At 55.1% G+C, this 114,113-nt stretch carries 107 protein-coding genes, 5 pseudogenes and 1 riboswitch (2 of these 113 running past the window's edge); of the genes and pseudogenes, 49 read left to right on the forward strand and 63 right to left on the reverse strand.

The window, feature by feature from the left end:
- Positions 1-984, reverse strand: the 5' portion of a protein-coding gene (gene trpB / locus ELY38_RS00650; RefSeq protein WP_127059597.1) for a tryptophan synthase subunit beta. The gene continues 222 nt to the left of window position 1, outside the view; only the first 984 of its 1,206 coding nucleotides appear in the window; the start codon lies at positions 982-984; its stop codon lies beyond the left edge, outside the window.
- A 105-nt stretch (positions 985-1,089) separates the two neighbouring features.
- On the opposite strand from trpB, the gene ELY38_RS00655 reads away from it, so the two are divergent.
- Positions 1,090-1,992, forward strand: a complete 903-nt coding sequence (locus ELY38_RS00655; RefSeq protein WP_127059598.1) for a LysR family transcriptional regulator — start codon at positions 1,090-1,092, stop codon at positions 1,990-1,992.
- Positions 1,993-1,998: 6 nt separating this feature from the next.
- On the opposite strand, the gene mmuM is transcribed toward ELY38_RS00655, so the two are convergent.
- From mmuM to ELY38_RS00680, 5 genes are all read right to left on the reverse strand, one after another.
- Positions 1,999-2,958, reverse strand: coding sequence for a homocysteine S-methyltransferase (gene mmuM, locus ELY38_RS00660; protein ID WP_127059599.1), 960 nt, complete (start codon positions 2,956-2,958; stop codon positions 1,999-2,001).
- Positions 2,955-4,385, reverse strand: coding sequence for an amino acid permease (locus tag ELY38_RS00665; RefSeq protein WP_127059600.1), 1,431 nt, complete (start codon positions 4,383-4,385; stop codon positions 2,955-2,957). The genes mmuM and ELY38_RS00665 overlap by 4 nt, the downstream gene beginning before the upstream one ends.
- A gap of 313 nt (positions 4,386-4,698) precedes the next feature.
- Entirely contained in the window at positions 4,699-5,109 is a 411-nt protein-coding gene (locus ELY38_RS19260; protein ID WP_340148029.1) for a LysE family transporter, read from the reverse strand.
- 12 nt (positions 5,110-5,121) lie between these two features.
- Positions 5,122-5,328 carry a LysE family transporter gene (locus ELY38_RS19265; RefSeq protein ID WP_246009035.1) on the reverse strand — a complete coding sequence of 69 codons (207 nt, stop codon included), beginning with the start codon at positions 5,326-5,328 and terminating at the stop codon, positions 5,122-5,124.
- A 118-nt stretch (positions 5,329-5,446) separates the two neighbouring features.
- On the reverse strand, positions 5,447-7,039 hold the full coding sequence (locus tag ELY38_RS00680) for a PQQ-dependent sugar dehydrogenase (protein ID WP_127059601.1): 1,593 nt from the start codon (positions 7,037-7,039) through the stop codon (positions 5,447-5,449).
- Positions 7,040-7,134: 95 nt separating this feature from the next.
- Here ELY38_RS00680 and ELY38_RS00685 point away from each other — a divergent pair, with 95 nt between their 5' ends.
- Positions 7,135-8,070: a glycerophosphodiester phosphodiesterase gene (locus ELY38_RS00685; RefSeq protein WP_127059602.1), complete on the forward strand. Its 936-nt coding sequence runs from the start codon at positions 7,135-7,137 to the stop codon at positions 8,068-8,070.
- Positions 8,071-8,088: 18 nt separating this feature from the next.
- Here the strand turns inward: ELY38_RS00685 and ELY38_RS00690 are convergent, their stop codons facing one another.
- Complete coding sequence (locus tag ELY38_RS00690) at positions 8,089-8,982, reverse strand: dihydrodipicolinate synthase family protein (RefSeq protein ID WP_127059603.1); 894 nt, start codon at positions 8,980-8,982, stop codon at positions 8,089-8,091.
- Between the two features lie 198 nt (positions 8,983-9,180).
- Positions 9,181-10,227, reverse strand: coding sequence for an SDR family oxidoreductase (locus ELY38_RS00695; protein ID WP_127059604.1), 1,047 nt, complete (start codon positions 10,225-10,227; stop codon positions 9,181-9,183).
- 227 nt (positions 10,228-10,454) lie between these two features.
- Between ELY38_RS00695 and ELY38_RS00700 the strand changes: the two genes are divergently transcribed.
- From ELY38_RS00700 to dusA, 4 genes are all read left to right on the forward strand, one after another.
- Positions 10,455-11,288, forward strand: a complete 834-nt coding sequence (locus tag ELY38_RS00700) for an AraC family transcriptional regulator (protein WP_127059605.1) — start codon at positions 10,455-10,457, stop codon at positions 11,286-11,288.
- A 14-nt stretch (positions 11,289-11,302) separates the two neighbouring features.
- Positions 11,303-11,908, forward strand: a complete 606-nt coding sequence (locus ELY38_RS00705) for a LysE family translocator (protein WP_127059606.1) — start codon at positions 11,303-11,305, stop codon at positions 11,906-11,908.
- A 182-nt stretch (positions 11,909-12,090) separates the two neighbouring features.
- A complete protein-coding gene (locus ELY38_RS00710) occupies positions 12,091-12,405 on the forward strand; it encodes a hypothetical protein (protein WP_127059607.1) in 315 nt (104 codons plus the stop codon).
- 411 nt (positions 12,406-12,816) lie between these two features.
- Positions 12,817-13,851 (forward strand): tRNA dihydrouridine(20/20a) synthase DusA, encoded by a 1,035-nt coding sequence (dusA, locus tag ELY38_RS00715; protein ID WP_127059608.1) that lies wholly within the window; start codon positions 12,817-12,819, stop codon positions 13,849-13,851.
- Positions 13,852-13,895: 44 nt separating this feature from the next.
- Here dusA and ELY38_RS00720 read toward each other — a convergent pair whose 3' ends face one another.
- Together ELY38_RS00720 and ELY38_RS00725 are read right to left on the reverse strand one after the other, a co-directional pair.
- Positions 13,896-15,350, reverse strand: coding sequence for a catalase (locus tag ELY38_RS00720; RefSeq protein WP_127059609.1), 1,455 nt, complete (start codon positions 15,348-15,350; stop codon positions 13,896-13,898).
- 195 nt (positions 15,351-15,545) lie between these two features.
- A complete protein-coding gene (locus ELY38_RS00725; protein WP_127059610.1) occupies positions 15,546-16,577 on the reverse strand; it encodes a succinylglutamate desuccinylase/aspartoacylase family protein in 1,032 nt (343 codons plus the stop codon).
- 221 nt (positions 16,578-16,798) lie between these two features.
- Here ELY38_RS00725 and ELY38_RS00730 point away from each other — a divergent pair, with 221 nt between their 5' ends.
- Positions 16,799-17,410 carry a TetR family transcriptional regulator gene (locus tag ELY38_RS00730; RefSeq protein ID WP_127059611.1) on the forward strand — a complete coding sequence of 204 codons (612 nt, stop codon included), beginning with the start codon at positions 16,799-16,801 and terminating at the stop codon, positions 17,408-17,410.
- 158 nt (positions 17,411-17,568) lie between these two features.
- On the opposite strand, the gene ELY38_RS00735 is transcribed toward ELY38_RS00730, so the two are convergent.
- From ELY38_RS00735 to ELY38_RS00750, 4 genes are all read right to left on the reverse strand, one after another.
- Positions 17,569-18,243, reverse strand: a complete 675-nt coding sequence (locus ELY38_RS00735; RefSeq protein WP_127059612.1) for a hypothetical protein — start codon at positions 18,241-18,243, stop codon at positions 17,569-17,571.
- Between the two features lie 214 nt (positions 18,244-18,457).
- Positions 18,458-21,643 carry an efflux RND transporter permease subunit gene (locus ELY38_RS00740; RefSeq protein ID WP_127059613.1) on the reverse strand — a complete coding sequence of 1,062 codons (3,186 nt, stop codon included), beginning with the start codon at positions 21,641-21,643 and terminating at the stop codon, positions 18,458-18,460.
- Positions 21,643-22,920, reverse strand: a complete 1,278-nt coding sequence (locus tag ELY38_RS00745; RefSeq protein WP_127059614.1) for an efflux RND transporter periplasmic adaptor subunit — start codon at positions 22,918-22,920, stop codon at positions 21,643-21,645. Before ELY38_RS00745 ends, ELY38_RS00740 begins: the two co-directional genes overlap by 1 nt.
- Before the next feature lie 69 nt (positions 22,921-22,989).
- Positions 22,990-24,447, reverse strand: coding sequence for a TolC family outer membrane protein (locus ELY38_RS00750; RefSeq protein ID WP_127059615.1), 1,458 nt, complete (start codon positions 24,445-24,447; stop codon positions 22,990-22,992).
- A 644-nt stretch (positions 24,448-25,091) separates the two neighbouring features.
- Between ELY38_RS00750 and ELY38_RS00755 the strand changes: the two genes are divergently transcribed.
- Complete coding sequence (locus ELY38_RS00755) at positions 25,092-25,403, forward strand: YqfO family protein (protein WP_127059616.1); 312 nt, start codon at positions 25,092-25,094, stop codon at positions 25,401-25,403.
- Positions 25,404-25,408: 5 nt separating this feature from the next.
- On the opposite strand, the gene ELY38_RS00760 is transcribed toward ELY38_RS00755, so the two are convergent.
- Complete coding sequence (locus tag ELY38_RS00760; RefSeq protein ID WP_127059617.1) at positions 25,409-25,966, reverse strand: NUDIX hydrolase; 558 nt, start codon at positions 25,964-25,966, stop codon at positions 25,409-25,411.
- Between the two features lie 92 nt (positions 25,967-26,058).
- Between ELY38_RS00760 and ELY38_RS00765 the strand changes: the two genes are divergently transcribed.
- The 3 genes from ELY38_RS00765 to ELY38_RS00775 all read left to right on the forward strand — a co-directional run bounded on the left by ELY38_RS00765 (position 26,059) and on the right by ELY38_RS00775 (position 28,303).
- Positions 26,059-26,727, forward strand: a complete 669-nt coding sequence (locus ELY38_RS00765) for a CoA pyrophosphatase (RefSeq protein ID WP_185858897.1) — start codon at positions 26,059-26,061, stop codon at positions 26,725-26,727.
- Complete coding sequence (locus ELY38_RS00770; RefSeq protein ID WP_127059619.1) at positions 26,724-27,392, forward strand: 2OG-Fe(II) oxygenase; 669 nt, start codon at positions 26,724-26,726, stop codon at positions 27,390-27,392. Before ELY38_RS00765 ends, ELY38_RS00770 begins: the two co-directional genes overlap by 4 nt.
- A 425-nt stretch (positions 27,393-27,817) precedes the next feature.
- Complete coding sequence (locus ELY38_RS00775) at positions 27,818-28,303, forward strand: PRC-barrel domain-containing protein (protein WP_127059620.1); 486 nt, start codon at positions 27,818-27,820, stop codon at positions 28,301-28,303.
- 175 nt (positions 28,304-28,478) lie between these two features.
- On the opposite strand, the gene ELY38_RS00780 is transcribed toward ELY38_RS00775, so the two are convergent.
- Positions 28,479-28,901, reverse strand: a complete 423-nt coding sequence (locus tag ELY38_RS00780) for an OsmC family protein (protein WP_127059621.1) — start codon at positions 28,899-28,901, stop codon at positions 28,479-28,481.
- 265 nt (positions 28,902-29,166) lie between these two features.
- Between ELY38_RS00780 and ELY38_RS00785 the strand changes: the two genes are divergently transcribed.
- The gene (locus ELY38_RS00785; RefSeq protein ID WP_127059622.1) at positions 29,167-30,072 is read left to right on the forward strand and encodes a DMT family transporter; all 906 of its coding nucleotides are present in this window, start codon (positions 29,167-29,169) and stop codon (positions 30,070-30,072) included.
- Here ELY38_RS00785 and ELY38_RS00790 read toward each other — a convergent pair.
- From ELY38_RS00790 to ELY38_RS00800, 3 genes are all read right to left on the reverse strand, one after another.
- Positions 30,026-30,874: an MOSC domain-containing protein gene (locus ELY38_RS00790; protein WP_127059623.1), complete on the reverse strand. Its 849-nt coding sequence runs from the start codon at positions 30,872-30,874 to the stop codon at positions 30,026-30,028. The genes ELY38_RS00785 and ELY38_RS00790 overlap by 47 nt on opposite strands.
- A gap of 72 nt (positions 30,875-30,946) precedes the next feature.
- Complete coding sequence (gene gntR, locus ELY38_RS00795; RefSeq protein ID WP_127059624.1) at positions 30,947-31,942, reverse strand: gluconate operon transcriptional repressor GntR; 996 nt, start codon at positions 31,940-31,942, stop codon at positions 30,947-30,949.
- A 13-nt stretch (positions 31,943-31,955) separates the two neighbouring features.
- Positions 31,956-32,498: a gluconokinase gene (locus tag ELY38_RS00800; RefSeq protein WP_127059625.1), complete on the reverse strand. Its 543-nt coding sequence runs from the start codon at positions 32,496-32,498 to the stop codon at positions 31,956-31,958.
- A 261-nt stretch (positions 32,499-32,759) separates the two neighbouring features.
- Between ELY38_RS00800 and ELY38_RS00805 the strand changes: the two genes are divergently transcribed.
- A complete protein-coding gene (locus ELY38_RS00805; protein WP_127059626.1) occupies positions 32,760-33,209 on the forward strand; it encodes a MarR family winged helix-turn-helix transcriptional regulator in 450 nt (149 codons plus the stop codon).
- Between the two features lie 115 nt (positions 33,210-33,324).
- Positions 33,325-33,750, forward strand: coding sequence for an organic hydroperoxide resistance protein (locus tag ELY38_RS00810; RefSeq protein ID WP_127059627.1), 426 nt, complete (start codon positions 33,325-33,327; stop codon positions 33,748-33,750).
- 7 nt (positions 33,751-33,757) lie between these two features.
- On the opposite strand, the gene ELY38_RS00815 is transcribed toward ELY38_RS00810, so the two are convergent.
- Entirely contained in the window at positions 33,758-34,453 is a 696-nt protein-coding gene (locus ELY38_RS00815; RefSeq protein WP_127059628.1) for an aspartate/glutamate racemase family protein, read from the reverse strand.
- A gap of 174 nt (positions 34,454-34,627) precedes the next feature.
- On the opposite strand from ELY38_RS00815, the gene yghU reads away from it, so the two are divergent.
- Positions 34,628-35,488: a glutathione-dependent disulfide-bond oxidoreductase gene (yghU, locus tag ELY38_RS00820; protein ID WP_127059629.1), complete on the forward strand. Its 861-nt coding sequence runs from the start codon at positions 34,628-34,630 to the stop codon at positions 35,486-35,488.
- 101 nt (positions 35,489-35,589) lie between these two features.
- Here yghU and ELY38_RS00825 read toward each other — a convergent pair whose 3' ends face one another.
- From ELY38_RS00825 to ELY38_RS00845, 5 genes are all read right to left on the reverse strand, one after another.
- Positions 35,590-36,114 (reverse strand): DUF421 domain-containing protein, encoded by a 525-nt coding sequence (locus ELY38_RS00825; RefSeq protein WP_127059630.1) that lies wholly within the window; start codon positions 36,112-36,114, stop codon positions 35,590-35,592.
- Positions 36,115-36,213: 99 nt separating this feature from the next.
- Positions 36,214-36,537 (reverse strand): hypothetical protein, encoded by a 324-nt coding sequence (locus ELY38_RS00830; RefSeq protein WP_127059631.1) that lies wholly within the window; start codon positions 36,535-36,537, stop codon positions 36,214-36,216.
- 52 nt (positions 36,538-36,589) lie between these two features.
- Positions 36,590-37,582, reverse strand: a complete 993-nt coding sequence (locus ELY38_RS00835) for a lipid A deacylase LpxR family protein (protein WP_127059632.1) — start codon at positions 37,580-37,582, stop codon at positions 36,590-36,592.
- Between the two features lie 266 nt (positions 37,583-37,848).
- Positions 37,849-38,388: a YaeQ family protein gene (locus ELY38_RS00840; protein WP_127059633.1), complete on the reverse strand. Its 540-nt coding sequence runs from the start codon at positions 38,386-38,388 to the stop codon at positions 37,849-37,851.
- A gap of 72 nt (positions 38,389-38,460) precedes the next feature.
- Positions 38,461-38,712, reverse strand: a complete 252-nt coding sequence (locus ELY38_RS00845) for a glutathione S-transferase N-terminal domain-containing protein (protein WP_127059634.1) — start codon at positions 38,710-38,712, stop codon at positions 38,461-38,463.
- Positions 38,713-38,930: 218 nt separating this feature from the next.
- On the opposite strand from ELY38_RS00845, the gene ELY38_RS00850 reads away from it, so the two are divergent.
- Genes ELY38_RS00850 through ELY38_RS00860 form a run of 3 tightly spaced genes read left to right on the forward strand, consistent with a single transcriptional unit; the run spans position 38,931 to position 42,127 of the window.
- Positions 38,931-40,310: a GntP family permease gene (locus ELY38_RS00850; RefSeq protein WP_127059635.1), complete on the forward strand. Its 1,380-nt coding sequence runs from the start codon at positions 38,931-38,933 to the stop codon at positions 40,308-40,310.
- 9 nt (positions 40,311-40,319) lie between these two features.
- Complete coding sequence (locus ELY38_RS00855) at positions 40,320-41,090, forward strand: SDR family oxidoreductase (RefSeq protein WP_127059636.1); 771 nt, start codon at positions 40,320-40,322, stop codon at positions 41,088-41,090.
- Positions 41,091-41,116: 26 nt separating this feature from the next.
- Positions 41,117-42,127: an L-idonate 5-dehydrogenase gene (locus tag ELY38_RS00860; RefSeq protein WP_127059637.1), complete on the forward strand. Its 1,011-nt coding sequence runs from the start codon at positions 41,117-41,119 to the stop codon at positions 42,125-42,127.
- A gap of 67 nt (positions 42,128-42,194) precedes the next feature.
- On the opposite strand, the gene ELY38_RS00865 is transcribed toward ELY38_RS00860, so the two are convergent.
- The 6 genes from ELY38_RS00865 to ELY38_RS00890 form a co-directional block, all read right to left on the reverse strand.
- Positions 42,195-42,968, reverse strand: coding sequence for an enoyl-CoA hydratase-related protein (locus ELY38_RS00865; RefSeq protein WP_127059638.1), 774 nt, complete (start codon positions 42,966-42,968; stop codon positions 42,195-42,197).
- A 103-nt stretch (positions 42,969-43,071) separates the two neighbouring features.
- Complete coding sequence (locus ELY38_RS00870; RefSeq protein ID WP_127059639.1) at positions 43,072-43,917, reverse strand: 3-hydroxyacyl-CoA dehydrogenase family protein; 846 nt, start codon at positions 43,915-43,917, stop codon at positions 43,072-43,074.
- A 23-nt stretch (positions 43,918-43,940) separates the two neighbouring features.
- Positions 43,941-45,569 (reverse strand): acyl-CoA synthetase, encoded by a 1,629-nt coding sequence (locus ELY38_RS00875; RefSeq protein WP_127059640.1) that lies wholly within the window; start codon positions 45,567-45,569, stop codon positions 43,941-43,943.
- Positions 45,570-45,741: 172 nt separating this feature from the next.
- Positions 45,742-47,529 carry an acyl-CoA dehydrogenase gene (locus ELY38_RS00880; protein WP_127059641.1) on the reverse strand — a complete coding sequence of 596 codons (1,788 nt, stop codon included), beginning with the start codon at positions 47,527-47,529 and terminating at the stop codon, positions 45,742-45,744.
- A 127-nt stretch (positions 47,530-47,656) separates the two neighbouring features.
- A complete protein-coding gene (locus ELY38_RS00885) occupies positions 47,657-49,030 on the reverse strand; it encodes an MFS transporter (RefSeq protein ID WP_127059642.1) in 1,374 nt (457 codons plus the stop codon).
- A 151-nt stretch (positions 49,031-49,181) separates the two neighbouring features.
- Positions 49,182-49,817: a class I SAM-dependent methyltransferase gene (locus tag ELY38_RS00890; protein ID WP_246009036.1), complete on the reverse strand. Its 636-nt coding sequence runs from the start codon at positions 49,815-49,817 to the stop codon at positions 49,182-49,184.
- A gap of 40 nt (positions 49,818-49,857) precedes the next feature.
- Between ELY38_RS00890 and ELY38_RS00895 the strand changes: the two genes are divergently transcribed.
- From ELY38_RS00895 to ELY38_RS00905, 3 genes are all read left to right on the forward strand, one after another.
- Complete coding sequence (locus ELY38_RS00895) at positions 49,858-50,238, forward strand: VOC family protein (RefSeq protein ID WP_127059644.1); 381 nt, start codon at positions 49,858-49,860, stop codon at positions 50,236-50,238.
- A 118-nt stretch (positions 50,239-50,356) separates the two neighbouring features.
- A complete protein-coding gene (locus ELY38_RS00900; protein WP_127059645.1) occupies positions 50,357-50,758 on the forward strand; it encodes a DUF4870 family protein in 402 nt (133 codons plus the stop codon).
- Positions 50,759-50,761: 3 nt separating this feature from the next.
- Entirely contained in the window at positions 50,762-51,697 is a 936-nt protein-coding gene (locus ELY38_RS00905; protein ID WP_127059646.1) for a lysophospholipid acyltransferase family protein, read from the forward strand.
- A 1-nt stretch (position 51,698) separates the two neighbouring features.
- On the opposite strand, the gene ELY38_RS00910 is transcribed toward ELY38_RS00905, so the two are convergent.
- Complete coding sequence (locus ELY38_RS00910) at positions 51,699-53,108, reverse strand: mannose-1-phosphate guanylyltransferase/mannose-6-phosphate isomerase (protein WP_127059647.1); 1,410 nt, start codon at positions 53,106-53,108, stop codon at positions 51,699-51,701.
- The gene (locus ELY38_RS00915; protein ID WP_127059648.1) at positions 53,105-54,724 is read right to left on the reverse strand and encodes an alkaline phosphatase family protein; all 1,620 of its coding nucleotides are present in this window, start codon (positions 54,722-54,724) and stop codon (positions 53,105-53,107) included. Before ELY38_RS00915 ends, ELY38_RS00910 begins: the two co-directional genes overlap by 4 nt.
- 232 nt (positions 54,725-54,956) lie before the next feature.
- On the opposite strand from ELY38_RS00915, the gene ELY38_RS00920 reads away from it, so the two are divergent.
- The 4 genes from ELY38_RS00920 to ELY38_RS00935 are packed head-to-tail and all read left to right on the forward strand — an operon-like array spanning position 54,957 to position 60,018.
- Positions 54,957-56,456, forward strand: a complete 1,500-nt coding sequence (locus ELY38_RS00920; protein ID WP_127059649.1) for an OpgD/OpgG family glucan biosynthesis protein — start codon at positions 54,957-54,959, stop codon at positions 56,454-56,456.
- A complete protein-coding gene (gene mdoH, locus ELY38_RS00925; RefSeq protein ID WP_127059650.1) occupies positions 56,449-58,428 on the forward strand; it encodes a glucans biosynthesis glucosyltransferase MdoH in 1,980 nt (659 codons plus the stop codon). The genes ELY38_RS00920 and mdoH overlap by 8 nt, the downstream gene beginning before the upstream one ends.
- A complete protein-coding gene (locus tag ELY38_RS00930) occupies positions 58,425-59,210 on the forward strand; it encodes an FkbM family methyltransferase (RefSeq protein ID WP_340148025.1) in 786 nt (261 codons plus the stop codon). The genes mdoH and ELY38_RS00930 overlap by 4 nt, the downstream gene beginning before the upstream one ends.
- A 37-nt stretch (positions 59,211-59,247) precedes the next feature.
- A complete protein-coding gene (locus ELY38_RS00935; RefSeq protein ID WP_127059651.1) occupies positions 59,248-60,018 on the forward strand; it encodes a creatininase family protein in 771 nt (256 codons plus the stop codon).
- Positions 60,019-60,060: 42 nt separating this feature from the next.
- Here ELY38_RS00935 and ribA read toward each other — a convergent pair whose 3' ends face one another.
- On the reverse strand, positions 60,061-61,167 hold the full coding sequence (gene ribA, locus ELY38_RS00940; protein WP_127059652.1) for a GTP cyclohydrolase II RibA: 1,107 nt from the start codon (positions 61,165-61,167) through the stop codon (positions 60,061-60,063).
- A gap of 226 nt (positions 61,168-61,393) precedes the next feature.
- Here ribA and ELY38_RS18990 point away from each other — a divergent pair, with 226 nt between their 5' ends.
- Complete coding sequence (locus tag ELY38_RS18990) at positions 61,394-62,092, forward strand: RibD family protein (protein ID WP_246009057.1); 699 nt, start codon at positions 61,394-61,396, stop codon at positions 62,090-62,092.
- Positions 62,093-62,158: 66 nt separating this feature from the next.
- Here ELY38_RS18990 and ELY38_RS19270 read toward each other — a convergent pair.
- From ELY38_RS19270 to ELY38_RS00960, 4 genes and pseudogenes are all read right to left on the reverse strand, one after another.
- Positions 62,159-63,019 (reverse strand): annotated as a pseudogene (locus ELY38_RS19270) (lysylphosphatidylglycerol synthase transmembrane domain-containing protein); the annotation flags it as partial.
- A gap of 4 nt (positions 63,020-63,023) precedes the next feature.
- A complete protein-coding gene (locus ELY38_RS00950; RefSeq protein WP_127059654.1) occupies positions 63,024-64,988 on the reverse strand; it encodes a glycosyltransferase family 4 protein in 1,965 nt (654 codons plus the stop codon).
- Positions 64,985-65,383: a 6-pyruvoyl trahydropterin synthase family protein gene (locus tag ELY38_RS00955; protein WP_127059655.1), complete on the reverse strand. Its 399-nt coding sequence runs from the start codon at positions 65,381-65,383 to the stop codon at positions 64,985-64,987. Before ELY38_RS00955 ends, ELY38_RS00950 begins: the two co-directional genes overlap by 4 nt.
- A gap of 18 nt (positions 65,384-65,401) precedes the next feature.
- A complete protein-coding gene (locus ELY38_RS00960; protein WP_127059656.1) occupies positions 65,402-66,391 on the reverse strand; it encodes a zinc-dependent alcohol dehydrogenase in 990 nt (329 codons plus the stop codon).
- A 307-nt stretch (positions 66,392-66,698) separates the two neighbouring features.
- On the opposite strand from ELY38_RS00960, the gene ELY38_RS00965 reads away from it, so the two are divergent.
- On the forward strand, positions 66,699-67,427 hold the full coding sequence (locus tag ELY38_RS00965) for a CDP-alcohol phosphatidyltransferase family protein (protein WP_127059657.1): 729 nt from the start codon (positions 66,699-66,701) through the stop codon (positions 67,425-67,427).
- A 60-nt stretch (positions 67,428-67,487) separates the two neighbouring features.
- Here the strand turns inward: ELY38_RS00965 and ELY38_RS00970 are convergent, their stop codons facing one another.
- A complete protein-coding gene (locus ELY38_RS00970) occupies positions 67,488-67,898 on the reverse strand; it encodes a DUF1090 domain-containing protein (RefSeq protein WP_127059658.1) in 411 nt (136 codons plus the stop codon).
- Positions 67,899-68,120: 222 nt separating this feature from the next.
- Here ELY38_RS00970 and modA point away from each other — a divergent pair, with 222 nt between their 5' ends.
- From modA to ELY38_RS00990, 4 genes are all read left to right on the forward strand, one after another.
- Positions 68,121-68,936: a molybdate ABC transporter substrate-binding protein gene (modA, locus tag ELY38_RS00975; RefSeq protein ID WP_127059659.1), complete on the forward strand. Its 816-nt coding sequence runs from the start codon at positions 68,121-68,123 to the stop codon at positions 68,934-68,936.
- On the forward strand, positions 68,933-69,631 hold the full coding sequence (gene modB / locus ELY38_RS00980) for a molybdate ABC transporter permease subunit (RefSeq protein ID WP_127059660.1): 699 nt from the start codon (positions 68,933-68,935) through the stop codon (positions 69,629-69,631). Before modA ends, modB begins: the two co-directional genes overlap by 4 nt.
- Positions 69,624-70,736 carry a molybdenum ABC transporter ATP-binding protein gene (modC, locus tag ELY38_RS00985; RefSeq protein WP_127059661.1) on the forward strand — a complete coding sequence of 371 codons (1,113 nt, stop codon included), beginning with the start codon at positions 69,624-69,626 and terminating at the stop codon, positions 70,734-70,736. The genes modB and modC overlap by 8 nt, the downstream gene beginning before the upstream one ends.
- A gap of 234 nt (positions 70,737-70,970) precedes the next feature.
- Positions 70,971-71,531, forward strand: a complete 561-nt coding sequence (locus ELY38_RS00990) for a manganese efflux pump MntP (protein ID WP_127059662.1) — start codon at positions 70,971-70,973, stop codon at positions 71,529-71,531.
- A 37-nt stretch (positions 71,532-71,568) separates the two neighbouring features.
- On the opposite strand, the gene ELY38_RS00995 is transcribed toward ELY38_RS00990, so the two are convergent.
- The 7 genes and pseudogenes from ELY38_RS00995 to ELY38_RS01025 form a co-directional block, all read right to left on the reverse strand.
- A complete protein-coding gene (locus ELY38_RS00995; protein WP_127059663.1) occupies positions 71,569-72,039 on the reverse strand; it encodes a GFA family protein in 471 nt (156 codons plus the stop codon).
- Between the two features lie 303 nt (positions 72,040-72,342).
- Complete coding sequence (locus ELY38_RS01000) at positions 72,343-72,792, reverse strand: acetyltransferase (RefSeq protein WP_222845097.1); 450 nt, start codon at positions 72,790-72,792, stop codon at positions 72,343-72,345.
- Complete coding sequence (locus ELY38_RS01005; protein ID WP_127059664.1) at positions 72,789-73,205, reverse strand: YbhB/YbcL family Raf kinase inhibitor-like protein; 417 nt, start codon at positions 73,203-73,205, stop codon at positions 72,789-72,791. The genes ELY38_RS01000 and ELY38_RS01005 overlap by 4 nt, the downstream gene beginning before the upstream one ends.
- Before the next feature lie 119 nt (positions 73,206-73,324).
- Positions 73,325-73,984, reverse strand: coding sequence for a DUF2268 domain-containing putative Zn-dependent protease (locus ELY38_RS01010; RefSeq protein WP_127059665.1), 660 nt, complete (start codon positions 73,982-73,984; stop codon positions 73,325-73,327).
- A 180-nt stretch (positions 73,985-74,164) separates the two neighbouring features.
- On the reverse strand, positions 74,165-74,383 hold the full coding sequence (locus ELY38_RS01015) for a VF530 family protein (RefSeq protein ID WP_127059666.1): 219 nt from the start codon (positions 74,381-74,383) through the stop codon (positions 74,165-74,167).
- A 164-nt stretch (positions 74,384-74,547) separates the two neighbouring features.
- A pseudogene (locus ELY38_RS19600) lies at positions 74,548-75,542 on the reverse strand (peroxidase family protein).
- 93 nt (positions 75,543-75,635) lie between these two features.
- A pseudogene (locus ELY38_RS01025) lies at positions 75,636-75,986 on the reverse strand (helix-turn-helix domain-containing protein); the annotation flags it as partial.
- Between the two features lie 215 nt (positions 75,987-76,201).
- On the opposite strand from ELY38_RS01025, the gene ELY38_RS01030 reads away from it, so the two are divergent.
- Together ELY38_RS01030 and ELY38_RS01035 are read left to right on the forward strand one after the other, a co-directional pair.
- Positions 76,202-76,726 (forward strand): ankyrin repeat domain-containing protein, encoded by a 525-nt coding sequence (locus tag ELY38_RS01030; RefSeq protein ID WP_127059667.1) that lies wholly within the window; start codon positions 76,202-76,204, stop codon positions 76,724-76,726.
- Positions 76,727-76,780: 54 nt separating this feature from the next.
- Positions 76,781-78,448, forward strand: coding sequence for a catalase (locus ELY38_RS01035; RefSeq protein WP_127059668.1), 1,668 nt, complete (start codon positions 76,781-76,783; stop codon positions 78,446-78,448).
- A 573-nt stretch (positions 78,449-79,021) separates the two neighbouring features.
- Here the strand turns inward: ELY38_RS01035 and ELY38_RS19490 are convergent.
- From ELY38_RS19490 to ELY38_RS01055, 4 genes and pseudogenes are all read right to left on the reverse strand, one after another.
- A pseudogene (locus ELY38_RS19490) lies at positions 79,022-79,342 on the reverse strand (catalase/peroxidase HPI); the annotation flags it as partial.
- Positions 79,343-79,603: 261 nt separating this feature from the next.
- Positions 79,604-80,236, reverse strand: coding sequence for a hypothetical protein (locus ELY38_RS01045; protein WP_127059669.1), 633 nt, complete (start codon positions 80,234-80,236; stop codon positions 79,604-79,606).
- A 239-nt stretch (positions 80,237-80,475) separates the two neighbouring features.
- Positions 80,476-81,525: an alpha/beta fold hydrolase gene (locus ELY38_RS01050; protein WP_127059670.1), complete on the reverse strand. Its 1,050-nt coding sequence runs from the start codon at positions 81,523-81,525 to the stop codon at positions 80,476-80,478.
- 85 nt (positions 81,526-81,610) lie between these two features.
- Positions 81,611-81,787, reverse strand: a pseudogene (locus ELY38_RS01055) (type II toxin-antitoxin system YoeB family toxin); the annotation flags it as partial.
- Positions 81,787-81,946, forward strand: a riboswitch (TPP riboswitch). Its footprint overlaps the pseudogene before it by 1 nt.
- Before the next feature lie 78 nt (positions 81,947-82,024).
- Here ELY38_RS01055 and tenA point away from each other — a divergent pair.
- Together tenA and thiC are read left to right on the forward strand one after the other, a co-directional pair.
- Positions 82,025-82,708 (forward strand): thiaminase II, encoded by a 684-nt coding sequence (gene tenA, locus ELY38_RS01060; RefSeq protein WP_127059671.1) that lies wholly within the window; start codon positions 82,025-82,027, stop codon positions 82,706-82,708.
- Positions 82,709-82,739: 31 nt separating this feature from the next.
- Complete coding sequence (thiC, locus tag ELY38_RS01065) at positions 82,740-84,635, forward strand: phosphomethylpyrimidine synthase ThiC (RefSeq protein ID WP_127059672.1); 1,896 nt, start codon at positions 82,740-82,742, stop codon at positions 84,633-84,635.
- Between the two features lie 73 nt (positions 84,636-84,708).
- Here thiC and ELY38_RS01070 read toward each other — a convergent pair whose 3' ends face one another.
- The 5 genes from ELY38_RS01070 to ELY38_RS01090 all read right to left on the reverse strand — a co-directional run bounded on the left by ELY38_RS01070 (position 84,709) and on the right by ELY38_RS01090 (position 88,948).
- A complete protein-coding gene (locus ELY38_RS01070) occupies positions 84,709-84,888 on the reverse strand; it encodes a CsbD family protein (RefSeq protein WP_127059673.1) in 180 nt (59 codons plus the stop codon).
- A 111-nt stretch (positions 84,889-84,999) separates the two neighbouring features.
- Positions 85,000-86,181 carry a DUF2955 domain-containing protein gene (locus tag ELY38_RS01075; RefSeq protein ID WP_127059674.1) on the reverse strand — a complete coding sequence of 394 codons (1,182 nt, stop codon included), beginning with the start codon at positions 86,179-86,181 and terminating at the stop codon, positions 85,000-85,002.
- Positions 86,171-87,232 (reverse strand): HlyD family secretion protein, encoded by a 1,062-nt coding sequence (locus ELY38_RS01080; protein ID WP_127059675.1) that lies wholly within the window; start codon positions 87,230-87,232, stop codon positions 86,171-86,173. The genes ELY38_RS01075 and ELY38_RS01080 overlap by 11 nt, the downstream gene beginning before the upstream one ends.
- A gap of 221 nt (positions 87,233-87,453) precedes the next feature.
- Complete coding sequence (locus ELY38_RS01085; RefSeq protein ID WP_127059676.1) at positions 87,454-87,960, reverse strand: outer membrane beta-barrel protein; 507 nt, start codon at positions 87,958-87,960, stop codon at positions 87,454-87,456.
- 76 nt (positions 87,961-88,036) lie between these two features.
- Entirely contained in the window at positions 88,037-88,948 is a 912-nt protein-coding gene (locus ELY38_RS01090; RefSeq protein WP_246009039.1) for an EamA family transporter, read from the reverse strand.
- 173 nt (positions 88,949-89,121) lie between these two features.
- Between ELY38_RS01090 and ELY38_RS01095 the strand changes: the two genes are divergently transcribed.
- A complete protein-coding gene (locus ELY38_RS01095; RefSeq protein ID WP_127059678.1) occupies positions 89,122-90,306 on the forward strand; it encodes an acetate/propionate family kinase in 1,185 nt (394 codons plus the stop codon).
- Positions 90,303-92,495: a phosphate acetyltransferase gene (gene pta / locus ELY38_RS01100; RefSeq protein WP_127059679.1), complete on the forward strand. Its 2,193-nt coding sequence runs from the start codon at positions 90,303-90,305 to the stop codon at positions 92,493-92,495. Before ELY38_RS01095 ends, pta begins: the two co-directional genes overlap by 4 nt.
- A 79-nt stretch (positions 92,496-92,574) precedes the next feature.
- On the opposite strand, the gene cyoE is transcribed toward pta, so the two are convergent.
- From cyoE to ELY38_RS01130, 6 genes are all read right to left on the reverse strand, one after another.
- Positions 92,575-93,498 carry a heme o synthase gene (cyoE, locus tag ELY38_RS01105; RefSeq protein WP_126950390.1) on the reverse strand — a complete coding sequence of 308 codons (924 nt, stop codon included), beginning with the start codon at positions 93,496-93,498 and terminating at the stop codon, positions 92,575-92,577.
- Positions 93,456-93,779: a cytochrome o ubiquinol oxidase subunit IV gene (cyoD, locus tag ELY38_RS01110; RefSeq protein WP_127059680.1), complete on the reverse strand. Its 324-nt coding sequence runs from the start codon at positions 93,777-93,779 to the stop codon at positions 93,456-93,458. The genes cyoE and cyoD overlap by 43 nt, the downstream gene beginning before the upstream one ends.
- 1 nt (position 93,780) lies before the next feature.
- A complete protein-coding gene (gene cyoC / locus ELY38_RS01115) occupies positions 93,781-94,392 on the reverse strand; it encodes a cytochrome o ubiquinol oxidase subunit III (RefSeq protein WP_127059681.1) in 612 nt (203 codons plus the stop codon).
- Positions 94,392-96,368: a cytochrome o ubiquinol oxidase subunit I gene (gene cyoB, locus ELY38_RS01120; RefSeq protein ID WP_127059682.1), complete on the reverse strand. Its 1,977-nt coding sequence runs from the start codon at positions 96,366-96,368 to the stop codon at positions 94,392-94,394. The genes cyoC and cyoB overlap by 1 nt, the downstream gene beginning before the upstream one ends.
- 2 nt (positions 96,369-96,370) lie before the next feature.
- Positions 96,371-97,357 (reverse strand): ubiquinol oxidase subunit II, encoded by a 987-nt coding sequence (gene cyoA, locus ELY38_RS01125; protein ID WP_127059683.1) that lies wholly within the window; start codon positions 97,355-97,357, stop codon positions 96,371-96,373.
- A 276-nt stretch (positions 97,358-97,633) separates the two neighbouring features.
- Positions 97,634-98,431 (reverse strand): DeoR family transcriptional regulator, encoded by a 798-nt coding sequence (locus tag ELY38_RS01130; protein WP_127059684.1) that lies wholly within the window; start codon positions 98,429-98,431, stop codon positions 97,634-97,636.
- Positions 98,432-98,831: 400 nt separating this feature from the next.
- Here ELY38_RS01130 and ELY38_RS01135 point away from each other — a divergent pair, with 400 nt between their 5' ends.
- The 8 genes from ELY38_RS01135 to ELY38_RS01170 all read left to right on the forward strand — a co-directional run bounded on the left by ELY38_RS01135 (position 98,832) and on the right by ELY38_RS01170 (position 106,895).
- Positions 98,832-99,602, forward strand: coding sequence for an outer membrane protein OmpK (locus ELY38_RS01135; RefSeq protein WP_127060130.1), 771 nt, complete (start codon positions 98,832-98,834; stop codon positions 99,600-99,602).
- A gap of 36 nt (positions 99,603-99,638) precedes the next feature.
- Complete coding sequence (locus ELY38_RS01140; RefSeq protein WP_127059685.1) at positions 99,639-100,922, forward strand: NupC/NupG family nucleoside CNT transporter; 1,284 nt, start codon at positions 99,639-99,641, stop codon at positions 100,920-100,922.
- Positions 100,923-100,995: 73 nt separating this feature from the next.
- On the forward strand, positions 100,996-101,787 hold the full coding sequence (gene deoC, locus ELY38_RS01145) for a deoxyribose-phosphate aldolase (protein ID WP_127059686.1): 792 nt from the start codon (positions 100,996-100,998) through the stop codon (positions 101,785-101,787).
- 4 nt (positions 101,788-101,791) lie between these two features.
- Complete coding sequence (gene deoA / locus ELY38_RS01150; protein ID WP_222845104.1) at positions 101,792-103,120, forward strand: thymidine phosphorylase; 1,329 nt, start codon at positions 101,792-101,794, stop codon at positions 103,118-103,120.
- A gap of 28 nt (positions 103,121-103,148) precedes the next feature.
- Positions 103,149-104,393: a phosphopentomutase gene (locus ELY38_RS01155; protein ID WP_127059688.1), complete on the forward strand. Its 1,245-nt coding sequence runs from the start codon at positions 103,149-103,151 to the stop codon at positions 104,391-104,393.
- Between the two features lie 32 nt (positions 104,394-104,425).
- A complete protein-coding gene (deoD, locus tag ELY38_RS01160) occupies positions 104,426-105,151 on the forward strand; it encodes a purine-nucleoside phosphorylase (protein ID WP_127059689.1) in 726 nt (241 codons plus the stop codon).
- 24 nt (positions 105,152-105,175) lie between these two features.
- A complete protein-coding gene (gene cdd, locus ELY38_RS01165; RefSeq protein ID WP_127059690.1) occupies positions 105,176-105,583 on the forward strand; it encodes a cytidine deaminase in 408 nt (135 codons plus the stop codon).
- Between the two features lie 187 nt (positions 105,584-105,770).
- Complete coding sequence (locus tag ELY38_RS01170; protein WP_127059691.1) at positions 105,771-106,895, forward strand: aminotransferase class V-fold PLP-dependent enzyme; 1,125 nt, start codon at positions 105,771-105,773, stop codon at positions 106,893-106,895.
- A 93-nt stretch (positions 106,896-106,988) separates the two neighbouring features.
- On the opposite strand, the gene ELY38_RS01175 is transcribed toward ELY38_RS01170, so the two are convergent.
- Positions 106,989-108,425, reverse strand: coding sequence for a hypothetical protein (locus ELY38_RS01175; RefSeq protein WP_127059692.1), 1,437 nt, complete (start codon positions 108,423-108,425; stop codon positions 106,989-106,991).
- 136 nt (positions 108,426-108,561) lie between these two features.
- On the opposite strand from ELY38_RS01175, the gene ELY38_RS01180 reads away from it, so the two are divergent.
- Both ELY38_RS01180 and ELY38_RS01185 read left to right on the forward strand, forming a co-directional pair.
- Entirely contained in the window at positions 108,562-109,524 is a 963-nt protein-coding gene (locus tag ELY38_RS01180) for a J domain-containing protein (protein WP_127059693.1), read from the forward strand.
- 19 nt (positions 109,525-109,543) lie between these two features.
- A complete protein-coding gene (locus ELY38_RS01185; protein ID WP_127059694.1) occupies positions 109,544-109,972 on the forward strand; it encodes a hypothetical protein in 429 nt (142 codons plus the stop codon).
- Here ELY38_RS01185 and ELY38_RS01190 read toward each other — a convergent pair.
- Positions 109,892-112,318, reverse strand: coding sequence for a mechanosensitive ion channel family protein (locus ELY38_RS01190; RefSeq protein ID WP_127059695.1), 2,427 nt, complete (start codon positions 112,316-112,318; stop codon positions 109,892-109,894). The two genes, ELY38_RS01185 and ELY38_RS01190, sit on opposite strands and share 81 nt — an antisense overlap.
- Before the next feature lie 191 nt (positions 112,319-112,509).
- Between ELY38_RS01190 and ELY38_RS01195 the strand changes: the two genes are divergently transcribed.
- Both ELY38_RS01195 and ELY38_RS01200 read left to right on the forward strand, forming a co-directional pair.
- Positions 112,510-113,517: an amidoligase family protein gene (locus tag ELY38_RS01195; RefSeq protein ID WP_127059696.1), complete on the forward strand. Its 1,008-nt coding sequence runs from the start codon at positions 112,510-112,512 to the stop codon at positions 113,515-113,517.
- Between the two features lie 47 nt (positions 113,518-113,564).
- Positions 113,565-114,113, forward strand: partial view of a gamma-glutamyl-gamma-aminobutyrate hydrolase family protein gene (locus ELY38_RS01200; protein WP_127059697.1) — the 5' portion only. Its footprint extends 132 nt past the window's final position; the window shows 549 of its 681 coding nt (coding positions 1-549); it begins with the start codon at positions 113,565-113,567; its stop codon lies off the right edge, out of view.

Consider the following 114,113-nt stretch of genomic DNA (forward strand, 5'->3'; position numbering starts at 1 on the left):
AACGCGCCCCTGCTCGTGCAACCACGCGTGCTCAGGGCCGATGCCGGGGTAGTCCAGGCCTGCCGAAATCGAATGGGCATCGATAATCTGGCCGTCCTCGTCCTGCAGCAGATAGGTGCGGTTACCGTGAAGCACGCCCGGCGCGCCGCCGTTTAGGCTTGCCGCATGCTGGCCACTTTCAACGCCCTTACCGCCCGCTTCAACGCCAATCATCTCGACCGAGGCATCGTTCAGGAACGGGTGGAATAGCCCCATGGCGTTGGAGCCGCCGCCAATACAGGCCACCAAAGAATCGGGCAGACGGCCCTCTTTCTCCTGCATTTGCGCGCGGGTCTCGTGGCCAATTACCGCCTGGAAGTCGCGCACCATGGCAGGATACGGATGTGGCCCGGCCACGGTACCGATAATGTAGAAAGTGTCATCCACGTTGGTCACCCAGTCGCGCAACGCTTCGTTCATGGCATCTTTCAGCGTGCCGGTGCCTGAGGTAACCGGGATCACTTCAGCACCCAGCAACTTCATACGAAATACGTTGGGCTGCTGGCGTTCGATATCCGTAGAGCCCATGTAGATCACGCAGGGCAAGCCAAACCGCGCCGCCACGGTGGCGGTGGCCACCCCGTGCATACCGGCGCCAGTTTCGGCGATGATGCGTTTTTTGCCCATGCGCTTGGCCAGCAGCACTTGGCCGATGCAGTTATTAATCTTATGCGCGCCGGTATGGTTCAGCTCTTCACGCTTGAGATAGATCTTCGCGCCGCCAAAGTGTTCGGTCAGCCGCTCGGCAAAATAGAGTGGATTGGGGCGGCCGACGTAGTCGCTCTGAAAGTAGGCGAGCTGACGCTGGAATTCTGGGTCATCTTTGGCGGTGTCGTATTCGGCTTGCAGCTCAAGAATCAGCGGCATCAGCGTTTCGGCAACGAAGCGGCCGCCGAATTGACCAAACAGGCCGTTGATATCGGGCTGGATCGCAGGTTGGTTCATGATGACCTCTCAAAGCGGAGTAACTGTTGCAATGAAAGTAGCGCAAGCAAGCCGGGATAAAAATCGATAAGATGTCATCAATATGTGAGCTGGAGTCAACAGTTGATGCAACAGAGCATGCCACCGTTAAGCGCCCTACGCGCTTTTGAAGCCACCGCCCGGCTAGGCAGCGTGACTGCTGCGTCGGATGAGCTAAGCGTGACCCACGGCGCGGTTAGCCGCCAGCTTCGTAGCCTGGATGAACATTTTGGTGTGGCGCTGTTTGCTAAAGCGGGCCGGGGCATTGAGCTGACTCACCACGGCGAACGGCTTTATCACGGCATTGGCGAGGCATTTACTCGCCTACGTGATAGTTGCGCGGATCTCAAGCGTGACGTGGAGGAAGCACCGTTCACGCTCGCCTGCCCCGGTAGCCTGCTGGCGCGCTGGTTGATTCCGCGGTTGGATCGCCTTCAGCGCGACCTGCCCCAGCTCAAACTGCAGGTCGTGGTCAGTGAAAATGAACTACCTGACAAGCAGGAAAACATCAGCGCTACCCTGGCCTTTTCCGAGCCGCCCTGGCCTGCTGAGGTAGAGGTCGTAGAACTCATGACCGAGCAGATTTGTGCGGTGGTAAGCCCTCGCCTTGCAGCAACGCTCGACCCAGCGCAGCCTGATACGCTCTTTTCCAGCAAGCTGTTATATACCGCCTCGCGCCCCCAGGCCTGGCCACAGTGGGCTAGCGCCCAGGGGCTTGAGCTTGAGCACCTTGAAGAGGCCTTACGCCACGGCCAGGGGTTTGATCATCTCTATTATTTAATGGAAGCCGCTGTGGCGGGCCTGGGCGTGGCGATTGCGCCAAAACTGCTGGTGGAAGATGACCTGAAAAGCGGACGACTCACCGCGCCCTGGGGATTTATCGAAACCTCTGCCAAGCTTTGTCTATGGCTACCCCGCCACCACAACAGCCAGCGAAGTGAGCAGCTGGCTACATGGCTTGAGCGGGAGTTGGACGTTTCTAGCCGATAAAGCGAGTTAGCGTGACTGCCGCCACAGGGCCAGCGCCTGAATATCCGCAGGCGTTGTACGACAGCAGCCGCCAATGCCTGAGGCGCCGGCAGCCAGCCACTGTTCAGCGCCCTGAACCAGGCCCGAAGGGTCGGCACTTGTGTGGTCGCACGCTGCCGGGTGCCAGGTCTTGGTGACCGGGTCATATTGCTCTCCGGAATTGGGGTAGACCAGAACCGGCAGGTCGCACTGCCGTTTGATCGCGCGAATCAGCGATTCGATATGGGCCAGCGCCGTGCAATTGATGCCGATGGCCGCCACGCCTGGGCAATGGGCAAGCGCAGCGGCACACGCTTCAATCGGCGTTCCATCACTGATATGTTCGCCATCCTTTGCCGAAAAGGTGATCCAGGCCTGGGCGCCGGGGTGCTCGGCCAGCAGATCGGCGATCGCCAGCGCCTCTTCGAGCGAGGGCAAGGTTTCTACCGCCAGGATATCGGCGCCTGCGGCCAGCAGGAGTTCGAAACGCTCGCGGTGAAATGTTACCAGTCCGGCACGATCCAGGTCATAGCCGCCCCGGTACTCGCTGCCATCGGCCAGATAAGCCCCGTAAGGGCCGACAGACGCCGCGACCAACGGCTTGGGCCGGTCGGTTTGGCCAGGCTGCCAGACGGCATCGCGGGCCTGCTGGGCCAGCGTGACCGAGAGCTGGATCAACGCTTTTGCTTCCTGGGCCGAAAGCCCCGCCTGCATGAAGCCAGGTACTGTGGCCTGGTAGCTTGCGGTAATCGCACAGTCGGCCCCGGCTTCGAAATACGCCTGATGAACCTGACGAATTTTTTCCGGTGCCTGGGCCAGCAGGCGCGCCGACCACAGGGCATCGTTGAGATCACAGCCGAGGGTTTCCAGTTCGGTTGCAAGCGCCCCGTCGATCACCATGAAAGGAACATCGGCCAGCAGGGTCTTGATCAGATTCGATTCACTCATACAAGCTTCTCCTCAGCAACGCTGTCCGAAGGTGTGGAAGGGTGAGTGGCCGCGCGGTGGCGCACGAAATACACTAGATAGCACAGGCCAATGAAGGGCACGCCGAAGTAGAGCGCCACGCGCTGCTGCGGGTCGAACGCAATACCGATACACGCCGCCAGGCACGCGCCAAAGGCAATCAAGGGCACCCAAGGGTAGAAAGGCGTGCGATAGACCAGGTCTTCCAGACGCCCGCCTTCGCGCAGGTAGTGGCGACGGAAATTGAGCTGGCTGAGCGCAATCGCCATCCACACCACCACTACGGCCAGGCCAGAAATTGACACCAGCACCAGATAGACGCTTTCCGGCGCATACACGCTGGAAAACAGCGCACCAAAACCACCGATCATGCTGAGCAGCAGCGCATTCATCGGAATGCCGCGCTTGTTAAGGCGACCCAGCGATTTGGGCAAGGTGCCCTGGTCAGAAAGCGTCCAGAGCATGCGCGCCGAGGCATAAAGCCCAGAGTTGGCCGCCGACAGCAGAGCGGTAATGATCACGAAGTTCATGATATCGGCAGCACCCGGCACGCCAAGGCGCTGGAAAACCGCCACAAAGGGGCTTTGGCTGAGTCCGGCTTGGTCTTGGGGCAGCAGCGCGGCAATCACCACCATGGTGCCCACGAAGAACAGAATCAGCCGCCACAGAGTGGCGCGAATAGCTTTGGGCACGTTACGGGCCGGGTCGACAGTTTCCCCGGCGGCAATGCCGATCAGCTCGGTGCCGGAGAACGCAAACATCACCGCCAGCAGAGTCGTGCCGATGGCTAGCAAGCTAGGCGGCATTGCGCCCTCCCCCCAAAGCGCCGAGAGCCCAGGTGAAGCCACCGTGTTACCTGCATCATCATGCAGCGGCACCCAGCCGATAATCGCCGCTGCGCCCACGATGACGAACACCACTACAGCCAGCACCTTGATCAGCGAAAGCCAGAACTCCGACTCGGCAAAGAAGCGCGAGGTGAATGCATTCACCCCAAACACGATGGCCGCAAACAGACCGCTCCAGTACCAGCCGGGTATGTCGGGAAACCAGCGCCCCATGAACACTGCAGCGGCGGTAAATTCCGAACCAAGCGCCACCGTCCAGGTGAGCCAGTACATCCAGGCCACCATATACCCCGTGCCCGGGCCGATATAGCGGCTGGCATGGGCACTGAACGCGCCTGAATCCGGCATATGTACCGCAAGCTCCCCTAGGCACATCATCACAAGCCAGGCAACGATACCGCCGACTAGATAGGCCAGCACCGCGCCAATCGGCCCGGCCTGTTGCACGGTATAACCGGAGCTTAGAAACAGCCCCGTTCCAATGACGCCCCCCAAGGAGAGCATAACCAAATGGCGCGTCTGCATACTGCGCTTGAAGTGCGCGCTGTCTTGCTCACTCATGGTGACTTTCTTCCTGTCTTTAACCTAACGGGCCAGCCCAGGCCCCAAGAGCGCGCTATTTTAGTGCAACAAGGTTTTTCAAAAAAGAATAAAAAAACGTTTTTATATTCTAATTTTAAATAACCGGATTGTGAGTATGTAATACGGCTCTTAACAAACAGTCGAAGCCAGCGCCCTGTCTCGATTCTTCACGAACGTCAGCGCCTTTTTATATGCCGCCATACCGTTTTCGAGATTGAATTTCTCGCTTTGCCAGAGATGGATGATCTGGCTGTAGCATTGCCGATATCAGTTGGGTTCATGAATACCCTACCTAATGGTTAGACGCCATCAAGGTTCCCCCGGCGGCGATAAACAGGCCGCCGGTGGCACGATTGAAGCGCTTATAGCGGCGTGGGCTTTGAAACCAGCGGCTGATGCTGGAGCCAAGGCCTGCGTAGGTCGACATTAGGGTGAAATCGATCACCACCCAGGTCACGGCTAGAATCACGAACTGAATCAGCTGCGGCTGGCTGACATCGATAAAGTTGGGGAAAAGCGCGGCGAAGAACAGCAAATCCTTGGGGTTGCTGATGCCCACTATAAAGCCACGCCGGAAGAGGGTTTTCATTGGCACACGCTTATTGCCAATAGCTGAAGGGCTCTGAATATCGATCCCCGAGGAATCCCGCCAGGCCGCGATACCCAAGTAGATCAGATAAGCCCCACCGACCAGTTTCAGGATATAAAAGGCACTTTACGAAGCGGCCAGAATGGCGCCCAACCCCAGTGAAGAAACCATCATCAGGACCAATGAAGACAAGGCGCCGCCCAACACGGTGGCAGTCGTGTGCTTTCGCCCAAATTTAAGCCCATGGCTTGTACAAAGCAGTGCCACCGGCCCTGGAAAAATGATCAAGGCAAAGATAACGCCCACGTAAGTCAGCCAAGTCAACGTATCCACACAAAGCTCCTTGCAGTTTTATTGTCACGTCATTAAGTAGGCTTTAAAGCAGTGGCCACTAAAATAGTAGCGCTCAGTAGGCCCGCTTAACCGAGCCTACTAGGCATTCAACTGCGTCTTATTTCGCTGGCGTAATACGCAGTACGCGGCCGTTAGGGTTATCCGTAAGTAGGTAAATAGCGCCTTCGGGACCAGTGCGTACATCGCGGATACGCTCATCTGGCCCGCCGAACAGGCCTTCTACATCGTCGGCTTGGGTTCCATCTTCGGAAAGTCTTACCCGGCGGACTTCTTTATTCACCAGCGCGCCCACCAGCAAGTCGCCTCGCCATTGCGGAAACAGCTCACCGGTATAAAGCGTCATCCCCGAAGGCGCAATCGAGGGTGTCCATTCCAGAAGCGGTGGCTCGGTACCAGGATATTCCTCAAAAGGCGTTACGCGGGCGCCGGTATAATCCAGCCCAGTAGTAGCGATCGGCCAGCCGTAATTAGCGCCTGCTTCGATAATGTTGATTTCATCACCGCCGCGTGGGCCATGCTCGTGAATGATCACGCGCTGATTCTCGGCATCCACTACCAGCCCTTGCACGTTGCGGTGGCCATAGCTGTAAATTTCCGGGCGAGACTCGTCCTTGCCCACGAACGGATTATCGTATGGCACGCTACCATCGCGGTTAAGGCGCACCAGCGTGCCTATATGGCTACCTAGATTTTGTGCTTCTTCGCGGTAGTCAAAGCCGTCGCCCAGGGTGAGTATCAAGGTGTCATCCGCCAGCCAAGCCAAGCGCCCGCCATAGTGGGCATCGCCCCGTTTAGCGGGCTGTACACGAAATATTTCCGTGACCTTTTCCAGGCTATTTTCCGTTAATACTGCACGGGCCAGGCACGTATGGTTAGCCTCCCAGTTACCGCAGGCGTAGCTTAAAAACAGCTGCTGGTCGTTTTCAAACTGCGGGGAGAGCAGCACGTCAAATAGCCCCGACTGGCCCGATGCGTAAACCTCGGGTACGCCACTGATGGATTCAATAAGCGTTTCGCCCTCGGGGCTTAATAAGCGCAGGCGCCCTGGGCGCTCGGTAACCAGCATGCGTCCATCTGGTAGAAAGGCGAGCGACCAAGGGTGCTCCAACCCTTCGGCTATAGTGGTGAGCTGATACACCGGAAGTTCTTGGGCCTGTACCGGCGGCACATCCCAGGCCAAGCTGCTAAGCCCGAACATCAATGCCAGGCCTGCCACACTAGAGTGGCGTACATGTCTTATTGAGCGGACTCTTAACCAGGCGAATAGCCCACCGGCCAGCACCGCGCTTATCAGCATTAAGCCCCAGCCCAGGGTTTCACGGGTAGCGGCAATCAGCGTCGGCATGGGGGCGAAGGCATCGACCATTTTGAAGGTAACCGTCAGCGCCAATACCGCCCCCACAATACTCAGTAGCGCCTGAAAGCGATCGCCAAGACGACGAGCAATAAACACCGCAAGCAATTGCGAGAGCAAAAAGCCTACCGAGAACAACACGCCATAAATAGGCGCGAACGTGAGCAGGTCTTGCAGTGTTGTTGTCAGCCAAAGGCTTAGAGGTATTTCCACCCCCATATCCTTTAACGCGACTAAGTTAATCTGCGTTTGGATAACGCTTCCTGACACGATACCAACGAGTAATGCGATGAGGAAACTGATTATTGTCGATATCCATCCAGGTTTATCGGTCATCGTCGCGTCTCATTTTAAAGGGTTAATAGACCTAAGCTTGGATTCGTGAAAAAACCCAGTAGGTCATTGATCGCACACTCAATAAAGGAACTCTCATGCAACGATATCCATTGTTTGTCGCTGTGTCGCTAGGTCTTTTCGCTGGCGTTACCGTATCTACTACGTCAGCAGAAACATCACCGCTGGAGCAACAGCTAAAGGATCTAGAGTCGTTTCAAGTGATTGCGCACCGCGGCGCGAGCGGCCATGCCCCGGAAAGCAGCATGGCGGCGCTGGAGTTAGCTTATGAATGGGAAGCGGACTATCTGGAGCTGGATATCCAACTGACCTCCGACGGCGAGCTGGTGGCCTTTCACGACGATACCCTTGAGCGCACCAGCAACGGCGAAGGCCGCATTAACGACTATACGCTTGCCGAGCTAAAAGACCTGGATACGGGGTCGTGGTTTAACGACGCCTACCCTGACTTGGCGGATGACGCTTTCATCGGCACCGAGATACTAACGCTTGAAGAGGTCTTCAACCGCTTCGGTCAGGATGCCCGCTACTACCTGGAAACCAAGTCACCCCAGTTGAATCCAGGCGTTGAAGCGGCGCTTGTTAAACTCCTGGAAGCCTACGACATGATTAATACCGGGCGCGTGCTGATCCAGTCTTTCGATCAGCAGAGCCTTTTGAAGATTCACGCGCTGAATGCGGATATTCCGCTGATTCAGCTGGTGTGGTACTCGCCAGACGAAAAGAACGAGGCGCGCCTGACCGAGTGGACCGGCGTAACGCCGGGGCCTGAGGAGATCACCAATGAGGATTTCCTGGCGGTGGCCGAGTATGCGGTTGGCCTGGGCACCAACTATCTCTATGACGGCGAAGAAGTTATCAATGAAAGCTTCGTTCGTCAGGCCCAGGAAAACGGCCTAGCGGTGCACATCTACACGGTGAACGGTACTGATGAGATGCAGCAGCTAATCGATTGGGGCGTGAATGGCTTGTTTACTGACTACCCGGACCGCCTGAGCGAGCTTGTTGAATAACGCGCTTAATAGAAGCCTCTAAACCAGCTTAAGCTGCTCGATTACCTGCTCTACCCTTTTGCGCACGTCGCCCTGCAGGGTTTTCAGTGGTAGCAGCAAGTTGGGGCTACTTACGTTACCCAGTATTTCAGCCATAGTCGCGATGACGCGCAGGCTCCCGCCGTATTCGCGGTAAAGCACCCATAGCGGCTCCAGTTCGCTCGACAGCCGCTGAGCCGTTTGGTTATCGCCCGCCTGGGCGGCACGCGTAATCGCCAGCGCCTTTTCCGGAAATAGCCCGCCCAGCACGGAATACCAGCTATCGCACCCCGCGATCAGACCGGTGGCAGCGACGACATCGCCGCTAATACCTAAAGTGACATCCTCTGGAACCAAGGCACGCAACCGCTTAACCCTTTCGCGGGCGGCGTTGAGATCCGTGCTGACCGGTGGAATCTTGATCGACCGCACCTGAGGTAACTGAGCAATGCGGCCATGCAGCTCGTCGCTGAATTCAAAGTGAGTCGTACCCGGATTATCGTAAACACACAGCGGCACACTTAACGAACAGCAAACCGCTTCATAGTGGCTAAACACTTCATCATCGGTCAGCTTCTGATAGGAAACCGGCGCTAGCAACACGCCGCTGGCGCCTGCTTTCTGGGCGTCTTCTGCCAGCGCCAGCACATCCCGCGTGCGTAATGCGCCAATCCCGATAATCACCGGTACATCGCCTGCGCTGTCTACCGCCAGTTGGGTAACGCGGGCCCGCTCCTCTCGGCTGAGATAAGCATAGCTACCAGTTGAGCCCAGCACGCCGATAGAGTCCACCTGCGCCTTGGCCAAGCGCTCCACTAAGCCGGAAAACTCGCCCTCACGAATCCCCTGCTCGTTCATGGGCGTTAATGGAAATGCACTTAGGCCGGTAAACATGGGCAGCGATCCTTATAACGAAGGCTCAGTAGATAACCGTCATGATAAACATGTAGGCAATCTACAGACGAAATAAGTCTGAAATTAACAGACAACATGGCACGGGAATAGCTGGACGAGAATCGTCAGTCGGGAGGATTGAAAAAAGACCGGCCCAGCGTTATGCGTGCCCGCTGGGCCGGAAGTATTTATATGAGTTTAAGGATGACCACTGCCACCGGCCGCGCCATACACATTGCCCGTGGTAAAGCTGGACTCCTGCGAAGCGAGCAATACATACACACCCGAAAGCTCTACTGGCTGACCGGGACGGCCAAGGGGCGTACTTTCACCGAAGCTCTGTACAGTCTCTTGTGGTTGGCCGCCGCTGGGTTGAAGCGGTGTCCAGAACGGACCCGGGGCTACGGCATTGACCCGAATCCCCTGCTCACCCAACTGCTTGGCAAGCGCTTTGGTAAACGCGATGATCGCCGCCTTGGTCATGGAGTAGTCGAGCAGGATCTTAGGCGGATCGTAGGCCACAACCGACGATGTATTGATAATCGATGCACCCGCCTCCAGATGCGGCATGGCCGCCTGAGTAATCCAGTACATGGCGTACAGGTTGGTTTTCATGGTGGCGTCAAAATCGTCGTGGCTCAGGTCGGTAATCGACGGTTTCCACTGCTGGCGTGCAGCGTTGTTGACCAAGATATCCAGCCCGCCTAGCTGCTGTACTGCTGTTTCGACCAGTTCACTGCAGAAGGCCTCGTCACGGATATCACCAGGAATCGCCACGGCGGTACGCCCTTCAGCTTCGATCAGCTCGATTACTTCCCGTGCATCGGACTCCTCTTCCGGCAAGTAGTTAATCGCGACATCAGCACCTTCGCGGGCATAAGCGATGGCGGCTGCCCGGCCAATGCCTGAATCACCGCCAGTAATCAGGGCTTTACGACCTTCCAAACGGCCGCTACCACGATAGCTCTCTTCACCGTGGTCAGGCCGTGGGTCCATTTCACTGGCAAGCCCAGGCCACTCCTGAGGCTGTTCAGGAAAGGGTGGTACGGGGTATTGGCTAGTCGGATCCTGTTTTTGCAGCATGGAACCTCCTGCAGAGCTTGCGCCAGCCGAGCCAGTACTGGCGGCAGGCTTGGAAGTGGATGATTGAGCGAATGCGGGTGCGGCAATAGCCGCGGCCATACCAGTTGCTAACCCACCGACTACTTGGCGGCGTGAAGGGTCGAACGAGTTAATCGGTTTCACTATAACCTCCCTGTCTTTAGCCATACTGGGATTCAATGTTTACCGACCTAGCGTAGCAGCCACCGCTCAGGGCGGCGCAAAGGCTTTATTGACTTTAGTATTGGTTAAGAAGATTACAAACCTTTCAAAATGGGTAGCAGATGCTTATAAAGCGCAATTTTGTACAAGCTGCGGCAAGGCACGGGCGTTAAACTAGCGTTATGAAATTTCGATAAGGGGGCTTCGCAATGGGACAATCGGCAAGCCACTTTCAGTTCACTAAAAGCAAGTACATACCCACACTGAAAGTGTTACAGGCAGCGATGTTCGATTTTCGCTATGACCCTCACGCGCACGAAGAGTACGCCTTTGGGGTGACGCTTTCGGGCCGCCAGGACTTTTTCAGCGGTGGGCAATATCACCGCAGCCCGCCGGGTAATGTGATTATCTTCAACCCGGATGATGTTCATGACGGCCAGCCAGGTGGCGACCATACGCTCGACTACGTCATGCTGTATATTCATCCCGACCAAGTGAAGCCCTTATTTGACAGCGCCTTGGGCCAGGAAAAAACCGTTTCTTTTCGATACGACAGTACGCTGGTGCAAGACATGGCGCTCCGCGAGCGGATAACGAACGTTGCCCGGCTTATTACCACATCAACCGGTAGCCAGATTGATCAGGAAAATGCGCTCTATCAAGTCATTGAGCGGATCACCCAGCTAGGAGGCACCTACCAGCCGGGGTATATCTCTACCCGGCCCGACGCACTACTCGGCTTGGCCAAGGAGTATATTCACGCACATCTGGATACCGATCTATCGCTTGAAGGGATTAGCCAGGCGGCGCATCTTTCGAAGTTTCATTTCCTGCGGCTGTTTCGTCAGCAGTTAGGGATTACGCCTTACCAATACGTGATCAATTGCCGGGTTAATGCGGCATGCAGCGCGCTTGAGCAAGGCGCCTCGCTTAGCGAGGTGACGTTTCGCTACGGCTTTACCGACCTTAGCCATTTTAACCGACGCTTCAAGCGCATATACGGCGTAACGCCCTACCAATATCAGCGCCATCTTATCTGCTGAACAGAGAGACCTTTATGCTAGCCATTATTGCTTACGCCTTGGGCGTAATGTATTCGCCTGGGCCAGTGAATTTTCTAGGCTTGAATGCCGGTATGAACGGGCAGACGAGGACATCACTGGGATACTGCCTGGGAGTGGGCACGGCGATGCTGCTGCTATTTTTACTCTTCGGCTGGGCCGGTGCTACCTGGGTTAACGGCCATCTATTGATAGCGGTGAGCGTTGCAGGCTGTACCTATATTATTTATCTGGCAGTACACATCGCTAAAGCACGCGTGGATCTCGAATCAATTGCCCAGCCGCCGCTGACGCTACGCTATCGTGATGGATTAGTTCTACAGCTTCTGAACCCTAAAGGCATCGTGGCGACCCTACCCATTGCCACCCTGCAGTTTCCCGCCGCCGGCATTCAAGGGGCTAGCTTAGTGGTTTGGTCGCTGGGATTAGCCCTTCTGGCCGCAGGCGCCCCGGGTAGCTACATCTGGGCTGGCAGTTTAGTTGGCAGTCGGATTAGGAACCCTGCCTTTTTCAAACGCTTTAATCAGCTGATGGCTTTGCTGCTGGTGGGCGTTGCTTTCTCTATTGGTTATGAGCATGTATGGGTGCCTTTAACGGCTTAATACATGAGTTCCCAGCGACAGAGCTGGGACACTCCCTCAACAATGGCGGCAGTTACCATGTAAGCCGCTTAAAGAGTGCTTTTTTGTACCTGCAGTTTTCAAAGGGCTGTTCTACCCTATAAATAGAAAGAGCCAATTTGGCTTTTTCAAAGCAAATACTAGGCAAGTATAGGAGCAAAGCTATGAACCATGGATCGGATGAACAACGCAACAAGGGTGAGGAAGCTCAAAAAGCCAAGCAGGTGGTTGATAAAGACACCCCTCATGATGGCGGTCATGCCGCACAAGAAGCGTCACACAATGAAAAGCCGCGCCCTTATCGCCCAGACGCAAACGTTGATAATCAGAAAAGCGAAGAATCCCGTTCAGAGCCTGGCCACAATACCTCTGGCAAGACCGCGCCATTTTCAGGCGCTCAAGTGGTCAAGGAAAAGCGTGCTCATAAAGACAATATTGATAAGAAATCTGATGAAGCCGACCCTCAAGGGAGCGAGTAACTTACACCCGCCAACCCTTACGCTTTTCCATACCTAGCATGGACTCAATTAAAGGCCGCCTTTACAGGCGGCCTTTAATTTTCTAACGCCATGATTTTAAACATCTTGAGATGGTGCCGACATCAGGAGCTGAACCTGGGAGCACCCATGCCTGTGCCCGTGCCCGTGCCCGTGCCCGTGCCTAGGTAGTGGACGCCTTGCTTTGTACTGAATACCCTTTCTTGCGTACAATTGCCCGCCAACGAATTCCCCGCTTTTGATATGTCGCCATGGTGTACCACCCTCTTTTAGATAATCGCCTGATTCTGTTCTCAAGGTGCGAATCTGATACATCGAGCATGGTGATAGACAGTATCAAAGGGTATTGAATATGCGTATTTATACCGCATCAAAAAGATGCAAGTGACTGATATGAAAAAGTTAAGCCCGGCAGATGTAGCCCGCCGTTTTTCTGTGGCCCCCATGATGGATTGGACGACCCGGGATTACCGGGCATTTGCGCGTACATTAACCAAGCACGCGCTGCTGTATACCGAGATGGTGACTACCGGGGCCATTTTGCATGGCTCGCCGCGGGAGCGGTTTTTGGGTTACAGCGACGTAGAGCATCCGATTGCCCTGCAGCTTGGCGGTAGCGATGCAGGGGAGCTTGCCGAGTGCGCGGCGATTGCCGAGGCGTGGGGTTATGACGAGGTCAATCTGAACGTGGGCTGCCCAAGCGACCGGGTGCAGAACAACATGATTGGCGCCTGCCTAATGGGCTACCCGGGAAAAGTCGCCGAAGCCGTGCGTGCCATGCAGGCCGCGGTATCGATCCCGGTTACGGTGAAGTGCCGTATCGGGATTGATGACCAGGATGAAGACGCCGACTTGGCGCGCTTTATCGATATAGTCGCGGACGCCGGGTGTGAGACTTTTACCGTGCATGCGCGCAAGGCGTGGCTCAAAGGCCTATCGCCCAAAGAGAACCGCGACGTGCCGCCGCTTAACTACCCGCGCGTGCATCGCTTAAAGCAGGACCGCCCTGAGCTGCATATTGGCATCAACGGCGGGATTAAAACGCTTGAAGAGTGCCAGACGCAGCTTGACCATGTGGATAGCGTGATGATTGGCCGTGAAGCGTACCAAAACCCCTGGCTACTGGCTGAGGTCGATGCGCTGCTTTATGGCGTGCCTGGCCCGGCCGCTAGCCGGGTTGAGGCAGCCCAGGCGTTTCGCCCGTACATTCAGCAGCGGTTGGATGAAGGCGCGAAGCTTAACCATATTACCCGCCATCTGTTGGGGCTTTTTCAGGGATGCCCAGGTGGCCGACGTTTTCGTCGTCTTCTGTCAGAACACGCCCATAAAGAAGGCGCTGGGTTACGCTTGTTTGATGATGCTATCGGGTTGGTTAGTGAGCCGTCACAAGAACAGGCGCAAGAACGAGAACAGCCCGCCACGTCTTAACGTAACGGGCTGCGGTGTGCGGCGATTAATCCACGTTCGTGGGCTTAATTGCCGCGCACGCCTTTCTCAATACGCTCGCCTACTTCCTGATCAATATTGCGCCAGTACTCAAAGGCGCGCTCCAGCACGGGTTCCGTCACGCCATTCGACAGGTGGCCAACCACGTTGGATACCAAACGATCGCGCGCGGCGTCATCCATTACCTCGCGCACCAACGTATGGGGCTGACTCCAGTCGTCATCGTCTTTACGCAAGGTATAAGCGGTACGCACAAACTCACCGCTGGTCGCCCATACGGCATCTTCCGGGAAACGCTCTCCATCGGCTTTGGGGCCGCCTTTGCTATTCGGCGCATACACAGGATCCGTTGCATGATGAATCCGCATCGCACCGCCCTGGGTATAGCTATTTACCGGGCATTTGGGCGTATTGACCGGAATATGCTTGTAATTCACGCCCAGGCGAGCCCGATGGGCATCGGCATAGGAGATCGAGCGCGCCAGCAGCATCTTGTCAGGTGAAAGCCCCGTGCCAGGTACCATGTTGTTAGGCTCGAAGGCGGCCTGATTAATTTGGCTATGGAAGTCTGTAGGGTTTTGATTAAGGGTTAGCTTACCCACTTCCATCAGCGGGTAATCATCGTGGGGCCATACCTTGGTGAGGTCAAAAGGATTATAGCGGTACGTCTTGGCGTCTTCGAAAGGCATGATCTGCATATGCAGGGTCCAGGAGGGATATTCACCGCGTTTGATGGCTTCAAACAGGTCACGGCGGTGATAATCCGCGTCGGTGCCGGCCATCTGATCGGCCTGCTCCTGAGTCATGCACTTGATACCCTGGTCGGTTTTGAAGTGATACTTCACCCAGAACCGTTCACCCTCATCATTCACCCACATATAGGTATGGCTGGAGTAACCGTTCATATGCCGCCACGTAGCGGGCACGCCGCGGTCGCCCATCAGCCAAGCCACTTGGTGAGCGGACTCAGGCACCAGCGTCCAGAAATCCCACTGCATATCGTGATCACGCAGGCCATTATCCGCACGGCGCTTTTGCGAGTGGATAAAGTGTTGGAACTTCATGGGGTCACGAACAAAGAACACGGGAGTGTTATTCCCCACCAGGTCGAAGTTGCCCTCTTCGGTATAAAACTTCACCGCAAAACCACGTGGGTCTCGCCAGGTATCAGGGCTGCCGCTTTCACCCGCCACGGTTGAAAAGCGGATCAGCACATCGGTTTTAGTGCCCTTTTTTAAAAACTTGGCTTTAGTGTACTGGCTGACATCATGAGTAACTTCAAAGTAGCCGAAGGCGCCGCTACCCTTGGCATGAGGCTGACGGTCGGGGATCATCTCTCTATTAAAGGCCGCCATCTGCTCCATCAGGAAATGATCATGTAGAACGATGGGGCCATCAGGTCCTACCGAAAGCGAATGCTCATCGCTTGAAACCGGAATACCCGCACCTGTGGTCGTATGTTTTGGATTACCGCTCGCCATTACCTTTCCTCCATGTCACGGCTGTCACGGCGCCTGAACGCCGTTTTATAAAAATCTCAGTACTGAGCAGTCATTATTATTTTTAATTTAAGCTAATAAGACACCACCACAGGTATAGCCAAGGGCTGTTCGTTACGCCACTTATCTAACTGAATTTCTTATTTATTGGGTCGATAGGCTTTATACATAACGTGATTAATACAGCGCGTCGGGGGGTGGTGTCAGGCTTGAATGAAAACTTTCGATGGCGGTTTCTGCCTCTTCAATCTCATCAAAACGGGCAACGTGATAAAGCGCCTCGCCTTCGTTGGCAAGCGGTAGTCGGCTCATGCCAATCACGATACCATCGGCCATGGAGATGACTTCTTCCTCCTGATTGCCAAATGGGTCGGCCACGATGCCCAGCACTTCCCCTTTGGCTACGCGCGCACCCAACCTGATCTGGGGCCTTAAAATACCGTCGATGGGGGCTCGCGCCCAGCTAGAACCGTTGGCAAGCTCAGCGGGAACCAGGGCCCTGCGGCGCTGCTCGCCGGTAAGCATATTCAAGCGGCGCATTACGCGTAATACCCCGCGCACGCCAGGCGCAATGGCCCACTCATCAAATCGCAGCGCCTCACCTGCTTCATAAGTCAGAACAGGAATGCCGCGGCTCTGCGCGTAGTGGCGCAAGCTCCCCTCGCGCAGCTCGGCATTGAGAATCACCGGCGCGCCGAAGGCGTCGGCCATTCGTTCGGTTTCACTGCCTGGACTCAGCTGCGCGCGAATCTGGGGAAGGTTAGTGCGGTGAATTGCGCCGGTGTGAAGGTCAATAATATGCGTGGCCTGATCGACAATCTGCTCACGAAATAACGCCGCGATTCGTCCACCCAAGGAGCCGTTTTCATTGCCGGGAAAACAGCGGTTAAGATCACGTCGGTCTGGCAGGTAGCGCGTCTGCTGTAAAAAGCCGAAGACATTGACGACGGGAACAGCGATTAACGTACCTCGCAGGCTCTTGATGGCCTTTGAGCGCAACAGGCGCCGAACAATCTCGACGCTATTGATTTCATCCCCATGAATTCCACCACATACCAGTATGACGGGCCCCTCTTTACGCCCGTGTACCACTTCAACCGTAATGTGCAACGGCGTATGGGTATAAAGACGCGCCACTGGCACATCAATTTGAGAACGCTGCCCAGGCTCGATGGAGTGCCCAGCAAGTTGAAAAGGTGCTCGCGCCATCTTGAGTATCCTTCTTTCCGTGATTAACCATCATACGCATGGCTTTGATTAGGTCATGGCTATCAGCCTATCGCACGTATTGACCCGATGCGCTTGAGGCATGAAGATTTGATAACACAAGCTATGGGTTTAATCATCTATCCATACAGTTTTGAATGTAAAAACCATGCAGTTTCAGATAAAATATGTACATTCCATGTTCTTACTGAGGTTGCGTTTCCATGGCAAGAAAGACCAAAGCGGAAGCGGCTGCTACTCGTGAAGCGCTGTTAGATGCTGCCGAGGAGGTATTTTTTGCTCAGGGTGTCGCACGTACCTCCCTTGAGCAGATCGCTCGCCATGCGGGACTGACTCGTGGCGCGGTCTACTGGCATTTTAAAAACAAGGGCGACCTGTTTATGGCGCTGGTGGAACGCGTACGCATGCCGTTTCAGTCGCTCATGGAAGAAGTCAGTAAGGCAGATGAAGATATTTCTCCCATGGAAGCCATTCGGCTTGCCTGCCATGCGGGTCTGGTACGCCTTGAGCAGCCTTCTCATCAGAGGATCCTGTCGATTCTGCTTCATCGCTGTGAGTTCTTTAGCGATATTAACCCGTTAGCAATGCAAGATGAGATTGGCGAAGAATGTTTCGACGAAATGCTTTCGGTATTTAAAGAGGCTGAAAAACGCCAGCTGCTACGTGAAGATTTAACCCCTGAAATTGCTACCCGCATGATGCAGTCAGTGCTTGGTGGTCTTTTTCACGATTGGCTGCGCACACCTGACGCATTCTCCATTCGCCAGCGCGGCGGCGAGCTGATTGATACGCTGATACGCATTATGCACCGCTAATTGTTAGCATTCACGGCAATCAGCATAAGTACACGCTCTAGATATTTATGAGCACTTTGCTTTGATACGCGTGCGCAAACTGGCAGCCACTACCAATCCCAGTTTCAGCGCACGCGATCAAATGGCATAGATTCAAGCGCTCAGCAGTTACTCATGGTTCAGGCCGAATAGCCTGCATGGTGGTGTTTATGACGAAGGCGCAACCGATTGATACGCACACGCGTATCTAGGTACTTCTGTTCACTGACGCTGCGATAAGTGCCTTCTTGAGCCAAGTATTTAACCAATACCCGACGCTCCCCCTCCTTTGGGCAATCACCCTTCTTGCAGTGCAGCCTTACATGGCTATTGGGCTCCTTATCAATGACCGCCATGGCAAACTCTTCACCCTCACGGCTCGATACAATGACGGTGGCGCCTAGCAAGCAACGCCGTGTAAACGGCTGATAGCGGTGCAAACTGCGATGCAGGCTATGGCATATCAACGCCGCAATGGGTGAGGCAATCGCGAACGACAACCAGACGACCAGGACGCCCACCGGGACACGCAGCATCCCCAGCGATATCCAGCGTAGCGCCAAAAGCTCCGTGGCAAGCGAAAGGCTCCCTGCAATCAGCACTAGAAAGGTCAAGGCAAGCGTTGCGGGCACACCCGCAAACCCCAGCGATACCAGCGTGCTGGCCATATGGTCATCACGTAGACTGTCACGCTCAAATAACTCAAGCGGCGCTATACGAAGCAGCACCAATAGCCAATAGAGCGTTAGCAGAGCGATTAGAAAAGTAAATACTATAGTTGGAAACTGCAGTGCAGCAGAAACAATAGGTTGCATGGCGTGTCCTCCTCCAGGCATATCACCCGGTGCTGTTTTCGCTTGCGATGATTTTATTAGTTCAAGCTGAAAACGATTAATCTCTTTTAGCGTAGTCCAAACTATTCTTTTCTGCCTTTGAGTGACCTGACTCGCCTGATCCCAACATAAAAAAACGGGTGCTGCCTAAAGGCAACACCCGCTCGTTTACCACTTACCATTTTTTAATCAATCATCACTGCTGGTCGTGCTCCAGTGCTGGCTTTTGGCTATCACGATTAGGATGCCGTTTTCGGTACAGCCAATCGGAGACAGTGGCAATCATGGCGTAGAAACTGGGAATAAACAGACTACCCAGAATCGCAACCGACGCCATACCTACGGCAACCGTGGTACCAATATGGTGGCTGCTGACGTCACTGGCGCCCGTCGCCAATGCCAGCGGCAAGGTGCCAAAGATGAACGCAAGCGATGTCATGACAATAGGCCTAAAGCGCAGTTCCGCCGCGGTAATGGCTGCCTCGCGGATCGACTTGCCCTGCTCCTTACGCTGGAGTTCGGCAAATTCCACGATCAGAATCGCGTTCTTCGCCGCCAGGCCCACGACCACCAGCATTCCGATTTGCACGTACACACTGGTATCCAGCCCGCGCAGAGCAATACCCCCGACACCACCCAGGAAGGCAAAGGGCGTGGCGGTCAGTACCGCAAGCGGCAGTGACCAGCTTTCGTACTGGGCAGCCAGAATAAGGAAGACCATCATGATACCGAACACGATAGCCAGCATGGCCGTATTACCCAGGTTGGCTTCCTGGTAAGCCGTACCGGTCCACCCCATTCCCCAGTTGGGGCCTAGCGTGTCCATCACGACCTGGTCCATGGCTTCAATGGCCTGTGCCGAACTGTAGCCAGGCGCCGCGCCACCCTGGAATTGCGCACCGGTATATACTCCAAACCGCGATACTACCGAGGGGCCGACCTGGCGCTCCAACGTGACGAATTCAGATAACGGTATACGCTCGCCGTTTCTACCGCGCACGTAGACGCTACTTACATCATCCGGCGTTTTACGGAATTCATCTTCGTTTTGCAGGTATACCTGGAAGTTACGGTTCTGATAGCTGAAGAAGTTAACAAATCCGTTTCCAAAGGTATTGGAGAGCGCCGAGTTGATATTTTCCAGCGCCACACCATAACTCAAGGCTTTCTGCTGGTCGATTTCTGCTCTAAATGACGGCACATTAACGTTGAAGGTAGTAAATACTTGGCTTAATGCCGGATGCTGGTTAGCAGCGCCCATGATTTGCAGTGAGGCTTCATAAAGCTCACGGGGCGAAGCGCCGTCAAACGACTGCAGATAGCCAGTAAAACCACCGGTAGTGGAAAGTCCCATGATGGGCGGGACGTTAAACGCCATAGCCGAACCGCCATCGATACTCGCGCCCAGCTGCATGATCTGTCCCACCAGCCCATCGGCTGTCAGGTCACGATCCCCCCAAGGCACCATGTTGACGAAGATAATGCCGCGCGCCGTATTCACAGCACTTGCCAGAATATCGTAGCCCGCTATCGCTGAGGAGTATTGTACTCCAGGGATATCCTGAATCGCAGAGCTGAGCTTTGCCATGTAGTTCTGGGTACGATCAAGCGAGGCAGCATCGGGCAGCGATACGCTGACCAGCACGATCCCCTGATCGGTTTCCGGCACCAACGTTGAAGGCGTATTGGCATACAGCCAATAAGAACCTGCCCCGACAGCTATCGTGAGTGCTAGCGCCAGCACCCAAAAGCGCACCAGCTTGACGACAAACCACATATAGACCGCAGTAATACCTGCAAATAGACGGTCAAACAGACGCAGCGGGGTAGTAATCGCACGCTTAAATGCCGACTGACGCGAATGATGTAGATTGTGCTTGATGAAGATGGCCGAAAGCGCAGGAGTAAACGTCAATGCCATTAAAGCTGACAGGGCCACCGAAATCGCTACGGTTATCGCAAACTGTTGATAAATCTGCCCGGTAAAACCACCCAGGAAGGCCACCGGCACGAAGACCGCGGCCATAATCAAAGAGGTAGCAATAACCGGCCCGCCCACTTCTTTCATGGCGCGGATCGTTGCGTCGTGAACAGAAATATCGTCTTCTTCGCTGAGTACACGCTCAACGTTTTCTACCACCAGTATCGCGTCATCCACCACGATCCCTATCGAAAGCACCAATGCAAATAGCGTGAGCAGATTGATAGAGAAATCAAACAGGTAGAACCCGGCAAAGGTACCGATGACCGAGACTGGGACTACGGACATGGCAATAACGGTAAAACGCCAGTTCTGCAGGAAGATAAACAGGATCACGATAACGATCAGGAAAGCTTCGATAAAGGTATGAAATACCGTCTCTACCGATGCATCGATGAACTGGGTGGTATCGTAAGGCGTTACATACTCAAGTCCCGGCGGGAAACGGCTGGCAAGGTCTGCCATGGTCTCGCGCACTGCATCCGCTGTCGCCAGGGCGTTGGCGCCCGGCTGCTGATTGATGATGATAGGCGTCATGGTGGCGCCATTCAGACGTGCATCAATACCGTAGAATGAGGCACCCAACTCGATACGCGCTACGTCTTCAAGGCGCAACGATGACCCGTCCGGGTTGGTGCGCAGATAGATATTACGGAAATCGTTGGTATCCGACAGTCGGCCACCGGCGGTGATTGTATACGTATAGGCGCGCGGCTCTCCCTGGGGCGTTGCTGCCAGGTTACCTGCAGGGATTTCCGTGTTCTGCGCGCGAATGGCGCTGGCCACTTCGCTGGGCGTCAAGTCATACTGCGCCAGCTTGTCCGGGTCCATCCAGATACGCATGGCGAACTCGCCCCCGCCTAACACTTCGGCGTTACCCACGCCCGGCACCTGGCGCAGTTCGTCGAGAATGTTAAGGGTGGCATAGTTCTGCATGTAAACGTTGTTGTAGTCGCCGTTGGGAGACGTCAGGGCAATCAGCATCAGGATGGAGTCAGAGCGCAACTCAACCGTTACGCCCTGGGACTGCACCTGCTCAGGCAACTGGGAAAGGGCCCCCTGCACACGGTTATTGACGTTGATGGTGTTGATATCACCGTCGGTGCCAATGTTGAACGCCACGCTCAGACTCATGAGGCCGTTATCCGCGCTGTTGGAGGTCATGTACAGCATGTCCTCAACACCGTTGATGGCCTCGGCAAGCGGCGCCGCGACGGTTTGCGCAACAGTTTCCGCATCGGCACCCGGGAACTGAGCCTGTACGGAAACAGTGGGTGGCACAACGCTTGGATACTGCTCAATAGGCAGTATCCGCATGGCCATGGCACCTACCAGCGTCAGGATAATCGCCAGTACCGTGGCAAAAATCGGACGACTGATAAAGAAGTTAGAGACATTCATTATTGCGCACCCTCTTCCCCTTCACCTGGGGGCGTCTGGCCAGCGCCTTCGGTCATTTCTGACGCGGCTTCAGCCTGCTCCTGCTGCTCTTGTGCCTCCGCCTCTTCGACGCGCTCCACTACTTCACCAGCATTGCCGTTAAAGGGTTGAGGGTCTATCGCCATACCTGGCTCCAGGCCTGCGGGGTCACCTACAATAACGCGATCACCTGCTTCAAGGCCGTCAGCAATAATCTGCCAGGGGCCAGCCACATCGCCCAGCTGCACGGTGCGCTCACGCGCCTGGTTGTTTTCATCCAGCACAAATACACGCGGGCCCATCAAGCCCTGAGTCACCGCGATTTCCGGCACTGCAAATACGTTGAAACGCCTTAATCCGTCAAGGCTCACCCGGACAAACTGACCGGGCAGCACGGCACCGTCAGGATTATCAAAGGTGGCGGAGGCCTGCACGGTGCTGGTGCCGCTATCCACCCGAGAGCCCAGAAAATCCAGGCGACCTTCAAGCTCGGCACTACTACCGCCGCCCTGACCTGGCACGCTCAACCGTGCGGTAATCTCAGACGCGTCACCTGCCTCGTTTAGCTGGCGGCGCAGCTCAAAGGCGTCGCGCTGAGGCAACTGAAAACGTACTTCCAGCGGATCCAGCGGCGTAATAGTGGCAAGCTCTGTTCCCGAGTTGACGAAATTGCCGACGTTGATCTGGCTCAAGCTGATCATGCCGGATACCGGCGCCGTCATGTTGGCGTAACCAAGATCCAGATTGGCGCTGGTCAGCGCGGCTTCAGCCTGAGCAACGTTAGCTTGCGCTACACGCTGCTCTGCCTGCGCCTGGTCATACTGCTGGCGGCTGACCGAGTTCTGGTTGAGCAGCTGCTCAAAACGCTGGGCATCACGCTGAGCACGGGACAATTCAGCACGCGCACTCTGTAAATCGGCTTCACGCTGATTAACCGTTGCCTGATAGAGATCAGGCTCGATGGTGTAAAGCGCATCGCCTTCTTCAACCATCTGACCGGGTTCGAAGTGGCGCTCTTCCAGGTAGCCGCTAACCCGCGCCACCAGCGTCACTTCGCTATCGCTACGCAGTAACGAAGGATAGGATTTATTTAACGGAATATCCTGACGAGCGACTTCCGCTACTTCCACCTTATGAGGCGGCGCTTCTTGCTGCCCGCCCTGTTGCTCTTGAGGCTGTTCCTGGCCACAGGCGGTTAACGCTAGCGCGGCAATCAGCGTGACTAGACTCGCTCGGCGTGAGTGAATCACCTTTCTCATACGTTGGGTTCCCTTGATATTCTCGAAACGTCGACTAACGACGCTGCAATACTTCTATTTTCACGGCGGTTACATGCCAGGCGTGGGCGGCGCCCCAATATCCATGGCACGCTGATAACTGTTTTCACCGCCGTCGGGCAGGGTAAAACTGACCTGCTCGCCGGTTAGCCAAGCGTTGACTTCTTCAATGGCCGGCACGTCGAGCAGGCCGGACTGCTGGCGCAGCGAGAGAAGGTTCACCACATAGTCATAACGGGCTTCTGCATAGTTGGCGATAGCGTTGTAGTAGTTCTGCTCGGCATTCAATACATCAACAATGTTACGAGTACCAACTTCATAGCCCGCCCGAGTGGCTTCAAGTGCACTCTGGGTGGATACGATGGCCTGCTGACGCGCTTCAACCGTTTCGACGTTGTTGCTTACCTGGGTATATAGCGAACGTACCTGCTGAATGGTGGTACGCCGCTGTGATTCAAACTCGTACTGGGTACTTTCCAGCTGATAGGTGCCCTGACGAATGCTGGCACTGGTACTGCCGCCGGTATAGATAGGCAGATTGGCAGATATACCCACCTGGCTTGAGGCGTCATACCCGCTAACGGCATCGATATCGTTATCGGCATGCTGGTAGTTGGCGAAAGCCTGGAAGGTGGGCAGGCGTCCAGCGCGGGCAATATCAACACCTACACGGGAAATCTCGATACCTGCCTGCTGGGCAAGTACCTGCGGGTTACGCTCGATGGCCTGCTCAACCCAGTAGTCACGGTCAGTCGGCGAGGGTAAGGCAACGGGCATATCGCCCAGGGAGTCGATATCGGCATACCGCTGGCCGGTCAACTGCTCAAGCACTTCAAAGGCAACCTGAAGGTTGCTCTCTGCCGCGATGCGATCCGCTCGCGACTGGTCAAAGCTTGCCCGCGCCTCCTCCACTTCAGTGATCGCAATCAAGCCCACTTCAAACTGTTCGCTGGCCTGCTCTAACTGACGCCCAATGGCACGCTCTTGAGCCTGCCTGGCTTCCAGCACCTCGTTGGCCCGCAAAATATCGAAATAAGCGCTCGCCACATCAATTAGTAATTGCTGCTCTGTCGCCGCCAGCAAATACACCTGCTGGTCAATCTGGCGCTCGGTTTGGGTTACTTGCTGGCGCGTTACTTCGTTAAAAAGTATCTGAGTGGCTTCCAAGGTAAGCGACAGGCTGTTGTAGCGATCCTCACCACCGGCCCCCACGCCTGCACCGCTCCTCGTACCGGCTCCGGCTGACGACTGGCTTTCAAACTGCTCATGATGTACCACGTTGCCTGACGCATTTACCTGCGGCAACAGCTCGCCGCGTGCCACATCCCTGGCAGCTTCCACGCTGGAATACTGGGCACGTGCAGAATTCAATGAGGCATTGTTATTCAATGCATCGCGGGTAATGGTAACAAGGTCAGCCGCCTGGGCAGGCAGCACAACAGACGCGGTTAAAACTGCCAATAGCAAGGGTCGTAAAGGGGCATTGACTGCCCAGTGTGCCAGTCGCATGGAAGTGCCTCTAGGTGTCAACGAAGGGTGGTACTGCAAGTAAGCCATTTATAAAGAATGGCATTATAGTTACATTCATGTATGTATGCTAGACTTGAAGTCTGCCTAATTGTATGTACACATCCTTGTCAAGTTATGCCCCCTTAACTTAGACCAAAGCATGGTATTAGGCCGCTTTTTTGGTTCAAAATTATGTTATTTCATGCAATTTCATAAGCCATGCGTGGTTAACAACACGATAACCTCGTGTGAGTACCTTTTTAGCATGACGTCTAACGCTACCATGATAAGTCGCGTTGAAAAGCAATGAACGCTTGAGTAACCGATAGAACTTCGGCTGGCCGAGTTATCCCGAACAACGCTACCGACCAGCGATAGGGTTAACGGCTCACTGCGCTCAATCAGCCTGTAGATACACTCCGCCTTGGCGATTCACAGATAGTAAGTCCATTGTCTGCGCCTGCGTATCGGCAGACCCACACTACAAACCATTCTCCCAAAGCGGTCTTTTAGCGTGCAGCCAAGCGTCATGCAGGCTGAAATGGAGTGATCAATATGCACTCTAGTCAGCTCTTCCTGATGCACCAGCGCTAATAGGCACTATCCACTATTATGTCAGTGTGCCTTTTTCAGAGGAGAGAGCCATGTATAAGCTAACGTTTTTTGTCCCTGTCGATGCTGCCGAAAGCGTTAAGGAAGCAGTGTTTGCAACCGGTGCTGGCCGCATGGGCAATTATGAGGCCTGCTGCTTTCAAACCCGTGGCACCGGTCAGTTCCGCCCGCTTGAGGGGGCCGACCCGCATATCGGCAAGGTAGGCACTCTTGAGCATGTGGAAGAAATCAAGGTGGAGCTTGTATGTGATGATGACCACATTCATACCGCCATTGCGGCGCTAAAGCTTGCCCACCCCTATGAAGAAGTAGCTTACGATGCTTGGCAGCTAGCCGACCTTTAATGTCTCTAAGCGCTTCCAAAATAGCGTTCACGGTCTTCCGGAGTGATGGTACTTGTGCGAAGCGGGAAGTGACCTTGTGGCCGGTCGTTATAGAAGTGGCGCAGCGTGCACTCGATAGTGGGAAAGGCCAGCGCATCCCAGGGAATTTCATGTTCGTCAAACAGGGCCACTTCCAGGCTTTCGACCCCGGCGCTAAAGCCGCCCGTAAGCTCTGCACGAAAAATCATGTACACCTGGTTGATATGCGGCAGGTCAATCAGGGTATAAAGGTCACCTAGCGTTACCTCGGCGTGGGCTTCTTCGCGGGTTTCCCGAATGGCGGCCTGCTGAGTGGTTTCAGCATTTTCCATATACCCGGCGGGCAGTGTCCAGTAGCCTTTGCGCGGGGAAATGGCACGCTTGCAAAGCAGTACTTTTGTGCCACTCACTGGCAGGGTACCGGCAACAATGCGCGGGTTTTGATAATGAATGGTGCTGCAGGCATCGCATAGATAACGTGGCCGGTCGTCGCCTTCAGGAATCGCAAAACGTACTTTTTCACCACATTGGCTGCAAAAATTCATGGCGTGTTCCTAGGGCTTAAGGCCAAGATGACCGCGTGCTTGACGCGCGTTACCACGGCTGGGTAAAAAGAGACAAAGTGATTGGATACCCCATGTTAGAGAATCTGCGTCAAAAGCTGCAACTGCTCTCCCCGAAACGGCTGGATCAGTTCAAGATGTCAGAAGCCGCCGTGCTGATCCCGGTGGTTGACCGCGTCTCGCCCACGCTCTTGTTTACGCGCCGGGCGAGCCACCTGAGCACCCATAGCGGGCAGGTGGCCTTTCCTGGCGGAAAGCGTGAGCCGGAAGATAAAGATCTTTACGCCACGGCCCTACGTGAGGCCCAGGAAGAAATCGGACTGGAACCTGCACTGGTTGAGCCGTTGGGCAGGTTATCGGATGTGATTTCACTGCATGGTCTGCGGGTGACGCCCTGGGTGGGCATCATTCCGCCCGACCTGCCGCTGGTTGCCGACCCCGGCGAACTGGACGCCATTTTTGAAGTGCCGCTTAGCCACTTTCTGGAAGACCGGCGTACGCATACCGATGTCATTACCGTTGACGGCGTTGCCCATTACGTGCCCAGCTACCATGTGGATGGTCATGTCATCTGGGGCCTTTCAGCGATGATGCTCGTCGAGTTACTGGCTGAAGGGTTTGGCATGTCTATCGACCTTTTCCAGCAACCTCCCGGGGCGTTGCAGCACTATCCGGAGCGTAAAAGTCGGCTTCCTCAACAGCCTGATACGACTCAGGCAATACCTAAGAGCATACGTAAATGATGGCTTTTAACGCCTCTTCTTCACCGGTATTTACCCCAACCGCTCAAGTGGCCATTGTGGATGCCCTGGTTGAGCAAGGCTGGTATGTAGGCCAGAACGTTATCGATCATGAACTTTGCAAGGCTCTGCACCATGAACTCCTGCATATGGCAGAGCACGACGCGCTTGAAGAGGCGGGCATCGGACGTGGCCACCAACATCATCTGCGCAAGGACATCCGCGGTGATGCCATTCACTGGCTGGATCGTGAAAGCGAAGCCCAGCGCCACTACCTGAACGCCATGAGCGAGCTCCAGCAGTCACTTAACCAGGCACTTTTTCTGGGCTTATTCGAGTACGAAGCGCATTTTGCCCACTATCCTGCAGGAGCCTTTTATCAGCGCCATCTGGACAGCTTTCGCGGCCGTGCTAACAGGGTCGTCTCTACCGTGTGTTACTTGAACCCTGACTGGCCTGCCGATGGCGGTGGTGAAATGGTGATCTATCATCCCGACGCCCCCCATCATGAGATCGATCGGGTGATTCCCGAAGCAGGTACTTTCGCCTGCTTTCTTTCGGAAACGATTCCCCATGAAGTGCTGCCAACCCATCGTTCAAGAGCCAGCATTGCCGGCTGGTTCAGGCGCAATGCCTCGCTAGGCGGCGTGCTGGACCCTGCGAGATAACAGCGGCTGGGCAAGGCCGATTTAAACAATACTTAGCATTTATTTATATCTATCTGCTTGTATAGAAAAAGGATTAATAATTTTTCAGCAAAAACATTGAAAACCTGATCACAGCAACTACAGTAATAAGTGTCTCAGCGCAGAACAGCGCTTGACCGCGAAACTATCCCCGTAGTTATTCGCACAAAGTTAGAAAGTGGTAACACATTTAGGAGTAATAGTCAGTTGAAAGCACGACAGGATGTTGTGTAAGGGTTGAAGCTTCAGGGAGTGATATTAATCACGAAGAAGCGTTACTAAATTTTAAACCGGCATGTAAGCCCATGTTTAAAGGTTAAGTAACAATCATATTTCATCTGCTATTAATTGAATTAGGTATCGACGTAAAACGTTACACCTACATACAAGTGCAAGGAGCATAAGTTATGAAAATGATCAAATCCGCTGTTATGGGTACTCTGATGGTTCCGGCTTTCGTACTGGCAGCAGGTACAGCATCAGCCGAGGAAAACACAGCTACAGCGACCACTACCGCTGAAGCGACCTACTTGACCACCGCTCCGGAAGGTACTTTTTACGCTGGCTCACTGACGGGCAACGATGTTCAAAGCTCCGTTGAAGATGATGACAACATCGGCACCATTAATGATTTGATTATTAATGAAGATGGCCAGATTCAAGCTGTTGTCATCGGCGTTGGCGGCTTCTTGGGTATGGGTGAGAAAGATGTGGCCATTGAATGGGATTCACTCGAACTGACTCACAACCAGGACAACAACGACTACGAAATTCGCGTTAACGCTTCTAGAGATGCACTTGAGGAGGCTGACGAGTTTGATCGTGACGAAAATAATGATATGAATACCACTAATGACACGAACACCACTAATAACACGAATACCAATAACTAATCAGTTATTGTTAATCTCAAAAGGCCTTGGCTTTTGCCAAGGCTTTTTTATGCCTCCTTAATATAGGTATCAACATACAATATTAGCAATCAAGTTAATAGTCAGATAAGCCAATTAAACCAGCCAAAATAAAGCGCCACGCAATATTACGTGGCGCTATTGAGTTGCTAAACCATTATCCTTTTAGTTTAGCGGTCATGCTGATATCGGCATTTAACACTTTTGAAACCGGGCAGTTGGCTTTGGCAGCTTCAGCGGCTTCTTGGAAGCTGGACTCATCAGCGCCATCGATTTCAGCGACTACATCCAGATGAATTTTGGAAATACTGAACCCTTGAGAATCCTGTTTCAGGGTAACGCTTGCGCTAGTTTCAATGGAATTTGCAGTATAACCCTTGTCACCCAGAATCATTGACAGTGCCATTGAAAAGCAACTGGCATGTGCAGCACCTATGAGCTCTTCCGGGTTGGTGCCTTTTTCATCTTCAAAACGCTTTTTGAACGAGTAATGGGCATCCAGAACGCCACTCTCGGTTTTAACGGTACCTTGACCGTCTTTAAGTCCACCTTCCCAACGTGCGCTAGCTTTACGATCCATGAGAACTCCTTGTGTACAGATAGCTACCAGCCAGCTTGATCAATGTGGTTCCTACCTGATCAACTGGGTTAAAGAGCCGCTTGTTGTTGAACAAGCCGACTGCCTTATTCAGCGTAGCTGATTTTAAGCTGACTGCCGAACCCACCTCACCGGCTTTACCTCAACAAGCTGGGATATTATCTGAAAATGGCGGCTGGCTTTCCTCGTTGCGCGATCCCCCTTATGCTGGCTGAAAGGGTAAAAGATAAATTGCCAAGGACATCCAATGTCAGCAGCCGATGCGCTACGCCTGATACTGCTCTCTACACTGTGGGGGCTATCGTTTATTTTTATGCGCGTCGCAGCGCCCGAGTTTGGCGCTGTTCCTCTGGTGCTTATTCGTATGGGGGTCGGTGCGCTATTGCTGGTCCCGCTACTGCTAAGCCTTCACTATCTGCGCCTTATTTGGCAGCACAAAGGGCCATTGCTGTTTCTGGGGCTGGTCAATCACGTTCTTCCCTTTTCCCTGCTAGCACTCGCGACTACACGCTTGGAGGCGGGTTTTACATCGTTAATCAATGCGACAACGCCTATCTTCACAGCGTTACTGGGTGCCTTGTTTTTTGCAACGCCAGTTCAGCGTCAACAATATATTGGATTGGCGCTTGCCTTGCTGGGCGTCTATGTTCTATCGGCCAATCGGCTGGACTTTGCCTTGGGAGGTGATGGCTGGTTTATTCTTGCCGTATTAGCGGCAACGTTTTGCTACGGCATTGCAGGCAATTACTCAAAAACACGCCTGAGCCATCTCCCAGTTCGGGTACTGGCGGCGGGCAGCAGTGCAATGTCAGCCCTTATGCTTCTGATTCCCGGCGTGTGGCTATGGCCCAGCGAGCCGATTAGCTCGCTTGCCTGGAGCAACGCATTGGCACTTGCAACACTCAGTACTACGCTTGCTTTCCTGCTCTACTTTGGCCTTTTAGCCAGCGCTGGCGCCACAGCCGCATCGACCGTTACCTTTCTGGTACCTGTGAGCGCACTCTTGTGGGGCTATCTGCTGCTTGGGGAAACCCTGAGCCTTCAGGTAATTGCTGGCATGATTATCACACTGCTGGGCACCGCTATTGCCATCCAGCTACTGCGACTCAGGACTCGCGGCTCACCGCTACCAACGCGTCCCCCACACGAATAGTGCTCCCCTCCCCTATGTGAAGGGTCGCGTTTTGACCGAAATAGCCGCCTTTTAATGCGGGTTGGGTCTTTAGGTTAATCAAGGTTTTAAGCGGTTCTGCGGGCTCGCGCACTTCGGCGGTTTGTTGATCTACCGTGGTAATCTTGCAGCGCTTGCAGGGCTTACGCAGGGTGAATGTGAAGCCACCTGTTTTTGCCTGAAGCGTTTTCCAGTGATCTTCAGCCCAGGCGTCATTCGTCTCAACCACAATACTGGGCCGAAAACGGTCCATCGGCACTGGCTGGCTTCCACTCTTTTTTAAAGCGTCATTAAGCGCTTGCAAGGAGCCGGTTGAAGTAATCAGGAAAGGATACCCATCGGAGAAATGCGTATGGGCTTCTTCACCTTCAAGAAACGCATCTTCTACCGAACGTTTAAACTGGGTAGCAAAACGAACCAGGGTCAGCCCCTTCGCCTGCTCGCCGAGCGCGTCTTCAAGCCAGCGGGAAACCGCTTCGCTTTCAGGCCAGGCCTTACAGTGATCCTCCCAGACCTGAACGATACGCAGGTTGCCCTCAGGCTCTTTAAGCGGTATGGAAATAGGCGCAACGTGGGGATGCGAGAGCACTAGCGCATCGGCGGTTAACGCCACCTCTACCGTTGCCAGGGCGGGTAACTGGCGCTGCGTTACAAAGCGCTGCCGGGTATCAACCAACATCCACCGGCGGTCCCAGGCAAGCCCGGTCGATAGTAACTCGCCTTGCTGAAGGCTGATGCCTTTTAAAGATTTAACCGGGTAAATATTGAGCTGAACAACCTTCACGATAGCCTCGGCACAAACGAAATAGACCACTTTAGCCAGTTAGCGCGCTTATCGCTAGCCTCGTTTGGGAAGCTAAAGCGTACCGCCACTTTCAATACGATACCCAAGATCAATAACGTTGCCAGCAGGTACTTCTCCCTGAATGCTGGCCAGCAAGGCTTTGGCTGCCGCCTCGCCAATCGCCTGGCGCGGTGTAATCACGCTGGCCAGACGTGGTGTCATCGCCTGCCCGACATCATGGCCATGGAAACCGGCGATAGCCATTTGCCCAGGCACATCGATTCCCTGGCGCTGACATTCAAAGTACGCCCCTACGGCCACGTCATCGTTCGTGCAAAAGATACCGTCTGCTTCAGGGTGATCGCTTAAAATCTGTTTTAAAAGCGCCGACCCAACGCTATAAGAGGAGCGCTGGCTGCTATGGAGCGCGACCGGCGTCAAGGCGTGCGCTTCCATGGCTTGATAATAACCCTGCTCACGCTGCCGGGTTCGTTCATCCAACCGCACCCCCAGATAAATTACCCGACGCCGACCGTGGCGAATCATTTCACTGACCATATCAAAGGCGGCGTTAACATTATCGTAGCCCACCGCCTGCTGTAGCGCAGGGCGGTGGGTGTCCATGATTTCCACAACAGGAATGCCGGCTGTTTCCAGCATACGTAGGCTGCGCTGGGTGTGATTACGATCCGAAAGAATGATCCCATCCACATTATAGGAAAGCAGCGAGGCCAGGCTACGCTCTTCAAGTTCCGGGCTATAGCCGTAGTGAGAAAGCATTAAATGGTAGCCAGCGGGCTCGGCATATGCCTCAATCCCGACGATGACATCGGCAAATACCTGGTTGGTCAACGAGGGCACCAGTACGCCAATGGAATGACTGGTCGCCCTGGAAAGCAAGTCAGGGGCCCGGTTGGGGATATAGCCTACCTTTTCTGCCGCACTGAAAATTCGCTCACGCAACCCTTCAGAAACGGTTTCCGGTGCTCTTAGACAGCGGCTGACCGTCATTTTGGTGGCTCCCACCTGGTCAGCAATATCTTGTAGCGTGGGTCTTTTTTTCTTCAAACGGCTACGGCCTCTATAGCAATGGAGTGCCTGGCGCGCGATTTGAAAAGCTGCCAAGCGTGTCGGTAAATCGGCTCACAATCTCCTCGGGAGAAAGTTCAATGGAGACGGTAAAGGCTTCATCGTCTCCCGGCGACTCCAGATCGGCTAACTGGCTGGCCAGCATATTCTCGCCTTTAAAAAAGTGTCCTTCCCGCGTTTCCAGACGTTCGCGTAGCAGGTCGCGGCTGCCTTCCAGAAACAGAATTTTAAGCGCGGGGTCGCCTTTGCGCAGGCAGTCACGGTATCGCCATTTTAATCCTGAACAGGCAATGATCACGGTTTTATCCTGCTGGCGATATTTTGCAAATAGCCCGGCCAGCGTTTCAAGCCACCCCTGACGATCATCATCATTTAATGGCGTACCACTGGCCATTTTGGCCACGTTAGCGGGAGGATGATAGTCATCGCCGTCAATAAAGACAGCCCCCAGGGAGGATGCGACCTGTTTGCCAATCAAGGACTTCCCACACCCCGATGCCCCCATGACCAAAATACGATAAGAAGCGGGATTCATTGGATAATTTCTCCAGACATGCGGCCTATGCGCCCAAGGTTTCAAACCTTTATCGCCATAATGCCAGATAGGTGGCAGGATTGGATATTTAACGTACTCGTACAAACGCCGACATTGTTACCGGTAACATACTAATAAGAGGCTAGCGAGCCGATTTAGCGGTGTCAAAGCAAAACCATCATTTTACGACCAACGTATAGGTCTGGTAAGCGAGGGCATGGCGCGCTACATTATCCCATCGCATCCCGTTCCGGAGCCGATATGCCCGCATTTGAGTCTTGCAGTGAGCTGGAGCTGGACCGCCAGCTCTGTTTTGCGCTGTACTCCACCTCGTTAACGATGACAAAAATCTATAAACCGCTTCTCAAGGAGTTAGGGCTTACCTATCCACAATATTTGGCCATGCTGGTGTTATGGCAACAGGATGGCATTACAGTAGGCATGTTAAGCAAGCGCCTGTTGACTGACCCAGGCTCGCTGACACCTTTACTTAAACGCCTTGAAGCTGACCAGCTATTGGTACGCCAGCGCAGCCGTCAGGATGAACGCATTGTGGAGCTATTCCTGACCGATAAGGGTCATGCACTGCGTGAGCAGGCACGGCATATCCCGAGTTGCATTATTAATGCCAGTGAAAAATCGGTAGAAACCCTGACTCAGTTGAAAGACGATCTCGTGCAGCTACGCAATAGTTTGCAAAAAGACAAATAATTTTTGAAAAGCACCGGCAAAAAGTTTACCGAAATTTATATTGCGCGCAAAAATAAGCTGCAATAAATTAAAACCAGAGCAGTATTTCAACCAAAAGCAGGAAAGGGAACTTGTTATGTCTATCGAAAAAGTTGTTTACCGTGCCCATGCCACCGCAACTGGCGGCCGTGAAGGCCAAGCCAAATCCTCTGACGGCGCATTGGATGTAAAACTTAGCACTCCCAAGGAGCTGGGCGGCGCAGGCGGCAACGGCACCAACCCCGAGCAACTCTTTGCGGCGGGCTACTCTGCCTGTTTTCTAGGTGCCCTGAAGCATGTTGCAAGCCAGGAGAAAGTAAAACTTCCCCAAGATGCCTCTATTGAAGGTAGCGTAGGTATTGGTGCCATTCCCACCGGTTTTGGTATTGAAGTCGAGCTTACAATCAGCTTGCCGGGTCTTGAAAAGAGCGTCGCCCAGAATCTGGTCGACAAGGCTCACGTTGTTTGCCCCTACTCTAACGCTACGCGTGGCAACATTGAGGTTACGCTGACGCTGGCTTGAGTCTGATTTAACTATCCAGCGCTCGTGCGACCGCCCTGCTTGCATGCAGGGCAGTGGTGTCATAAAGCTTCACGTGCGTATGCGACTGCTCGACCAGCAGTGCGATCTCGGTACAGCCCAGGATAACCGCCTGAGCACCCTGCTCGTGCAAATGATCAATGACCTCAAGATAACGTTGACGAGAATCGTCGTTTACTTCTCCCTGACACAGCTCATCGAAAATAATGCGATGCACGGTCGTCCGCTCGGCCTCAGCCGGGACAATGACCTCAATGCCGAACTTATCCTGCAAACGCGCCTTATAGAAATCCTGCTCCATGGTGAAACGTGTACCCAGCAAGCCTACGCGGGTAATGCCATCCTTCTGTAACTGCTCGGCTGTCGCATCGGCAATATGCAACAATGGAATCCTAATGGCCTGCTCAATGGCCGGAGCCACTTTATGCATGGTGTTGGTGGCCAGGAGTAAAAAATCAGCCCCGGCCCGCTCCACCGCCAGGGCAGCTTCAGCGAGTATCTTTCCAGCTTTCTCCCAGTCGCCTTGTTGCTGCAGGGTTTCGATTTCTGCGAAATCCACGCTGAACATGACGATCCTGGCTGAGTGAAAGCCGCCTAGCGCCTGCTTTACGCCTTCATTCAAAGCGCGGTAATAGCTCTGCGTTGATTCCCAGCTCATTCCGCCCAGCACGCCAATTACCTGCATTGTGCCTCCTTGCTTCTTTACAGATTTATTTTATTAACCGGCTAATAACATACCCTCTTGTACTCGTTTCTTACTACCCTCATAAAGCACTTAGTAAGGAATTACCCATGATGCCAAAGGAGAGATCACTCTGGTTTTTAGGCATTACCCCACTAACGAAACAGCGAGGCAATGATGAGCGATACGTCCTATACCCCACCACACGTTTGGAAATGGGAACCCGGCAATGGCGGAAAGTTTGCCAACATTAACCGCCCTGTTGCAGGACCAACCCATGATAAAGCGCTGCCTGTTGGCAAGCATCCGCTACAGCTCTACTCGCTGGGAACTCCTAACGGTGTAAAAGTGACCGTTATGCTTGAGGAGCTTTTGGAAAAAGGCATCAAAGAAGCTGAATACGATGCTTATTTAATCCAGATTGGTGAAGGCGATCAGTTCGGTAGTGGCTTTGTGGATGTAAACCCTAACTCCAAAATCCCCGCGCTGATGGATCACAGCACTAATCCGCCTCAGCGTGTTTTTGAATCTGGCGCCATTCTTCTCTACCTGGCTGAAAAATTTTCCGCTTTCCTGCCAAGCGACCCGGCCAAGCGTACCGAGTGCCTTTCCTGGCTTTTCTGGCAAATGGGTAGCGCCCCTATACTGGGCGGCGGCTTTGGTCACTTCTATGCTTACGCACCTGAAAAGTACCAGTACCCTATAGACCGTTACACCATGGAAGTGAAACGCCAGCTGGATGTGTTGGACCGTCATCTAGCCAACAACCGCTATATGGCTGGCGATGAATACTCCATCGCCGATATGGCTATCCACCCTTGGTATGGCGCGCTGGTCACCAATCGCATTTATGAAGCGGCTGAATTTCTGGAAGCTCATACATACAAGAACGTGCTGCGCTGGGCTGAAGAGATCGATACTCGCCCGGCCGTTAAGCGAGGCCGCATGGTTAACCGCACCTTTGGTGAACCCAGCGAGCAGTTGCACGAACGCCACGATGCCAGCGATTTTGAGCATAAAACCCAGGACAAGATCTAGCGACACCGCTAAGAATGCAGAAACACAAAAGCGGCCCCGAGGGGCCGCTTTTGATCTGTACGCAGCACTGGATTAAAAAGGAAGAACGCTAGCCGCTTACTTCAGCGGTCTAGCTGACGCACCCCTTCAAGGCTCGAATCAGCACGGGAATCACCCTTTTTGACCACGCTTAATGAGCCATCGGTTTCCAGAATAACCGCATGCGCTTCGCTTACACAGCCAAGACCATTGCTACGGATTGCGGCACGCACTTCATCATGGGTAACGCGAGCCTCCCGCAGCGCTTTGGTAAGAAACTCACCACGATAAAGCAGCATTAAAGGCTCGCCGGTCACCAAGCGCTTTACCCAGCGCTTGCGTACGCTTAGCCAGGTTATCGCAAACTGCAGAAAGATCAGCAGCCCCAGTGCAAGTGCGCCTTCGGCCAGGGCAACGTCCTTGGAAAGCAGGATTGTCGCAAGCGTTGAGCCAAGCGCCACGGTTACGATAAGGTCAAACGCATTCATCTTGGAAAGCGTCCGGTTACCTGAAAGGCGCAGAAACAACACTAGTACGCCATATGCCAGCAAACCAATAATGAGCGTACGAAAAAGATTTTCCCAACCGTTAAAAAATATAGAATCCATAACGTCCTTGTCGCAGGCACGCAGTGTGCCGAAGAGTGAAAGCCTGTTACTACTGACAAACTAGCGGCTATTCAAGCTGTCCGCCAGTATCTGGCCGGGTCAGGCGTCGTGCTGTTTCCACCAGGCGGCATATGAACTGTTGTGCGGTGCCTTACCAGTTTCATCAGGCGCGCCATCCTCCCACCATACAGGCCCGCGTTCGCCCAGCGCTTCTTTGGCGGCCTGTACACGCTCACGAGCTTTACGCAACGCTTCATCATTGTCTTGGTTTTTGGCACGCTTCACTGCACGGCGGGCATCCATAAGCGCATTGACATGGGTTTGCCGCTCATCTTCGCTCAAACGAGGATCGGTGCAGCGCCACAGGCGGTTTTTAGCAATGAAATAGCGCCCGTCAGGCGTATGCGGATAGGGGTTGGCCATGCACTCCTCCGGGTTGCCGGTAGCCACGCTGGCTTGCGCGGCCAGGCTGGCTCTAGAAGCTTCTTGAAAGCGTGATGGCGCCGTACTTGTCCTGCTTGTCCTGCCCATCGAATTCACGCGTGCGCTGAACCGCAGCGTACGTCACCTGCCACTCATCCCAGGCAAGTGCGAAACCTGCGGCAGCTTCGCCTACCCACTCTTTGCGATCAACCGAGTGGCTATTGGAGAACACGTTGCCATCCAGCGTTAAGTTGTGCGCCACATAATAGCCTTCGACATTGGCAAATAAGTACCACTGCCAGCCGGTCGTGCTTATCATACGGCCACGGTTACCCGGGTTAGGCGTGAGCGTTGGGATACCACTAGCCTCGTCGCCCCAGCGCACGCCATAACCCGCGCTTGCGTAGGTATTGAGATTACCCAGCGCAACGCTGACGCCAGGGCCATGAGCCAGTCGCTTACCGGCGAAAGGCACGTTATGCCACCATTGACGACGCATGGTCATGTTAAGCAGCGGCTCGTCGCTTAACTGGTTGCCCCAGCCACGAGGCCGGTCACTATTGGTGATATGGTGCACTTCACGCTGAATGCTATCGGCAAGCGATGAAGGGCCTACCAGGCCAACGTCCAGGTGCAGGTCGGTTGCCTGCTGCCAGCTATTACCTACCGGAACATCCTCATAAAGCGACATGCCTACATACACTAGGCCCGCATAGGGACGGTCATCTTCAATCAGCTCGGGGCGCTGAATGTTGTCCGGTGTATAAATCTGATGCATCAGCCGAAAGGCCACCGAGTCTGCCTGACCGATCACGCTATCGGGCAACGACGTTGCCAAACGCTGCGTCCAGTTTTCAGGACTGGGTTTAAACGCCCAGTTAATCTCGAAACCACTGGTGAAATGGCCATCATCACTGCTAGCCATACCATCGTTTTCATGTTTGATGGAAAGAACGTTGTTATCTGCACTTGCCAATAAAGGTAATAGGCTTAATGCGGCCATGAGAAAAAACTGGCGCCAGCGTAGCAGGCAAGGGTTATGCATTGCTCGTTCCTTGAGTAGAGAGGGCAAAGGGCGTTAGCGCCTGGAACAAGCGCCAACAAACATTTCTGATTGTATGTAAAAATGCAAAAACATAGCAAGCAAACGTTCCTTTTTTCTTTCCAGATTTTTTGCCTTGAAGAAGCAATTCTGCAAGTCTTGCTGAATGTTTTTTACCCTTGGTTAACCATAACTTTTAATGATATTTAGTGATGACAGCTATACCAGTTGCTTCCTATAGGGTAGTAGAACTCTTCAAAGTTTGAAGCTTAACGATCACCTAAAAGCCACTGAGGCGTGATTTCATGCTGGCCATTTTCATCGGTGATATAAAGCGACCCTTCACTTACCATAACCGCCCAGTTAATGGCACGTGGCAGCTCTTGGGCAATCGTCGACAGAGCCTCTTGAGGCAAGGCCGCCACATGAACATTTTTAAGCGTCATGACGCTTGGCAATACTTTGTTTTCCCACACATCAATACGTCCGTAAGCCAGCAGCGATACGCGCTCGGCGCGGCGTGAGCACCAGGTCAGGCGTTCGGCATCGGGCAAACCCACCTCGATCCAGTGAAGAACTCGGCCATCCAGACTCTTCTCCCACAGCGCCGGCTCATCCACATCAGAAAGCCCCCGCCCGAAGGCCAGCGATTCGCTGTACCACAGCACGTAAGCAATCAGGCGTGCACTCATCCTCTCTTCAGTCTCAGAGGGGTGGCGTGCAATGGTAAAACGCAGGGTTTCATATACCCCGCGATCCAGATCGGTGAGATTGATGTCTACTTTATAGGGTGTCGCACTTAATGCCATTGGTGTATCCACAGATAAATTTTGGCCAGTTTACCTGATGCCTAGCCCGATAGGTGGCAGGCGGTGCGATAATCAGCAGTTAACGTGCCCTGCATTAACGTGCTCGGCAATGGCGAGCGAGTCCCAAACCATAATATCGCCATCTACCAGACAGGGCACCAATCCAGAAGGAGAGAAGCGCATAAAGGTTTCCCGGCTGGCCCCCGCCCCACCTTTGAACGGCACTAGATGTTCGTTAAAAGGAGTGCTCAGCGCTTGCATCAACACCCAAGGGCGCAGTGACCAAGATGAGTAGTTTTTATTAGCGATATACAGATCTGGCATGAGCACATCCTTCTAACAAGAAGAGAGAGTCGTTCTGGACAAAGTATATATACAAGACAGCTGCCTTTGTCTGCTCGCCTATTCTGGTTTCTCATCTGCTCCGTCTTAAACCAAGGTCGTGTGTTTAACGCTTGCCTTCATGTTCTAACATGCTGACGACGCAATGTTACCGATAACATTAATACTCGGTTCGACAACACTTACCCTGGAGCACGCACATGGATGGATGGACGCAAACGATGTCGGCAGGCCCACTGCTGGGCATTGCCACCGCTGCCGTCTTGCTACTTCTGATACTGATTATCAAATTCAAGGTTCATGCTTTTCTTGCCTTGATCGTGATCAGCCTATTGACTGCCTTTGCCACCAACATCCCCTTTGAAGCCATCGTGCCTACCATGATTCAAAGCTTCGGTGGAACGCTCGGCGCCGTTGCTCTGCTGGTGGGTCTGGGTGCCATGCTGGGCAAGTTGGTTGAATACTCTGGGGGAGCTCGAGTACTGTCCGACAAGATGATCGACCTGTTCGGTGAGAAGCGCGCGCCGTTTGCTTTGGGTATCGCCTCGCTACTGATGGGTTTTCCGATTTTCTTCGATGCGGGCCTGATCGTCATGCTGCCGATCATCTTTGCCGTGGCGCGCCGCCTTGGCGGGCCCATTCTTCTGTACGCCATGCCCGCCGCCGCTGCCTTCTCGGTGATGCACGTGTTCCTGCCTCCTCATCCGGGCCCGGTCACTGCCTCTGAGCTTTATGACGCCAACCTGGGGCTTTTGATGCTCACCGGCGTGATCATTGCCTTTCCGATGTGGTGGGTCTCCGGTTATATGTGGGGTAAGTTTGTGGCCAAGCGCTACCCCTTCCCGCTGGGTAAGAGCCTGTTTGGTGAAGTAAAAGAGGAAGAAATCACCAACCCACCTGCCGTGGGCACCGTCATTTTCATGCTGATGCTGCCCTTGATTCTGATTTTCATGAACACCGGCCTGGATTTTCTACGCTCGGTGGGCGCGGTGGATAGTAGTCAGGGCTGGTTCCAACTGATGCGCGCTATGGGTAGCACTCCCGTTGCACTGCTTATTTCCACACTGGTGGCCATGCTGGTGCTTGGTCATCGCCGGGGTATGGAGGGAAATGCGCTTGAGAAGGTGCTGGATTCCGCACTGGGGCCAATCTGCTCAGTGGTGCTGATTACTGGTGCGGGCGGCATGTTTGGCGGCGTTCTGCGCGCCTCGGGCATTGGCGATGCGCTCTCCGGCTCACTTAGTGATTTGGGTCTACCGATTATTCTGGCAGCCTATGTGATTGCCGTCATCATGCGCTTGGCGCAGGGTTCGGCCACCGTTGCCCTGGTCACGGCCGCCGGCCTCATGTCGCCTGCGGTGATTGGTGGAGACTTCAGCGCCATGCAGGTCGTCGCCATTACCGTTGCTACTGCGGCAGGCTCTGTCTTTGCCGGGCACGTCAACGACTCGGGCTTCTGGCTGGTGGGCCGCTTGCTGGGCATGGATGTTAAAACCACGCTCAAGACCTGGACGGTTCAGCAGGCCCTTGAATCCTTGGTGGGTTTTGTATTCGCCTACCTTATTTTCATGCTGTTTTAGGGGATTGTGATGACCCAGACACTGTTCAACATTCGTGATCGCCTGGCCCTGGTAACCGGCTCATCCAGAGGGCTTGGCAATGCCCTCGCCAGAGGCCTTGCCCACCAAGGCGCGCGAGTGATTCTCCACGGCCGCAATTTGGCTCTGGTTCAGGAAGAAGCACGCGCCATAGCGCAAGAAACCGGCGCCACGGTTGAGGCCGTAAGTTTTGATGTCACCGACGCCCAAGCCACCCAGCAGGCGCTTGAAGCGTTGATTGCCCAATGTGGCGTGCCGGATATTCTGGTCAACAACGCAGGGCTTCAGCGGCGCGCGCCATTCAATGAGTTCACCCCGTCCGACTGGGACGCGCTGGTGGCCACCAACCTGTCGAGCCTGTTTTATGTCTCCCAGGTAATTACCCGCGCCATGGGCGAGCGCGGCTCAGGCAAGGTCGTCAACATTGGCTCGGTGCAGTCCAAGTTGGCCCGCGAAACCATCGCTCCCTACTCGGCCACCAAGGGCGGCGTTGCGATGCTCACTCAGGGCATGGCTGCGGATCTGGCGCGTTTCAATATCCAGGTCAACTGTATCTCTCCAGGCTACTTCAAGACCGAGATGAACAGCGCACTCTGGCAAGACCCGGCGTTCAATCAGTGGGTCGAGAAACGTACGCCCGCTCAGCGCTGGGGGCACTTCGACGAACTGGTTGGCACCCTGGTGTATCTGTGTTCTGACGCCTCAAGCTTCGTTTCCGGGCAGAATATTTTCGTTGACGGTGGCATGACCTCGGTCGTGTAACAGCCGCCCCCATAGGAAGCAGCACTATGCAAGCATTAGTCATTCACGGTAAACAGGACCTGCGCGAAGAAACGCTCGCCCTCCCCGAGCTCGCAGCTGGAAAAATCAGGCTGCGCATGGCGTTTGGTGGGATTTGTGGCTCAGACCTTCACTATTATCATGAAGGTGCCAACGGTGCTTTTGTCGTGCGCGAACCACTGATACCCGGCCATGAGATGGCCGGCGTGGTCGAGCACGACCCAAGCGGCAAGCTGGCGCCGGGAACGCCAGTCACCCTGCACCCAGCTACCTTTGGCACCCCCCAGCAGGGTATCGAGGACAAGCCGCACTTATGGCCGAAAGGCGCCTACCTGGGCTCCGCTTCCACCTGGCCGCATACCCAGGGCGGCATGAGTGAGTATCTGGATGTAGACCCCGGCATGGTGCGGGTGCTTCCCACCGCCCTTCCGCTCAAGCGGGCGGCTCTGGCCGAGCCTCTGGCGGTTGGCCTGCACGGCATTAAAGTGGCAGGTGGCGTTGAGCGACAGCGCGTTCTGGTCTGCGGGGCAGGCCCCATCGGGCTACTCGCCGCGGCGGCAGCACTCGCCAAAGGTGCTAGCGAAGTGAGCATTACTGATGTGCTAAAAGGCCCGCTATCACGGGCACGCGCGCTCGGCGTGCAGCATACCTACCGTGTAGGTGTGGATGAGGTGCCTCAAGAAGCTTTCGATGTGGTGCTGGAGTGTACGGGGGTGCCGGCGTCCATCAACGGTGCCATTCTGGCGGTTCGACGTGCAGGTATCATCGCCCAGATCGGCATGATGCCCGCGACCCCACAGCCGCTTGCCTTGGCGCCGCTGATAGCCAAGGAAATCCAGATGCGTGGCTGCTTCCGTTTTCATGATGAAATCGATGAAGCCATTGCACTGCTGGCCGCCGACCCCCGCTTTGATGACATCATCACCCATGTGCTGCCCGCCAGTGATGCTCAGAACGCCTTTGCCATCGCCAAGGATTCTGAAACCTCCGGCAAGGTGCTTATCGAGCTTTGGCCGTAACGCGCCAAGGGGCCAAATGATAAAAGAAGCGGGCGATGAGCCCGCTTCTTTTGATTAGCACCTGCGCTTAAAAGTTGGCCTTGCGCTTCTCGACAAACGCGCTCATGCCTTCTTTCTGCTCTTCGCCAGCAAAGCAGACGGCAAATAGGGCGGTTTCCAGGGCAAGGGCGCTATCCAGATCCTGATCCATCCCGGCGTGAACTGCTTGTTTGGCCCCACGTACGGATTGCGGCCCGTTGCCTTTAAGCTGCTTGGTGAGCTCTTCCACATAGTTTTCAAGCTCGGCCTGGGGCATGACGCGGTTGACCAGACCAATACGCAGCGCTTCCTGAGCGTCGATCTTGCGCCCGGTAGTGACCAGGTCAATGGCCATGGCAGGGCCAACGCGGCGCGGCAGGCGCTGAGTGCCGCCAAAGCCGGGAATAACGCCCAGCAGCACTTCAGGCTGGCCGAATACGGCGTTGTCGCTGGCTACTGCCCAGTCGCAGGCCAGCGCCAGTTCGCAGCCGCCGCCAAGGCAAAACCCGTTCACCAGCGCGACCACCGGCACCGGCAATGTTTCAAGACGTTTGATGGTACGCAGCGCCTGACTTGCAAAGGCGCGCGCCTCTTCCGGGGTCTTATTGCGCATCTCGGTGATATCAGCCCCGGCCACAAAGGATTTTTCCCCTGCACCGGTAATCAACACAGCACGCAAGTTGGTCTGGGCTTCAAGCTCCACCAAGTGAGCTTCCAGTGCAGCAAGCACTTCGCTGTTCAAGGCATTCAGCGCCTTGGGGCGGTTAATGGTCAGCCGCACCACCCCATCATTATCGTTTTTTTCAATCACTGCTTCGCTCATGTTGACTCCTTAATTGTTATTGCGACGTTAGGGCCTGGTCCCACCCTAGCGAACGCCTGGTTAGTAGGCAATGACTTCTTTTAGTACTTTTTTTAGCGCTTTTTTAATCGTAGCGGTGAAAGCCCCGTCCTGTTTTGCGTCCAAGATAACCGGCATCTACCATTCGCTTGAGCAGCGGGCAGGGCCGGTATTTAGGATCGCCAAAGCCTTCCTGCAACACGTTCATGATTGCCAGGCAAACATCCAGGCCAATTAAATCGGCCAGCGCTAGCGGGCCCATGGGATGGGCAGCGCCTAGCTTCATGGCTTCATCAATGGCTTCCGGTGTGGCGGCCCCTTCCTGAACGATAAAGGCCGCTTCATTGATCATCGGCACCAACAGGCGATTGACGGCAAACCCGGGCGAATCACCAATAGGGACCGCCGTTTTACCCAGCGCCTGGGCAAGCTGCTCAATACGCTGAACGGTGGCATCGGACGTCTGTTCGGCCCGGATCACTTCTACCAGTTTAAGCACGGGCACCGGATTGAAAAAGTGCATGCCGATAACGCGCTCAGGGCGCTCGCATACGGCTGCTAGGCGGGTCAGTGATAGTGATGAGGTGTTGGATGCCAGAATGGCATCAGGGCTTAGTCTGCTTAACTCGTGAAACAGCTTTTCCTTGAGTGCTGGCTGCTCAGGGGCCGCTTCAATAATCACGCCACAACCACCAAGCGCTTCAAGAGAAGTGGTTGTCGAGAGGCGCTCAAGTGCCGCTTGTTTATCCTCTTCGCTGATCTTCTGTTTTTCAACCAGTTTGCCAAGGCCCTTTTCGATACTGGCCTTGGCCCGGCTTAACGCCTCCTCAGCCACATCGTACAGGTGTACATCAAACCCACTGGCCGCCACCACTTGGGCAATGCCCTGGCCCATGGTGCCCGCGCCTACCACACCGATCCTATCACTCATGCCCGCCTCTCCTTATTGATTGATTAATGACGCCTGGCCTCTTCGCGCAGTACGAATTTTTGTATCTTGCCCGTCGAGGTTTTGGGCAACTCGCTGAACACGACCGTCTTGGGTACCTTGTAGCTGGCTAAATGCTCGCGACAGTGGGCAATAATGTCAGCTTCGGTGACTTCGCCATAGCCCACTTTGAGTTTTACAAAAGCACACGGGGTTTCGCCCCACTTTTCGTCCGCCTTGGCGACCACGGCGGCTTCCTCTACCGCGGGGTGCGCGTAAATGGCGCTTTCCACTTCAATGGTCGAGATATTTTCCCCGCCGGAAATAATGATGTCCTTGGAGCGATCCTTGATTTCGATATAGCCGTCTGAATGCCAGACGGCCAGATCCCCGGTATGGTACCAGCCGCCTTCAAAGGCCTGCTGGGTGGCTTTGGGGTCCTTCAGGTAGCCTTTCATCACCGTGTTGCCGCGCATAAGCACTTCACCAATGGTGCCGCCGTCTTTCGGCACGGGTATCAAGGTTAGTGGGTCAGCGACACATAGCGCTTCAAGCATATGGTAGCGCACGCCCTGGCGTGCCTTGATAGCAGCGCGCTGCGCCAGCGGCAGTTCATTCCAGGCCTCGTGCCAGGCACATACGGTCACCGGGCCATACACTTCGGTTAGTCCATACACATGGGTGACTTCAATGCCCAGAGTTTCCACACCGGCAATCACCGATGCGGGGGGGGCTGCGCCGGCGGTGGTCACTTTCACCGGATGATCGAATTCCCGCTTATCTTCATCGGGCAGGTTAACCAGGCCATTAAGAATGATCGGCGCGCCGCTAAAGTGGGTAACGCGCTCTTGCTGAATCAGCTGCATGATCTTTTTAGGGTCGACTCTGCGCAAACAGACGTTCACGCCAGCATTGGCTGCGATGGTCCAGGGAAAGCACCAACCGTTGCAGTGAAACATCGGCAGGGTCCATAGATAGACCGGATGGTGAGGCATCGCCCACTCCATCACGTTACTCACTGCATTCAGGTAAGCACCTCGATGGTGATAGACCACCCCCTTGGGCTTGCCGGTGGTGCCGGAGGTATAATTAAGCGAGATGGCCTGCCACTCATCATCAGGCAGTTTATAGGCATGGTCAGCATCACCCTCGGCCAGCAGGGCCTCGTACTCGATTTCGCCTATCGTCTGGGTTTCTTCTAGAAATTCCTTATCTGCAACGTCAATGATCAGCGGCTTACGCTCGAGCCTGGCAACGGCCGCCTGAATCACCTCAGCAAACTCAGGGTCAACAAGAATCGCCTTGGCCTCGCCGTGTTCCAGCATATAGCTGATCGCCTCGGCATCCAGGCGAATATTGAGCGTATTAAGCACACAGCCCGCCAGCGGTACGCCAAAGTGCGCTTCAAACATGGCTGGAATATTGGGCAGCATCGCGGCCACCGTCTGCCCTGGTTTGATCCCACGCCGTTCAAGTGCCGAAGCAAGCTGACGACAGCGCGCCCAGGTTTCGGCCCAGCTACGGCGAATCTGACCATGCACCACGGCCGGGTAATCCGGGTAGATGGTGGCCGAGCGCTCCATAAAGGTAAGCGGCGAAAGCGCCACGTGGTTTGCGGGTGTCGCGGGAAGATGTTGTTCAAAGATGGAAGGCATGCAGGGCTCCTTTAGGGGGCAGCGTTTATCGGCGGTAGAGCATGTTCAGCCGGCGAACGCATGTTTTTATAATCTGCTGATAGCCACTGTTGTATAGGGTGCTTTGCGTGCTGTATATAGTCCAGAAGCAGTACCGCCGCCTTAAAGGCGGCGGTCAGTTGTGATTAGCGTGTTAGCTAACCTCAAAGTCACTTAAACATTGAATACCCGCTTCAATCACCGCTCGCTGGGCACGCCCCACCGGTAGCCATTGGGTAATGGCAAAGTGGGCGCTTTGTAGCTTGGCGGTATAGAAAGGATCACCGCTGCCCTGCTCAATGGCTGCCTGGGCATTGAGCGCAGCCAGACCCATTTGCCAGGCGCATAGCACATGGCCGGTCAGGGTTAGAAAGGGCGTTGCATAGCCCTGTACAGCGTCCGGGCCTGTATCAGGGTCACTGCCCTGCTCAAGCACCTGCTGCTGAGCGATAGTCAAATCTTCAAGGCCTGCGGCCAACGCACTACCCAACTGCGCCAATGCCGGTTGTTCATGTAGGCGCTCGACCGTGGCGGCCACCTTGCTTAACAAGGCCCTAAATGCCTCGCCCCGGTCGCGCTGCAGCTTACGACCCGCCAAGTCCAGTGCCTGAATACCGTTGGTGCCCTCGTAAATAGGCGCAATACGCGCATCGCGTAGAAGCTGGGCCGCGCCGGTTTCCTCGATATAGCCCATGCCGCCATGCACCTGAACACCCGTTGATGCAATCTCCACCGCCTGGTCGGTAGAGAAGCCTTTAATCACAGGGATCAACACGTCAACACAGGCTTGAGCCGCCTGACGGTCGCTCTGTTCCTCGCCGTGACGGGCAATATCCAACTGCGCGGCGCAGTAAAGCGCCAAGGCGCGTAGGGCATCGGTACGGGCGCGCATGGAAAGCAGCATGCGGCGCACGTCCAGATGCTCGCTGATTGAACACTCTTTACCTCCACGAGAGCCAGGCAGGCGCCCCTGCTGGCGGTCGCGGGCATAGGCCAACGCATGCTGACAGGCCCGCTCAGCCACGCCGATGCCTTGAATGCCCACCTTATGGCGCGCTTCATTCATCATGGTAAACATGTGATTAAGACCGCGCCCCTCTTCCCCTACTAGATAACCAATCGCGCCGCCCTGTTCACCAAAACTTAATGTACAGGTAGGCGATCCGTGGATACCCAGCTTATGTTCAATAGAGGCGCAGATAACATCATTGCGCTCGCCCAGCGAGCCGTCGGCATTGACGAGAAACTTGGGGACCAGAAACAGCGAAATGCCCTTATTGCCTTCGGGGGCATCGGGCTTGCGCGCCAGCACTAGGTGGATAATATTTTCAGCGGCGTCGTGCTCACCCCAGGTGATATAGATTTTCTGACCGCTTATCCGGTAGTGATCCCCTTCCGACACGGCTTTGGTGCGCACTTTGGAAAGATCCGACCCGGCCTGGGGTTCGGTCAGGTTCATGGTCCCGGTCCAGGCGCCTTCCACAAGCTTGGGGAGATACGTGGCTTGAAGTTGTTCACTTCCATGATGAGCCAGCGCTTCGATAGCGCCTGCGGTGAGCATAGGGCAAAGCCCCAGCGCCATGTTGGCGCCGTGAAGCATCTCTTGAACCGCGCTTGCGACAACTTCAGGCAGGTTCTGACCACCCAACGCCTCGGATACGCCGATGCCGTTCCAGCCGCCGTCAACATAGGCTTGGTAAGCGGCAGTAAAGCCGTCTGGAATGGTAACGCTGCCATCAGATTGGCGCTTTGCGCCCTGGCGGTCGCCGGTGGCGTTCAACGGCCCCCAGACATCGCCTGCAAGCTTAGCCGCCTCATCCAATACGGCCTCCACAACGTCGGGGGTGGTATCGCTGAAGTCAGGCAAGTTGAGCGAGCGATGCCCGAGCAGCTCTTCGAGCACAAAACGCAAGTCGCGTACCGGCGCGGCGTAGTGGTTCATGGCAACACCTCGATAAGAAAATAAAACAGTCGTTTGTTATAAAACGTTCTGTCCGATAGTAGTTTCTCACCTTTAACCACACCATTAGCCCAACGTCTCACGAAGGCTTTGAACCCAAGCTGACGACTTATTTACGCACGCTCACCTGCTCTACATCATCGTAATAGGCAATATGGTTATCCTCCTCGGCGGGCGGGCCCACCACCGGCTCGGCCACTTCTACATCGGGCACTGCTTCGGAAAGATCTTCCAGGTGCTCGTGTTCCAGCGCCCCTTGCACCAACTCTTCAGTAATAACCAGCTCCGCCCCGGCGGCAGTCATGGGTGTTGTAGCCGTAAACGGTGCCACCGGCAGAGGCGCCGGGCGAACGCTACGCCGCCAGGAGAAGAATAGTAGAAATATCAGACTAAGCCCGCCAAATGACCAGAAGAGTCCTGCATCGCCTACGGCCGTCATGACCGGAGAAATCATCAAAGGGCTCAGCGTTGCGCCAATCGAGTTGATCAGCAAGAGCCCCTGGCTCATACGTACCAGCGCGCCAGCTGGCGCCCGGTCGGCTGCGTGGCTCACCGCTACCGGGTAAAGCGCAAACACGCCACCACCCAGCAAGAACAGCAGAACGGACAGCAAGGGCATAGAAAGTGGCAACCACAGCATGGCCGCCGAAATCAGCACGCAAAACCCACTGATGCCGATAAGGACCATCTGGCGATCATGCCGGTCGGACCAGCGGCCAATCGGGTACTGCAGCAACATCGCGCCTAAAATCACCAGCGCCATCATCTGTCCCACCTGGTTAACGCTCATGCCAATACGCTGCAGGTAAAGCGGCAGTAGGCTATAGGCGGCGGCAACCACCATGCCCGAACCCAGGCTGCCCAGCACGCCGGTAGGCGTCAGCATGATCAAACGATATGGCGGCAGCGGCTCGGCGTGTTCAATCAAGGGCGACACCCGTGGAATCATCGCCATGGGAAGTACAGAGAGCGAAGCCAGCATGCCAATTACCATAAACGGCGCCGTGACACCCATGGCATTGGTCACCCCGAGCAACAGTTGGCCAATGACGCCTGCGGCATATAGTGAAATCATGTACAGCGCGAGCAGACGACCACGCACCTTCTGCTCACCCGCCGTCAGCAGCCAACTCTCGATAACCAGATAAACGCCGACCGTTGCCCAGCCGCCAATCAGGCGCAGCGCAAACCAGGCCCAGGGGTCGAAAAAGAGTCCTTGAAGCAGCACCGTAACGGCCACTAAAGAGGCAAAGCTGCCGTAGGCGCGAATATGCCCAATACGCAGCAGAAGGCGGTCGTTGAACATCGCCCCCAGCGCCAGGCCAATGAAATAGGCCGACGAGACAATACCGATCACCGTGGCGGACTCGCCAGCAGCGTCCAGGCGCACGGTAATCAAGGTAGCCAGAAAGCCGTTGCCAATACCCAGGATAAATAAACCTAGAAGGGGCGCAAGCGCCATGGCCAGTAGTTGCCGCGACATGAAAACCTCACCTTACCTAACGAGTTGCAAGAAGCGCATTCTGCTTGAGAACCATTTTGCCTCCTACACCACCAGCAGGCATTAAACAGGCGCGCAATTATTGCTTTGGATAGCACAAAGTCAATGCTTTTTCACTTCCTCTGGCTACTGTTCAGTGTTTTTGTAGAATAACCGTGTCATTACCAGGAAATTCCACTATCAGCTGATGTTTTTCCGCCCACCACTTGAAGGTGGCCTCACTGAAAAAGCACACATGGGTAGGGTCATTGATATAATGCCATCGTGCAAAGGCAGCCGGCGTGGTTACCCGCTTAGTCATTAGCCCCAGATAGCCGCCGGGCTTGAGCTGCCCAATAAGCTGGGCAAGCACCTTTCCTGGCTGGGCCAGATGCTCAAGCACTTCGGTTGCGGTAATAAACGCATACGTCTGCATTAAGACTTGGGTATCGGGGGCATAAAAGACATCGTAGATCGCCATGGGGTGCCCTGCTTCCTCGAACATTAATGAAAGCGTTGGCCCCGGCCCTGCGCCAAAGTCCAGCCCGTTGGCACCGGCGGGCAGTTTGGCCAGCAAAGGCGTAAACAAACGCCCTAAAAAGTGCCGGTATCCCGTATCATGGGGGGAGTTTTGATGCCGGTCGTATTCGGCTTTTTCGTCACTAGCATTTAAATGCTGCTCAGGCGGCACAAACACCAGTAGGCACGTGGCACACTGGTAGTAATCACGACGACGATCCTGATGATAGGGTACAACCGTCGTTGCATTGCATAGCGGGCAGCATTGCATCGTCGTCTCGGATTTTCGGTTTTGGATTAAGGAAAGAGGCATGCTCACAGGTCTGGACCATCTAGTTGTAACCGTGACGGATATAGGTCGCGCCGTTGACTTTTATTCACGTGTTCTGGGGCTTGATGTACGCTACCGCGATGCCCAGCGGGTAGATTTGATGCTCGGCGATACGGCCTTGCGCTTGCACCAAACCGACACGGACATTGAACCCATTTCCGCAACCCCGACACCCGGAAGCCTCGATTTGTGCCTGCGCTGCCTGCTGCCACTGGATGAATTCAAGCAGCATCTGGACGTACTGGGCATCGAAGTCGAGCTTGGCCCGGTGGCCCGCCAGGGAGCCAATGGTGCGATCGAGTCGGTTTATTTGCGCGACCCCGATGGCAATCTTTTGGAGATTTGCCGCCCGGCCCGATAGACACGATCATTGATACCTGCTCAGCCCGGCCACTAATGCTTAGCCACGCCCCGCACGGTATCATAGTGCGCTGAAAGGGTATCCGCTTTATTGATTAATCCGTGAAGGGTAGGAAAATATGCACGACAGTCGTAATGAAGCGCCGATAGAAGGCGAAGTTATCTCCAAGTACACGACAAAAGAGCCTGCAAAAGAGCCCGACACCACCATTGCCATGGTCAATTATGCGCTTTATCTGGCAAGTTTTGTGGTGGGATTTACCTCAGTAATCGGGGTGGTTATCGCCTATATGTATCAGGGTAAAGGCCCTGCATGGCTGGACGAGCACTATCGCTATCAAATCCGTACGTTCTGGATCGGCTTGCTTTACGGCATTATTGCCTCTGTATTGACGCTGGTACTCATTGGTTTTCCGCTGCTCCTGGCGCTGGCAGTCTGGTTTATCGTCCGCTGCGTCAAAGGATTCAAGGGTTTGCAGGAAAAACGCGCTCCAAGCAATGTAGGCAGCTGGTTACTGTAACGTATGACCGAACACGCAACGGCATCTTCCCCGCGCTTTTCTAAAGCCAAGGCAATTGCCTGGCTTTGGCGGACGCTTTCCCGCTGGCCCCTGCCAAGGCTCTGGCGTTTTGCCTCAACCCTTGGGCCCCTGGTCTACCGGTTTAGCCAGCGCGAGCGCAAGGTCACGGACCTCAACCTTGAGGTTGTCTATCCAACGCTTGGCAAAAACGAGCGCAGCCTAATCGCCAAGCAGAGCCTGCGCCACTCTACCGCCACCATGATGGAGCTTGGCTACGCCTGGATGGCCGAGCCTTCGCGCATTGAAGCAGGCATTCTGGAAGTGCACGGCCGTGACAAGCTGGACAGCGCTCGTGCCGAAGGTCGAGGAGTCATCGTACTGGCGCCGCATTTTGGCAACTGGGAAGTCCTCAATTTCTGGCTTTCAAGCCACTTTCCGTTTACCGCCATGTACGAGCCGCCCAAGATCGCCGCTCTTGAGCCGATTATTCGCCATGGCCGCGAGCGCATGGGCGCCCAGTTGGTTCCGACCAACCCGCGCGGCGTGGCGGCGCTTCTCAAGGCGCTCAAACGCAGTGAAGCTATTGGCATTCTTCCGGATCAGGAACCCGACTGGGGCAGCGGCGTATTTGCACCTTTTTATGGCCATAATGCCTACACCGCAACGCTTTTACCCAAGCTGGTCGCCCGCACCCAGGCAAGAGTGGTCACCGGCGTTGCCCTGCGTCTTCCAGGCCGCGGCTTTGCGATTCATTTTCTGGATGCCGATGAGCGGGTCTATAGCCCCGATGAGGTGCAATCCGCCAGTGGCGTGAACGCAAGTGTAGAAGCATCCATTGCGCTTGATCCGGCCCAGTATCAATGGGAGTACAAGCGCTACCGCAAGGTGATCGAAGAGCAGCAGGGTCACCCCGAGGCCAACGACTTCCGGCTTTACTGAGCTACTCATCGTTCTGGCGAGCATACACGTCGTCCAGCCGTTCGATATCGTCTTCCCCCAGATATGCCCCGGATTGAACCTCAATCAGCTCAAGTGGAATCTTGCCGGGGTTCTCTAGACGATGCAGCGCGCCAACGGGGATATAGGTTGACTGGTTTTCACTCACCAGAAAGCAGCGCTCATCGACCGTTACCCGCGCTGTACCGCTGACCACCACCCAGTGTTCAGCGCGGTGATGATGGCGCTGCAACGACAGCCGACCGCCCGGCTTGACGGTAATATGCTTTACCTGATGCCGTCCACCGCTATCAATGGCCTGAAAACTCCCCCAAGGACGATGAACCTGAGACGCCGACTGCGGTTCGCTACGTCCGGCCTGGGTAAGCGTTGCGACCAGCTGCTTTACGTGCTGTGCTTTGTCGCGGTGGGCCACCAGAACGCTGTCCGGCGTCTCCACTACGATAAGATTCTTGACGCCCAACGTGGCCACCAGCCGATGCTCTGCAATCACCAGCGAATCAGAGGTTGATTCAAGTAGCGCGTCGCCTTGAGCAACGTTGCCCGCCTCATCCGGTGTAGCTATGTCCCACAACGCATCGAAACTGCCGATATCACTCCACTGCGCATCAAGCGAAACGACCGCCGCGTTACTGCAATGCTCCATCACGGCATAATCAATGGAGTCAGCCGCGCAAGCGCAAAACGCCTGTTCATCCAGGCGCAGAAAGTCCAGGTCACGCTGCGCCATGCTGACCGCTTTTTGGCAAGCCGCCAGCATGGCGGGCTGAAGGCGCTCAAGCTGTCCAAGGTAGGTAGACGCACGGAGCAAGAACATGCCGCTGTTCCACAGCGTATTGCCTTGCTCGATGAGCTCGGTGGCACGCTGACTATCCGGTTTTTCAATAAAGGCCGTAAGCTTTTGCCCGTTACCCAGCGCCTCCCCGCAGGCAATATAGCCATAGCCGGTTTCGGGGTGCGTGGGCACAACACCAAACGTTACCAGATAGCCCTCCTCGGCCAGGTCAACAGCCTTATTCACGCTGCCTTGAAAGGCGCGAACATCGCCAATAACGTGATCGGCAGGCAGCACCAGCAGCAGCGGGTCCTCCCCGGCGTCACTTGCCAATAGTGCTGCACAGGCAATTGCCGGTGCGGTATTACGCCCGTCAGGCTCAAGAACGATGCGCGCTTCCTGGCCCATTTCACGCAGCTGCTCGGCCATTAAGAACCGGTGGGCGTGATGCCCCATGATAATAGGCAAGCTAGTGGTTAGGCCTTTCAGGCGATCAAGCGTTTGTTGGAGCAGGCTTTGCGATGATGTTAACCGCAAAAACTGCTTGGGCATCTGTTCGCGCGAGAGTGGCCACAGCCGTGTACCGCTACCACCGCATAAAATGACCGGCTGAATCATGGAGTCGTCCTTGTAGGCAAGGCTATTGCGCCGTTTTTTGTTCCACTTTCTGCCCCAAACTCCTCTTGAAGCCAGCGACGTAGCTGGCTCATCCGGGCGGCTTTTTCTGGGCTGGCGAGAGTTGGCATGGTGCCGTCAACAAACCCATGGGTGTAAAAAGACGCCAATAGCTCAGGGTCGCCACTGATAATATGCACGGGCACTGCGGCACTAGCGTTATTGCCGGTGATCAGCGGTGCTGGTTGATGGTCGCCCAGCACAATCAGCAGCGTTTTATCGTCCACCACCCGTTCGGCCCAGCGTCCGGTTACTTCTACAGCGTAGCCGACCGACCAGGCGTAGTGATCGCGAATCCGCTCGACATCCTGCCAAAGCACTTCAGGCGGGTCACCGGCATGCTCCCAGGGTGCGAAAATGGTGCCATCGCCGATGGTTTCCCAATCATCAATCACCGGCAGGATAGGCGTCCAGGGAGCGTGGCTTGAAATAAGCGCCATCTGGGCAAAGACGGGCGAGTCGCCGAGCAGGTGGCGCTGTGTGTAATCAAGCGTGAACTGGTCAGGCATAGTCACCCAGTTGAGTGCGGGACCTGCGTATTCAATATTCTTGGCTACCACAATATCGTCAAACCCGTAGGCTTCGCCCTCCGGCCAGGCAAAGGTAATCGCTGGCATGATACTCAGCGTACGCTGCCCAGTCGCCTTGAAGTCATCAATCAGCGTCGAGCTTTGTGTGCTCAACATCAGCCGGTACCAGAGCTGATTGTCGATCCAGCGGCCGCTTAATACCGTGGCATGGGCAAGCCATGACTGCCCCCCACGGATGGGTGCCTCTAAAAGTCCTGAAACCACGTGAAGCCCTCGCTCCTTCAAGCGGCGCTCCATGGTGGCAAGCTTAGGCCGCAATACATTGCTGTAGCGCGGGTCATCAAGTGCCGAGACGCCGTAAGACTCCACAAACGTCAGCAACACGTTGCGTCCTGCAAGCCCGGGTAGCGCCTGTGCTTGAAGCGGTGCCGTTTCAAGCTGCTCGGCAAAAGTCAGGTGCGCCTGATGGGTGATGACGACCTGCTGCCACTGAAAGCGTGTGGCTTTTATCATCGGCAGTGCCGCCTGATGCATGAAAGGCTTGCCAGTCAGATCGCCCAAGGTCAGCACTACGGCCAGCACCGCAATTCCAAGCGCAATGCCGCCTTTCAAGCTATTCAAAGGTAAAGGGCTGGCTAGCAACAGGCGAGCCAGCCCCCAAAAGCTACCCAATAGCAACACGATGCCTGCAAGCATCGCGCAAACGGCCCAGACTTGGCCTACATTACCTACGAGCAAATGAAAAATTGAGCGCACTAAAGGGGTGTCTAAATAGAGGTTTAGCGATCTTCCAAAGGCCATGTAGGTAGCGGCATTGCCCAAATTGGCAATGGTTGCCAAGGCAACCCAGCTTATCAGGGCGACGCCCAGCAAGCGGCGGGACATACCTTTGGGAAACACTAGCATAAGCGGCACTATGACCCACGCCTCCCATGCAATCAAAGGCTCGCCAATAGTGCTAAAGCGCCACCATAAGGGCGCTACCAGCAGTACATTGAGTGCTGAAGCACCTAAAAACAATCGCCACATAGCGCTCTCATTGTTCCTGATGAATGGATCATCAATATGTTTATTGCGGGCTTACGAAACGATCATCTAAAAAGCGTGGTAATAACGACCATACCTTAAATACACAGTGTACATTAAGAACCAAGCGTATAATATTTGTTTAAAAAAACGACCGGATTGGCTTTTGCTTAACTGTGTCAGGCCTGCACTCGAAAGGAACTCGCCTATGTGTTGCACGAATAATGGAAAATGGATGTTATTGCTCGGTTGTTTGATGGCGCTACCCGCCAGCGCTCAGGATGATGCCCTTTTCAATAAGGTCATTGAGCGCGCTCAGGCACTCGCCAAGGAGGATTACCAAGCGCCCGAAGAATCGCTTCCTCCGGTGTTGAAAGACATCAGTTATGACACTTACCGACAAATTCGCTTCGCCCCCGATCAGGCTTACTGGCGTGATGAAAGCCCGTTCAATTTGCAGCTCTTTCATAGCGGTTTCTTATTCCAAACTCCCGTGACCCTCAATATCATTGATAACGGCGAGGTTTCCTCCCTGCCCTTTTCAGTCGATGATTTTCAATACGATGGCAATGCAGAAGCGCTCCTTGAGCATGATTTAAAAGGCAGCGGTCATGCGGGGTTTCGGCTTCATTACCCCCTTAATACCCATGAGTATGCCGACGAGTTCGCGGTTTTTCTCGGTGCCAGCTATTTTCGCCTAGTGGGCAAGGGTCAGGTTTTTGGGTTATCAACCCGCGGGCTTGCCATTAATACGGCTTCGGCCGAGGGTGAAGAATTTCCGGCCTTTCGTGAGTTCTGGCTCTACAAGCCTGACGAGGATGCCGATGAAATTACTCTACTCGCCTTATTGGACAGTCCATCGCTAAGCGGCGCCTACCGCTTTACGCTACGCCCAGGCGAGCAGACCGATGCTGAAGTAGAAGCCCAGCTCTTCGCACGTGATGATGTGGCCAAGCTGGGTGTCGCCCCGTTGACCAGCATGTATGCCTTTGGCGAGGCAAGCCAGACACGCCAGGATGACTTTCGGCCTCAAGTACACGATTCCGACGGGCTGTTAATGCACACTGGTGCCGATGAGTGGATCTGGCGACCGCTCAGTAACCCCGAGCAAGTGCGCGTTTCGAGCTTTTCCGATAATAACCCCAGCGGCTTTGGTTTAATGCAGCGTGAGCGCGACTTTGACCGCTACCTGGATATGGAAGCGCAGTACCATCGCCGGCCGAGCCAATGGGTCGCGCCCATTAAGCCCTGGGGCGCGGGCCATGTTGAACTGGTGGAGATCCCCACGGCTGATGAAACCTTCGACAACATCGTGGCTTACTGGGTCGAGGATGAGCCGTTTAACGCAGGGGAGTCACGTCACGTTCATTACCATACCTACACGTTAAATGATGCATCTGAGCTGGAATCGCTGGGCCGCGTAGTACGCACCCGACACGGTGGATTATGGGGGCCTGACGAGTCAAATCCGGAAAACCCTCAGCGTCAGTTCATTGTCGATTTCCAAGGCGGCGTATTAGAGGGTATTGACCCTGAAGCGTCGGTGACGCTGGATATCAGCGCCCAAACGGGCGAGGTACTTATCCCTCAGGTAATGTCACTTCCTGATAACACCTGGCGCGCCAGCTTTCGCATCCCCGCAAAAGGTGAGCCGAGCGATATTCGCCTGCGTTTAATGCTGGACAACCAACCGGTTAGTGAAACCTGGAACTACGTATGGTACCCCGATGCCTAAGTTTAACGAATTATCACCCTCCATTCCGGGCTTGACATTGCGTCGCGCACTTCTGACCGTGTTGGTCATAAGTTCCAGCATTGCGGGCTGTGTGGCGATGTACCACGTGATATCCGGCCTGGGAATCGGCTGGCAGATCATCATGCTGGTGCTGTTTGCACTGACATTTACCTGGATCGCCTTAGCATTTTGGGGTGCCATCTGTGGTTTTGTCGTTTGTGCACTGCGCCTTGACCCATTAAGTCTGCGCAAGCAAGTTTCATTGCTGACTGACGATTATTTGCTGGTTAGCCGTACGGCCCTGATCATGCCGATCTATGCCGAACCGCCCATTCCCACCATCGCAGGCCTTGAAGCCACCTGTCGTTCGCTTCTGGAACAGGCTGAAGCCGTTCACCAACGCCTTGAGACGTCGCTAAGTGAGCACTTCGAAGTATTTATCCTGAGCGATACACAAGACCCCGAAAAGGCCAAGGTAGAAGCCGCCCACGTGGCCGCCCTACAGCAACGCCTCGCCGGGCAGCTTGCGGTTCACTACCGCCGCCGCGAGAACAATCTGGGCCGCAAGGCGGGCAATATTGCGGATTTCTGCTGCCGTTGGGGTCAGAATTATGATCACATGGTGGTGCTTGATGCCGATAGCCTGATGAGCGGTGCAACACTGTTGAATCTGGTGCATCGCATGCAGCAACAGCCGGAGGTCGGCTTGATACAAACCGTCCCTATCCCGGTAGGCCAGCGTACCCTGTTTGGTCTTTTCACACAGTTTGCCTCGGCGCTTTATAGCCCCATGCTGGCCGCTGGGCAAAGCTTTTGGCAGGGCGATGCGGCTAATTACTGGGGGCATAACGCGATTATCCGAACCCGAGCCTTTATGGCTAGCGCAGGCTTACCCACGTTATCCGGCAAACCGCCCATGGGCGGGGAAATTCTTAGCCATGACTTTGTCGAGGCCGCGCTGCTAAAACGCAGCGGTTGGCAGGTGCTGCTGGATACCACGGCCACCACGTCGGTTTCACTCCGCAATCCCTATGCCAGTGCAGCGCACAACAGTTTTGAAGCCATGCCAAGCAACATGCTCGACTTTGCCAAACGTGACCGCCGTTGGTTACAAGGCAATCTGCAGCATTTGCGCCTACTGACAGGCGCAGGCCTGCACCCCTTGAGTCGTCTGCACTTTTTATTCGGCGCATTTGCCTACTTGTCATCGCTGGTCTGGCTTGGGCTGCTGGTGTGCTCCAGCATTCTCGTGGGCTACCATGCAATTGATGAATCACCGACTCAAACGTTTTCGACGTCATTACCGGTCGGGCTACTGGTTATTACGCTAGGTATGCTTCTGGCGCCAAAATTCCTTGGCCTGCTGTTGGCCTTTGGGCAGTCCCCTCATGCTTTTGGTGGCCGGTTTAAGCTGTTTGCCAGCGCAGTGCTGGAAATCCTGTTTGCAGCGCTGATTGCGCCGCTGATGATGGCTTGGCATAGCCTGTTTATCATCAACGTGTTGTTGGGTCGCTCCGTTGAATGGCAAACCCAGCCTCGGGGCGAGCGCTCATTACCCTGGAAGGAAGTATGGCAGCATGCCGGCTGGATGACCCTCTGCGGCATTGCCTGGGCAGGCGCTATGGTGCTGTTTTCAACCTCAGCCTTTGGCTGGTTGACCCCTGCCTGGCTGGGCCTTGTAGCAGCGGTTCCCATTATCAAATATTCAAGCAGCAGCACCTGGGGCGGCGTTATCAATCGTCGTTTCGGGTTACTGCAAACGCCGAGCGACAGCTTGAGCCCTGCCCTGTTAAATGACTTTGCCTCCCTGATGGAGCGCGATATCTCATGCCTGGGCGCTTTAGAGGAAGGATCCTTTACACTTAATGCGCTGCCGAGCGAGCTGGCTGGGGATATGCCCAGCCAATCGCTTAAACAGTTTTCCAGACAAACGCAGGCGCCAACGGCATCTTCGTTAAAGGAGCCTCATTGATACTTCACCATTTATTGCACTGGCTGGGCCGCACTGGTGGGCTGGCCCGTTCAATGCTGGTGTACTGGCGCCCTGGCAGGCAGAAAAGCCTGCAGCGCCTCTATCAGCTTTTTATCCAGCCGGGCGATATTGCGTTTGATATTGGCGCCCATTTGGGAGATCGCAGCGCAGCATTTCATGCCCTTGGCGCTCACGTTATCGCCCTGGAGCCCCAGCCCGAACTCGCTAAATGGTTTCAGCGTATCGTCAGGCACCCAACGGTGACGCTGTTACCGTTGGCCGCAGGGCCGGAGCCCGGCTTTGCTGACATTGCCATCAGCTCCCGCCACCCGACGCTTTCCACCCTGGCGCTTAACTGGCGGGAGCAGATTGGCACGCGTAACGAAAGCTTTCGCCAAGTGCGCTGGGAGCAGCAACTGTGTGTGCCTGTTACCACGCTCGATCAACTGATCGAGCAGTATGGTGAGCCCAGCTTTATCAAGGTTGACGTTGAAGGGTTTGAAGCTGATGTGCTGGCAGGCCTGAACCAACCAGTGGCGGCGCTTTCGGTTGAATTTGTGGCAGGTGCGCTTGACGTTGGCCGCGCCTGTGTTGTCCGATTAGAGATGCTGGGCAGCTACCGCTTTAACGCCATCGCAGGTGAACAGCGTCGCTTTCACTGGCCCACCTGGCAAACGCCAGAAACCATTATTGACTGGTTTTCCACCCAGGCCGATGGCCTGGCGTCGGGCGATTTGTACGCCTGCCGTGCCGATCACCCAGCGCTGGGCCGCTCTTATTAAAAACCAGACGTCCTTCATCCCCAAGAGCTGACAATCTATGATTTACAATTGGCAAACGCTGACGGTTCCCATGCTTTGCACTATTGCAGAGCGCGACCCGGTAGCCATACTGGTACTGGGCGCCATCGAGCAACATGGCACGCACCTGCCGTTGGGTACCGATCTGATCATTGGCGAAGGGCTGGCAGCTGCCATGCGTGAGCAGCTTGACCCGGCGTTGGACGTTATTTTCCTGCCCACAATTGCGGTAGGTGCCAGCGCCGAACACACCAATTTTCCAGGCACGCTTAGCCTGCCCGCACCGCTGGCCATCAGTACGCTTGAAGCCTATGGCGAAAGCGTAGCTCGGGCAGGCATCAAACGGCTGGTGCTGATCAACAGCCATGGAGGCAATAAGGCCATCATGGATCTGGCTGCCCTTACGCTACGCCAACGTTTTGATATGCGGGTAGTCAAAGCCACCTATACGCGGCTGCCGGCTTTGGAAGACGCTATTGCGGCTGACGAGCTGCGTTATGGCCTACACGGCGGGCTGCTCGAAACGGCCATGGTGCAGTACTTGGCCCCTGCCGCAGTAAATCTGGAAAGCTACCAAAGCGCCCCGCTGGGCACGTTGAGCGAAAATCAGCTGGTTGGACCTGAAGGAGCTGCCGCCTTTGCCTGGCTAGCTGAGGATCTGAGCCGGCACGGGGTAGCTGGCGACGCCCGCCAGGCAACCCCCGCCCTCGGCAAACGTCTGGTGCAGCATTACGCTACCCAGCTGACAACCGTTGTTACCGAAACCGCCAAGCTGCCAGTACTCTCTTGACCATTGCTATCATCAGCACAGTGTTCGAGAGCGCCTAACCCGCTAGAGGCCGCGGCTTTCCAGAACGTCGCCGAAAAGGTGGCCAGCCCGGGTGGCCTTGGCGCTCAGATAGCGGTGATTCTGGTCGGTGACACTTCCATAAAGCGCCTGACGTGATACCACTTCAATCCCGCCTTCACGCAGAGCGGCGATTTTCAGCGGGTTATTGGTCAGCAGCTGTACCTGAGAAATGCCCAACGCATTAAGCATATCGACCGCAACGGCGTACTGGCGCTCGTCATCACCAAAGCCCAACACTTGGTCGGCGTCCACCGTGTCCAGTCCGCCATCCTGCAGCGTATAAGCACGTAGCTTGTTGGCCAGGCCAATACCGCGCCCCTCCTGGGCCAGATACAGCAGAACGCCACCGCCCATAGCTTTAATATCCGCCACAGCGTTGCGCAGTTGCTCTCCGCAGTCGCAGCGCAGGCTGCCAAACAGGTCACCGGTCAGGCAGGCCGAGTGCATGCGCAGAGGTACCGCTCCTTGTATGTTTTCAGGTTGGCCGATCACCACCGCCACATGCTCGCGAAGACCATCCGGCTCACGAAAGAGCACAAAGCGGCTTTCAGCGGCGTCTTCAAGCGGAATGCGCGCTTCACTAACGCGCTTGAGCATTCCCGGCGCACCTGCCAAGCATTTTTCCGCTTCCTTTGCTTCAATTTCCAGCAGCTTGCCTTTCGCTACATCCTGAGCCACCGCCTCCTCTGCCTGCTCACTAACTTCGGCGCATAACGCAGCGGGAATCAGTAGTGCACGGCGCATCAAGGTAACAGCTCCCCGCTCGCCAGGGCCTGCAGGTTTTAGGCCGCTTAACAGCGAATGCGATGGCCGGTGGGTGGCCTGCATGACCGCCAGTGCCTGTAAATCGCTTTCACTGATGCTTTCAACCAACGGCAAGCAGGCCGCTTCGGCAGTGAGCGACATGCCCATAGCTTCCAGACGATGACGGGTTAACACCAGCGAAGGGCGCGTGCCCGCAAGTTTGGCCAGCGTATCCACCGAGTTACTGCCTTCCAATGCCTGTACCAGTAGACGCTGTTCACCCGTTTTAAGCACCACCGGCAACCCTCGGCGAATATCGAAAATAGCGCGTTCAATGTGATACATGTAGGCCTCCTAATTGCCCGGTGCAGCAGATAGAGTACGCTTGCGCTGGACCATACTGCCCCGCAAGATAAAACGGCTTTCTCAACACGGAGACGTTATGTCCACCCTCCCTTGTCATAATGGTTGTACTGATCAAGAAGCATTGCCGGATATAGAATCCGCATGGCAGTGGCTTCAAGCCATCCGCCATGGCAAGCCCGCCAGCACCATTGATAACGATGCCTTGATGCCTGAGGCGGCTGAACTGCTGGCGTGCCTGACGCCGCTGGCCAGTCACTCGGCCTGGGTAATTGCCCAGCTCGGGCAGAGTCTGGATGGGCGTATCGCCACAGAAAGCGGCCACTCGCACTATATCAATGGCCATGAGAGCTTGGTGCACCTGCACCGGCTTCGTGCCCTGGCGGATGCGGTAGTCGTCGGAGCAGGAACGGCCAGTGCCGATGACCCGCAGCTGACGGTGCGCCATGTCACCGGCCCTCACCCGACACGGGTGGTGCTGGACCCACGTGGCCGTGTGCCTGAGAGCATCAAACTGTTTCATACCGATTTGGCGCCCACCTTGCACATAGTGGGGCCAGAGACAGAGGCTTCGCCGACTAGCGCCTCGGTGAAACGCTGTGTGCTGCCTCTCAATGCCAAAGGGCAATTCGTCCCAAGTGATGTGATTGCCCTGCTTAACCAGCACGGTTTGCAGCGCATCCTGGTGGAAGGGGGCGGCGTGACAGTGTCGCAATTCATTGAAGCGGGCGCTATAGACCGCCTGCATCTGATGGTTGCCCCACTGTTGATTGGTTCGGGCAGGCCCGGCCTGCAAATGACACCCATCGAAACGCTTGAAAGTGCGCTGCGCCCGACCATGCGCCGATTCCGATGTGGTGATGACACGCTGTTCGACGTGCTGCTGCGCGCCGCCCCTTTCACCTGAGGGCGGAGCACGGTGGCGCCGCTCCAGAGCCACCCAGATCCCCGGCAGGCTTGAAAGCAATACCAGAACACCATACGCCAGGGAGATCGCTACGCCCTGAGCCGTGGGCAGCCCGACCAGTACCCATGTGCCCGCGGCAGCCCCTTCACGCAGCCCCCAACCGGCCACTGAAAGGGGTACCAGCATGGCTAATAGCAGCACAGGCGTCAGCGCCAGCAACTGCAAGGCAGCTATTTCCACGCCGATAGCCCGCGCGGCACATACCATGACCAGACCGTAGCTCATTACAATGGCTAGGGAAGACCCCAACTGCAAATGCCATACGCCAGGACTAAAAATTGCCCGCTTAATATCCACCGCCATGGCGTGCCACCAGGCAGGCAGCTTGCGAGAAGGTAAGCGTGAAAGTCCCTGCCAGAGCGCAACGGCTAGAAGGCCCAGCCCACCCACCAACATCAAGCTTATCTGCCAGCCAAGTACGGCGTGCCAAAGGGGTGAGAGCAAAAGCGCTACCAGGGTCAGCAATACAATCGCCACTTGCCCGGATGTGCGCTCAATAATCACCGCCCGCCAGGCGCTACCCCGTGAACCAGCCTGTCGGGCATGGCGGTGGGCGCGCCCGGCATCGCCCAGGATACCGCCCGGCAACAGCTGGTTGACCAGTAGCGCAAGATAGTACTCTCGCCATGCATAGTTAAAGCGTAGCGGCGTGCCCACTCGCCCAGCTGTAAACTGCCAGCGCCAGGCGCTCAGCATGATTTGAAATACACTGACAATCAGACCCAGTGCCACCCACCCGGCCGATAGCCGCTCAACCTGGGCAACAACCTCACGCGGCTCTACAAATAGCGCAACGGCACCCAGCAACCCCGCGCTGATTAGGGCGCGTTTTATCCAGGGAGAGCGCAGTGCCGATTTTATGGCCATGGGGTTATGCCCTACCTGCAGGCGTGTCCGCTAACGGCGTATCGCGTTGAGGCAGCGCCAGCAGATCGCAATGCCCGACCCAGATACCGGCCTCCCCGCGGGCCACCGAGCGCATGCGCTGATCGCGCCATTCACCAATACGCGTGGCAGCTTCAGGCGCTTGCTCTGTTGCGGCCTCAGCCCACCCCTCGATAAGCCCCCTCATCAACGGTTGATGGGCAGGGTTTTCCGCCGCCAATTGCCACGGCGTGCTGGCTTGTTCAACCTGATAATCCGCCTGTTCCAGCGCATCGACCAGCGCTTGATGGGCCTGGCCACCCAATGCATCGCCCAAGCCCTTGTCGCGCCGCTGGTGGGCAATTAACAGGGCTAGCAACCAGTGATCTTCGTCATCACTCACTAACTCTCCCTGGGCATCGGTAAAACCCCACTCGCCAGTGACGCTGAGCGCCATTAAAAGTGCCTGTTCATGCTTTACGCAGTGTGCCACCAGCATGTCGATCCAGTGCTGCGATACCAGATCCAACAGTGCTGACGCGGTCATAAGTTGGGCGGTTTGCAAAGGAGCCTGATCCAGCGAATCCAGCGACGTACAGAGCGTTTCCACCGTAATGGCGTTTTTATCGCGCAGCGTGCTGGCACTCGCCTTGGCTTCTTCCAACAAGGCCGCATCATGATCAACCAGCGTCCAGTATTGGGGAGCAGGTAGAAACGGCGCTAGAAAGCGCATATTGCTGCCTCGGCCAGCCCCTAGATCCACCATATGCCAAGCTTGGGCACGTGACTTTAACCAGTCAGCGGCTTTACTCGGCAGTTGTTTGCTTCTGAAGGTGAAGTCCGCGTCTTCACGCAGCGTCAGCCAGTCGGTAGCGAATTGACTGCCTGCATGGTAGTCAGGCGTCTCTCCAAGCGGCTGGGTAAGCGCCTGGATAAAGGAGGTGCCCGTCTCTTGCCAATCACTCAGCATCTCACGCGTGGCCATGGCGCCAGCACGCAGTTCAGCTCGAAGATCGGCGTCACTGCAAAAACGGTTCAAGGCCTGCTCCAGCGCCGCCACGTCGCCAGGGGTTACTTTCAAACCCGCACCTTCCGGTAGGGTTTCATCAAGGGCACCGCCAGTGGTTGTAATCACCGGCAAGCCTCGCGCCAAGGCCTCGGTAACCACCATGCCATATCCTTCATACCAGGAAGGTAGCACCAGCGCGTGTGCGTTTTGATAAGCCTGAGCCAGCGTGGCCTCGTCACACTCGCCGTGTAGCTGGATACTGGCCTCAAGTCGGTTGGTATTAATCAGTTGCTGTACCCGGTCAGCGAACGCTGCATCCCGCGGGCCGCCATAGCAGTCGCAGTGCCAGTTGTCAGAAAGAACACCTGCCAATGCGCGTACCAATAGATCCTGTCCCTTGCGGGGCACCAGGGATGCCACGCACAACAGGCGAATCGGCTCGCCCAGTACGGGGGCGGCACTTGGCGGGGCGATCTCCACGCCCGGCTCAACCACGCTGACCCGGGCTTTTAATGGCATGGCGTATTGGTCTGCCAGAGCCTGTAGCCGACGCTCGGTAAACTGGCTGGTGACAATAATGCGCGAAACCGCCGCGAGTGCGGCAAGCTCACTTTGATAAAAATGCTGCTGCTCCGCCTCACTCAGCCCCTGCTCATCGCCCAGGGGATGGTGGACCAGCGCAGTAATCATCAAGCGCTTGGCGTGCTGGGCAATCACCTCTGGCAGAGCGCCCATGGCCAGGCCATCAATAATGACCTGGGCAGCCTCCGGCAGTGCACCTAACGCCGCTGCCAGCTGTTCGGCGGCCTCGGCATCTGCGGCAGGAAAGCACCCTGCCAGGCTGACAACCTCAACAGTGTGCCCCTGCCGGCGCAACGCCTCTACCATGCGTGCATCGTAAATATATCCGCCGGTGCGCTGGGTCAGCTCGCCAGCAATAATCAGGGTTAGCGGCTCATTCATAGGTCGCCTTCATAGCTTGCCCACGCGATATGGGATTCGTGCAGTTTGACTTCCATGCGGGTGATTCCTTGGGCCGTCTTACCCATGGCGCCCTTTCCAATAGCGTCGGCCAGCCGGCTGAAAATAACGCTGGCCATAAACTCGGTAGACGTGTTCTTGCCCGCAAAGGCTTCTTCGCCATCCAGGTTGCGGTAGTTCAGATGCGAAAGCACTTCCTTTAACGTTTCGCTGGCCAAACCTATATCGATCACCAAGCCATCTTCATCAAGTTCAGGGCGCTGAAAAATGACATCGACCACATAGGTAGCCCCATGGGTGCGCTGGGCGGGGCCGAAAATTTCCCCCTTGAAACTATGCGCAATCATAAAGTGGTCACGAACACATAGACGGTACATAAACGCTCCTGGTACTGATTAATTGGCAGAGGAGTAACGAAGACGGTGACAAAGCACATTGCTGTCTGATGAAAACAGCTGCGGCGCCAGTTGCGGCAGCATTTCAAAATCGCTTTCGCTATTGATAAGTGCATCCAGCTGGCTATCGGCCAACAGGCTGAGCGCAAGGGCCAAGCGGCGCTGGTAGTCCCAGCGGGGACGTAACTTGGCGGGCAGCTGGCCTACCTGGCTTGCCCGCAGGCTAAGGCGCTGTGAATGAAAGGCACCGCCCAATGGCAGACGAATCTCACCTTCGCCAAACCAGCTCATCTCGATAATTCGGCCTTCGTTTCCCACTAGGTCTAGCGCTTGGCGCAAGCCCTCGGGGTGGCCGCTTGCATGAATAACGCAGTCCTGATCATCAAGCGCTTGATCAGGCGTGCAGAAGGTAAGCCCCAGACGCTCGGCGATCACCTGACGCGCTGGGTTGATATCCACCAGCGTGACTTTCACGCCGGCAATCCGTGAACACAGATAAGCCACCAGACACCCTACTACGCCAGCGCCAATGATGGTGATCCGCTCACCCAGCATGGGCTCGGCATCCCACACGCCATTAATAGCCGTTTCCATGTTAGCGGCCAACACGGCCCGCTCAGCAGGCACATCATCCGGCACAGGCAGCACCATGGCAGCAGGCACGACGTAACGGTTCTGATGAGGAAAGAGGCAAAAGACAGTTTTACCCAGCAGGTGCGCAGGCCCCTGCTTGACCCGACCAACACTGCAATAGCCGTACTTGACCGGGGCTGGAAACTGCCCGGACTGAAACGGCGCCTGCATGCGGTCAAATTCGCTTTCCGGTACGCGGGCGTTGAATACCAGCGACTCAGTGCCCCGGCTCACCCCGCTGTACAGGGCATGTACCAAAACATCCTCTTCACCGATTGCGGTGAGCGCTTCATGCTTGAGCTCACCAATCCCCGGGCGAGTGACCCAAAAAGCAGTGGCGGTAACGATCGCCGACATGACATTTCCCTATTATTAGCGTTTTCGTCCAATGGCTGAGTGCCAAAAGCTGGTCGTCCCACAGCACCTGCTTATGAACTTTTTATGGCGTTTCTTATAGCGTAGCGCAGAAAAAGCACTGGTCGATGAATGCACGTGGCAAAACTAAATTAAGAACGGTGAAACTTGTTTTAATTACTTCTCAACGACATCAATAGGCTATGGTAATAAAATGGACGATTCGCACGCCATGTACAAGAATGGTACACGTTGAGATATTTGCATTACATAACTAACGGCGGGCAGCGCGACCGCTTAGCGAGACATTATGAGCCGACACCTCGGGCCTTCTACTACGCCCTGGTTGCCCAACCGGCTTCACAGTGCCTGCGAACTGGGCATAGCCAGTTTGGTGCTACTGATGCTTGGCTGCTTACTACCTTCACTGATGGCTGCGGGCGCTAATTGGGGGGTGGCTTACGCAACCTATGCGCTAATAAGCCTATGTGTACTGGTTTTCTGGTCTCATGGCGCGCTTGGTTGGGCAAATCGAGTTACGCTATTTCGTGGCGTGCTTATTGCCTTGGTCGCAGGTGCGTTAGCCAATGACACGTTCACCGAGGCCATTTGGCTATGGCTGATAGTCGCCACCACTGCGCTATTGCTTGATGGCGTGGATGGCTGGATAGCCCGGCGAACGCAAAGCTCTACCCCCTTTGGCGCTCGTTTTGATATGGAACTGGACGCCCTGCTGATACTGCTGTTGTGTATCGGATTGATTCAGGAGAAGTCTCTGGGGCCTTGGGTGCTGTTGATTGGTGTGATGCGCTATCTTTTTATAGCGGCTAGCTGGCACTTTGTTTGGCTGGCAGCGCCGTTGTTTGCAAGCTTTCGGCGTAAGCTGGTATGTGTTTGGCAGGTTTCCGCACTACTGCTGGCGTTGACGCCTCTTACACACCCGCTGTTTGCCAGCCTGCTCGCGCTCAGCGCGCTCATCTCGCTTGCCTACTCCTTTGGAATAGATAGCTGGTGGCTGTACAAGCAATCCCGGCGCTGAGCATTGTCACTCTGAACTTACCGCTTTATAGCCTGACGGCTAATCTTGAGTGACAGCCTTTCATTGGATGAGCTGGCCATGTAACGCGTTTAATTGCTGGGTGTGCTCTTCAAGCTCTAAGGTTGCTTCTTCAAGCTTGATGCGGCGTTTGCGTATATCGTCTTCATCGCCTTCGCTTAACGCCTCTTCAAACTCCGCCTGGCGCTCCTGAACCTCTTGCAAACTGGCCTTTACTTCATCCGTTGCCTCGTTCAGAACGCCTACATTGGTGCAGTCGTCTTCGATAGCTTTCAAGGCGCGCTCAAGGCCCTCTATGCGGTGCAGATTGTTCTGCGCCCTAGCATGCTCCAACTGCTGTTGAATCTCTGCTGCCTTGTGTTGGCATAAAGCCTCATCGGCACTTGCCACTGAAGGCAGTACCATACCGGCCAACAAAGTTATAATCCCTATTTTGACGATATGTTTATTCATTTTTGCTTTTCTCCTTGAGAGGCTTATCTGGCCAATAAATATTGAAGCATTTATGCATTGCTGGCGCTTGGAACGCAAAAGGGAGCTGTAGTTCTGGCTATTAATCCCCTGATACCAACGAAAACGCACCAAGCGAGCTTATGACAAAGCGGTTGAGTTGAACGGCAAAAGACTTTTAACTATCGTTCGCTACTCTCTAATGTTCACAACGGAAGTAACAGGATGACCAAAGCCGGGACCAGCGCAAAAAAAGGCCCCCCTTTTGCCGGGTGGAGTTTCGCTTTTGCCGTTACAGTCATGCTGACTATCTTCTCGTCAGCGACGGCGGCGGTGAACGTTCAAGTAGCCGCAGCGGCCTCGCTTACCGATGCGCTCAATGAAGCCATTGCTACCTATGAAGCCCAGCACGATGTGGTCATAACGCCTATTTACGCCTCTTCCTCGACACTTGCCCGCCAGATCGCCAACGGCAGCCCGGCAGCGCTGTTTCTTTCAGCGAACGTCGAGTGGATGGACTGGCTGGAAACGCAGGGTATCAACGTTCAGCAACGTAGTGATTTACTCCACAACCGCCTAGCGCTAATTTCATCAAGCCCTGACCTGCCGGAGCAGTTCACGCCCGGTGAAGGCGCTTCTATCGCAACTCTTTTGGAGGACCGCGACCGGCTCTCGGTGGGAGACCCCGACCACGTACCCGCCGGCATGTATACCCAGCAGGCGCTTGAAGCCTTGGACGAATGGAATGAGTTATTCCCAAGGCTTGCTCGCGGTAACGATGTGCGCGCGGCGCTCACCCTCGTTGAACGTCTGGAAACGCCGGTAGGCGTTGTCTACCAAACCGATGCGCTGGCCAGCGAGCGCGTTCGCATACTGGGGCTTTTTCCATCTGAGACCCACGAGCCGATTACCTACCCGTTAGCGCTAATCGACGCCAAGCAGAACGATGCAGCGGTTGCCTTACGCGAGTGGCTTGAAAGTGAAGAAGCGCTAGGCATCTTTGCCAAGTACGGGTTTGATACAGGTATGAGCCAACAGTGACCCTATCGCCTGCCGAGTGGGAAGCCATTCGCCTAAGCCTATTGATCGGGCTGGCCGCCGTTGCCTGGATTCTACCCTTGGGTATTGGCGTTGCCTGGCTACTCGCTCGGTATGAATTTCGTGGCAAGGCGCTACTGGATGGTCTGATTCATTTGCCGCTGGTGCTTCCGCCCGTGGTGGTTGGCTACTTACTGCTGGTGGCGCTGGGTAGGCAAGGCGTTATTGGCCAATGGCTATACAGCACTCTGGGTGTATCGCTACCGTTTACCTGGCAAGGTGCTGCCGTGGCCAGCGGCGTAATGGCATTTCCGCTGCTGGTGCGTGCCCTCAGACTATCCCTTGAAGCGGTTGACCCTAAGCTTGAAGCGGCCGCCAGTACTCTGGGCGCCAACCGGTGGCGAGTGTTTACCACCATTACCCTGCCGCTGGCGATCCCCGGCCTGCTGACCGGTACGGTACTGGCTTTCGCCCGAGCGCTTTCCGAGTTTGGCGCAACGATTACGTTTGCCTCCAACATCCCCGGTGAAACCCGTACGCTACCGTTGGCGCTTTATACTCTGATCCAGTCGCCGGGCCAGGAGGCCGCCGCCGCACGCTTATGCGTGATTGCCATTGCAATCGCCCTGGCATCACTGATTGCCTCCGAATGGTTGGCCCGCCGTACTCGACAACGCCTACAGGAACGTGATGGCTAATGTAACCAATCGCCAATCCCCAGCCGCTTCGCGGCTCACGCTGCAGGTCGAACAACAATTGGGCGCCTTTCAGCTTTTGGCGGCGCTCGACCTACCCGCCATAGGCGTCAGCGGTATTTTCGGCCCCTCGGGCAGCGGTAAAACCAGCCTGCTCAGACTGATCGCCGGGCTTGAACGGCCAATACGGGGCACGATCACGCTGGGCGAGCAGACGCTGCTGAATACCCAGCAGGGCATCTTCATTCCTCCTCACCGCCGACGTATCGGCGTGGTCTTTCAAGAGGCGCGTCTGTTTCCGCATTACCTGGTACGCGGCAACCTGGCTTACGGTATGCGCAGCCCGGCTCCCCAACGCTTCGCTGAAATCGTCGAACTATTGGGCATCGAAAGGTTGTTGGAACGCATGCCCGGCACGCTCTCAGGCGGCGAGGCCCGGCGCGTGGCGATAGGCCGTGCCCTTTTGAGCGAGCCACAGCTGTTACTCATGGATGAGCCGTTAACCGGGCTCGATGACGCCCGCAAGAATGAGCTGTTGCGCTATATCACCCGGCTCACCCAGCAGGTGGATATTCCCATCGTTTATGTCAGCCACGATGCCAAGGAGATCACGAGCATCGCCGATCATCTGGTGGTCATGAAAGCCGGCCAAGTTCGTGCCAGCAACAAGCTCGATGCGTTGCTTCAGCGCTTTGACCTTACCCATGAACTGGGGGGCTTCGACGCCGCCTCGCTTCTGGAAGGCACTGTCATCGCCCACGATGCAACATACGACCTGACCCATCTGGCATTGGATGACGGGCATCAACTGGTGCTGCCCGGGATCTCGGCAGCGTTGGGACGCCGCTTACGTGTACGCATTCTGGCGCGCGATATCGCCCTGTCACTGGTGCCGATTTCCGGTACCAGCTACCGCAACCAGCTCAGCGCAACCATCGTCGATAACACGATCCTTCCAGAAACACCTTACACCGTCGAAATACGTCTGGCGATTGGTACCTTCACCTTGCGGGCACGGCTAACGCGTAAATCCTGGGATGAAATGGGTTTAAAGCAGGGCATGCAAGTCACGGCACTGATTCGCAGCGTATCGTTTAGTGCATGCTAGATGCATAGCTTAGCGTCTCTTGTAAGTAATTCACCCAATGCTGAGACAGTTAGCCAGGGCTATATTACTTGGCGGAGATAAAGTTTATTTTTTAGCTACTTAGCTTCTATCGTCAAGCAATCATGCTAGGATTTATCGCATCTGCATACCCGACTGCTTCGCTCAGGTATAAGGACTTCGCCATGCCGTTCGGCCCTTACAGGCGGTAATATTCAGCAAGAGAATTCACCGATCATGACACCCGTTACGCTGCTGTTTCTCGCCGTTTCCATGTCGGCCGACGCATTTGCAGCTTCTATCAGCAAAGGCGCCGAATTAAAAAGGCCGCGGTTTCACCATGCGCTTGGTATTGGCCTGGTATTCGGCATTATCGAAGCCATTACACCACTGCTGGGCTGGGTGGCAGGCGTCGCCTCACAGCGATTCGTTCAGGCCTGGGATCATTGGGTTGCGTTTACGCTGTTATCCGCCATCGGTCTGCACATGATGTACGCCGCGCTAAAAAAAGAAGACAAGATAGAACACCGCAAGCAAACTCTTTGGCTGCTCGTGCTCACCGCCATTGCCACCAGCCTTGATGCCATGGCCGTAGGCGCAAGCCTTGCCTTTATCGACGCCGATATCATCGCCACCAGCCTGGCCATTGGCTTGGCGACCACCGTAATGACTTCCATCGGCACGCTGCTTGGCCATAAATTCGGACAGTTCGTCGGCCACTGGGCCGAGCTGATTGGCGGAATCGTGCTGATCGGCATTGGCGTCATGGTCCTTATTCAGCATACAGGGATATTATAAAACCGCAGGGAAGCTTTACCCTAGGTCGGCAACAGCGCTAGCGCTCCAACCCTAGCCGTTGATGCCACTCGGCAAGGCTTTCATCTGGGTACTCGTCGAAGCATTTATCTTTTGGCTGTGCGTTTACCTCGACCCAGTCGGCCCGGCTTCCCAACATCATGTGCGTCCGCTCAGGCGGTATCGGCAAATCCGTATCGATTGCCGAGGCAAAGGGGTGCACAAGCTCAGGCCAGTCAGGATCATAAACCCATAGCGCTGTCGCACAATGCTTGCAGAAATGTCGCTCCCCAGTGCTTTTCTCTCCATTGATAACCGCTCGATAGATCGAAACGTTCTCACCACCCTTAACATCGAGAGTTTTGCTTTTTCCACTGAGGTTGATCACGTAACCACCCCCGCCCGCCGTTTTTCGACACACAGAGCAGTAACAGAGATTAAATGGGTAGGGATGGTGTGACGTCACGCTGAACTTCACGGCCTGGCAATGGCATGCTCCTTCGAGCAGCATAGTGTCCTCCTTTGCAGCAAATACCAGCAGCGAGCATCCGCCGCTGTTTTCAAGAAATGTCTTGGGTAATTTTCCAGGTACTTTCTCAATATAGACAAAAGCTCAGCATAGTGGCTCTTGCTCACTACCAGCAGAGTTCATCATCAGCACTGAGTATCAGGAACTCAACAATGACCGCCACTACCCCATGGAGCTTAGGCGCTGCGGGTAGCAAAGGCGCTTGCGGCAGAACTGAAGACCAACAACACGTAAGAACTTATGAGAAGACGCTAGACACGCGTATAAGCCGTTTTACTACCGCTCCTAGCTATTCAAGAGCGCCATATGAAGCAGCGGATAAGGCTTACCCTGGCCATCCACCAGTGAGCGCCCGACGACGACAAAGCCCATATGCTGATAGAAGCCGATCGCCTGATCGTTCTGCTCATTAACATCGACCTTGGTAGCCGCCTGGGTATCGATAGCATGGGAAGCCAGCAGCGCTCCCACACCTTGCCCACGCGCATGAGGGGCAATAAACAGCATTTCGATAGTGCCATCGCTGGTCCCGCAAAAGCCAACGATGTCGCCAGTCTCATTGCGAGCCAGCGTTAAATCGACTGCATCGAAATACTGCTCAAGAATAAGCGGCTTGAGCGCCAGCAAGTCGCTCTCTGCCAGAAAATCATGAGTCGCACGAACAGAGGCTTCCCATACGTGCAGAAGGTCGAGGTGGTCGGATTTGCTGGCGCTTTGCAGCATTAGTCGACTCATGAGTTAAAGACCTCGATAAACCACGCAGGGTGCATTTCATTGAAATCAGTGCGGATATTGGCAGGCAGATAGCTTGCTGAGTCCAGCACCTGCGGCACGTCATTTTCGCGCGTGAACACTACCCAATGCCAAAACTCCTTGCCGTCTTGCTGATGTGGCTTGATCGCCAACAGCGCTAGCTCCGGCAGTGCCTGCCAAGAGGTAAAGGGTATTTCCTTTGGCGACGTTGCCACGCCCGCCTGAGAAAGCATCTGTCGAACGTGCTGGGTGTCAGACCACAGCGATTCATCGTCGGCGTAGATACCCATCGCATTGGCGATGGCTTTCATCTCCGGGTAGGTCTTGCCCAGAATATTGGCTACCGAGGCAATACCACAGCCGGTGATTTCTTCCTGAATGACGGGGTGTTGCATGTTTTGGCCTTGCTGATTGTAGAGGGAGCTAGCGTGTCGTCGAGCACAATCCAGCGGTGTGGGATCGCCCAGCGTTCAGTGGATGCCTGGGCATTGATGTTCTTTCAGGCCAGGCTTCGCTATTGATGCGAATAAATGTCGGCCATTTTGAGTATGTCATCGGTCGGCACGTTCACCAGCGCTGCCGCCGACATGCCCGATGCACGAATCGCCCGCTCAGCAATATAAGTGCCCGCCCGGTAGCCGATCCAACGCCGCCCATCGGCATGCTGGATCATCCAGGGCAGGTACGGCGCTGACACGGGAAGCTCCAGAAGCTCGGCTACCCAGGAGTCGACATCCTCGGGATATTCACCCCAGGGGGTATTGCGCCCACCCACGTCACGCTCGAATACAACCGCAAGCCCTTCACTGACCACGCCTTCCATAAAGGTAGTACGCGGCTCATCACGGTAAATTACCCAACCTCGCGCCAAATGATGAAGCTCGTGAAATAGTGTAAAACGTAACTGAGCGCGGGCAGTAGCAGCGACTCCACCCTCCCGGTTGGCATCTACCGTCCAGCCCACTCGAGACGATGAAATTGCCAGACCCATTTCTCCCGTTTCGGGGATAACTAGCGTGCCAGTTTGGCAGGCTAGCTCAATTTCTTCTGGTAAAGCTTTAAGATGCCTGCGCACTTCTAGCTCAGCAGCAGAGCAGACTTCCTCGATAATTTGGCGAGCATCGGGTGAGAAATGCCGCCCATCATTGGTATCAAGAAATAAGGGAGTGATCATTAGCGCTTCCTTTCAGCAGTCACGTTGAGCCAGCGAGATGATCCGAACCAGCAGTGACCACTCGCTCTGGGGGTGCCTCCCCCAAATTTAAATTAGTGATCACTTTATTTCCAAGTATTTCTAACCGTTATTACCGCTTCTCTGACTACTGACTAGTTTGAATTGCGAGATTCTCAATCTTTATGTAAACGTATTGATATACAGCGCTTCCACTTTATCGCGCGCCCACTGGGTTTTACGCAGAAACTTCAGCGAGGATTTGATGGAAGGATCATTGTGAAAACAGTTGACGTTGATTTCTTCGAACAAGCCATCCCAGCCGTAACGTTCGACCAAGCGGGTTAAAATCTTTTCAAGGCTTAAGCCATGTAAAGGGTTGTTAGGTTGCGGATGGTTCATCGATTGATTCCCGGTGGCATGATCAAAGCCCTATCCAACGAACGGCAGGCTACAAACCACGAATGTTAACAGAGGAGATGGAAAAAGCGCGGAGGAAGTCGCCTTCCGCCGCGCTTATTTAGGTTATCGAGCGAGAAGCCTTTCACTCATCAAAGGCCTGAATCTTAGCGGTGCAGGTCGAATCGGTCGTTCTCCATCACCTTGACCCAGCCAGAGATAAACTTGTGGAGCATATGGCGTTCACCGCCATTTACCGCGTACTCCTCTGCAATGGCGCGCAGCTGCGAGTTCGAGCCGTAGACAAGATCTACCCGTATAGCGGTCCATTTGGTTTCACCACTCTTGCGGTCCCGGCCTACGAAGCGTTCTTCATGCTCATCAACCGGCTCCCACACGGTACCCATATCAATAAGATTGACGAAGAAACCATTAGTCAACTGGCCCGGGCGATGGGTGAAGACACCGGCGTTGCTATCATCACCGGCACCAATGCCGATCGCCCGCATGCCGCCCAAAAGCGCAGCCATCTGGGGAGCGCTAAAATTCAGCATAAACGCCCGGTCGACCATCAGGTGCTCGGCCGGAATGGACGTTGACTGCGCCTGCATATAGTTGCGGAACGCGTCATGTCGGGGTTCGAGATAAGCATGGGTATCCACTTCGGTCATCTCCTGGGACGCGTCGGTGCCCCCGGCGTGAACGGCACCGTTAGCTCGTGCCCAGCCGCTTTCGCAGCCATCTCGACCCCAACACTTCCACCTAAGACGATCATGTCCGCCAGAGAAATATTGGCTTCAAAGGCATTTTTGATGCTCTCCAATTGGTCGATCACATCCGCCACGCCGCCGCGCACGTTGATATCCCAGCCAGTTTGCGGTTCAAGGCGAATGCGCACGCCGTTGGCACCGCCGCGATGGTCCGTCTGGCGGTAGGTACAGGCCGAGGCCCAAGCAGTTTCTACCAGTTGCTTAGCGGTAAGGCCTGCATTCGCAATTTCCTGCTTGAGCGTAGCGATCTGCTCGTCAGTGACCCGGCCCCTCTTGCTCGGAGGTCGGATCTTGCCAGATAAGTACTTCATCAGGCACCTGCGGCCCAAGGTAACGGGCACGCGGCCCCATATCTCGGTGGAGCAGCTTGTACCAGGCACGGGCGAACTCATCAGCAAGCACGTCCGGGTTTTCACGGTACTCCTTGGATATCTTCAGATAATCCGGATCAACAATCATCGCCATGTCGGCGGCGGTCATCACCGTACCGGCTTCTTCTTGAAAGCGAGCCTGTAAGGCGCGAATCTGATGGGGAGGCTCGGCTACTAACGCTTGCAGTCGTTTGTGATCGTGTTCATTGAGGGCGGGTGTTCGTCCACTACGCGGCTTGTCGATGAACCCATCAAGACCGGACACTTCCCATTGCTTGAACCATCGTGAGACGGCATTGCGGCGGACCTGAAGTACCTCACTGATTTAGTTAATCGTATGACCTTGGTCACTCAGCAGAATGGCATGCGCCCGACGACGGAGAGCGCGCTTCTCGCCATGGTGATGGCGGAGGCCAGCGTTTGTTGTTCAGGTTCAGTGAGAGGGGCAACGAAGCGTTTTTCCATGGTTCTGTCTGTGTCAGAAATTCTGGCATGAACATTACACCAAATTTTAAATCAGGCACTTAGCATAACAATGTCTCCATATATGTCTCATTAACGTTCTCTATAATATAAATCTATCTAATCGATGTAATGAGACTATCAGTTGATGGTCTACGCTTTAAACAATCTTTTATCGGCACCGAGCTCAAGAGACAGCACTGAGCTGAGGAGAAAGTATGGACGTTCAAAAACAAGCGCCACGTTCCCGCCCCGCATTGGATGCTGAAACTCATGCATTGGCAGAAGAGCTTTTCCAAGTAATTCGGCAGGGCGACACGAAACGCGTTCGCCGATTGCTGGAAATGGGGCTTGTCCCCAACTTATGCGACAGCAAAGGTGACAGCTTACTTATGCTCGCCAGCTACCACGGGCACCTCGATATGGCCAGGCTGCTTTTACAGTATGGTGCAGATCCCGAACTCGCTAACGAGAGGAACCAAACCCCGCTAGCGGGCGCCGCCTATAAAGGTGATATCAATATGGCGCGTCTCCTCCTCGCTCACAAGGCTGACGTGAACGGCCGAAAGCCGGGGGCGAAAACACCTTTAATGTTTGCGGCAATGTTCAATCGCGAAGAGATGGTCGAGTTGTTGGTGGAGCAGGGCGCGGACCCATCGCTAACAAACGCAGACGGAATGACAGCGGCTATGCTGGCACAAGTAATGGGCGCGGATAAAAGCAGAGCAACGCTCAATGTCTGACAGCTTATAGTCAACAGAACACGCTTGAGCAGAAAATGATTAAGGAGCAACGTTATGAAAGATCAAAGCGATCACCAGCCACAGAAAACCCTAACTACCCGCCAGGGCCACCCGGTGACCAACAACCAGTCGCAGCGCACGATCGGTAGCCGCGGTCCGGCCACGCTCGAAAACTACCACTTCCTGGAGAAGATCAGCCATTTTGATCGCGAGCGCATTCCCGAGCGGGTGGTACACGCACGAGGTTTCGTCGCTTATGGTGAGCTGGAAGTGACCGGTAAGATCGGCGACGAACCAGCCTCTAAGTATACCCGTGCCAAGTTATTTCAGGAGCCCGGTAAAAAAACGGATCTTGCCATCCGCTTTTCTACCGTAATCGGCGGCCGAGATTCTTCCGAATCAGCGCGTGATCCGCGCGGTTTTGCAATCAAATTCTATACTGAGGATGGAAACTGGGACCTAGTAGGGAACAACTTGGCGATCTTCTTTATTCGGGACGCGATCAAGTTCCCTGACGTCATCCACGCTCTAAAACCTGATCCGGTAACGTTTCATCAAGAGCCCAACCGCATTTTCGACTTTATGAGTCAGACGCCGGAATCCATGCATATGCTTACGCACTTGTTCAGCCCGCGCGGCATTCCGGCTACTTATCGCCATATGGAAGGCTTCGGAGTCAACACTTACAAAATGGTGAACGAGAAAGGCGAGACCTTCCTGGTAAAATACCACTTTCACCCACGCTGCGGCATCGCAAGCTTCACAGACGAGGAAGCGGCGAAAGTACAAGGCCAGGATTTGGGGCACGCCTCCAGGGATATGTACGAAGCGATCGAAGGCGGCAATTACCCGCAGTGGGATATGTATGTGCAAATCATGGAAGACCACGAGCACCCCGAGCTCGATTGGGACCCACTGGATGACACTAAAATCTGGCCTGAAAAAGATTTCCCTCTACGCCATGTGGGTGTGATGACGTTGAACCGCAATGTCGAAGATTTTTTTAATGAAAATGAACAAATTGCTATGGGGACAGGCGTTTTAGTCGACGGCCTGGACTTCTCCGACGATAAAATGCTCGTGGGGAGGACCTTCTCTTATTCGGACACCCAGCGCTACCGCCTGGGTGCTAACTATCTGCAGCTCCCGGTCAACCAGCCCAAGAACGCCGTCCAACAAACCAATCAAACTGGTGGCCAGGCTTCTTACTACCGGGACATGGCACCCGGTCAGAACCCGCATGTAAATTATGAGCCATCAATGCACAATGGTTTGCATGAATCTACTCCAGAAGGCGATTTTCATCCGCCCGAAATTACCGGCCAGCTGACGCGGAGCGTACTCGAGCGTCGCAATGATTACCAACAGGCCAGAGCTCGGTTTGAAACCATGATGGAATGGGAGCGAGATGACTTGGTCAATAACATGGGCAACCTACTCAGCCAATGCGAGCGGGACGTACAGGAACGTATGTTATGGCATTTCCTGTTAGTTCACGATGACTATGGCAATCGAGTCGGCGAAAAGCTGGGCATATCCGCCAAAGATGTCAGTCACCTGGAGCCATTACCCAAGCAGGTGTTGACCGACGAGGACCAACGCCGGTTGAAGAACCTCGGGTCGAACGGCGACAGCATCAACCCCGAGGTTTGGGGCCAATGGACGAGCTCGGTAACCAACCATATGGCGACCGCTGAGGAAGTCATGTCAGGAAAGCTATAGCTCTCACTCATTTAGGTCAAGCCTAGATAAACAACATTACCCACGAGCCGGAGAACAAGCGTTTCGTTCTCCGGCTCGTGGCGCAGAGGCTGCCGTGGCGGACTTCGCTTCACTTGCTGACGGTGGGGCGTTGAGCACGCTCTCTATTATCCTGATGTTGAAGGTAACCTGGCAGCGCACCCGCAAGCATCGACCTCCGGCTGGCCTATTGTGGGGCTGCGCTCTACTGATTTTTTCAGCGACCGGATTGCGGACTCTATGGCCAGAACATAACCTTGTCTGGCTCTGGTTGGCATCGCTGTGTTGGTCGTTGGCTACCTTATCTGCGGTTTCAGTTGCACGATACTGAAGGCGAAGATGCCTTCCCGCTCGAATAACACGCCACATTCGCCCTAGTGTTTACGTCACCCTGTTAGCGGAATAGACGCTAGGGCGTGGCTTGGACCAACCGCTCCAGTCATTGCATGACGGTCAGGTTGTTGGTATGAGCGCCTCCCACGCATTTTCCATATCGCCGTTCTGATAGGCCTCTATAGACGCGCGTGCCTTGTCCAAATTGCCGTTGTCAGGCTAGCTATTGAGCGGGGCAAAGCGCTGCGCGCCGGTGCTGCCACGCCCATCAAGCGCTCGATAAGAGCCAACCGCGTGCCATGACATGCGAATAAAGAACGGGCCGTAGTGGCCCCAATCGGCAGGCCACCAATCCTGAGAATCGGTCATCAACGCGTCAACATCGGCACTTAGCTCGTCGACATTGAGCTGCGCAAACGCCTCACCGTAGCGGAAACTTTCGCTGAAATTATTGGCATTCGGGTGCTTCTGGTGCAGCACATTAAGGTTGAGCAGGTCGGGCCACCAGTGCTCATTCCCTTACAGGCTCGGCGTGGTACGCACACCCTACTCCTGACGTGTAGACTTTTGTTCGGACACGTTATTCTCCTCGACTAAATGGCGGGATTCTAAGTTAGCGTAGACGATATTTCGGTTCGCACCAGGGCCGAAAGTGCCCCCGCCGACTATGAGTAGCATTGCAAAAGACTATAAGACAGCACGATATATTGAAGGATTGATCACTTATCTAGGCGGTTGGAAAGCGACGCGATTCATCAGGGCCAGCGTACTATGAACGATGAAGACGCTGACCCCAGCCATTATTTAACGGCTAGCAAGCATTTTTCTGATTTCGTCATTCAATTCTTTGAAAACATGCCGTGGGCTGACTTCATCAAGCATCTCGACAATTCGTTGGGTTTGAGCCACCGTCAATTCGCGATTGCCGGTGATGCTTTCGAGTTTGACTTTAACAACGTGGTTACGAATATCCTCTTCCGACGCGTGGTTAGCCACCATGTCAGAGATCACCCTGCTCGACTTGGCAAACTGAATGAAATCCTTATTCAACAGCTCGTAGGATAGTTCGCCTTTGCGGTTGGTATAGGACTTCACAATTGCTTCATACTCCGCACTATCTACCGTAGCCAGTTCTTCGGCTGTCTCCTCTTGGGAGCTTGCATCCTCTTTCTCGCCACTGAGTTTGACTTTGCCGCGCCGCGAATAGGGCATTCCGGACGTCAGCTCCATGGCTTCCCTGAATGCCTCAAGGGGAAATAGTTTCAGGTCGGTATTATGGGAAGGATCAGGCTCGCCCGATTTGCGGTTAACAGTTGCGATGCCGGGTTGGTCGGTATCGTAGCGCATGATGACAATGCCGGGATGGCCACCCCGGAGTTTCTGTCGATAAGCGGCGGCCTCAATAGTGGATAGTTCAACCATTATGGTTCTGATCATAAAAATTTCCTTTTTTTGAGATGAGTACCTAATACTGGTTTATATAACGCTGGACGTACCGATCGCCTGACTCCCATGAAGCAAAGATAAAAGCATTCGAGTACGGTGTTTAACCAATGAATTGTTTCGATATTGGCACAACATTTTTTAAACACAGCCTCCAATAAAAGAGTACAGCCCAAAACACGTACAGCGTTCATTAACCTTAGCAGAACAATCACAAACGTATGGCCCAAGCGTTACTGGGTCTCCAGACCTTTAAGCAGCTCTTCGTGGAAACGCTCGGGCTCCTGAATTTGTGGCGAATGGCCAAGCTCTGGAAACTCAACTAGCGTTGCCTGAGGAATGGCATCACGAGCCTGCTCACCCAGCACATCGTAACGGCCCAGGGTTTCTTGTACGTCTTCAGGCGCCTGTGCCTTGCCGATGGCGGTGTTGTCTTTCTCGCCAATCAGTAACAGGGTGGGCACCTGAAGCTCGCCAAATTCATGAACCACTGGCTGGGTAAAAACCATGTCTGAAGTCAGCGCCTGGTTCCAGGCGACCAGCTCTCCGTCTTCGCCTGCGTACATGCCCGCCAGCATTTCCACCCAGCGGTCGTATTCCGGCTCCCAAGTATCCACGTAGTAAGTGCTTTCCTGATAGGCGCGGATACCCTCAGCATTTTTCTCAAGCTCAGCCTGGTAGCCATCATCAATGCTCTGATACGGCACGCCAAGGGCTTTCCAGTCCTCAAGGCCAATCGGGTTAACCATCACCAGCTGTTCGGTCTGCTCCGGGTACATCAGCGCAAAGCGTGTGGCCAGCATGCCGCCCATGGAATGACCCATCACGGTCACGTCATCTACATCCAGCTCTGCCAACAGCGCCTGGGTATTGGCCGCCAGTTGATGGAAGCTGAATTGATAGTACTCAGGCTTGGTCGACTTGCAAAACCCCACCTGATCCGGCGCGATGACGCGGTAACCTGCATCAGTCAGCGCTTCAATGGTATCTTCCCAGGTACCCGCGCAAAAATTCTTGCCATGCATCAGCACCACTGTGCGGCCATTGGCACTGCCCTCTTCGGGCTGAACGTCCAGGTAGGCCATCTGCATGTCCTGGCCTTGTGAGCTGAACTCGAATCGCTCGACCGGATAGGCATATTCGAAACCGGACAGTTCACCGTCGTATTCAGGCGCATCATTGGCGATGGCGCTGCCGATAGTGCTGACTGCCGCGACACTGCCAATACAACCAGCCAGCAGTGTTCGGGTAAGCTGTGTCTGGGAAAACAAGGGGCGTACCATTATGTCTCTCCTCACGTCCATGAAATAAGTGACACCGGTGAGTATGGCAGTATTTGCCAAGCATGGCGCTTTAAGCCAACCAAGTTTCCTTTAATGGCTCCGGTTTACCAATGCCTTCAAGAGGAAGGCGCTTAGCATCGTTTATAAGTCTATTAATTCTCTTTAGCGTCTTTTTGCCTTGTGTTTGCCAGTGCAAATAATCGTTCCACGGCTCATGAGCTCTCTTGCATCTCCCTCCCCCGCCTCCTACACTGCGCTGGATACTGCTTGACGGGGTGCCGGTGATATCCGGCTGAGATGGCGCAGGGCGTGTCCTTTTAAGGATGCCAAGCGCTGGTCCCGCTGAACCTGATCCGGCTAATGTGCTGCTCATTTAACGAGTGGCGCGGGTACCGGTGTAGGGATCAAGCGATGGCCGGTTGCCTGTTTTACGCCCTTTTTCCGTGCCTTTCCTTCGATCTTCTCGCCTGCCCTTCGGATCATTACTCCCGGAGGATGTATGGGCTACCGCTTCACTGATTTAACCACTGCCTGCCATAACGATTGGCGCGCCTATCTTGAGCACGATTTTGTGCGCCAATTGGGCACTGCCACGCTGCCTGAAGCATCGTTTCGCCACTACCTGAAGCAGGATTACCTGTTTCTGATTCACTTTGCCCGTGCCTATGCGCTGGCGGCTTATAAAAGCCCCACCCTTGCCGATTTGCGTCAGGCCCATGAGGGCTTGAAAACCATCGTGGATGTGGAGTTGGGCCTGCACGTGGGCTTTTGCCGCGAATGGGGTATTTCCGAGGAAAAGCTTGCCGAGCTACAGGAAACTCGGGCGACCATGGCCTACACCCGCTACGTGTTGGATACCGGCAACCGCGGCGACCTGCTGGATTTGCACGTGGCGCTCGCCCCGTGCCTGGTGGGCTATGGAGAGATTGCCAACTGGCTGAACGCGCAATCCTCCACAGTGCGCGGCGGCGATAACCCGTTCGATGCCTGGATTGCGATGTACGAAAGTGAGGAGTTTCAGAACGCCATGCAGGCGGAACTCGAATGGCTCGATGCTCGTCTTGCCGACGTTACCCCTACCCGCTTTGCCGAACTCACCAAGATATTTCGTGACGCCACCCGCCTGGAAATCGATTTCTGGCAGATGGGTCTGGAATTGCTCGATCACGACCTGACGAACTAACCCACAACAACCACAACAGAAGGAAAATACCATGAGTAAAACCAGCCATTTTCTAGCCGAAACCGCCCAGGTGGATGCCGCCGCCATCGCCCCGCTGCCCGGTTCGCGAAAGGTGTATCTTGAAGGCTCGCGCCCGGATATCCGCGTGCCGTTTCGCGAAATCACATTATCGCCTACAAAGACTACCGGCATCGATGAACAGAACCCGCCGCTGCTGGTGTACGACACTTCCGGCCCTTACACCGACCCCAACGCCCAAATTGACCTGCGCCGTGGCCTGCCCGAACTTCGCCGGGCATGGATCGAGGAGCGCGGGGACACCGAATTTTTAGATAGCCTGACCTCTGATTACGGTAAGCGCCGCGCCAACGACCCCACGCTTGCCCAACTGCGTTTTGACTTACCCCGTACACCGCGCAGAGCTAAAGCAGGCAAGAACGTCACCCAGCTGCATTACGCCCGCCAGGGGATTATTACCCCGGAGATGGAGTTTATTGCCCTGCGCGAAAACCAGCGACGCCAAGCGCTGGGTACCGCTGAGGTTGAGCGTATTTTGGGCCATCAGCATGCGGGTCAGAATTTTGGCGCCAGCATTCCGGAGGAGATCACGCCGGAATTTGTTCGTTCGGAGGTGGCCCGCGGCCGGGCAATCATTCCCAATAACATCAACCACCCGGAAAGCGAGCCGATGATTATCGGGCGTAACTTCCTGGTCAAGATTAACGGCAACTTGGGTAACTCGGCGGTCACCTCATCGATTGAAGAAGAAGTCGACAAGATGACCTGGGGCATCCGCTGGGGCGCGGATACCATCATGGATCTTTCTACCGGCCAGAACATCCACGAAACCCGTGAGTGGATCATCCGCAATTCGCCGGTCCCCATCGGCACGGTGCCAATCTATCAGGCGCTTGAGAAGGTTAACGGCGTGGCTGAAAACCTCACCTGGGAAGTCTTTCGCGATACGTTGATCGAGCAGGCCGAACAGGGGGTGGATTACTTCACCATCCATGCAGGCGTGCTGCTACGCTATGTACCGCTCACCGCCAACCGCGTGACCGGTATCGTCTCTCGCGGCGGTTCTATCATGGCGAAGTGGTGTTTGTATCATCATCAGGAGAGCTTCCTGTATACCCACTTCGAGGAAATCTGCGAGATCTGTAAGCAGTACGACGTGGCCTTCTCCTTGGGTGACGGCCTGCGCCCCGGCTCGATCGCCGATGCCAACGATGAAGCGCAGATGGCCGAGCTTAAAACCCTGGGCGAGCTGACCCATATTGCCTGGAAGCACGACGTGCAGGTGATGATTGAAGGCCCCGGCCACGTGCCCATGCACCTTGTAAAAGAGAACATGGATAAGCAGCTGGAATACTGCGATGAGGCGCCCTTCTACACGCTCGGCCCGCTGGTCACCGACATCGCGCCCGGTTATGACCACATCACCTCTGGCATCGGGGCGGCGATGATCGGCTGGTTTGGCTGCGCGATGCTTTGTTATGTCACGCCTAAAGAACACTTGGGCTTACCCAACAAGGATGACGTAAAGACCGGCATCATTACCTACAAGATTGCTGCCCACGCGGCGGACTTGGCAAAGGGCCACCCGGCGGCGCAGCGGCGTGATAACGCCCTTTCCAAGGCGCGGTTTGAATTTCGCTGGGAAGATCAGTTCAACCTGGGGCTGGACCCGGACACTGCCCGGGAATTCCATGATGAAACCCTGCCGAAGGATTCCGCGAAGGTAGCGCACTTCTGCTCCATGTGCGGACCCAAGTTCTGCTCGATGAAAATCAGCCAAGAGGTACGCGATACCTACCGCGACCGCACACCCGAAAGCACCAGCGATGCGGAGTCAGTCAAGCGCGGCATGGAAGAACAGGCGGAGAAGTTTCGCCAAACGGGAAGTCAGCTATATCAGGAAGTGTAGAATTATTGGAAAAGAAAAGGCATAAACACAAACAGGGGCCAATGGCCCCTGTTAACGATTCTAATGCATCAAATTACTTTTTGATGCTATCTTTCAGGTCGCCTTTAGCTTTCTGACCTTCGCCTTTTGCCTGCTGGGCTTTACCTTTGGCTTCCGTCTTATCGTTGCCGGTTACTTTACCAGCGGCTTCTTTCACTTTGCCTGCAGCTTTGTCCGCAGTACCGTTGGTTTTATCATCTTTTGCGCTAGACATAATCAATCACCTCTAATCCATGAGTGGGAAACACACTACCTATAGCAAGACAAACACTGTCTTTTTCTCTGTAGGTACTTATAAAGAGTAGTCATTTAAAAAAAAGTTGCCTTAATTTTTTTCCGGTAGCCGAGTAGGCTCCCCAATATTGAGCAGATAGTGCAAACAGGCCATGACGAGCAGGGTTAATACGAGCGCCACACTCATGGAGGAGAAACGGTAAAGCGCGCTATACACAAGATCTTGGCTAGGCCCTAACGACTGACCAAACAAAATACCCAGCGTCGTCATACCACCAAACCCCACACCAGAGCCACCGCCTTCACGAACGTGCGCTCGGGCAAAAAGCATCAACCCCAACCAATAAAGCAGCACTACCAGCAGGAAATGATTGCTCTGGGTGTATAACAACAGCTGCATCACGAGTGCCATATTGCACCCTAACAGCGTACCAATGGCACGCTTACGCGCCGACACACGTGCGCCAGCGTACCCCATGGCAAATAGCACCAAAATCGTTGCCATCTGCGCCGAGAGCGAGCCCTGCAAATCAAATATCTGAAACACAACAAACGAAAGCGTGGCAGTTATCCCCCCGATGAGTGTTTCATGACGTATTTGCGCCTGTGCCTTTGTTCCTTTGGGTGGCGGTTGGCGCGGCTCAACGTCGGGAAAAAGCGTATACATTAGCATGGCGATCAACACGGCAAGCACACTGGCCACAAAATTCGAGGTCAGCAAATCGGCTAAATCCACACTGGGGTAACTGGCAAAATGCAGCAAAATGCTTAGCGTTAAAACGCCATTGGCGCCAAACAGAAATAGCGGCCCTTTCGCCATCAGGCTAAACCGGAATAGAAACATGCACATTACAACCAGCGTCATGACGACTGGCATGTGTTTGAGCAGGCCTACCACTATGCTGACTTCCAGCGCATTCACCGATACGTTACCCAAAAACTGGCGGATGATGCTGGCGTTCAAGATCGGCACCATACCCAGCAGAAACATGGGAAAAACGGTAAAGAATACGCCGTAGTTCCAGCCCATTAGCTGGCTGACAATAAACCCGATCGTGCCGCCACCGGCCACGCGCAGGCACTGACGCAGGCCGTTTTCATTGAGGCCATGGTAAGCCTTGGCCTCTGGGCTAGCGTCGCGACCGCGAGATGCTCGCTTTGAAAACCAGCCCCCTGCGCGATGGATTGACCACACTCTGGTATCCGCCGATTTAGTATCGGTAGATCCAGTATCAGTAGAACCGGTATTAGTAGACCCGGTATCAATAGACATAGTGCAGCCAGCTGATCAGATGCGTTTGTAACCAAGCAAACGGCTGGGCCAGAGCATGTTCGCCAGGCAACAGCTGCACGGTGGCCCGAGCACCGCTGGGCGGCGGCGCTATTAACGGCTCGTTCAAGGCAATATGAATCCGCAGGCGTTGGGCATCACGCACCCAGCGATCAGAAGTAGGAATGTCGGCCAATTGGCCATCGGCGGTCAGCTGGCCTTCGCGCACCCCGGCATCAAAAGCGCTGACTTGCCCTTCGAATATGCGACCCGGCCAAGCATCAAACACCACTGCAGCTTCATCGCCAGGACGCACGTGGCGCAGGCTTTTTTCACGGAAATCGGCAATGATATCTACGCGCTGAGTGACCAGTGCAATTACCGGTTGGCCCGCCTGCACATAGTCCCCCGCCTGGAGCTGCAAGTTGGTCACCTGGCCCGCCTCCAAGGCGCGTACCTCGGTGCGCGCTACATCCAGCTGCGCCTTTTCGAGTGCATTATCGGCTTGACGCAGCCGTAGGTTGGTATCGCCATCTTCTCCCAACTGCACTTCCAGGCTCTCGATTTTCGCCTGGGCGGAGGCCACTTCCGCCTGGGCGGTATGCTCGGCTGCTACCTGCTGATCGTACTGCTGGCGGGAAATGCTCTGCCGTCCGATCAATGCTTCTCCCCGGCGACGCTCGCCTGCACGCTCTTCAGCGATCGCCTGGGCGGATGCAAGCATCGCCTGCGCGGCGGCAAGCTCCGCTTCCAGGCGGGTATTGTCACGCTGAGCCTGCTCGCGGTTTAGCCTGGCTTGCTCCAAGGCAATCAGAAAGGGTTCAGGGTTAAGGCGAAAAAGTACATCGCCCTTGGCGACCTGCTGATGGTCGCTGACCACTACTTCACTTACCGGCGCACTTAGCTCCGGCGCGATACGCACTACAGGGCGCATGACCCTGGCTTCAGGGGTCATAGGCATAAAGCTGTCAGCGATCAGGAAATAGATAAATAACAGGGCGAAGGCAGCTAGCGCCACCTTTACCCAGCGGGCAAAGCGTTGATCAGGAGACATGGGGTCACTCGTTATCTCTCGCGGCCTTATACAGGCAGCGGGCGCTTTTAGTAGCGCAGGTGCAATAGAATACTTTAGTCTAACAAACAATTAGCAAGCTAACAATAAAGTTAACCCTTTAGAATAGAAGTACTCTAGGAGCGGCCGATTATTTCCTCATAAAAAACCCCAGAGCCGAATGGCCCTGGGGTTATGAAGCAATTAACGCCTTTACGGTTCTTTTAGAACCGGTAGCGTAAGCCGACGCTCGCCGCATCGAAATCGTAGGCCGATTTATCTAAATAGCGCATGTAGTCCGCACTGATGGATAGGTTATTGGCTACATCCACTTCACCGCCTACGCCATAGGAGAAACCGCTTTCACGGTCGAGATCAAAATCGACCTCGGTCAAGCCTACTAGGCCGTAAAGGCGTGCAGTTGGCGCAATAGGAGCAATACCCTTGGCATAGGCACCAATCAGGTAGTCAAGCTCAGCACCACCGTCAGAGCCACCGGTACCCAGGTGGCCTTCAAGGGCGAAATAGTCGTTAAACTGGGCACCGCCACGTAAACGTAGGCCTACATCGTCACGCGACGAGCCACGGTCAGGGTCAAGGCTCCAGAACATGGCATCACCTGCCACATAACCCTCAGGGTAACCAAACGTTTGTGCCTGTGCCGATGCCGCGAATGCACTCGCGCCAACCAGGAGTGTCGCAGAGGTGAGTGATAATACGGTCATCTTCATAGCAAGTACCTCAATTAAAAAACACTGTTTCTTTACTCGAGGATATTGTGGTCCATACGCTAAAAGAACGCAACTTTTAGCGCTGCCTGGAAAGGCTAAGTGCAACAATTCCACTAACCACCATGGCACCTCCTACCATCTGACCAGGGCTTAACATCTGCCCCAGCACAAAGTAGCCGATCACTAGTGAGGCCACGGGCTCTATGTTCATCACCGGAGCGTTACGCGCCATATCCAGGCGCGGTACAAAAATAAACAGCGTCGAAAACCCGGTGGCATAGAGCAACGCTAAAAATCCCAGGCCCAGCCAGCCTTGGCTGTTTTCAGGCAGGCTCATGCCGCCCGGCACCACGCCTAGAATGCCGCCTATCACCATAGCGAAAAACACCGTCTGCATGGTTAACAGGCTGCGAAGCGTACTACCCACCTCGCCCAAACGATGCTCGGTAACCCATAGCGCACAGGCGAACACAAACGCCGCGGTGAGCCCAAAACCAATGCCGGCTACCCATTCAGGGCCCATATCATCGGTACTGGCAAGCCAGGTGGGAATATCCAGCACCACCAGCAGCCCGATCAGAATCGTGCCCATGATAAGACAACTTCGCCAAGTTGGCCTTGGCCCACCCAATGCCCAGCTTAAAAGTGCCAGTTGAATAGGGAAGGTATTGACCAGCAGCAGCGCGATGACAACCGGCAGCCTTGCCACCGCGGAATAAAGGCTCAGACTTTGAATGGTGATCAGTACCCCTACCGCCAGCTGCCAGGGCCAGGTGCCACGCGGCAGCCACAAGCTTTTTTTCTGGACCAGTACCAAGGTGAATAAAATCATGCAGGCAAGGCCCGAGCGGGTTAGCACTGCAAGCAATAAGCCTGTACCGTTATCAAAGGCGAGCCTTGCCGATACATGGTTAGCGGCAAACATGGTACCCACCGTTGCCAGTAACAGAATGGCTAGGTGACGGGGTAATGTGCGAGATAATGGCATAGCAGATGATGAAACAGACATAAGCACCCTGGAGATCGTGAAAGGTGGCAAATGCCCAGCATGCCTGCATTTTGTGTAGAAGGCTAAACAAATACTGACGTGTATTAATGCCCCTTGTGGCTTATTAAACTAAAGTACAAACTTCACCCTTACTTCCTTGGCAGACACTTTCTATGAATGTACCGGTGCTGGTAATCAACTGTGGTTCTTCCTCCATTAAATACGCGCTGATCGACTCAGACCCCGAAGCGCCGCGGCTGGCAGGCCTGGCGGAACGTTTGGGGAGTGCCGATGCCTGTTTAAAGGGCAAGAACAGCACCGGTGAGCGGTTTAATCAGCCGCTACCCAATGCCGACCATACTCAGGCACTCAGCGCTATACTGGAACGTCTAGAAGGGCGTATACCGGGGGCAATTGGCCACCGTATCGTTCACGGCGGCGAGCAGTTCACCCAGGCCGCCTTGATTGATGACAGTGTGGTCAGCGCCATTCAAAGTACCGCGGCCCTGGCCCCACTCCATAACCCCGCCAACCTGGCCGGGATAGCCGCTACCCAAAAGGTGTTCCCCGAACTGCCCCAGGTGGCGGTATTTGATACTGCATTTCATCAGAGTTTGCCGCCCACGGCCTACCGCTACGCCCTACCGGAAAGCCTGTACGCCGAGCACGGCATTCGCCGCTACGGCTTTCATGGCACCAGCCACGCGTTTGTCAGCCAGCGTGCGGCCACTCTTAGCGTACGCGGAGCAGGCGGCTGGTTAACCGCTCATCTGGGCAACGGCTGCTCGACCTGCGCGGTGTGGAACAATCAGAGTAAAGATACCAGCATGGGGCTCACCCCGCTGGAAGGGTTGGTCATGGGAACCCGAAGCGGCGATGTTGACCCTGGCCTGCACGCGCATTTGCACCGCCAGCTGGGCTGGTCGTTAAATCAAATCGATGATGTGCTGAACAAGCAAAGCGGCTTACTGGGCCTCTCTGGCCTGACCAATGATATGCGCGAAGTTGAGGAAGCGGCAGAAGAAGGCCATGAAGGCGCCCTGCTGGCACTGAATGTATTCTGTTATCGCATAGCCAAATCGCTGGCCGCGCTTTCCTGCGCGCTGCCGACGCTGGATGGCATCATTTTTACCGGGGGTATCGGTGAGAACTCACCCATTGTGCGCCGCCGGGTAATCGATCTTCTGCCCCACTTTGGGTTTGCTCTGAATGAGGAGAGCAATGAAGCGATGATACGAGGCCAAGAAGGCAAGCTGGATGTCGAGAACCATGAGGGGCCTGAAGTATGGGTTATTCCTACCGATGAAGAAGGCCGTATCGCGATGGAAACACGTCAGTGTGTGGAGGCCCAGGCATGACTACCCCTGCTCAGCCCCAAGCCATTCTATTAGTGCCTACCAACGTAGGTGCCGGATTAACGTCTGCTTGCTTGGGCTTGATTCAGGCCCTCGACACCATCGGACTTAAAGCCGGTTTTTTAAAACCGTTTATGCAAAACGAGCTGAACGGTCCAGGTCTTGACCGCTCAACCGCGCTGGTTTCACGTACCCTGAACCAGCGCCCGCCCTCGCCCATATCCCAGGCCCGGCTGGAGCGCCTGCTGCGCGATGACCAGACCGATGAGCTAATGGAAAACGTGGTGGAGCTTTTCGACCAAGTGACCCAGCAGGCCCATCGTGACGGCAGCGCACTGGACCTGGTTGTGGTAGAAGGCGTGGTGCCCACCCAGCACACCACCTACGCCACCCAGACCAATGCTCAACTGGCTCATGCGCTTAACGCACGTATTATCTTGGTCGGCACCGGCGACCTGAACGAACCCCAGCGGCTTGCCGAAGAGCTGGATATGCACGCGCGAAGCTTTGGCGGGGTGAGCTCCAATCGTACGTTGGGCGGTATTTTGATGCGCATGAAAAACCTGCCCTATGGCCAGGAGGATGACCTTTCAGCAGCGCCCGGCACTATTAAACCTCAGCTTGAAGAGCCGGTGCTGAACGAGTTGCGTCGCTACTCGCCTTCGCTTGCCACCGAGAGCTTCCATCTCATCGGCATCGTGCCACAAAGCAAAACGTTGACCGCGCCGCGTACCCTGGATGTGGCCCGTGCGCTTAATGCCACGCTACTGAATGAAGGTGACGCCGCCAGCCGGCGTGTACTATCAACCAGCCTGTGCGCCCGCAGCGCGGCCAATGCGCTGCATATCTTTACACCGGGCAGCTTGGTGGTTGCTTCCGGCGACCGTGATGACGTTGTGTTGGCCTCGGCGCTGGCCACCATGAACGGCACCCAGCTGGCGGGCGTGTTACTCACTAACGGCTTTCTACCCAACGACAATATGATCGAGATGTGCAGGCCGGCACTGAAGACCGGGCTTCCGGTTCTGGCCGTAGAAACCGATAGCCTGACTACCGCGCAGCACTTAAGCGAGCTTAATACCGAAATCCCCATTGATGATTTCGGGCGGGCCGAGCAAGTTGCGCGCTATGTGGCCGCGCATATGGATCTGGAGTGGCTAAAGGCCACCTTGAGCAACAGCTATATACAGCGCCTGTCGCCTTCAGCGTTTCGCCATCAGCTGGTCAAGCAGGCGCAGCAGGCCAAAAAATGCATCGTACTGCCCGAAGGCGATGAGCCACGTACCGTAGAAGCGGCAATCATTTGCCAGCGTCGCGGCATTGCTAACTGCGTGCTGCTGGGCAGCCGCGAGAGCATCGAGGATGTGGCCCGCAACCGGGGTCTGACGCTGCCTGAAGAGCTCACCATTATCGACCCAGAAAGCAGCCGCGCCCGCTATATCGAGCCCATGGTAGAGCGTCGACGCGGCAAACTTAACGAGCTGACGGCTGAAGCCCAGCTGCAGGATAACGTGGTGCTCGGCACCATGATGCTACAGTTGGATGAAGTGGATGGCCTGGTATCCGGCGCGATTCATACAACCGCCAATACCGTGCGTCCGGCGTTCCAGCTGATCAAGACTGCACCCGAGTACAGTCAGGTATCGTCGATCTTCTTCATGCTGCTGCCCGAGCAAGTAGTGGTATACGGCGATTGTGCCGTCAATCCGGACCCCGATGCCGAAACGCTTGCTGAAATTGCCTTACAAAGCGCCCGTTCAGCAGAAGCCTTTGGTATCGAGCCCCGCGTGGCCATGATCAGTTATTCAACGGGTGATTCCGGCACGGGTGCAGATGTGGACAAAGTGCGTGAAGCCACGCGTATTGCCAAGGAGCGTGCCCCACATTTACTGATCGATGGCCCGCTTCAGTACGATGCGGCGGCGATTGAAAGCGTGGGTAAGCAGAAAGCTCCCGATTCGCCCGTTGCAGGCAGAGCTACCGTGTTTGTTTTCCCCGATCTGAATACCGGCAATACCACCTATAAAGCAGTGCAGCGTAGTGCCCGCGTGGTGAGTGTGGGTCCCATGCTGCAGGGCTTGAACAAGCCGGTTAATGACCTTTCCAGGGGGGCACTGGTAGATGACATCGTCTATACCATCGCCCTGACCGCTATTCAGGCAAGCCAGCGAGACGCGATGACGGAAAAGTAATATTCAAGGCAAGAAAAAGCCCCGGACAGCTGAGCTGTACGGGGCTTTTTTAATTCAACCGCCTAGCGGTGTGAATCGATCAGGTCCACATCGGTACCATGGATTCCAGCACGATCACCAGGCTCATCGCTGTAATGGTGAGAATCGACACACCAAAGACGCGCTTGGCCCAACGTACATCGTCATCCAAACGGTAACCGCAGATGGCGAGATATAGCCAATAGCCACCCATGGTCAACGCAACACACAGGTAGCCGGTACCCGCCTGGCTTGCCAGCACCAAGGCCAGTGACGCCGGAATGAACGCCACGATGTAACCCAGGATATGATGCTTGGCCCGCTTGATGCCGTGCACTACCGGCAGCACTGGAATCGAGGCGCGCTGGTAATCGGCATAGCGGAAGATCGCAATCGCGTAGGAGTGCGGCATCTGCCAGAGGCAGAAGATCAGCAACAGAACAATCGCACCGCTATCAAAAGTGCCCGTTACCGCGCAGTAACCTACTACCGGGGGCATCGCGCCTGACAGGCTGCCCACGACAGTGCCATACTCGGAGTGACGTTTCATATAGAGGCTATACACCCCGACATAAACGCCCCATCCGATTACCGCCAGCGCTACCGTCAAGCCATTCGTACCCAAGGCCAGACATACCACACCACTAATGCCCAGCAACGCCGACAAACCTAAGGCTTGTGTGATAGAAACGCTGCCCCTAACTAAGGGACGATGGCGCGTACGCGCCATCAGAGCATCAATATCGCGATCAATCACGTTGTTACAGGCACAGCCTGAGGCGATCACCAGAGCAATCCCCAACATGACCGAAGCAAACGTTACCAGATCAAATTCACCATGCGCGGCTAGAAAGTAGCCGCCAAGGGCGGCAATCAGATTGCCGCCGATGATTCCTGGCTTGGTTAGCTCAAGCAGATCGTGCCACCGATTGGGCATGGTGGTTAGCCGATCATCATGTTGAGATGTAGATGCTGCATGATCCACAGCGAACCTCCTACCACCAGGGCGAGAATCGACACCGTGAAGACGAAGGACAGCATGTTCCAGCCCTCTTCAGTCTTGAAGTCCAAGTGCATGAACATCACAAGCTGAACCAGAATCTGCAATATAGCCGTCACGACGATAATGCCGACGTTCACTGGCAGGCTGAACGAACCCAGCATGACAGCGCCAAAGGGAATAACGGTCAGCACCAGCGACAGGATAAGACCTGTAACGTAGGACTTTACCGACCCGTGATCAGACGGTTGGCTAGAAGAGCTCATATCACAGCACTCCCATCAGGTAGACGAAGGAGAATACACAGATCCAGACGATATCCAGGAAGTGCCAGAACAGGCTCAAACACAGGATACGCGGACGCGTCATATCATTCAGTCCTTTGGTCGACAGCTGGACCAGCATGACCAGAATCCAGATCATACCGAACATTACGTGCAGACCGTGGGTACCTACCAGTGTAAAGAACGCTGACAGGAAGGCGCTGCGGTCCGGACCGTAACCTTCATGGATCAGGTGTTGGAATTCATAGATCTCCATCCCCAAAAACATCAGGCCCAGCACGAACGTAATGGCCAGCCACATTTTTACCTGGCCGACGCGATTGGCATTCATTGCCAGTACGCCCATGCCAAAGGTGAAACTACTGACCAACAGAGCAAAGGTGCCGAAAAGAATCAGCGGCAGTTCAAAAATATCCGCACCGGTCGGCCCACCCGCCGTGCCCCTCATGAGCACGGCGTAGGTGGCGAATAGTGATCCGAAGATCACCAAGTCGCTCATTAGGTAGACCCAGAAACCAAATACCTTGGTAGCACCGGCATCGTGATGCTCATGGTCATCGGCATGGGCATCGTGATGTAGCGTTTCAGTCGCCATTACGCTTGCGCCTCCACACGTTGTTGATGGGCACGCTCGATCCGCTCGACCTCTGCTGCAGGTACGTAGTAATCGATATCGTCATTAAATACACGTGCCAGGAAGCTCACCAGCATACCAACGGCACTGAACGCAGCAAGCCACCAGATATGCCAAACCATGGCGAAACCGAAGATCATCGCAAAGATACTGATGATCGGACCAGCCGCCGTATTCCTAGGCATATGGATATCGGTGTAAGGCGCATTATCCAACTGCTCGTTGCTACGCTGCTTTTGCGACCAGAAGCTGTCGATATCGCCAACTACCGGTAGGCGCGCAAAGTTGTAGAACGGTGCAGGAGATGAAGTAGACCACTCAAGCGTACGGCCATCCCAAGGATCACCCGTTACATCTTCATAGGCCTTGCGATTACGCGTACTGATAACGATCTGGATCACTGTACATGCAATACCCGCCATAATAATTAACGCACCTACAAAAGCGATAATCATGTACGGCTGCCATTCAGCGTTCGGGTACGACTGCATGCGACGCACGGCACCGTAGAAGGCCAGAATATACGGCGGAATAAACGCAACGTAGAAACCGATCAACCAGCACCAGAAGGCGCGCTTGCCCCACTTCTCGTCCAGTACAAAGCCAAAGGCTTTCGGGAACCAGTAAGTCAGACCAGCCATCATGCCGAACACTACACCACCAATAATAACGTTATGGAAGTGAGCGATAACAAACAAGCTGTTGTGGAGTACAAAGTTCGCCGCCGGCAGCGCCAGCATTACGCCTGTCATACCACCGATGGTAAAGGTAACAATAAAGCCCAATGTCCACAGTACCGGAGAAGTCAGTTCCAGACGCCCACGGAAGATAGTGAAGATCCAGTTAAAGACTTTCACACCTGTCGGAATCGCAATGATCATCGTCATGATGCCGAAGAAGGCATTGACGTTGGCGCCTGCACCCATGGTAAAGAAGTGGTGCAACCAAACAATGAACGACAGTACGGTAATGGCAATCGTTGCCCACACCATGGTGTGGTAACCGAACAGACGCTTGCGTGCAAAGGTTGCAATAACTTCTGAAAACACACCGAAAGCCGGCAGAATCAGGATATATACTTCCGGGTGGCCCCATGCCCAGATCAGGTTGACATACATCATGACGTTGCCGCCCATGTCGTTCGTGAAGAAATTCATCCCCAGGTAACGATCAAGAGTCAGCATGGCCACAGTGGCGGTCAGAATCGGGAAAGAAGCAATGATCAGTACGTTGGAGCACAGTGCGGTCCAGGTAAAGATCGGCATGCGGAACAGGGTCATGCCCTTGGTGCGCATTTTCAGGATAGTGACGAAGAAGTTGATACCCGTCAGCGTGGTACCCACACCGGATATCTGCAACGCCCATATCCAGTAATCGACCCCGACCCCGGGACTATACTCTATCCCCGAAAGCGGCGCATAGGCCAACCAACCTGTCGTGGCGAATTCGCCCACGAACAGAGAGATATTGATCAGCAAAGCCGAAACGGCAAATAACCAGAAGCTCAAGTTGTTCAGGAACGGGAACGCAACATCGCGCGCACCGATTTGCAACGGAACAACTAGGTTCATTAGGCCGATAACCATCGGCATGGCGACAAAGAAGATCATGATAACGCCATGGGCGGTAAAGATCTGGTCGTAATGGTCAGGCGGCAGAATGCCTGCCGAGCCACCAGCCGCTATCGCTTGCTGCGTACGCATCATCAGGGCATCAGCAAAGCCACGCAGCAGCATGATCAGCGCCACGATGAAATACATGATACCGAGCTTTTTATGGTCGACTGAGGTGAACCATTCGTTCCATAGCCAGCCCCACTTGCGGAAATAGGTCAACGCGCCCAACAGCGCCGCGCCGCCTAGGATTCCCACGATACCCGCTAACACCAGAATGGGCTCGTGATAAGGAATAGCCTCTAAGCTTAGTTTACCGAACACGGTTACTCTCCCGCCTCATTGCTTATGGTTTGGCCATCCTCAGCCTCACCATCCGCTTGGTTGTCGGTCGTTTGATAGGCTTCATTGCTATCGATTGCTGGTGCGCGAGGCGCATCTTGAGTGTCAGTGTCTGGATCGCTGCCGGTATGGAAGCTGGACACCAAGCGCTCATAGAACTCAGGTGTAACATTAGAGAAGTACTCAACGGGGTGGAACGAAGAACGCTCCGCCAGCTCAGAGTACCCTTCTGGATAGGTCAGCGTATCAGGTGACTGCGCAACTTCAGCAACCCAGGCGTCAAAGTCTTCTTCTGACGTGGCGTGGGCGTCAAAAACCATGCCCGAGAAGCCAGCACCGCTATAGTTGGTCGAACGACCACCATAGGTGCCAATTTCGCTTGCCTGAAGGTGAACGTCGTTATCCATTCCAGCCATGGCGTAGATCTGGCTACCTAGCTGAGGAATAAAGAAGGAGTTCATTACTGAACCGGAGCTTACGCGGAAACGAACGGGCGTATCCACCGGGAAGGCAACTTCATTGACCGTTGCAATGCCTTGCTCGGGATAGATGAACAGCCATTTCCAGTCGAGTGCCACTGCCTGAATTTCAAGCTCGGCCGTCTCGCTTTCAAGCGCACGGTGAGGATCAAGATCGTGTGAACTTTTCCAGGTAATTACGCCCAAAATAGCGACGATAACCACCGGAACCAGCCAAACGATAGCCTCGATCCAGTTGGAGTGTGCCCAGTCAGGCAGGTATTCAGCCATTGTATTGCTACGGCGATAGTACCAGCCAAACACTATCGTCATGACAATAACGGGAATGACCACGATCAGCATCAGGCCAAAAGAACTGAGAATCAGTGAACGCTGGGTTTCACCAATAACGCCTTTCGGGTCCATTAAGGCCGAGCTACAGCCTGCAAGCAGCAAGCACAGCGCGAGGAGCACGAGTGTGCCAGCCCTGCGCCAGTAGAAAGGTTGTTGCATGGTGCGATCTCGTCAGAGTTGCGTTACAAAACTAGCCGCCACACAGCAAGCCAAACGATATGCCATATGTCAGCTAACTAACACCCCATACCTTTCCCAAAACACTCTGCCAACAGGTACTGCCTGTGTTCCGGGAAAAATATGCGCTACCGGGGTTGGAAGCAGGTAGCGGATTGAGCCGACATCCTAACATGAAGGAGGCCAGTTCTAACTGGCGTATTTTCCTTTGATCTAATCAACGAATCAAAGCGACGATTTGACGCACCCGGGTGCGGCCTACGGACAGATGGGTTCGCAAAATGCGTGGGGCGGCGGGCTGACTAACAACACATGTCCTTTAAAGTAAATAAGCAACTCTGACTCACACTCTTCGTTAGTCACGATAGTATCGAAATCGTTCAATGAGGCGAAGTAGGCCGGGCGAATCATACCGAATTTACTCGCATCAACGATCAAGAAGCGCTGCTGAGCAGAGGCGATGGCGGCCTGTTTGGGCGCGACCTCGTGAAAGTGAAAACAGCTGACCCCACGTTCGCAGTCAACGCCGGCTGCCGATATAAACGCCTTGTTGATACCGATACGTTCTATGGCGCCCTGCATATCGTTGCTCCCAAACGACTGAGAGGCGGCATAATAAAGCCCACCCAATAACACCAGACGTACGTTGGGTAACCGTGAAACGGCAGTAGCAACATTCAGGGCATAGGTCACGACGGTCAGCTCGTTAAAACGGCCAAGCTGGCTCAACAAGGGAATGAGCGTTGAGCCACAATCGATAAACAGCGTATCGCCCTCTTCAATAAAGGCGGCGGTGCGCTGACACAGCCTATGCTTTATAGGGTAATCGTTCGCCTGCTGCTCGTTAAGATCGTACACCGGCGTGACGCCTGGGTAGCTCGTGAGTACCAGCCTTCCGCCCAGTAGCGTCATGGCTGATGGGTGCGTTGTAAGGTCACGGCGTATGGTCATTTCCGACACGCCGCATAAAATAGCGGCATCGCGCAAATGCAGCGCACCTCCAACAGAGAGCGTTTCCTGAAGCAGGGCCAATCGCTGAGCACTACGCCCATTCATGCTAGGCATCTCCTTATCATCATTATTATGTGGTTGTATTATGCTGCAGCAGCAAGCACATAATTGCTACCCACCTTTCTTACTACCCTTTATGGCTAACTACCTTTCAGTGCAGGCTTTTATACCTCCTGCCAACGCTGTATTCCTGCTTTCCCTTGCCCTCTTTTTTACGCATGACTGCTATGTACTGCAATATGACAGTGGCATTTAAATAACGTTAGTCAGCTTTGTTATAAATCGACGTTAAAAAAATAACACGCAATGTTATAATTCTAACAGCCACGCCAGCTCACATAATTCCAATTCTGACTAAACCGTGGTTAATTTTCTTGAGGCTTACATGACGGCTCCTACTTTTATGCGTACTTCCTATCTCGCCACTCTGAGTGTCGGCGTATTAATGGCGGGTATTACCCCGGCGTTGGCAAACGACTCCCAGCCACTTCATCCGCTGTGGTCATTTGCCAACGTCTCGGTCAACTACCTGGATTGGTCCAACGGTACTGAACGCCGTACCGCTTCCAATGCGGCCAAGAGCGACTTCACCTACGTCGAGATAGAAGGCGGTGCCGGCTTCAGTTGGGGCGAGTTCTACGGTTTTTTTGATTTCGAAAATCCGACCAATGACCAGTTCGATCAATCAAGCGGCGGCAAGGACAACTTCCGCACGGCAGGCAAGGTAACCTCACACATCTACCTGGGCAATAGTCCGCTATCCCTTTATGCCCACGTTTATGACTTTCGCGACTACGGCTATGAAAGCCGCGAGCAGGATCAAATTCTGGGCCTGGGATACCGCACTACTTTCGCCAACGGCCTGTGGTTCAAACCGTTTATCGGCGCCGCGCGGGTACAAAGCAACGGTTACACGGGCATGAACGGTTATATGGCCGGCTGGGTCACGGGCTATGATTTCGCAGCGCTCGACCAGAACTTCAGCATTACTAACTGGCATGAGCAGACATTTGGCCGCGACAGCGACTATCTGGAACAGAACTACGTTGGCGCTAAAGCCGAAAGTGTAGGTACCAATGGTGCACTGAGCCTTTGGTGGCACCCCACCGACCTGATCACCACGGGCGTTCAGTATCGCTACTCCGACAATAAGCTGGGCACGCCCAACGATTATCAGAATGCGATGATCTACTCCGTCAAGCTCAACTTACTCTAACCCGAGGCTTCCCTCGCGGACTCAAAGGATCCCCATATGACACTCCTTATGAGCTTGGTTGGCATGGTCACCCTTGTGGTCATCGCCCTGATCTTTTCTTATGACCGCAAGTCAATTCGCCTGCGCACGGTGCTCGGTGCCTTTGCCATTCAGGCAGGCATCGGTGCTTTTGTACTCTATGTGCCTTTTGGCCAGGCTGTCTTAGAAACCATTTCGGCAGGGGTAAGCCAGGTACTGGTTTATGCCAACGACGGTATCGGTTTCCTGTTTGGTGGCCTGGCAGACGTTGATAACATCGGCTTCGTGTTTGCGATTAAGGTTCTGCCGGTCATCATCTTCTTCTCTTCATTGATTGCCGTGCTTTATTACCTGGGCATCATGCAATGGGTCATCCGGATTCTGGGCGGTGCCCTGCAAAAGGCGCTGGGCACTTCGCGTACCGAATCGCTTTCCGCGACGGCAAACATCTTTGTGGGTCAAACCGAAGCGCCGCTGGTGGTGCGTCCGTTTATCGCCCGCATGACGCCTTCCCAGCTGTTTGCGGTGATGTGTGGTGGTCTTGCTTCGGTGGCAGGCTCAGTGCTGGCAGGCTATGCCGCGCTGGGCATCCCGATGGAGTATCTGGTCGCGGCTTCCTTCATGGCGGCCCCGGGCGGCTTGTTATTCGCCAAGCTGATTATGCCAGAAACTCAGGACGCTACCGATAGCGACAGCATCTCCAAGGTCGATGAAGAGCTTCAGGAGCAGGAAGACAGACCTACCAATGTGCTGGACGCGGCGGCCTCCGGCGCGACCTCTGGTCTGATGCTGGCGGCCAACGTAGGCGCCATGCTGTTGGCCTTTATCGGTTTGATTGCCCTGATCAACGGTATTTTGGGCGGTGTGGGCGGCTGGTTCGGGTTTGAGTCTTTAAGCCTTGAAATGATTCTGGGCTGGCTGTTTGCACCGCTCGCCTTCATGCTTGGCGTGCCCTGGGCGGAAGCGACACTTGCCGGTTCCTTTATCGGCCAGAAGCTGGTGGTTAACGAGTTTGTCGCGTTTATTAACCTGGCACCCTACATTGATGGGGAACAGGTAGTCGCCGCGACGGGTCAGTTAATGACGCCTCATACCATGGCCATCTTGTCATTTGCCCTGTGTGGCTTTGCCAACCTGTCCTCGATCGCCATTTTGTTGGGCGGTTTGGGCAGCATTGCACCCACGCGTCGCGCTGAAATAGCCCGCTTTGGGGTAAAAGCCGTATTGGCCGGTACATTGTCCAATTTAATGTCCGCCTCGATTGCCGGCTTTTTCATCGCGTTAAGCAGCGTTACCAGTTAACGCTACCTAACGTCCCGGGCACTGTGCGGCTTTGCGCAGTGCCCGTTTATATTTTTTGATTTGCGAGAACTTCATGACCGCCTCTACTTCGATTGAACTTAACCAGGCTGCCCGCCAGGCGCTGTCCCTGATGGATTTAACCAGCCTGAACGATAGCGATACCGACGCGACCATTGAAGCACTTTGCCAGCAGCTTAAAACGCCTTACGGCAACCCGGCGGCAGTTTGTGTTTACCCGCAGTTTATTGTGACCGCCCAGCGCGCATTGACCGCCCACAAACTCAACGACGTGGTACGCATCGCCTCGGTGACCAACTTCCCGAACGGCGGCGACGACATCATGGCGGCTGCCCGGGAAACCCGTGAAGCCGTAGCCTCTGGCGCCAACGAAGTGGACGTGGTTTTTCCTTATCGCGCATTGATGGCAGGCGATGAGGAAACCGGCCGCGAGCTGGTGGAAATGAGCAAGGCCGCCTGCGGCGGTCAGGCGCTGTTGAAAGTGATTATCGAATCTGGCGAGCTTAAAGAGCCTGCGCTCATCAAGCGGGCCAGCGAACTTGCCATCGAAGGTGGTGCTGACTTTATCAAAACGTCCACTGGCAAGGTGGCCACCAATGCCACACTGGAAGCCGCCGAGATCATGCTTAACGTGATCAAAGCCAGCGGCAAGGATGTGGGCTTCAAGGCTGCAGGCGGTGTTCGCACCGTAGAAGAGGCCGCCCAATACCTGGCGCTGGCGAGCAAGATCATGGGGAGCGCCTGGGTAACGCCTGCGCATTTTCGGTTTGGCGCCTCAAGCCTGCTGACCAACTTATTGAACACACTGGGCGGCGTGGATAGCGCGGCAGCCGAAGGAGGCTACTAATATGATGCTCCCGCAAGAACTGATTCGTTTAAAGCGTGACGGTAACCCGCTGGCAGCGGCAGATATCAAAACGTTCATTCAAGGCATTGCCGATGACCGTATCAGTGACGCTCAGATTGGCGCCTTCACCATGTCGGTATTTCTTAACGGCATGAGCCGCGAGGAAGTAGTGGCACTGACCACAGCCACGCGTGATTCAGGTCATGTCATGCAGTGGGATTCGCTCAACCTGCCAGGACCGGTTGTGGATAAACACTCCACCGGGGGCGTGGGTGATCTGGTGTCTCTGGTACTCGGCCCCTGGGTTGCTGCCTGTGGCGCGTTTGTACCCATGATTTCAGGCCGTGGCCTTGGCCACACCGGCGGCACGCTGGATAAGCTTGAGTCGATCCCCGGCTACAACCCCTACCCCGCTCCCGAACGCTTTGGTGACGTGGTGAAATCCACGGGCGTGGCGATCATCGGCCAGACCGGCAACCTGGCACCGGCAGATAAACGCATTTACGGCGTACGCGACGTGACGGCTACGGTGGAATCCATTCCGCTGATTACTGCGTCTATTCTGGGTAAAAAGCTCGCTTCCGGCCTTGATGCACTGGTGATGGATGTCAAAGTCGGCAGCGGCGCGTTTATGCCCACGCCGGAAAAATCCCACGAGCTTGCCAAAAGCATCGCGTCTGTTGCCACACAGGCCGGTACGCCGACTACAGCGCTGCTCACCGACATGAGCCAACCGCTGGCCCCGTGCGCGGGCAACGCGATTGAAATTGTTGAAACCCTGGAGCTGCTCCGCGGCGAACGCCCCAACAGCCGCGTCATGCAAGTCACGCGTGAGCTGGCTGTGGAAATGTTGATGGCCGGTAAACTGGCCACCAGCCGCGAAGACGCTTTAAGCCAGCTGGAAAAAGCCCTGACTTCCGGTGCGGCTGCAGAAGTGTTCGCGCGCATGGTGCGCGAGCTGGGCGGGCCGGGCGACATTATGGAACGCTCTGACAGTTACCTTGCCAAGGCCAATGTGGTCAAACCCGTGTATGCCGAACAGTCAGGCGCAGTGCTGCGCATTGATACCCGTGCGGTCGGCATGAGCGTGGTGGAACTGGGCGGCGGACGCCTGCGTAACGATGCCGATATCGACCACAGCGTTGGCTTTAGTGCGATTGTCGAGCTGGGTACCCAGGTCGATAACCAGCAGCCACTTGCTTATGTGCATGCCCGCAGTGAAGAGGCGGCAGAGCGTGCGGCCCAGCAGCTACGCGCGGCCATGACGATTGGAGAAGGTGAAGCGAGCATCGATGCACTGCTCCAGGAAACCTATCGCGGTGAAGAGCTTTAAACAGCACCGACTTAAGAGGTGATACGCAATGAAACGTGCAATTGTGCTGGTACTCGACTCCTTCGGCATTGGCAGTGCTGCCGATGCCGCTGACTTTGGCGATGCAGGCTCGGATACCCTGGGCCATATCGCCGCCGCCTGCGCGCGTGGCGAAGCGGATACGACTGAACGCTCAGGCCCTTTAAAGCTGCCTAACATGGCCAAACTTGGCCTGTTTCACGCCCACCGGGATAGCACCGGCACAGTTGCCGAAGGCGTTGCCCTGCCCGAGGTGCTGGAAGGCGCCTACGCGCACGCCCAGGAAATTTCCAGCGGTAAGGACACGCCTTCGGGCCACTGGGAAATTGCTGGCGTGCCCGTGCGTTTTGATTGGGGCTACTTCAGCGACAAGACTGAAAGCTTCCCCGTTGAGCTGCTGGACAAGATTGTTCAGGAAGCGGATCTGCCCGGCGTTATCGGCAATTGCCACGCTTCGGGCACCGACATCATCGCCCGCCTGGGTGATGAGCATGTGCGAACAGGTAAGCCGATTGTGTATACCTCGGCAGACTCGGTCTTCCAGATTGCCGCTCACGAAGAGCATTTTGGGTTAGATCGCCTTTACGCCCTGTGTGAAACTGTGCGCGAGCTGCTGGAGCCTTACAATATTGGCCGGGTTATCGCTCGTCCGTTTATGGGTGAAGACAGCACGAGTTTTGCGCGTACCGGTAACCGTCGCGACTACAGCATTGAGCCGCCCTCGCCCACCGTGCTGCAAAAGCTTCAAGAAGCCGGCGGTGAGGTCGTATCGATTGGCAAGATTGCCGATATCTACGCTCACTGCGGCATTACCCACAAGGTGAAAGCCAGCGGCCACGATGCACTGATGGACGCGACCCTGGGTGAAGTTGCCCGCACCGCTGTTGAAACCAGCGACCGCCCGACCATGATCATGACCAACTTTGTCGATTTCGACTCGATCTATGGCCATCGTCGCGACGTGCCGGGCTATGCGGCAGCCCTTGAGCATTTTGACGCTCGCCTGCCGGAGCTGCTGGCCGCCTTGAACAACGGCGATCTGCTGATTCTGACCGCCGACCATGGCTGCGATCCAAGCTGGGAAGGTACCGAGCACACCCGCGAGTACGTTCCCGTGATGGTCAGCGGTGCCGGGTTTACGCCGGGCCCCTTGGGGGCGCGCGACACCTTTGCCGACATTGGCCAGACACTGGCGGACTACTTCTCCCTTCCAGCCATGGCCGATGGCAAGAGCTTTTTATCTTACGCAGCCTAATGGCGTCGCTTATCTATTAAAGAGGAAGACATATGGCCACTCCGCATATCAGCGCTGAACAGGGTGATTTTGCCGATACGGTGTTAATGCCCGGCGACCCGCTGCGCGCGAAATATATTGCTGAGACTTACCTTGACGATGTACGTCAGGTGAACGACGTGCGCGGCATGCTGGGCTATACCGGCACCTATAAAGGCCGCCGCATTTCAGTGATGGGCCACGGCATGGGCATTCCGTCGGTATCGATTTATGCCAAGGAACTGATTACCGATTACGGCGTGAAGTCGATCATTCGCGTAGGCTCCTGCGGGGCGGTACGCGATGACGTCAACGTCCGCGACGTGGTCATCGGTATGGGCGCGTGCACCGACTCCAAGGTCAACCGCATGCGCTTTAACGACCACGACTTTGCCGCGATTGCGGATTTTGAGCTGACCAGCCACGCCGTGGCCGCTGCCAAGGCGCAGAACGTACCGGTGAAAGTGGGCAATATTTTCTCGGCCGACCTGTTCTACAACCCACAAACCGATATGGCCGAGCTGATGAAGCGCTACGGCATTGTGGGTGTCGAGATGGAAGCCGCCGGCCTTTACGGAGTTGCTGCCGAGTTCGGCGCCCGAGCCCTGACTATCTGTACTGTATCGGATCATATTTTAAAAGGTGAAGCGCTCTCCAGCGCCGATCGCCAAACTACCTTTAACGATATGATGGTAATCGCGCTGGATACCGTACTGCGTGACGATGCCGCCAACGCCTAAGTGGGTCAAACCGAGGAATCACTTATGAGCCAAGCAGATCCTGCTCTGGTCAAAACGCTGCTTGATGCATTGAACAATGCCTACGTCCCTTACTCCGACCACCCGGTGGCGGCTGTCATGGAATGCCCGGATGGCCAGCAGTTTGCGGGCGCTAACGTCGAAGTTGCCCACTACAAGGGGCTTTGTGCAGAAGCGTCGGCGATTAGCGCGATGATAACCGCCGGCCAACGCGAACTTGCCAAGGTGTATGTGATGGGACCAGGCGAGCACCTGTGCACGCCCTGTGGCGATTGCCGACAGCGCATTCGCGAATTTGCCACTCCCAATACGCATATCTCGGTTATCTCCCGCCAGGGAGAGGTACTAAAAACGTACACCATGGAAACGCTGCTACCGGACGCCTTTGGCCCCGAGCAGTTGCCTCAACGCTAGGCCCCTTCATTACCGCGGTTATTGCCGCATCAGGCTGGTTGTCACGTATGCCGCCGTCTCCATGACGGCGGTTTTTTATTGCCTCATGAACCTCATTGGCTGCACTGGCCTCGTCTAACAATTCCTCGTACTCTGTAAGGCACTTTATCTCGCGTGATTTGTACGCCTACTCATCAAGGAGAACGCCATGGCGGCCCTACTGCCCAATGTCGACCCCACCGGCCTGCTCGAATACTCGGTCGTGTACACTGATCGTTCGCTCAACCATATGTCGCAGCAGTTCCAACAAGTAATGCGCGATATTTCGGCCACGCTCAAAGAGGTCTATAACGCCCACTCGACGGCTATCGTTCCTGGTAGCGGCACCTTTGGCATGGAAGCGGTCGCACGCCAGTTTGCTTTGGATCAGAAAACGCTGGTTATCCGTAACGGCTGGTTTAGCTACCGCTGGACCCAGATTATCGAGATGGGCCGTTTGACCGACCAGCACACGGTACTCAAGGCCCGCCGCGTAAATGCCGATGATCCACAGTCGCCGTTTGTGCCCGTACCTGCTGAAGAAGTCGCCGAGCGTATTCGCCAAGAGAAGCCCGCCGTGGTATTCGCCCCGCAGGTGGAAACCTCTGCCGGTTTACTTTTGCCCGATGACTATATACGCACCGTGGCCCAAGCCACTCGCGACGCAGGCGGCCTGTTTGTGCTGGACGCCATTGCCGCTGGCACCCTGTGGGTGGATATGCAGGATCTGGGCATCGATGTGGTGGTTAGCGCTCCACAAAAAGGCTGGAGCGGCTCACCCTGCTGCGCCATGGTCATGCTTTCTGAACGTGCTACACAGCGTCTGGATGACACGCAAAGCAACAGCTTTTCCTGCGATTTAGGCAAATGGCACGCGATCATGCAGGCCTATGAAAACGGCGGTCATGCTTACCACGCCACCATGCCCACCGACGCCCTGCGCCAGCTGCGCGATATCATGCAGGAAACCCGTGAGTACGGCTTTGCCAAGGTAAAAGACGAGCAGCGGACCATTGGCCAGGAAGTACGCGCCATGCTCGAACGCCATGGTTATATCAGCGTGGCAGGCGAGGGCTTTGAGGCGCCGGGTGTTGTAGTAAGTTACACCGATGATGCAGGTCTTGTGGGCAAGTTTGCCCAGGCGGGCGTTCAGGTCGCAGGCGGCGTGCCGCTGATGTGTGATGAAGGTGATAACTTCCAGACCTTCCGGATTGGCCTGTTTGGCCTGGACAAGCTCCACGAAACACAGCGCAGCGTGGATAACCTGGAACAGGCGATCAATTCGCTAGGCTAACCACTCCAGACAGCCACGCCCGTTATCCGCGCCGCCAACCCGGCGATCAACCGTCTGCTGCGGTATCCGAGTGGTAGTCGGTTGATTGCTGGCTTACGAGGTGGCATCTGGTGCTATTTCTGATGCTGCTCTGTTATCCGCGACCTTTTCCACATCCACAATACCCGAGCGGCTAACCACCACTTTCCAACGCGCCAGGTAAGGGGTGTCTTCACTCCCCGTCTCACGCACCACCAAGTTGAACAGATGGCGTCGCTCCACGCTTTCGCGCACCGCCTGACCATCCTTTAACCGATAGATATGGTGCTTCTCTTTACTCATCAGGCGGGTCAACATCATAAGATCAATATGCAGCGTTTCCCGGGTATGTTCATAGCCGCTTAGAAATCGGGTAGGCGACATGCGCGAGCTGGAACGGTAGTGCAGCACCATCTCTTCACGCTGGGCCACCGTGCGCCGACGCATCTGCTGAATATCCTTATCTAACGCGGCATAGCGCTTGTAATCAAACCACTCAAGCTGACGCCCCACCAGGGTATTGCTGGTCGGGTCGACATACTGGCGCCTCCACTTGGGCCTGCCCCGACGCAATAACCGCCAAAGCGTATTGCGCAAATCGTCCTTGAACACCTCGCGCATGGCGTAGAGTAGCGCCATAGCCAGTACAAACAGCGCCGTAATGTCGCCCACCACCTCGCGCACGCGCAGCACGCCCAAAGTGACACACGCCATCACCACGGCCGTGGCGAGCGCCTTGACCGCTTTTTGCTCGCCGCTACCCAACTCCAATGATTCCTGCTTGAGGGTAATCGGATATTCAATCAGCCGTCGCAACAAACGCATCTTGTTGGACATGCGGGTCGGGTCAGCCATCACGCGTTCGGCGTTGTACTGCTGCTCGCGCCGATATTCGCTTTCATGCTCACAGACACTGATAAAACGACGCTTGATATCGCTAAATTCGCCGCCCCGTGGCATATGCGCCACCAGGGCTAGCAACTGCTGTTCAGTAAACCAGGAAAGGTAGTTATCAATATTGGCAAAGTACTTATACAGGCGCTCATCGGAAGGCTGGTGGCGACGCAGTTTCTTTAGAATGTTTTCGCTTAGATCCTGCATTTCATTTAACTGTTCGCAAAGTACCTGGCTACTTTCCTTGACATCGTCCGACTCATTTTGCCGCTCACTACGCAACTTACGCTCGCCAGCCAAGAGTTCCTGGGTCGTCCGCTCCATGGCCACCACATACTGGTAGGCGTAAAGACTCAGGCTCAAGCGATAGGACTCGCTGCCCAGCTGGTTTCGACTAACCAGCCGGCTATGCACCAGCGGTAGATGATAGGCATCACTGGAGTAAGTTCGCGAGACGTTAATAGAGGCGTGATAAAATGCCTCTTCGGAAATGACATGGGTGTTCAAGCCAAGCTCTGCGGGCATGAAGAGATAGACATCAAGCCGGTGGGATGTCTCCTCTTTAAGCCGCCGGGTAAGGCGCAGATGGAAGCTGTTTTTGCGCTCAACGCTGATCACCTGCTCAATCTCCTGCTTTATTGCCTATCGCGATGATATACCATGGCATTAATTATAATGGTGAGCCATCTTGCGCGGTTATAGTGCACGGTCATGCTACACGATTGATTCACCTCTTTGCCTTTGGAGCCAGGGAATGTCCATTGCCCGTTTTTCACCCTTTGAGCTGTTGTTGCTAAAAAGCCGCAGCCAAGTGGATACGGCAAAGCTGCTGCTGTTGGCCTGGGTATTGGTTCATCGCCAGCATGTTTCAGAAGGTCAGCGGCGACGCCGACTGGCCCAGGTTTCCGTGCACTTTCGCCATGGCCACGAACTGGCACCCATCATACACATTGCTCAGCAGCAAGACCTGAAAGCGATCCAGCTTGCCGCAGAAGTGCTTCGTAAGGAGTGTTCTAAAGAGCATAGCCTTGGTGTGATGCATCAAGCTATTACAGTTGCAACGGACAGTGGCGAGCTATCATTGGCGAATCACTATATCCTGCGTTTCCTGGCGGATTTGCTCAACGTTGAACCCCTCACGCTCAACACCCTGTTTCAAGAGCTAACGGGAAGCCCCCTGGCTACGCCAGAGGACCCTAGCCGCGATGCGTACTGGCGAATACATGACGCCGATTACTATGCCCAGAAAGCGCGCGAGGCCGAAGCCGCCCAGCAGCAAGCTCGCGAAGCTCAGGAAAAAGCCGAGCGGCAGGAAAAAAAACGCCAGCAGGAAGAGGCTGAACGCGCGCATTCTAAAGCCCAGGCCGAGGCCGAACGTGAAAGAAACCGTCAGCAAGAGCATGCCCGACGCCAAGAGCAGCGTGAGCACAAAAAACGCCAGCAGCGAGAATCGCAGCAAGAGGGCGCAAAGCAAAGAAGCTCCTATCAGCGCGCCTCATCACCGCCACCGCCTGATCGCACAGCCCGTGCCCTGGCCGTATTAGGTTTAATGCCGGGCGCAAGTCAGGTGGAAGTGCGCAAGGCTTATCGGCGCATGGCACAATTGCACCACCCGGACCGCTTCTATACCGAAAGCGAGCATCAGATTGCTCTCGCCTCGGCACGTTTTCAGCGCATCAAAAGCGCCTATGATTATTTAATGCACACCTACCGATAATAACCGGCCTACTTCTCTTATGCGCGATCTGTACCAACGCCTTGGCGTTTCGCCCCAGGCAAACGATGAGGAGCTGCAGCAAGCCGTAGCTCGCTGCCCCAATAGCGCCTTGCGCCAGGATGCTAAAGCTGTCTTCGAGGTGCCCAAACGCCGCGAGAGCTACAACCAGGCGCTTACGACGCTAAGCGATATTGGGCAACTGCGTGCCCGGCTGGGCCTAACCCACGGTGCGCACTGGCAGGGCGACGTGGCCAACGATTTTTCGCTGCCTGCCGATCAGGCCGTTTCCCGACACGATGAACTGGTCGACCGCGTCAGCCACGCGGTTATACTTTACAACCGCTTGCGCGGGCTACGCGGCATCTGGCTACTCATCATCACTTTCTTCGTTGGTACGGGCATAGGTGTTGCGCTTGGGTTCATCCTGAGCAAAACCCTCGCTGCGTGAGGCTCCAGGGGCGCGTTCGCGCTCATCGCGCTTAACTTCGGCCTCGGTAGGCAGCGGCGCAGGCTTGGGCGGAGTGGGCTTATGCTTGGGCGATCTCTGCCCCTCCTGCCCATCGGTATTTTCAAACGAGAGCTCCGTACCTTCATCAGATGTCATGCGGTCTTCGGAGCGGGCCTCCATGCTAACACTCAGACGTGGCACACCCAGGTCGATGGCCTGCTCTTCCATCCGCTGCTTCAATAACAGGTTAAAAGCGCGGGATACGTCCCACTGCATTTCCGGCGCCGTGCGAAAACGCATGCGCAATACCGGGCAGCCCTCTTCAAACCCCTGCACGCCCTGCATTTCCAGCGGTGACCAGATGTAATGGCGCATCATCGGGTCCTTGCGCAGTTCCTGCGCGGTTTCCTGCATCAGCGTAATCGCATCATCAATTTTCATATCATACGGAATGCGAATCCGCATCAGGGCAATACCGAACTGGCGAGACATGTTATGGATGGATTCAATACGACTGAAGGTAATGATATGCACGATGCCATCCAGGTCGCGTAGCCGCACAGTGCGCAGCGTGAGCCCTTCTACCGTTCCCATATGGTTATTAATGCTTACAAAATCATCCACCGCCAATGAGTCTTCAATCAGGATGAAGATACCGGTAATCAAATCTTGTACCAGCGTCTGGGCACCAAAACCAATGGCCAAACCAATCACACCGGCACCCGCCAGCAGCGGCGTGACGTTAACGCCTAAATTCGCCAGCCCGGCAATAAATGCAATAATCAGAATCGTGACAAAGATCACGTTACGGATCATCGGTGTAATGGTTTGCGCGCGTGCCTGGTTAACGCGCCGCCCTCTCGCACGGCCTGACGAGGTAAGCGCCCGCTGAATTGCTGTATCAGCAAATATCCACACCAGCCACGCCAATAGGATGGTCGCCCCCAGGCTCACCAAGGCCTGACCAATACGTGCGCTGGCAACAGCCTGCTGACCAAGCCCAAAGAGCGAGCCGCCCCATACCTGCATGAAGAGTTCGGCAAACACCATCCACGAACAGATATGCGCCAGTACAAATCCAAAGCGCTCTAAGCGTTTGCGATATTGGCTGTAGCGGCGACGATGGCGACGCTTTCCAATCCGTACCTCCTGACGCCTCAGCAGGCCAGTAATCACCAGGGTAAGTACCAGAAGGCTCGCAGAAATAATCGAGCGCGCCAGTGCTGTGCCCACATCACCTACGGTAATAAAGATCGCCAGTAGCGATCCCCCTACCAACAGCAATGCAGGCACGTGCCAGAGCCCGCCCAGCGCACGAATCATCTCGACCGCCGTGCTGGCATCGCGGCGCTGTTTAAAAGGGCGATTACAGATCAGGTGGCGTACAGGACGCTTGAACTTAAAGATAAACCGGGCCGATAAAAGCGCCGCCAGCATATTGGCCAACACCGATACCAGACTTGTAAGCTCCCCTCCCAGTAATCCCACCAGGCGGGTAGAGTTAACGGCATCGCCCAGAGCAATTAATGCTCCGATCACAAATAGCCCGCGCAGCGCCCGCTGCTGAAGTAGCTGCACAGCCGTGAAGCGGTGCCCCCGACTGAAGAAGGCAATGACCGTTTCAAACACGACCGAAAGCGCACGCCCACATAGGCAGATGTAGGCCACCACCAGAACAAGCATTCGCCCAGGATTAAACGATAGCAGTTGGCCAATTCCCAATGTAATCGCAAAGGCCAGGGCCCAGGGCAGCATACGGCGTAAGAAGTGCGCGGCAAGCAGCCACGCCTTGGGGTCGCGGGGCAAATCAAGAGGCCAGTTCCGTCGGGTAGCGATCAGTCGTCCAAAGGCAACCATGACTACCAGCAACGTGATCCAGATCACAGCTAGAACCGCGCCATCGGCAACCGCGCGAATCGCCGCGCCCTGGCCTGCACCATCGTTAAGCGCGCGCAGGTCGGCCACGCCTTGCACCAGCTGTCTTGACCATTCATCGATTGGTGAGTCGCCAGCCTGCGCCTGTTCGCCGATATCGGTCAGCGTATCGGCAAGCGCTCCCAAAAGCCCCTGGCGCACCACCGTGTCTTCCTCGGCGGCATCGGCGGTGACCTGTAGCTCACGCAGTGAATTCAGCAGCTCAGTGCGACGCTCTTCATTTTCAAGCATGGCAATGACATCATTAAGCGAGCTTTGGAATTCGTTGCTGCTAACATCAGTTTCGCTACTGGATTCTCCTCCCAAGCTGGGTAGCGAGACGCTGGGTACTTGCGCCTGGGCTGGCATTAAGCTGACCAGTACAAACAAAACGAGGCTGATGACAGTGTTGATTATCCAGTGCTGTCGCACGCCTTACTCCCAAAATGGATAGGTAAATGTCCCCGTACGGTGAAGTAGCCAATCATCACGCGCTACTCAACGGAATCGGCTCAGCCTTCATGCGCGACTATCTTCGTGCGCGACTATCTTCGTGCGCGACTATCTTCATGCGGGACTATGATAGGCTGATAGTTTAAACGTTCATTTCACAGGATGCCGAGATGACGCTGCAAGCTCCCCCAAACCGGTTCAATAGTGATGGAAAGCTGCGACACGTTGGCGTTGAAATCGAGTTTGCTGGCCTCCCACCGCGTGATACGGCCCAGGTAGTACGTGAGCTGTTCGGAGGCGAGCTTAACGTTGTCAGCCCTCACCGCCTATTGGTTGAAAACAGTCGCTGGGGCGTATTCGGTATTGAGCTAGACACCCAGTATGCCCATCCTGACCAGGCGTTGCTTGACGAGAGTAGTGATCAGGATAGTGAATGGAAGCGACATCAGCACCAACGCCGGGTGGAGTTTCATCAAAAAACTCGTGAACTGATTGGTGATATGGTATCAGGTCTGGTACCGACAGAGCTGGTCTGCCCGCCGATTCCCTGGAGTGAGCTTGAAAACCTGGATACCATTTTTCAGGCGCTGCGCGATCAGGGGGCTAAAGGAACTGACGCCAGCCTGCTGTACGGATTTGGCCTGCACCTTAACCTTGAGGTCGAGCGCCTGGACGTTGAGTATCTATTAACGATGCTGCGCGCTTACCTGCTGATGGCCCATTGGCTACGCGATGAAATCCGGGTCGACATCACCCGCGAAGTGTTGCCCCATGCCAATCCTTTTCCCAAAGACTACGCATTAAAGGTTCTGGATAGCCGCTACCAGCCGGACCTGGATACGTTTATTGACGACTACCTGCATTATAACGCCACGCGAAACCGCGAGCTTGACCTACTTCCTTTATTTGCCTATCTGCGCCCTGACCACACTCACGAACTGCTACATACAAAGCTGATCAAACCCCGCCCCACTTTTCATTACCGGCTGCCCAACGCCCAGCTTTCGCAACCGGGATGGGGAGCGGTTACCGAGTGGAACCGTTGGGTCGAAGTAGAAAAACTGGCCGCTAAAAAGGCAGTCCTTCATGCACGCTGTGCTGAATATATTGCCGAGCACAACCGGCCCTTTTTATCGCGCCTGAAAGACAAGCTGATGCACTGGGCGAAGCGGCATTAACGTGAACGCATGCTCATTTTTTGGACACTCGAAGGGAAGTTATCTGAATGTCACGGCCGCTGATCGGAATCACCACTTCAGATGCTAAAAGCCAGCTTGCCTGGTGGTTTGACTGGTTTGCCGTATGGCGCCATGGCGGAAGGCCCTTACGCTTATCCCCTTCCCGCCCCCTGCCAGAGTACCTTGATGGCCTGATCATTGGCGGCGGCGATGATATCCAGGCCACCCTTTATGGCGGTGAGATTCAACTGGACGTTCGCCTTGACCCGGCCCGAGACGAGCTGGAACTTGCCCTGCTCGAACGTTTTATACCGCTGAATACGCCGGTACTGGGTATCTGCCGAGGCGCACAGCTTATCAACGTACATCTAGGTGGTACGCTGGACCCTGACATTTACACCACTCACGAAGGGTTAAAGCGCAGACGCACGGTATTGCCACGTAAAACCGTTGATATTGTCGGTGACAGCCAACTCTACCAGTTGCTGGGCGTCACCTGGTGCCGCGTCAATAGCCTTCATCATCAGGCGGTCAACAAGGCGGGCAAGGGAGTCGAGATCGTGGCCCGAGACCGGGATGGACTAGTGCAGGGTATC

It is taken from the genome of Vreelandella nanhaiensis, assembly GCF_003990185.1.
In the GTDB taxonomy this organism is placed as follows: domain Bacteria; phylum Pseudomonadota; class Gammaproteobacteria; order Pseudomonadales; family Halomonadaceae; genus Vreelandella; species Vreelandella nanhaiensis.

What these genes read in the sequence shown, in the direction of transcription:
- ELY38_RS00655 (WP_127059598.1), top strand. Translation starts at nt 1,090, where the DNA reads ATGCAACAGAGCATGCCACCGTTAAGCGCCCTACGCGCTTTTGAAGCC.
- mmuM (WP_127059599.1), bottom strand. Translation starts at nt 2,958, where the DNA reads ATGAGTGAATCGAATCTGATCAAGACCCTGCTGGCCGATGTTCCTTTC.
- ELY38_RS00665 (WP_127059600.1), bottom strand. Translation starts at nt 4,385, where the DNA reads ATGAGTGAGCAAGACAGCGCGCACTTCAAGCGCAGTATGCAGACGCGC.
- ELY38_RS00680 (WP_127059601.1), bottom strand. Translation starts at nt 7,039, where the DNA reads ATGACCGATAAACCTGGATGGATATCGACAATAATCAGTTTCCTCATC.
- ELY38_RS00685 (WP_127059602.1), top strand. Translation starts at nt 7,135, where the DNA reads ATGCAACGATATCCATTGTTTGTCGCTGTGTCGCTAGGTCTTTTCGCT.
- ELY38_RS00690 (WP_127059603.1), bottom strand. Translation starts at nt 8,982, where the DNA reads ATGTTTACCGGCCTAAGTGCATTTCCATTAACGCCCATGAACGAGCAG.
- ELY38_RS00700 (WP_127059605.1), top strand. Translation starts at nt 10,455, where the DNA reads ATGGGACAATCGGCAAGCCACTTTCAGTTCACTAAAAGCAAGTACATA.
- ELY38_RS00705 (WP_127059606.1), top strand. Translation starts at nt 11,303, where the DNA reads ATGCTAGCCATTATTGCTTACGCCTTGGGCGTAATGTATTCGCCTGGG.
- ELY38_RS00710 (WP_127059607.1), top strand. Translation starts at nt 12,091, where the DNA reads ATGAACCATGGATCGGATGAACAACGCAACAAGGGTGAGGAAGCTCAA.
- dusA (WP_127059608.1), top strand. Translation starts at nt 12,817, where the DNA reads ATGAAAAAGTTAAGCCCGGCAGATGTAGCCCGCCGTTTTTCTGTGGCC.
- ELY38_RS00720 (WP_127059609.1), bottom strand. Translation starts at nt 15,350, where the DNA reads ATGGCGAGCGGTAATCCAAAACATACGACCACAGGTGCGGGTATTCCG.
- ELY38_RS00725 (WP_127059610.1), bottom strand. Translation starts at nt 16,577, where the DNA reads ATGGCGCGAGCACCTTTTCAACTTGCTGGGCACTCCATCGAGCCTGGG.
- ELY38_RS00730 (WP_127059611.1), top strand. Translation starts at nt 16,799, where the DNA reads ATGGCAAGAAAGACCAAAGCGGAAGCGGCTGCTACTCGTGAAGCGCTG.
- ELY38_RS00735 (WP_127059612.1), bottom strand. Translation starts at nt 18,243, where the DNA reads ATGCAACCTATTGTTTCTGCTGCACTGCAGTTTCCAACTATAGTATTT.
- ELY38_RS00740 (WP_127059613.1), bottom strand. Translation starts at nt 21,643, where the DNA reads ATGAATGTCTCTAACTTCTTTATCAGTCGTCCGATTTTTGCCACGGTA.
- ELY38_RS00745 (WP_127059614.1), bottom strand. Translation starts at nt 22,920, where the DNA reads ATGAGAAAGGTGATTCACTCACGCCGAGCGAGTCTAGTCACGCTGATT.
- ELY38_RS00750 (WP_127059615.1), bottom strand. Translation starts at nt 24,447, where the DNA reads ATGCGACTGGCACACTGGGCAGTCAATGCCCCTTTACGACCCTTGCTA.
- ELY38_RS00755 (WP_127059616.1), top strand. Translation starts at nt 25,092, where the DNA reads ATGTATAAGCTAACGTTTTTTGTCCCTGTCGATGCTGCCGAAAGCGTT.
- ELY38_RS00760 (WP_127059617.1), bottom strand. Translation starts at nt 25,966, where the DNA reads ATGAATTTTTGCAGCCAATGTGGTGAAAAAGTACGTTTTGCGATTCCT.
- ELY38_RS00765 (WP_185858897.1), top strand. Translation starts at nt 26,059, where the DNA reads ATGTTAGAGAATCTGCGTCAAAAGCTGCAACTGCTCTCCCCGAAACGG.
- ELY38_RS00770 (WP_127059619.1), top strand. Translation starts at nt 26,724, where the DNA reads ATGATGGCTTTTAACGCCTCTTCTTCACCGGTATTTACCCCAACCGCT.
- ELY38_RS00775 (WP_127059620.1), top strand. Translation starts at nt 27,818, where the DNA reads ATGAAAATGATCAAATCCGCTGTTATGGGTACTCTGATGGTTCCGGCT.
- ELY38_RS00780 (WP_127059621.1), bottom strand. Translation starts at nt 28,901, where the DNA reads ATGGATCGTAAAGCTAGCGCACGTTGGGAAGGTGGACTTAAAGACGGT.
- ELY38_RS00785 (WP_127059622.1), top strand. Translation starts at nt 29,167, where the DNA reads ATGTCAGCAGCCGATGCGCTACGCCTGATACTGCTCTCTACACTGTGG.
- ELY38_RS00800 (WP_127059625.1), bottom strand. Translation starts at nt 32,498, where the DNA reads ATGAATCCCGCTTCTTATCGTATTTTGGTCATGGGGGCATCGGGGTGT.
- ELY38_RS00805 (WP_127059626.1), top strand. Translation starts at nt 32,760, where the DNA reads ATGCCCGCATTTGAGTCTTGCAGTGAGCTGGAGCTGGACCGCCAGCTC.
- ELY38_RS00810 (WP_127059627.1), top strand. Translation starts at nt 33,325, where the DNA reads ATGTCTATCGAAAAAGTTGTTTACCGTGCCCATGCCACCGCAACTGGC.
- ELY38_RS00815 (WP_127059628.1), bottom strand. Translation starts at nt 34,453, where the DNA reads ATGCAGGTAATTGGCGTGCTGGGCGGAATGAGCTGGGAATCAACGCAG.
- yghU (WP_127059629.1), top strand. Translation starts at nt 34,628, where the DNA reads ATGAGCGATACGTCCTATACCCCACCACACGTTTGGAAATGGGAACCC.
- ELY38_RS00825 (WP_127059630.1), bottom strand. Translation starts at nt 36,114, where the DNA reads ATGGATTCTATATTTTTTAACGGTTGGGAAAATCTTTTTCGTACGCTC.
- ELY38_RS00830 (WP_127059631.1), bottom strand. Translation starts at nt 36,537, where the DNA reads ATGGCCAACCCCTATCCGCATACGCCTGACGGGCGCTATTTCATTGCT.
- ELY38_RS00835 (WP_127059632.1), bottom strand. Translation starts at nt 37,582, where the DNA reads ATGCATAACCCTTGCCTGCTACGCTGGCGCCAGTTTTTTCTCATGGCC.
- ELY38_RS00840 (WP_127059633.1), bottom strand. Translation starts at nt 38,388, where the DNA reads ATGGCATTAAGTGCGACACCCTATAAAGTAGACATCAATCTCACCGAT.
- ELY38_RS00845 (WP_127059634.1), bottom strand. Translation starts at nt 38,712, where the DNA reads ATGCCAGATCTGTATATCGCTAATAAAAACTACTCATCTTGGTCACTG.
- ELY38_RS00850 (WP_127059635.1), top strand. Translation starts at nt 38,931, where the DNA reads ATGGATGGATGGACGCAAACGATGTCGGCAGGCCCACTGCTGGGCATT.
- ELY38_RS00855 (WP_127059636.1), top strand. Translation starts at nt 40,320, where the DNA reads ATGACCCAGACACTGTTCAACATTCGTGATCGCCTGGCCCTGGTAACC.
- ELY38_RS00860 (WP_127059637.1), top strand. Translation starts at nt 41,117, where the DNA reads ATGCAAGCATTAGTCATTCACGGTAAACAGGACCTGCGCGAAGAAACG.
- ELY38_RS00865 (WP_127059638.1), bottom strand. Translation starts at nt 42,968, where the DNA reads ATGAGCGAAGCAGTGATTGAAAAAAACGATAATGATGGGGTGGTGCGG.
- ELY38_RS00870 (WP_127059639.1), bottom strand. Translation starts at nt 43,917, where the DNA reads ATGAGTGATAGGATCGGTGTGGTAGGCGCGGGCACCATGGGCCAGGGC.
- ELY38_RS00875 (WP_127059640.1), bottom strand. Translation starts at nt 45,569, where the DNA reads ATGCCTTCCATCTTTGAACAACATCTTCCCGCGACACCCGCAAACCAC.
- ELY38_RS00880 (WP_127059641.1), bottom strand. Translation starts at nt 47,529, where the DNA reads ATGAACCACTACGCCGCGCCGGTACGCGACTTGCGTTTTGTGCTCGAA.
- ELY38_RS00885 (WP_127059642.1), bottom strand. Translation starts at nt 49,030, where the DNA reads ATGTCGCGGCAACTACTGGCCATGGCGCTTGCGCCCCTTCTAGGTTTA.
- ELY38_RS00890 (WP_246009036.1), bottom strand. Translation starts at nt 49,817, where the DNA reads ATGCAATGCTGCCCGCTATGCAATGCAACGACGGTTGTACCCTATCAT.
- ELY38_RS00895 (WP_127059644.1), top strand. Translation starts at nt 49,858, where the DNA reads ATGCTCACAGGTCTGGACCATCTAGTTGTAACCGTGACGGATATAGGT.
- ELY38_RS00900 (WP_127059645.1), top strand. Translation starts at nt 50,357, where the DNA reads ATGCACGACAGTCGTAATGAAGCGCCGATAGAAGGCGAAGTTATCTCC.
- ELY38_RS00905 (WP_127059646.1), top strand. Translation starts at nt 50,762, where the DNA reads ATGACCGAACACGCAACGGCATCTTCCCCGCGCTTTTCTAAAGCCAAG.
- ELY38_RS00910 (WP_127059647.1), bottom strand. Translation starts at nt 53,108, where the DNA reads ATGATTCAGCCGGTCATTTTATGCGGTGGTAGCGGTACACGGCTGTGG.
- ELY38_RS00915 (WP_127059648.1), bottom strand. Translation starts at nt 54,724, where the DNA reads ATGTGGCGATTGTTTTTAGGTGCTTCAGCACTCAATGTACTGCTGGTA.
- ELY38_RS00920 (WP_127059649.1), top strand. Translation starts at nt 54,957, where the DNA reads ATGTTATTGCTCGGTTGTTTGATGGCGCTACCCGCCAGCGCTCAGGAT.
- mdoH (WP_127059650.1), top strand. Translation starts at nt 56,449, where the DNA reads ATGCCTAAGTTTAACGAATTATCACCCTCCATTCCGGGCTTGACATTG.
- ELY38_RS00935 (WP_127059651.1), top strand. Translation starts at nt 59,248, where the DNA reads ATGATTTACAATTGGCAAACGCTGACGGTTCCCATGCTTTGCACTATT.
- ribA (WP_127059652.1), bottom strand. Translation starts at nt 61,167, where the DNA reads ATGTATCACATTGAACGCGCTATTTTCGATATTCGCCGAGGGTTGCCG.
- ELY38_RS18990 (WP_246009057.1), top strand. Translation starts at nt 61,394, where the DNA reads ATGCCTGAGGCGGCTGAACTGCTGGCGTGCCTGACGCCGCTGGCCAGT.
- ELY38_RS00950 (WP_127059654.1), bottom strand. Translation starts at nt 64,988, where the DNA reads ATGAATGAGCCGCTAACCCTGATTATTGCTGGCGAGCTGACCCAGCGC.
- ELY38_RS00955 (WP_127059655.1), bottom strand. Translation starts at nt 65,383, where the DNA reads ATGTACCGTCTATGTGTTCGTGACCACTTTATGATTGCGCATAGTTTC.
- ELY38_RS00960 (WP_127059656.1), bottom strand. Translation starts at nt 66,391, where the DNA reads ATGTCGGCGATCGTTACCGCCACTGCTTTTTGGGTCACTCGCCCGGGG.
- ELY38_RS00965 (WP_127059657.1), top strand. Translation starts at nt 66,699, where the DNA reads ATGAGCCGACACCTCGGGCCTTCTACTACGCCCTGGTTGCCCAACCGG.
- ELY38_RS00970 (WP_127059658.1), bottom strand. Translation starts at nt 67,898, where the DNA reads ATGAATAAACATATCGTCAAAATAGGGATTATAACTTTGTTGGCCGGT.
- modA (WP_127059659.1), top strand. Translation starts at nt 68,121, where the DNA reads ATGACCAAAGCCGGGACCAGCGCAAAAAAAGGCCCCCCTTTTGCCGGG.
- modC (WP_127059661.1), top strand. Translation starts at nt 69,624, where the DNA reads ATGGCTAATGTAACCAATCGCCAATCCCCAGCCGCTTCGCGGCTCACG.
- ELY38_RS00990 (WP_127059662.1), top strand. Translation starts at nt 70,971, where the DNA reads ATGACACCCGTTACGCTGCTGTTTCTCGCCGTTTCCATGTCGGCCGAC.
- ELY38_RS00995 (WP_127059663.1), bottom strand. Translation starts at nt 72,039, where the DNA reads ATGCTGCTCGAAGGAGCATGCCATTGCCAGGCCGTGAAGTTCAGCGTG.
- ELY38_RS01000 (WP_222845097.1), bottom strand. Translation starts at nt 72,792, where the DNA reads ATGAGTCGACTAATGCTGCAAAGCGCCAGCAAATCCGACCACCTCGAC.
- ELY38_RS01005 (WP_127059664.1), bottom strand. Translation starts at nt 73,205, where the DNA reads ATGCAACACCCCGTCATTCAGGAAGAAATCACCGGCTGTGGTATTGCC.
- ELY38_RS01010 (WP_127059665.1), bottom strand. Translation starts at nt 73,984, where the DNA reads ATGATCACTCCCTTATTTCTTGATACCAATGATGGGCGGCATTTCTCA.
- ELY38_RS01015 (WP_127059666.1), bottom strand. Translation starts at nt 74,383, where the DNA reads ATGAACCATCCGCAACCTAACAACCCTTTACATGGCTTAAGCCTTGAA.
- ELY38_RS01030 (WP_127059667.1), top strand. Translation starts at nt 76,202, where the DNA reads ATGGACGTTCAAAAACAAGCGCCACGTTCCCGCCCCGCATTGGATGCT.
- ELY38_RS01035 (WP_127059668.1), top strand. Translation starts at nt 76,781, where the DNA reads ATGAAAGATCAAAGCGATCACCAGCCACAGAAAACCCTAACTACCCGC.
- ELY38_RS01045 (WP_127059669.1), bottom strand. Translation starts at nt 80,236, where the DNA reads ATGATCAGAACCATAATGGTTGAACTATCCACTATTGAGGCCGCCGCT.
- ELY38_RS01050 (WP_127059670.1), bottom strand. Translation starts at nt 81,525, where the DNA reads ATGGTACGCCCCTTGTTTTCCCAGACACAGCTTACCCGAACACTGCTG.
- tenA (WP_127059671.1), top strand. Translation starts at nt 82,025, where the DNA reads ATGGGCTACCGCTTCACTGATTTAACCACTGCCTGCCATAACGATTGG.
- thiC (WP_127059672.1), top strand. Translation starts at nt 82,740, where the DNA reads ATGAGTAAAACCAGCCATTTTCTAGCCGAAACCGCCCAGGTGGATGCC.
- ELY38_RS01070 (WP_127059673.1), bottom strand. Translation starts at nt 84,888, where the DNA reads ATGTCTAGCGCAAAAGATGATAAAACCAACGGTACTGCGGACAAAGCT.
- ELY38_RS01075 (WP_127059674.1), bottom strand. Translation starts at nt 86,181, where the DNA reads ATGTCTATTGATACCGGGTCTACTAATACCGGTTCTACTGATACTGGA.
- ELY38_RS01080 (WP_127059675.1), bottom strand. Translation starts at nt 87,232, where the DNA reads ATGTCTCCTGATCAACGCTTTGCCCGCTGGGTAAAGGTGGCGCTAGCT.
- ELY38_RS01085 (WP_127059676.1), bottom strand. Translation starts at nt 87,960, where the DNA reads ATGAAGATGACCGTATTATCACTCACCTCTGCGACACTCCTGGTTGGC.
- ELY38_RS01090 (WP_246009039.1), bottom strand. Translation starts at nt 88,948, where the DNA reads ATGCCATTATCTCGCACATTACCCCGTCACCTAGCCATTCTGTTACTG.
- ELY38_RS01095 (WP_127059678.1), top strand. Translation starts at nt 89,122, where the DNA reads ATGAATGTACCGGTGCTGGTAATCAACTGTGGTTCTTCCTCCATTAAA.
- pta (WP_127059679.1), top strand. Translation starts at nt 90,303, where the DNA reads ATGACTACCCCTGCTCAGCCCCAAGCCATTCTATTAGTGCCTACCAAC.
- cyoD (WP_127059680.1), bottom strand. Translation starts at nt 93,779, where the DNA reads ATGAGCTCTTCTAGCCAACCGTCTGATCACGGGTCGGTAAAGTCCTAC.
- cyoC (WP_127059681.1), bottom strand. Translation starts at nt 94,392, where the DNA reads ATGGCGACTGAAACGCTACATCACGATGCCCATGCCGATGACCATGAG.
- cyoA (WP_127059683.1), bottom strand. Translation starts at nt 97,357, where the DNA reads ATGCAACAACCTTTCTACTGGCGCAGGGCTGGCACACTCGTGCTCCTC.
- ELY38_RS01130 (WP_127059684.1), bottom strand. Translation starts at nt 98,431, where the DNA reads ATGAATGGGCGTAGTGCTCAGCGATTGGCCCTGCTTCAGGAAACGCTC.
- ELY38_RS01135 (WP_127060130.1), top strand. Translation starts at nt 98,832, where the DNA reads ATGGCGGGTATTACCCCGGCGTTGGCAAACGACTCCCAGCCACTTCAT.
- ELY38_RS01140 (WP_127059685.1), top strand. Translation starts at nt 99,639, where the DNA reads ATGACACTCCTTATGAGCTTGGTTGGCATGGTCACCCTTGTGGTCATC.
- deoC (WP_127059686.1), top strand. Translation starts at nt 100,996, where the DNA reads ATGACCGCCTCTACTTCGATTGAACTTAACCAGGCTGCCCGCCAGGCG.
- deoA (WP_222845104.1), top strand. Translation starts at nt 101,792, where the DNA reads ATGCTCCCGCAAGAACTGATTCGTTTAAAGCGTGACGGTAACCCGCTG.
- ELY38_RS01155 (WP_127059688.1), top strand. Translation starts at nt 103,149, where the DNA reads ATGAAACGTGCAATTGTGCTGGTACTCGACTCCTTCGGCATTGGCAGT.
- deoD (WP_127059689.1), top strand. Translation starts at nt 104,426, where the DNA reads ATGGCCACTCCGCATATCAGCGCTGAACAGGGTGATTTTGCCGATACG.
- cdd (WP_127059690.1), top strand. Translation starts at nt 105,176, where the DNA reads ATGAGCCAAGCAGATCCTGCTCTGGTCAAAACGCTGCTTGATGCATTG.
- ELY38_RS01170 (WP_127059691.1), top strand. Translation starts at nt 105,771, where the DNA reads ATGGCGGCCCTACTGCCCAATGTCGACCCCACCGGCCTGCTCGAATAC.
- ELY38_RS01180 (WP_127059693.1), top strand. Translation starts at nt 108,562, where the DNA reads ATGTCCATTGCCCGTTTTTCACCCTTTGAGCTGTTGTTGCTAAAAAGC.
- ELY38_RS01185 (WP_127059694.1), top strand. Translation starts at nt 109,544, where the DNA reads ATGCGCGATCTGTACCAACGCCTTGGCGTTTCGCCCCAGGCAAACGAT.
- ELY38_RS01195 (WP_127059696.1), top strand. Translation starts at nt 112,510, where the DNA reads ATGACGCTGCAAGCTCCCCCAAACCGGTTCAATAGTGATGGAAAGCTG.